Annotated in this window: 81 protein-coding genes and 1 riboswitch (1 of these 82 only partly in view); of the genes, 42 read left to right on the top strand and 39 right to left on the bottom strand. The window is 62.7% G+C overall.

What is annotated here, in order from left to right; translation table 11 throughout:
* The 3 genes in view from VIZ63_RS14975 to VIZ63_RS14985 are tightly spaced (at most 10 nt apart) and all read left to right on the top strand, a layout consistent with a single transcriptional unit that may run on beyond the window.
* A protein-coding gene (locus tag VIZ63_RS14975) for an ABC transporter permease subunit (protein WP_331610474.1) crosses the window boundary here: on the top strand, positions 1 to 471 show its 3' portion. The gene continues 267 nt to the left of window position 1, outside the view; the window shows 471 of its 738 coding nt (coding positions 268-738); its start codon lies beyond the left edge, outside the window; it ends in the stop codon at positions 469 to 471.
* Between the two features lie 2 nt (positions 472 to 473).
* On the top strand, positions 474 to 2,387 hold the full coding sequence (locus VIZ63_RS14980) for a GldG family protein (RefSeq protein ID WP_331610475.1): 1,914 nt from the start codon (positions 474 to 476) through the stop codon (positions 2,385 to 2,387).
* 10 nt (positions 2,388 to 2,397) lie between these two features.
* Positions 2,398 to 3,462: a DUF4340 domain-containing protein gene (locus tag VIZ63_RS14985; protein WP_331610476.1), complete on the top strand. Its 1,065-nt coding sequence runs from the start codon at positions 2,398 to 2,400 to the stop codon at positions 3,460 to 3,462.
* A 6-nt stretch (positions 3,463 to 3,468) separates the two neighbouring features.
* Here VIZ63_RS14985 and VIZ63_RS14990 read toward each other — a convergent pair whose 3' ends face one another.
* From VIZ63_RS14990 to lptF, 3 genes are read right to left on the bottom strand one after another with little or no spacing between them, the layout of a single operon-like run.
* Positions 3,469 to 4,014: an RDD family protein gene (locus VIZ63_RS14990; RefSeq protein WP_331610477.1), complete on the bottom strand. Its 546-nt coding sequence runs from the start codon at positions 4,012 to 4,014 to the stop codon at positions 3,469 to 3,471.
* Positions 4,004 to 5,071, bottom strand: a complete 1,068-nt coding sequence (lptG, locus tag VIZ63_RS14995) for an LPS export ABC transporter permease LptG (RefSeq protein WP_331610478.1) — start codon at positions 5,069 to 5,071, stop codon at positions 4,004 to 4,006. The genes VIZ63_RS14990 and lptG overlap by 11 nt, the downstream gene beginning before the upstream one ends.
* A 2-nt stretch (positions 5,072 to 5,073) precedes the next feature.
* Complete coding sequence (gene lptF / locus VIZ63_RS15000; protein ID WP_331610479.1) at positions 5,074 to 6,180, bottom strand: LPS export ABC transporter permease LptF; 1,107 nt, start codon at positions 6,178 to 6,180, stop codon at positions 5,074 to 5,076.
* Between the two features lie 245 nt (positions 6,181 to 6,425).
* Here lptF and VIZ63_RS15005 point away from each other — a divergent pair, with 245 nt between their 5' ends.
* Positions 6,426 to 7,907, top strand: coding sequence for a leucyl aminopeptidase (locus tag VIZ63_RS15005; protein WP_331610480.1), 1,482 nt, complete (start codon positions 6,426 to 6,428; stop codon positions 7,905 to 7,907).
* 3 nt (positions 7,908 to 7,910) lie between these two features.
* Positions 7,911 to 8,342 carry a DNA polymerase III subunit chi gene (locus VIZ63_RS15010; RefSeq protein WP_331610481.1) on the top strand — a complete coding sequence of 144 codons (432 nt, stop codon included), beginning with the start codon at positions 7,911 to 7,913 and terminating at the stop codon, positions 8,340 to 8,342.
* Positions 8,343 to 8,491: 149 nt separating this feature from the next.
* Here the strand turns inward: VIZ63_RS15010 and VIZ63_RS15015 are convergent, their stop codons facing one another.
* Both VIZ63_RS15015 and VIZ63_RS15020 read right to left on the bottom strand, forming a co-directional pair.
* Entirely contained in the window at positions 8,492 to 8,950 is a 459-nt protein-coding gene (locus VIZ63_RS15015) for a thioesterase family protein (RefSeq protein WP_331610482.1), read from the bottom strand.
* Between the two features lie 11 nt (positions 8,951 to 8,961).
* Positions 8,962 to 9,726, bottom strand: coding sequence for a sulfite exporter TauE/SafE family protein (locus tag VIZ63_RS15020; protein WP_331610483.1), 765 nt, complete (start codon positions 9,724 to 9,726; stop codon positions 8,962 to 8,964).
* A 137-nt stretch (positions 9,727 to 9,863) separates the two neighbouring features.
* Here VIZ63_RS15020 and VIZ63_RS15025 point away from each other — a divergent pair, with 137 nt between their 5' ends.
* The 5 genes from VIZ63_RS15025 (at position 9,864) to VIZ63_RS15045 (ending at position 17,988) form a co-directional block, all read left to right on the top strand.
* Positions 9,864 to 12,644, top strand: coding sequence for a valine--tRNA ligase (locus VIZ63_RS15025; RefSeq protein WP_331610484.1), 2,781 nt, complete (start codon positions 9,864 to 9,866; stop codon positions 12,642 to 12,644).
* 218 nt (positions 12,645 to 12,862) lie between these two features.
* Positions 12,863 to 13,819, top strand: coding sequence for an AAA family ATPase (locus VIZ63_RS15030; protein WP_331610485.1), 957 nt, complete (start codon positions 12,863 to 12,865; stop codon positions 13,817 to 13,819).
* A 44-nt stretch (positions 13,820 to 13,863) separates the two neighbouring features.
* Positions 13,864 to 14,841, top strand: coding sequence for a DUF58 domain-containing protein (locus VIZ63_RS15035; RefSeq protein WP_331610486.1), 978 nt, complete (start codon positions 13,864 to 13,866; stop codon positions 14,839 to 14,841).
* Positions 14,838 to 16,793: a DUF3488 and transglutaminase-like domain-containing protein gene (locus tag VIZ63_RS15040; protein WP_331610487.1), complete on the top strand. Its 1,956-nt coding sequence runs from the start codon at positions 14,838 to 14,840 to the stop codon at positions 16,791 to 16,793. Before VIZ63_RS15035 ends, VIZ63_RS15040 begins: the two co-directional genes overlap by 4 nt.
* 364 nt (positions 16,794 to 17,157) lie before the next feature.
* Complete coding sequence (locus VIZ63_RS15045) at positions 17,158 to 17,988, top strand: M90 family metallopeptidase (protein WP_331610488.1); 831 nt, start codon at positions 17,158 to 17,160, stop codon at positions 17,986 to 17,988.
* A gap of 129 nt (positions 17,989 to 18,117) precedes the next feature.
* Here VIZ63_RS15045 and VIZ63_RS15050 read toward each other — a convergent pair whose 3' ends face one another.
* The 5 genes from VIZ63_RS15050 to pssA all read right to left on the bottom strand — a co-directional run bounded on the left by VIZ63_RS15050 (position 18,118) and on the right by pssA (position 23,461).
* Positions 18,118 to 19,401, bottom strand: a complete 1,284-nt coding sequence (locus VIZ63_RS15050) for an MFS transporter (protein ID WP_331610557.1) — start codon at positions 19,399 to 19,401, stop codon at positions 18,118 to 18,120.
* Positions 19,402 to 19,574: 173 nt separating this feature from the next.
* Positions 19,575 to 21,170, bottom strand: coding sequence for a peptide chain release factor 3 (locus VIZ63_RS15055; protein WP_331610489.1), 1,596 nt, complete (start codon positions 21,168 to 21,170; stop codon positions 19,575 to 19,577).
* A gap of 126 nt (positions 21,171 to 21,296) precedes the next feature.
* Positions 21,297 to 21,803, bottom strand: a complete 507-nt coding sequence (gene rimI / locus VIZ63_RS15060) for a ribosomal protein S18-alanine N-acetyltransferase (protein WP_331610490.1) — start codon at positions 21,801 to 21,803, stop codon at positions 21,297 to 21,299.
* A complete protein-coding gene (locus VIZ63_RS15065; protein WP_331610491.1) occupies positions 21,800 to 22,642 on the bottom strand; it encodes a uracil-DNA glycosylase in 843 nt (280 codons plus the stop codon). Before VIZ63_RS15065 ends, rimI begins: the two co-directional genes overlap by 4 nt.
* A 3-nt stretch (positions 22,643 to 22,645) precedes the next feature.
* Positions 22,646 to 23,461, bottom strand: a complete 816-nt coding sequence (pssA, locus tag VIZ63_RS15070; RefSeq protein ID WP_331610492.1) for a CDP-diacylglycerol--serine O-phosphatidyltransferase — start codon at positions 23,459 to 23,461, stop codon at positions 22,646 to 22,648.
* A 249-nt stretch (positions 23,462 to 23,710) separates the two neighbouring features.
* On the opposite strand from pssA, the gene VIZ63_RS15075 reads away from it, so the two are divergent.
* Entirely contained in the window at positions 23,711 to 24,277 is a 567-nt protein-coding gene (locus VIZ63_RS15075; protein WP_331610494.1) for a transglycosylase SLT domain-containing protein, read from the top strand.
* Positions 24,278 to 24,319: 42 nt separating this feature from the next.
* Here VIZ63_RS15075 and VIZ63_RS15080 read toward each other — a convergent pair whose 3' ends face one another.
* Together VIZ63_RS15080 and VIZ63_RS15085 are read right to left on the bottom strand one after the other, a co-directional pair.
* Positions 24,320 to 24,607: an acylphosphatase gene (locus VIZ63_RS15080; RefSeq protein ID WP_331610495.1), complete on the bottom strand. Its 288-nt coding sequence runs from the start codon at positions 24,605 to 24,607 to the stop codon at positions 24,320 to 24,322.
* A gap of 28 nt (positions 24,608 to 24,635) precedes the next feature.
* On the bottom strand, positions 24,636 to 24,857 hold the full coding sequence (locus VIZ63_RS15085) for a DUF4398 domain-containing protein (RefSeq protein ID WP_331610497.1): 222 nt from the start codon (positions 24,855 to 24,857) through the stop codon (positions 24,636 to 24,638).
* A gap of 212 nt (positions 24,858 to 25,069) precedes the next feature.
* On the opposite strand from VIZ63_RS15085, the gene wrbA reads away from it, so the two are divergent.
* On the top strand, positions 25,070 to 25,720 hold the full coding sequence (wrbA, locus tag VIZ63_RS15090; RefSeq protein ID WP_349261197.1) for an NAD(P)H:quinone oxidoreductase: 651 nt from the start codon (positions 25,070 to 25,072) through the stop codon (positions 25,718 to 25,720).
* Positions 25,717 to 26,082 (top strand): DUF2069 domain-containing protein, encoded by a 366-nt coding sequence (locus VIZ63_RS15095; protein ID WP_331610499.1) that lies wholly within the window; start codon positions 25,717 to 25,719, stop codon positions 26,080 to 26,082. The genes wrbA and VIZ63_RS15095 overlap by 4 nt, the downstream gene beginning before the upstream one ends.
* A gap of 9 nt (positions 26,083 to 26,091) precedes the next feature.
* Here VIZ63_RS15095 and hda read toward each other — a convergent pair whose 3' ends face one another.
* From hda to VIZ63_RS15110, 3 genes are read right to left on the bottom strand one after another with little or no spacing between them, the layout of a single operon-like run.
* Positions 26,092 to 26,787 carry a DnaA regulatory inactivator Hda gene (gene hda, locus VIZ63_RS15100; protein ID WP_331610500.1) on the bottom strand — a complete coding sequence of 232 codons (696 nt, stop codon included), beginning with the start codon at positions 26,785 to 26,787 and terminating at the stop codon, positions 26,092 to 26,094.
* Entirely contained in the window at positions 26,784 to 27,359 is a 576-nt protein-coding gene (locus tag VIZ63_RS15105) for a CDP-alcohol phosphatidyltransferase family protein (RefSeq protein ID WP_331610501.1), read from the bottom strand. Before VIZ63_RS15105 ends, hda begins: the two co-directional genes overlap by 4 nt.
* A 31-nt stretch (positions 27,360 to 27,390) precedes the next feature.
* Positions 27,391 to 28,368, bottom strand: a complete 978-nt coding sequence (locus VIZ63_RS15110; RefSeq protein WP_331610502.1) for a DUF2066 domain-containing protein — start codon at positions 28,366 to 28,368, stop codon at positions 27,391 to 27,393.
* A 175-nt stretch (positions 28,369 to 28,543) separates the two neighbouring features.
* Here VIZ63_RS15110 and purM point away from each other — a divergent pair, with 175 nt between their 5' ends.
* The 3 genes from purM to VIZ63_RS15125 are packed head-to-tail and all read left to right on the top strand — an operon-like array spanning position 28,544 to position 31,024.
* Positions 28,544 to 29,575 (top strand): phosphoribosylformylglycinamidine cyclo-ligase, encoded by a 1,032-nt coding sequence (gene purM, locus VIZ63_RS15115; RefSeq protein ID WP_331610503.1) that lies wholly within the window; start codon positions 28,544 to 28,546, stop codon positions 29,573 to 29,575.
* Positions 29,572 to 30,225, top strand: a complete 654-nt coding sequence (gene purN / locus VIZ63_RS15120) for a phosphoribosylglycinamide formyltransferase (RefSeq protein WP_349261198.1) — start codon at positions 29,572 to 29,574, stop codon at positions 30,223 to 30,225. Before purM ends, purN begins: the two co-directional genes overlap by 4 nt.
* Before the next feature lie 55 nt (positions 30,226 to 30,280).
* A complete protein-coding gene (locus tag VIZ63_RS15125; protein WP_331610505.1) occupies positions 30,281 to 31,024 on the top strand; it encodes a DUF3108 domain-containing protein in 744 nt (247 codons plus the stop codon).
* A 95-nt stretch (positions 31,025 to 31,119) separates the two neighbouring features.
* Here VIZ63_RS15125 and dcd read toward each other — a convergent pair whose 3' ends face one another.
* Both dcd and apbC read right to left on the bottom strand, forming a co-directional pair.
* Positions 31,120 to 31,683, bottom strand: a complete 564-nt coding sequence (dcd, locus tag VIZ63_RS15130) for a dCTP deaminase (protein ID WP_331610506.1) — start codon at positions 31,681 to 31,683, stop codon at positions 31,120 to 31,122.
* Between the two features lie 75 nt (positions 31,684 to 31,758).
* Positions 31,759 to 32,853 carry an iron-sulfur cluster carrier protein ApbC gene (gene apbC, locus VIZ63_RS15135; protein ID WP_331610507.1) on the bottom strand — a complete coding sequence of 365 codons (1,095 nt, stop codon included), beginning with the start codon at positions 32,851 to 32,853 and terminating at the stop codon, positions 31,759 to 31,761.
* Between the two features lie 371 nt (positions 32,854 to 33,224).
* Here apbC and VIZ63_RS15140 point away from each other — a divergent pair, with 371 nt between their 5' ends.
* From VIZ63_RS15140 to VIZ63_RS15195, 12 genes are all read left to right on the top strand, one after another.
* Positions 33,225 to 35,648 (top strand): HEAT repeat domain-containing protein, encoded by a 2,424-nt coding sequence (locus VIZ63_RS15140; protein WP_331610508.1) that lies wholly within the window; start codon positions 33,225 to 33,227, stop codon positions 35,646 to 35,648.
* A gap of 186 nt (positions 35,649 to 35,834) precedes the next feature.
* The gene (locus VIZ63_RS15145; protein WP_331610510.1) at positions 35,835 to 36,929 is read left to right on the top strand and encodes a PilT/PilU family type 4a pilus ATPase; all 1,095 of its coding nucleotides are present in this window, start codon (positions 35,835 to 35,837) and stop codon (positions 36,927 to 36,929) included.
* Positions 36,930 to 36,935: 6 nt separating this feature from the next.
* The gene (locus VIZ63_RS15150) at positions 36,936 to 38,054 is read left to right on the top strand and encodes a type IV pilus twitching motility protein PilT (RefSeq protein ID WP_331610511.1); all 1,119 of its coding nucleotides are present in this window, start codon (positions 36,936 to 36,938) and stop codon (positions 38,052 to 38,054) included.
* 124 nt (positions 38,055 to 38,178) lie between these two features.
* Entirely contained in the window at positions 38,179 to 40,290 is a 2,112-nt protein-coding gene (metG, locus tag VIZ63_RS15155) for a methionine--tRNA ligase (protein ID WP_331610512.1), read from the top strand.
* Between the two features lie 122 nt (positions 40,291 to 40,412).
* Positions 40,413 to 40,982 carry an Rnf-Nqr domain containing protein gene (locus VIZ63_RS15160; RefSeq protein ID WP_331610513.1) on the top strand — a complete coding sequence of 190 codons (570 nt, stop codon included), beginning with the start codon at positions 40,413 to 40,415 and terminating at the stop codon, positions 40,980 to 40,982.
* Between the two features lie 4 nt (positions 40,983 to 40,986).
* Positions 40,987 to 41,526 carry an RnfABCDGE type electron transport complex subunit B gene (locus tag VIZ63_RS15165; RefSeq protein ID WP_349261199.1) on the top strand — a complete coding sequence of 180 codons (540 nt, stop codon included), beginning with the start codon at positions 40,987 to 40,989 and terminating at the stop codon, positions 41,524 to 41,526.
* A 4-nt stretch (positions 41,527 to 41,530) separates the two neighbouring features.
* Entirely contained in the window at positions 41,531 to 42,970 is a 1,440-nt protein-coding gene (gene rsxC / locus VIZ63_RS15170) for an electron transport complex subunit RsxC (RefSeq protein ID WP_331610515.1), read from the top strand.
* Positions 42,967 to 44,010 carry an electron transport complex subunit RsxD gene (gene rsxD, locus VIZ63_RS15175; RefSeq protein WP_331610516.1) on the top strand — a complete coding sequence of 348 codons (1,044 nt, stop codon included), beginning with the start codon at positions 42,967 to 42,969 and terminating at the stop codon, positions 44,008 to 44,010. Before rsxC ends, rsxD begins: the two co-directional genes overlap by 4 nt.
* A complete protein-coding gene (rsxG, locus tag VIZ63_RS15180; protein ID WP_331610517.1) occupies positions 43,994 to 44,644 on the top strand; it encodes an electron transport complex subunit RsxG in 651 nt (216 codons plus the stop codon). The genes rsxD and rsxG overlap by 17 nt, the downstream gene beginning before the upstream one ends.
* On the top strand, positions 44,641 to 45,267 hold the full coding sequence (locus VIZ63_RS15185; RefSeq protein ID WP_331610518.1) for an Rnf-Nqr domain containing protein: 627 nt from the start codon (positions 44,641 to 44,643) through the stop codon (positions 45,265 to 45,267). The genes rsxG and VIZ63_RS15185 overlap by 4 nt, the downstream gene beginning before the upstream one ends.
* Positions 45,236 to 45,952 (top strand): endonuclease III, encoded by a 717-nt coding sequence (gene nth / locus VIZ63_RS15190; protein ID WP_331610519.1) that lies wholly within the window; start codon positions 45,236 to 45,238, stop codon positions 45,950 to 45,952. Before VIZ63_RS15185 ends, nth begins: the two co-directional genes overlap by 32 nt.
* A 90-nt stretch (positions 45,953 to 46,042) precedes the next feature.
* Complete coding sequence (locus VIZ63_RS15195) at positions 46,043 to 46,477, top strand: DUF1841 family protein (RefSeq protein WP_331610520.1); 435 nt, start codon at positions 46,043 to 46,045, stop codon at positions 46,475 to 46,477.
* Between the two features lie 197 nt (positions 46,478 to 46,674).
* On the opposite strand, the gene VIZ63_RS15200 is transcribed toward VIZ63_RS15195, so the two are convergent.
* Positions 46,675 to 47,292: a GNAT family protein gene (locus VIZ63_RS15200; protein WP_331610521.1), complete on the bottom strand. Its 618-nt coding sequence runs from the start codon at positions 47,290 to 47,292 to the stop codon at positions 46,675 to 46,677.
* A gap of 183 nt (positions 47,293 to 47,475) precedes the next feature.
* On the opposite strand from VIZ63_RS15200, the gene VIZ63_RS15205 reads away from it, so the two are divergent.
* Both VIZ63_RS15205 and VIZ63_RS15210 read left to right on the top strand, forming a co-directional pair.
* Entirely contained in the window at positions 47,476 to 49,053 is a 1,578-nt protein-coding gene (locus VIZ63_RS15205; protein ID WP_331610522.1) for a fumarate hydratase, read from the top strand.
* A 123-nt stretch (positions 49,054 to 49,176) separates the two neighbouring features.
* Entirely contained in the window at positions 49,177 to 49,605 is a 429-nt protein-coding gene (locus VIZ63_RS15210; protein WP_331610523.1) for an MAPEG family protein, read from the top strand.
* 7 nt (positions 49,606 to 49,612) lie between these two features.
* Here the strand turns inward: VIZ63_RS15210 and VIZ63_RS15215 are convergent, their stop codons facing one another.
* From VIZ63_RS15215 to VIZ63_RS15260, 10 genes are all read right to left on the bottom strand, one after another.
* A complete protein-coding gene (locus VIZ63_RS15215) occupies positions 49,613 to 49,927 on the bottom strand; it encodes a helix-turn-helix transcriptional regulator (RefSeq protein WP_331610524.1) in 315 nt (104 codons plus the stop codon).
* 2 nt (positions 49,928 to 49,929) lie between these two features.
* Positions 49,930 to 50,193 (bottom strand): type II toxin-antitoxin system RelE/ParE family toxin, encoded by a 264-nt coding sequence (locus VIZ63_RS15220; protein ID WP_331610525.1) that lies wholly within the window; start codon positions 50,191 to 50,193, stop codon positions 49,930 to 49,932.
* A gap of 95 nt (positions 50,194 to 50,288) precedes the next feature.
* Entirely contained in the window at positions 50,289 to 52,811 is a 2,523-nt protein-coding gene (locus VIZ63_RS15225) for a glycogen/starch/alpha-glucan phosphorylase (RefSeq protein WP_331610526.1), read from the bottom strand.
* 196 nt (positions 52,812 to 53,007) lie between these two features.
* Complete coding sequence (locus VIZ63_RS15230) at positions 53,008 to 54,639, bottom strand: long-chain-fatty-acid--CoA ligase (RefSeq protein WP_331610527.1); 1,632 nt, start codon at positions 54,637 to 54,639, stop codon at positions 53,008 to 53,010.
* A 114-nt stretch (positions 54,640 to 54,753) separates the two neighbouring features.
* Positions 54,754 to 55,623, bottom strand: coding sequence for a hypothetical protein (locus VIZ63_RS15235; protein ID WP_331610528.1), 870 nt, complete (start codon positions 55,621 to 55,623; stop codon positions 54,754 to 54,756).
* A gap of 284 nt (positions 55,624 to 55,907) precedes the next feature.
* Positions 55,908 to 57,014: a D-alanine--D-alanine ligase family protein gene (locus VIZ63_RS15240; protein ID WP_331610529.1), complete on the bottom strand. Its 1,107-nt coding sequence runs from the start codon at positions 57,012 to 57,014 to the stop codon at positions 55,908 to 55,910.
* Between the two features lie 118 nt (positions 57,015 to 57,132).
* Positions 57,133 to 58,914 (bottom strand): allophanate hydrolase, encoded by a 1,782-nt coding sequence (atzF, locus tag VIZ63_RS15245; RefSeq protein WP_331610530.1) that lies wholly within the window; start codon positions 58,912 to 58,914, stop codon positions 57,133 to 57,135.
* 5 nt (positions 58,915 to 58,919) lie between these two features.
* Positions 58,920 to 62,513 (bottom strand): urea carboxylase, encoded by a 3,594-nt coding sequence (gene uca, locus VIZ63_RS15250; RefSeq protein ID WP_331610531.1) that lies wholly within the window; start codon positions 62,511 to 62,513, stop codon positions 58,920 to 58,922.
* Between the two features lie 93 nt (positions 62,514 to 62,606).
* Positions 62,607 to 63,263, bottom strand: coding sequence for an urea amidolyase associated protein UAAP2 (locus VIZ63_RS15255; RefSeq protein ID WP_331610532.1), 657 nt, complete (start codon positions 63,261 to 63,263; stop codon positions 62,607 to 62,609).
* Positions 63,264 to 63,278: 15 nt separating this feature from the next.
* On the bottom strand, positions 63,279 to 64,004 hold the full coding sequence (locus VIZ63_RS15260; RefSeq protein ID WP_331610533.1) for an urea amidolyase associated protein UAAP1: 726 nt from the start codon (positions 64,002 to 64,004) through the stop codon (positions 63,279 to 63,281).
* Positions 64,005 to 64,333: 329 nt separating this feature from the next.
* Positions 64,334 to 64,456: riboswitch (guanidine-I (ykkC/yxkD leader) on the top strand.
* 148 nt (positions 64,457 to 64,604) lie between these two features.
* On the opposite strand from VIZ63_RS15260, the gene VIZ63_RS15265 reads away from it, so the two are divergent.
* The 9 genes from VIZ63_RS15265 to phhA all read left to right on the top strand — a co-directional run bounded on the left by VIZ63_RS15265 (position 64,605) and on the right by phhA (position 74,070).
* Positions 64,605 to 65,678 carry a putative urea ABC transporter substrate-binding protein gene (locus VIZ63_RS15265; RefSeq protein ID WP_331610534.1) on the top strand — a complete coding sequence of 358 codons (1,074 nt, stop codon included), beginning with the start codon at positions 64,605 to 64,607 and terminating at the stop codon, positions 65,676 to 65,678.
* A 125-nt stretch (positions 65,679 to 65,803) separates the two neighbouring features.
* The gene (locus VIZ63_RS15270; protein ID WP_331610535.1) at positions 65,804 to 66,619 is read left to right on the top strand and encodes an ABC transporter permease; all 816 of its coding nucleotides are present in this window, start codon (positions 65,804 to 65,806) and stop codon (positions 66,617 to 66,619) included.
* A 2-nt stretch (positions 66,620 to 66,621) separates the two neighbouring features.
* Positions 66,622 to 67,365 (top strand): ABC transporter ATP-binding protein, encoded by a 744-nt coding sequence (locus VIZ63_RS15275; protein WP_331610536.1) that lies wholly within the window; start codon positions 66,622 to 66,624, stop codon positions 67,363 to 67,365.
* A gap of 542 nt (positions 67,366 to 67,907) precedes the next feature.
* A complete protein-coding gene (locus VIZ63_RS15280) occupies positions 67,908 to 68,282 on the top strand; it encodes a response regulator (RefSeq protein WP_331610537.1) in 375 nt (124 codons plus the stop codon).
* A 21-nt stretch (positions 68,283 to 68,303) separates the two neighbouring features.
* Positions 68,304 to 68,885, top strand: coding sequence for a hypothetical protein (locus VIZ63_RS15285; RefSeq protein WP_331610538.1), 582 nt, complete (start codon positions 68,304 to 68,306; stop codon positions 68,883 to 68,885).
* 415 nt (positions 68,886 to 69,300) lie between these two features.
* On the top strand, positions 69,301 to 69,519 hold the full coding sequence (locus tag VIZ63_RS15290; protein WP_331610539.1) for a hypothetical protein: 219 nt from the start codon (positions 69,301 to 69,303) through the stop codon (positions 69,517 to 69,519).
* Positions 69,520 to 69,682: 163 nt separating this feature from the next.
* Entirely contained in the window at positions 69,683 to 70,381 is a 699-nt protein-coding gene (locus VIZ63_RS15295; RefSeq protein ID WP_331610540.1) for a histidine phosphatase family protein, read from the top strand.
* A gap of 90 nt (positions 70,382 to 70,471) precedes the next feature.
* Complete coding sequence (locus VIZ63_RS15300; RefSeq protein WP_331610541.1) at positions 70,472 to 73,033, top strand: chemotaxis protein CheW; 2,562 nt, start codon at positions 70,472 to 70,474, stop codon at positions 73,031 to 73,033.
* A gap of 170 nt (positions 73,034 to 73,203) precedes the next feature.
* Positions 73,204 to 74,070 (top strand): phenylalanine 4-monooxygenase, encoded by an 867-nt coding sequence (gene phhA, locus VIZ63_RS15305; RefSeq protein ID WP_331610542.1) that lies wholly within the window; start codon positions 73,204 to 73,206, stop codon positions 74,068 to 74,070.
* A 98-nt stretch (positions 74,071 to 74,168) separates the two neighbouring features.
* Here phhA and VIZ63_RS15310 read toward each other — a convergent pair whose 3' ends face one another.
* Together VIZ63_RS15310 and VIZ63_RS15315 are read right to left on the bottom strand one after the other, a co-directional pair.
* Positions 74,169 to 76,364, bottom strand: coding sequence for a xanthine dehydrogenase family protein molybdopterin-binding subunit (locus VIZ63_RS15310; protein ID WP_331610543.1), 2,196 nt, complete (start codon positions 76,362 to 76,364; stop codon positions 74,169 to 74,171).
* 12 nt (positions 76,365 to 76,376) lie between these two features.
* Positions 76,377 to 76,835 carry a (2Fe-2S)-binding protein gene (locus VIZ63_RS15315; RefSeq protein ID WP_331610544.1) on the bottom strand — a complete coding sequence of 153 codons (459 nt, stop codon included), beginning with the start codon at positions 76,833 to 76,835 and terminating at the stop codon, positions 76,377 to 76,379.
* 193 nt (positions 76,836 to 77,028) lie between these two features.
* Here VIZ63_RS15315 and VIZ63_RS15320 point away from each other — a divergent pair, with 193 nt between their 5' ends.
* Positions 77,029 to 78,123: an alcohol dehydrogenase catalytic domain-containing protein gene (locus tag VIZ63_RS15320; RefSeq protein WP_331610545.1), complete on the top strand. Its 1,095-nt coding sequence runs from the start codon at positions 77,029 to 77,031 to the stop codon at positions 78,121 to 78,123.
* A 446-nt stretch (positions 78,124 to 78,569) separates the two neighbouring features.
* Here VIZ63_RS15320 and VIZ63_RS15325 read toward each other — a convergent pair whose 3' ends face one another.
* The gene (locus VIZ63_RS15325; RefSeq protein WP_331610546.1) at positions 78,570 to 79,448 is read right to left on the bottom strand and encodes a VanZ family protein; all 879 of its coding nucleotides are present in this window, start codon (positions 79,446 to 79,448) and stop codon (positions 78,570 to 78,572) included.
* 101 nt (positions 79,449 to 79,549) lie between these two features.
* On the opposite strand from VIZ63_RS15325, the gene VIZ63_RS15330 reads away from it, so the two are divergent.
* Positions 79,550 to 80,461, top strand: coding sequence for a hypothetical protein (locus VIZ63_RS15330; protein ID WP_331610547.1), 912 nt, complete (start codon positions 79,550 to 79,552; stop codon positions 80,459 to 80,461).
* 127 nt (positions 80,462 to 80,588) lie between these two features.
* Positions 80,589 to 81,080, top strand: coding sequence for a thioredoxin family protein (locus VIZ63_RS15335; RefSeq protein ID WP_331610548.1), 492 nt, complete (start codon positions 80,589 to 80,591; stop codon positions 81,078 to 81,080).
* A 10-nt stretch (positions 81,081 to 81,090) separates the two neighbouring features.
* Here the strand turns inward: VIZ63_RS15335 and VIZ63_RS15340 are convergent, their stop codons facing one another.
* The 8 genes from VIZ63_RS15340 to VIZ63_RS15375 form a co-directional block, all read right to left on the bottom strand.
* Positions 81,091 to 81,228: a hypothetical protein gene (locus VIZ63_RS15340; protein ID WP_331610549.1), complete on the bottom strand. Its 138-nt coding sequence runs from the start codon at positions 81,226 to 81,228 to the stop codon at positions 81,091 to 81,093.
* Positions 81,221 to 81,628, bottom strand: coding sequence for a hypothetical protein (locus tag VIZ63_RS15345; protein WP_331610550.1), 408 nt, complete (start codon positions 81,626 to 81,628; stop codon positions 81,221 to 81,223). Before VIZ63_RS15345 ends, VIZ63_RS15340 begins: the two co-directional genes overlap by 8 nt.
* A gap of 264 nt (positions 81,629 to 81,892) precedes the next feature.
* Positions 81,893 to 82,441, bottom strand: a complete 549-nt coding sequence (locus VIZ63_RS15350; protein WP_331610551.1) for a DUF2058 domain-containing protein — start codon at positions 82,439 to 82,441, stop codon at positions 81,893 to 81,895.
* A gap of 67 nt (positions 82,442 to 82,508) precedes the next feature.
* A complete protein-coding gene (locus tag VIZ63_RS15355) occupies positions 82,509 to 84,263 on the bottom strand; it encodes an alpha/beta hydrolase family protein (protein ID WP_331610552.1) in 1,755 nt (584 codons plus the stop codon).
* A gap of 361 nt (positions 84,264 to 84,624) precedes the next feature.
* On the bottom strand, positions 84,625 to 84,975 hold the full coding sequence (gene arsC / locus VIZ63_RS15360; RefSeq protein WP_331610553.1) for an arsenate reductase (glutaredoxin): 351 nt from the start codon (positions 84,973 to 84,975) through the stop codon (positions 84,625 to 84,627).
* Positions 84,976 to 84,979: 4 nt separating this feature from the next.
* A complete protein-coding gene (locus tag VIZ63_RS15365) occupies positions 84,980 to 85,501 on the bottom strand; it encodes a PH domain-containing protein (RefSeq protein WP_331610554.1) in 522 nt (173 codons plus the stop codon).
* A complete protein-coding gene (locus VIZ63_RS15370) occupies positions 85,498 to 86,922 on the bottom strand; it encodes an FAD-binding oxidoreductase (protein ID WP_331610555.1) in 1,425 nt (474 codons plus the stop codon). The genes VIZ63_RS15365 and VIZ63_RS15370 overlap by 4 nt, the downstream gene beginning before the upstream one ends.
* Before the next feature lie 4 nt (positions 86,923 to 86,926).
* Positions 86,927 to 87,907: an NAD(P)H-quinone oxidoreductase gene (locus VIZ63_RS15375; RefSeq protein WP_349261202.1), complete on the bottom strand. Its 981-nt coding sequence runs from the start codon at positions 87,905 to 87,907 to the stop codon at positions 86,927 to 86,929.
* Between the last annotated feature and the right edge of the window lie 167 nt (positions 87,908 to 88,074).

Below are 88,074 nucleotides of genomic sequence, written 5' to 3' on the forward strand. Positions count from 1 at the left end.
GTCACCGTGTGGCAGGCCGTGGTCGGCAAATTCCTCGCCGCGTGGGCGTTTGCCGGTCTCGCGCTCGCACTCACCTTCCCCATGTGGATCACCGTGAATTATCTCGGCGACCCTGACAACGGCACGATCGTGGCGGCGTACATCGGCAGCTTCCTCATGGCAGGCGGCTTCCTCGCTGTTGGCGGCTGCATCTCCGCGGCAACCCGCAATCAGGTCATAGCCTTCATCCTCACCGCCGTGATCTGCCTGTTCTTCTTCCTGCTGACGGGCTTCGGACCGGTCATCAATGTGTTCAGCGGCTGGCTGCCGCAGCCGGTCGTCGATGCACTGGCGTCGCTTTCGTTCCTCACCCACTTCAGCTCCATCGCCAAGGGCGTGATCGACCTGCGCGATCTGCTCTACTTCGCGACGCTCATCGTCGCGTGGCTGGTGGCGAATGCCATCGTGCTGGAAATGAAGAAGGCCGACTGATCATGAGCAAGAACACCCTCCCTTCATCGACCACCCGGCGTAATGCTTTCGGACTCGGCGCACTCGTCGCGCTGGCACTGCTGTTCATCGGCGTGACGATCCTGCTCACGTTCCTGCTGCGCGGCGCGCGGCTCGATCTGACCGAGAGCAAGCTGTACTCGATCGCTCCGGGCACGCAGCACATCCTCGAGACATTGCAGGAGCCCATCAACCTCTACTTCTTCTTCTCGCAGGAGGCGAGCCGCGAATCGCCACAGATCCGTGCGTATGGCCAGCGTGTGCAGGAACTGCTCGAGGAAATGGCGCAGCGCTCCGATGGCAAGCTGCGACTGAACGTCATCGATCCCCAACCCTTTTCCGAAGACGAAGACCGGGCGACGGAATTCGGCCTGCAGGCCGTGCCGCTCGGCGGGCAGGGGCAGTCGCTGTACTTCGGTATGGCCGGCACCAATTCGACCGACGGCCGGGAAATCATTGCGTTCTTCCAGCCCGACAAGGAAGAGTTCCTGGAATATGACGTGGCCAGCCTGATCCATCGACTGGCGAACACCAAGCGCGCCAAGCTCGGCCTCATTGCCGGACTGCCTGTCGATGCCGCCTTCGATCCGGCGTCGGGCCAGATGCGTCCGGGCTGGACCAGCATCACCCAGATCCACCAGCTGTTCGACGTGCAGACGCTCGCGACCGATGTCGCGGAAATCGCGCCGGACATCGACACGCTGATGATCGTGCATCCGCGTGAGCTGTCGCCCGCGACGCTGTACGCCATCGATCAGTTCGTCCTGCGTGGCGGCAAGTTGCTGGCGTTCATGGACCCGCAGTCGGAGAACGATCCGCAGGCGGCGCAGATGGCGCAAATGGGCGGCATGATGGGCAGCCGCTCCTCGAGCCTCGGGCCGCTGCTCGAGGCGTGGGGCGTCGACTTCGATACGGGACAGATCGTCGGCGACCGCGAACTGGGCCTGACTGTCGCCCTGCAGGCGAATCAGGCGCCCTCGCAGCACATTGCCATCATCGGCTTCAATCGCGACAGCATGAATGGCAAGGACGTCGTGACCTCGGCGCTCGATTCGATCAATGCCATGACTGCGGGAGCGCTGAGCAAGAAGGAAGGCGCAGCGATCGAGTTCGAGCCGTTGATTCAGTCGAGCACGAACGCCGCATTGCTGCCGGCTGCAAAACTCACCTTTCTGCCGGACAGCGAGTCGCTCCTGGATGGGTTCAAAGCGAGCGGCGAGCGCTACGCGATTGCTGCTCGCATTCACGGCAAGCTGAAATCCGCGTTCCCGAGCGGCGCACCGCAAGGCGCCACCGCGGGACAGGCACTGAAGGAAAGCGCGAATGACGCGAACATCATCCTGGTGGGCGACACGGACATCCTCGCCGACCCGCTGTGGGTCCGCACCCAGAATGTGTTCGGTCAGCGCGTCGCGATGGCCTGGGCGAACAACGGCGACTTCCTCGCCAATGCGGTCGACAACCTCGCCGGCAGCTCCGATCTCATCAGCATTCGCGGTCGCCAGAGCTTCTTCCGCCCGTTCACCAGGGTCGACGACCTGCGTCGCCGCGCCGATGACCGTCTGCGTGCGACCGAGCAGGATCTGGATCAGAAATTGCGCGACACCGAGCTGAAGCTCACGCAGCTCCAATCGAGTCGCGCGAACCAGGAAGAACTCGTGCTTTCCCCGGAGCAGGAAGCCGAACTCACCCGCTTCACGCAAGAGCGCGCGCGTATCCGCAAGGAACTGCGCGACGTGCGACGGTCGCTCGATGTCGAGATCGAAGGTCTCGGCACGAAGCTCAAGCTGCTGAACATTGCGCTGATCCCGGCGTTGATCGCGATCGCGGCCATCGCCATCGCCGTCACCCGCCGACGCAAGCTGCGCGCCGGCCGCGCCGCGGCTCACACCGGTTGAGGAGGCCCGGATGACTTCACGCACTCTTTCCTTCCTTGGTCTGGCAGCCGTCTTCGTCCTCGCCCTGGCGCTGTGGCTCGCTTACCCGCGCTCGACCGATCAGAAACCAACGCTGCTCTATCCCGGTCTCAAGGAAGAGCTGTCGCAGGTCAGCATGATCCGCATCTTCAAGGCGGGCGACGTGCCGGCTATCGAGCTGACCCGTAGTGAATCGCAGTGGCAGCTTGCACAGCGTTCGAACTATCCCGCGGACAGCGCCAAGGTGCGCCGTCTTCTGCAGGCATTGGCGGACGCCAGGCCGACCGAAGAGAAGACATCCAATCCAGACAACTATGCTGCATTGGGCGTGGAAGACATCGCGGATACCAGCGCAACCGGCGTGCGGATCGAACTCTCGGGCCCCAGGCAGGCGGTGAATCTGATCGTCGGCAAGAATGCCGGCATGAAGGGCTCGTACGTGCGTCGCGCGGGTGAGGCAACGAGCTGGCTGACGAGCGAGAGCATCGACGCGTCCGCGTTGGCGCATGACTGGCTGCGCAACTCTGTGATCGATATCAGCGCCGATCGCATCCAGTCGGCAACGATCTCGATTGGAAACGACCGACCCTACACAGTCGCCAAGGCCGCGCGCGCCGACGCAGATTTCAAGGCCGAAGACCTGCCGCGGGGTAAGGAAGCGGATACTTTCGCGGCGAACAACGTCGCGACCGCACTTGCCGGACTGACACTCGCCGATGTACGACCGGCGCAGGATTTCGCCGCCGACAAACCGATCGCGAGTGCGACGTTCAGGACGTTCGACGGACTGGTCGTGGATCTCGACGGCTGGTCGAAGGACGGCAAACACTACGTCACGGCCAGAACCACTCAGGACGACGCACTGGCGCAGCGCTTCCATGTGGATGCAAAGGAAATCGCGACTACCGGTGATGAAGGAAGCACTGCCGCCGCGGCCAAGCCCGCATCCGACACCGCCGGCGCGATCAACGCCCGGCTGCAAGGCTGGGCCTATGAGATCGCCGACTACAAGTACGAGGCGATCTTCAAGCCGGCGACTGCGGTCATCAAGAAGTGAGGACGCTCAACGCTTCGGCAGCACCACCATGCGCGTACCGGTCCACCGATCGTGCAGCGCGCGGCCGTCACGATCGATCCAGACCCAGGCATACGCCACGATGAGCGGCAGCAGCGAACAGATCATGGCAATCGTGCGTGGCGGACGATCCGGCCAGTGCCCCCAGATGAACCAGTAACCAGCGAAGAAAGGCGTCCATAACAGGACCAGCAATGCAAAACGCCGGATGGCCATCCTGGGCGAGATGAGCATCCCATCAGTACGCTGCAATCGCAGGCGCCAGGGCAACATTCCGACCGTCTGGCCACGCCGCGACCAGAAGAAGACGAAGAACGCGCCCATGACGGCCAACTGGACGAACCAGTACAGATAAGCCAGCGCACCGACTTCACGCGGGATCAGCACCCGCCCGTTCAGGAACGGCATGAATGGAAAAGTCGCAATGATCGCCAGGGCAAGCACAGGCAGACAGTCGTAGCAGACGGCGGCGAGTCGACGCAGCAGGCTGGCAGGTACGAGCGTCGTTTTATCTGGAGAAACGTCAGCGGACACGAGACACCGCAATAGCCGTGATCACGGCCAGCAAGAACGTGGGAGTCCAGCCCACCACGATGGGAGGCAGGTCGAAAATGGCGCCGCTGCTGTCCATGAGCTTCGCCAGCAGCAGGAACACGACGCCGACCATGATGCCGACCACCGTGCGCGCGCCGGTTCCCGTCGAACGCATGGGACCGAACGCAAAGGGTACGGCGAGGACGACGATGATGGCGACCGCGATCGTCCGCGCGATCCGCGCCCACATCGCAGTCTCGGCCGAACGCGCATCCAGTCCATTGCGCTTCAGGTGCGAGACGTAACTGAACAGCGCCTGCACCGGCATCGCATCCGGCTTGATGGCTGCGAGACCGAGGAACTCCGCCGATACGTTGGTCTTGAGGCTCGCCGATGCATGTTGCTCAGGCACGATTCGATCCGCTTCGATCTTCGACTGACGATAGTCCGTCAGCTCCCAGCTGTTCTGCGCATCGATGCTCGCACTGCCCGCCCTGCCGACGCTGCGCAGGCGATGCTGCGCGTCGAACTGGAAAACATACACACCGCCAAAATTGTTGGCTGCGCTTTGCCGCTGCACGGACAGGATCGTGTTGCCGTCCTTCGCCCAGGCGGCTCGATTGCCCGCCATGCTGTAGTCCTGGAATTTCTGGAAGGTCTTCATCTCGCGGGCGTACTGCTCCATCGGCGGCGCGACATATTCCCCAAGGACCCACGTCAGGGCCATCAGCAGCACGCCGGCTCCGAATACCCAAGCACCGATGCGTGCGACCGAGACTCCGGCGGCGCGAATGACGACGAGTTCCATCGAGCGAGCCAGGTTACCCAACGACAGTAACGAGCCGATCAGCGCAGCGATGGGCAGCATGTCGAACGCGGTCTGCGGAAGATTCAGGCCAACGAACAGCAGAGCACTGGTGGCGCCGTAGTTACCCGTACCGATGTCGTCCTGCTCGGTGATGAGCATGTACAACCCGTTCAGCACGAGCAACACCAGCAACACCAGCAGCGTGTAGCCAATGACGGCCCGCATCACATATCGCGACAACACCGACATGATCAACCCGCCACCGCGACGGGGCGGGCTCGCCCGATCGGATAAGCCCGCAACAGCAGACCCGCCGCCACTACCAGCGCGATTGCATGGACCCACCACAGTCCGAGGAACTGCGGCATGACTCCGCTCTCGAGCCAGGTCCGGGCGGCCACCAGCGATTGCTGGTAGATGAAATAGACGAGGATGGCGATGCCCATCTTGCCGAAGCGGCCCTGGCGCGGACGCAGGCGCGCCAGCGGTACCGCCAGCGCCATCAGCACGAGCGCACTCACTGGCGTTGCGATTCTCCATTGCAGTTCGGCAACGTCGTCGAGGTCGGAAGACGCGAGCAGGTCGGCGGTGCTTTTCATATCCGCCTTGGCGGTGCGGCTGCCCGGATCACCGAGCCGGATCGGAATACCGCCTTCGCTGAACTTGATGATGCGGAACCCCCCTTCGCCGGGCACACCCTCGTAGCGTTCACCGTCATAGAGCACGAAGGTCTGCTCGGCCTGCCCCGCTCCGCGCTGCTCGGCACGAGTCGCGGTCCAGATCTCCCACTTGCTTGGTGCCTGCGTCGCGGCCTCCACGGCCTGGTCGGTCTTCGCCGGTCGTTCGATGAACACGTTCACGTTGTACAGAATTCCATTGCTGTCGACGCGCTCGGCATAGAACACGATATTGCCGCCATCGAAGGTGCGGAACCGGCCCGGTTCGAGCAGCCCGAACTGAGCATCCCGCAACGCTTCTGCTCTGATCGCCTGAGCACGCGCGCTGGCCGCGGGAATCGCCGAGAACGAGAGCCATGCAAGCAGTGCCATGATGAAAACGCCGAGGATCGTGATCGGCCGGAACAGCCCCGCCGGCCCGACGCCGCACGCCTGTATCGCCGCCATTTCGCTTTCGTGATACAGCCGGCCCAGCGCCAGCATGATCGCCAGGAAAAAACCGATCGGCATGATGATCGACAGGTTGCCCGTCGTGGTGAGTCCGATCAGGGCAAAGACGACGTCGCGGGGAAAATCGTTGGCTGCCGCCTGCGACAGCACCCGCGCCAGCTGATTTGCCAGCAGAATCGCGAGCAGCACGACGGTCACGGCCAGCCAGCTGACGGCGACCTCACGAAACACATAGCGATCGAGCGTACGCAGCGCGAATTACCTCAGCGCGAAACCGTCAGGCGCCGGTACTCAATGGACCGGCCGGCCGGAAGGTTTCAACGGGATCGAATCGGGTAGACTACGAATTGGCCGAAACGATCCCGAAGCGATCGGTTGACGGCCTGCGAATGCCGCGATCCTTCGGCTTTCGCTCTGCCGGCGCATACGGTAAGCGACACGGCATCCTGCGTAAACTACGAAGTAGAGGACGGCTCATGGAATTTTTCGCGACCAGCAGTGCGCCTGCACGTCAACGCACCGAGTGTGCGATCGTCGGCGTGTACGACAAAGGCGTCCTGTCCGAGACAGCGTCAGAGCTCGACAGCCGCAGCGGCGGACGTCTCGCAAAGCTGGTCAAGAAGGGCGATCTGCGCGGCAAACCAGGCGATGTCATCATCCTCGCCGATCTCGACGGTGGTCCGTGCGAGCGAATCGTCGCCATCGGTCTGGGCGTCAAGGGCGCGTTCAACCGCAAGCAGTACCGGCGCGCACTCAATGCAGCGCTGACGGCTATCGCCAAGACCAATGCCCGCGAAGCCATCAACTACCTGGCGCTCGAAGTCGTCAAGGACGCGGACAGCTACACGCTCGCGCGCATCGCTGCCGAGGTTGCCGGCAACTCGGCCTATCGCATCCCGGATCACAAGACTGCCAACAAGCGTCCCAAATCGCGACTGACGAAGCTCGGCGTCAGCACCACACGCAGTGATCGCAGCAGTGTGGAGCGCGGCCTCGAGCATGGTCGCGGCATCGTCGCCGGCATGTCGCTCATGCGCGACCTCGCCAATCAGCCAGGCAACGTCTGCACGCCCTCCTATCTCGCCAATGCCGCGAAGACACTGGCGCGCGAGTACCGCGCGATCAAGACGCGCATCCTCAACGAAGCCGACTGTCGCAAGCTGAAGATGGGGTCGTTCCTGTCGGTGACTGCTGGCACGGATGAGCCGGCACGCCTGATCGTGCTCGAGTACTACGGCGCGGAGCGCAGCAAGGCGCCCGTCGTCCTGGTCGGCAAGGGCGTGACATTCGACACCGGCGGCATCTCTCTCAAGCCACCACCCGGCATGGACGAAATGAAGTTCGACATGAGCGGCGCGGCCTGCGTGCTCGGAACGTTCAGGGCGATCGCCGAACTGAATCTGCCGATCAATGTCGTGGGCGTCGTCCCGGCCTGCGAGAACATGCCGAGCGGCCGCGCGACCAAGCCCGGCGACATCGTGAAGAGCATGTCGGGTCAGACCATCGAAGTGCTGAATACGGATGCCGAAGGTCGCTTGATCCTGTGCGATGCGATTACCTACGCCCGCCGTTTCAAGCCCGACACACTCATCGATATCGCAACGCTCACCGGCGCGTGCGTCATGGCGCTCGGCAATCAGATGTCGGGTCTCTTCAGCAACGACGATGAACTGAGCAATGCGCTCGCCGAAGCCGGCAAGCGTGCCGACGATCGCGCCTGGCCGCTGCCGATCGGGGAAGAATACGCAGAAGGCCTCAAGAGCAATTTCGCCGACATGGCCAACATTGCCGGCCGCGAAGGCGGCGCCATCACGGCCGCCTGCTTCCTGGCGAAGTTCACTGACGGATTGAAGTGGGCCCATCTCGACGTCGCCGGCACCGCGTATCAGTCAGGTGCCAACAAATCGAGCACGGGCCGCCCCGTACCGTTGCTGGTCGACTACCTGATCAACCGCTAGTCCGTGCCCCGCGTCGACTTCTACGTGCTGTCACAGGAGGCGCCCGATGCGCGCCTCCGCGTCGCGTGCCGTCTCATCGAGAAGGCCTACGACCAGAACCTGCGAACGTACGTGCAAACGGTATCGCTGGCCGATGCACAACGTCTCGACGAACTGCTCTGGACCTTCAACGACCAGGCGTTCATTCCGCATGAAGTCAGCAATGGCAGCGGCGCATCGCACGAACGCGTCGTTGTGCTGCTCGGCGAAGCACCCGCTCCACCCAGCCATCGACAGCTGCTCATCAATCTCGCCAACCGCCTGCCGGCCGACTTCGAAAATTTCGAGCGCGTCGCCGAAATCGTCGACGTCGATCCGGAGAACAAACGGCTGTCGCGCGAGCGTTACAAGGTGTATCGCGAACGCGGCTGCGAACTCGACACTCACAATCTGTGAGAAAGCGGGTACGCAAATGAGCACATAGAAGAACGCACAAGACCACGAAATCTGGAAGGGTCAGAGGCAGGACTGCGAACCTCCGCCATAGCTTCTCGTTTTGCATTCCTTTGTGGGCTTCGTCTGCGCTCCTCTGTGTACCTGTTTTTTTAGGCCGTATCCGCGCCTACCCTGGCCCAGCCAGCATGATCCACCACCGCACCCGCCGCGCCGCGAAGGAACGCATCGCGCCACGGCTGCGGCAGTGACTGCTTCGTCAGGGTCTTCGAGTTCACGTGCACGTACACGGTTTCGGCGGTGGCGATCACGGGTTCGTGGCCGGCGATGCGAAATTCGGTGGCGAGCGTAAACGACGTATTGCCGATGGTCTTTGCAGAGACGGACGCTTCGATCACCTGGTCGTAGCGCGCTGGGGCCTTCCATTCGAGCGTCTGTTTGACGAGTTGGTAGTCAAGTTCGCCCGTCTGCAGTTCTTTTTCGAACCCCAGCGCACGCAGCCATTCGGCTGTCGCGAGATCAACGTAGTCGGCATAGCGCGCGTTGAAGACGACCTTCTGGGCGTCGCACTCCCCGTAGCGCACGCGCAGGTAATACCTGAAGCGATCCATCCGGACTGCCCTCAATTCCTGAACCAGTAGAAGATTGCCAGCGCCACGCCGACCACGACGACGATCCAGCGCAGGGTGTCGGGATTCAGGCGGCTGGCGACGCGACCGCCGAGTGCTCCGCCAACCATGGCACCCAGCGCCATCACGCCGGCCAGCAGCCAGATCAGCTGATCGGAGAACAGGAAGAACACGGCGGCGGCAATGTTCACGCTGAACGCGATGATCTGCTTGAGCGCATTCAGGCGCGTCAGCGAGTCTTCCACCGTCGCGCCAAGAATGGCGAGCACCAGGACACTCATCCCGGCTGTGAAAAATCCGCCGTAAACACCAGCTGCCGCGACCGCAATGACCGGAACGAACCGGCTGTGATGCGCATGTCGGCTCTCGGCCAGCCGACGGACGACCCAGGCCCGCACCCGGTTCTGAAAGGCCAGCAACACCGCTGCAAAGAACAGCATGTAGGGCACCAGCGCTACAAACGTGCGTTCGCGGGTGTGCAGCAGTATCACGGCGCCCACCAATCCGCCGATCACGGCCGCAGGAATGCAAAGCAGCAGCCGCTCGCGCTGACCCCGCAGATTGCCCAATTGCGCGAGGGTCGCGCCCAGATAGCCGGGAGACAGGGCTACAGCGTTCGTGACATTGGCGGCAATCGGTGGAATGCCGAGCGCCAGCAGGACCGGAAAGCTGATGAGCGTGCCGCCGCCCGCCAGGGCATTCACGGCTCCGGCGGCCGCGGCGGCGAGTGCAGCGATTGATAGTTCGAGGGGTGACATGCAGGAAGGGTGAGCATACCGACTGACTGACTGCTTCGCTGATCCTGACCTGCCGGCCAGCGGACCGTCGGCCGGTTGGCCAGCTGGCCCGCTATAATTGCCGCCCCTTCGACTCCTGACCCTCCCGACAGCCGCCCATGGAAAAGTCCTACAACCCCCGCGACATCGAGCAACGCATCTATCAGCGGTGGGAGGAAAACGGCTGGTTTGCCCCGCAAGGCACGGGCACACCCTACTGCATCATGATCCCGCCGCCGAACGTGACGGGCACGCTGCACATGGGCCACGCGTTCCAGCACACGCTGATGGATACCCTGACGCGCATGCACCGGATGGATGGGAACAGCACCCTGTGGCAGCCAGGCACGGATCACGCCGGTATCGCGACCCAGATGGTCGTGGAGCGCCAGCTCAACGCCGCCGGACAGAATCGCCATGACATCGGACGCGAGGCCTTCGTCGAAAAAGTCTGGGAATGGAAAGGCCAGTCGGGCGACATCATTTCGCGCCAGGAACGGCGCCTCGGCAATTCCGTCGACTGGTCGCGCGATCGCTTCACGATGGACGAAGGCCTGTCGAAGGCGGTGAGCGAAGTCTTCGTGCGGCTCTACGAAGACGGCCTGATCTATCGCGGCAAGCGGCTCGTCAACTGGGACCCGGTGCTGCACACCGCGCTCTCCGACCTCGAAGTCATGCAGGAACCCGAGCAGGGCCACCTCTGGCATCTGCGTTATCCACTTGCCGACGGCACCGGCCAGCTGGTCGTGGCGACGACGCGCCCGGAGACCATGCTCGGCGACACCGCGGTCGCCGTGCATCCGGACGACGAGCGCTACAAGCACCTGATCGGCAAGAAGATCCATCTGCCGCTGACCGACCGTCTGATTCCGATCATCGCCGATGAGTACGTCGACCCCGCCTTCGGCTCGGGCTGCGTCAAGATCACGCCGGGACACGACTTCAACGACAACGAGATCGGCAAGCGCCACGACCTGCCGCTCATCAATGTGTTCGACGCCAATGCGGCACTGAATGATTCCGTGCCGGAAGCGTATCGCGGGCTCGACCGGTTCGAAGCGCGCAAGCGCATCGTTGCGGATCTGGAAGCACAGGGCCTCGTCGAAAAAATCGAACCGCATACGCTGCAGGTGCCGCGCGGCGATCGCAGCGGCGCGGTGCTGGAGCCCTGGCTCACGGACCAGTGGTACGTGCGCATTGCACCGCTGGCGGAGCCGGCAACCCGCGCCGTCGAAGACGGACGCATTCGCTTCGTCCCCGAGCACTGGGCCAAGACCTACTACCAGTGGATGAACAACATCCAGGACTGGTGCATCAGCCGTCAGCTCTGGTGGGGTCACCAGATTCCGGCCTGGTACGACGATCAGGGCAATGTCTACGTCGCACGCACTGAATCCGATGCTCTGCAGCAGGCACAGGGCGCACTGAACCGCAGCGATGTCGTGCTGAAGCGCGACGACGATGTGCTCGACACCTGGTTCTCCTCGGCGCTGTGGCCGTTCTCGACGCTCGGCTGGCCGGAAGAGACGCCGGAGCTGAAGAAGTTCTATCCGACGTCCGTGCTGGTCACGGGCTTCGACATCATCTTTTTCTGGGTCGCCCGCATGATCATGATGGGCATGAAGTTCACGGGCGAAGTGCCGTTCCGCGAGATCTACATCACGGGCCTGATCCGCGACGAGAACGGCGACAAGATGTCGAAGTCGAAGGGCAACATCATCGACCCGCTGGACCTCATCGACGGCATCGATCTGGGATCGCTGGTGACGAAGCGAACCTCCGGCATGATGCAGCCGCACCTCAGGACGAAAATCGAGAAGGCGACGCGCAAGCAGTTCCCTGAAGGCATCCCGTCCTACGGCACCGACGCGCTGCGCTTTACCTTCGCGGCGCTGGCGACCATGGGCCGCGATATCCGTTTCGATCTCGGCCGCGTCGACGGCTACAAGAATTTCTGCAACAAACTCTGGAACGCTGCGCGCTATGTGTTGATGAACACCGAAGGCCAGGACAATGGCCTGACCGGTGATGTCGAGTACTCGATCCCGGATCGCTGGATCCGCTCGCGACTTGGTTCCACCGTCGAAGACGTGCGGCGACTGCTGGCCGAGTATCGTTTCGATCTCGCCGCGCAGAAGCTGTATGAATTCGCGTGGTACGAGTACTGCGACTGGTATCTGGAGCTGTCGAAGCCAGCTCTACAGTCGGAGTCGGCGACTGCCGCACAGAAGCGCGGCGCCCGCCGCACGCTGCTCGATGTGCTCGAAGCGTATTTGCGGCTGCTGCATCCGTTGATGCCCTTCGTCACGGAAGAAATCTGGCAGGCCGTCGCCCCGCTTGCCGGTCGCAAGGGCGAGACCATCATGCTGCAGCCCTATCCGCGTGAAGCGGAATTCCCGATCGATCAGGCGGCGGAAGATGCCATTGCACCGATCAAGGCAGTGATCCTCGGCGTCCGTCAGATCCGTGGCCAGCTCGATGTCGCGCGTTCGCGGCAGATTCCGGTGTTCATCAAGGCGGCCTCGAGCGAGGACTGGCGATTGATCGAAGCAAACGCGGACCTGGTCCGCTCGCTCGCCAATCTCTCGGATCTCACCCCGATCACCGACGAGTCGACCTTGCCGCCCACGGCCATGCAGCTGGTCGAAGGCCAGATCGTGCACTCGCCGCTCGCCAGCCTGATCGATGATCCCGACGCGGAGCTGACACGCTTGGCGAAACGCAAAGCGAAAGCTCAGAAAGAGCTCGGAGTCTCTGAGGTAAAGCTAGGCAATCCGAAGTTTCTGGATAGCGCACCAGCAGCGGTCGTCGAACAGGAACGCGCACGAATTGCCGAACGCCAACATGAGATCGCGCAGATCGAAGAGCAGGAACGCCGGGTCCGGGAGCTGAAGGACTAGCGGCAGCAGGAAGAAGAACCTCCACGGGGAACACGGGGTAACACGGGGTCGGAAAATCCAAGGGCAGCCGATCGATACTCTCAACCCCGTGGTTCCCCGTGTTCCTCGTGGAGATCTTTTTTCTTCCGTCTCTGCAGTCTCCATGAGGCCCCTGCACTTGCGTTTTGAACCTGACCCGTGACACTAGCCGCTGACCCAAGGCCATCGGCGTAGTGTTCATGGATTCAACTGTTCCGACGCTCATCACGCAGGCGAACCCCGTCGAACTCGTCGGGGCAACCATTGCACAGCTCGGCCGCGTCATCCTGGGAAAGGAACACCAGCTGCGGCTGAGCATCGCGTGCCTGCTCGCCCGCGGCCATCTGCTGATCGAAGACATCCCGGGTGTGGGCAAGACGACGCTGGCGCATGCGCTCGCCGAAACACTCGGCCTGCACTACCAGCGCATCCAGTTCACCAGTGACCTGTTGCCTGCCGACATCATTGGCGTGTCGATTTTCGATCGCGAGACCAGCGACTTCCGTTTTCACAAGGGACCGATCTTTGCGCAGCTCGTCCTTGCCGACGAAGTCAATCGCGCCTCACCGAAATCGCAGAGCGCATTGCTCGAGGCGATGGAGGAACACCAGGTGACGGTCGACGGCCAGACCTATCCGCTCGCGGCGCCCTTCTTCGTGATAGCCACGCAGAATCCGATCTACCAGATCGGCACATTCCCGCTGCCTGAATCGCAGCTCGATCGTTTCCTGCTGCGCATCCAGCTGGGATATCCCGATGCAGCGCAGGAACGCAGCCTGCTGATCGGCCAGGACCGGCGCGACATGCTGGCCACCCTGCCGCCAATGCTCACGCCGCAGCAGTTGTTGCTGCTGCAGACCATGGTGCCCAGAGTGCATACCTCGGATGCGCTGCTCGACTACGTGCAGGCCGCCGTGCGTTACACGCGCGAGGCTCCGCACTTTCAAGCAGGACTTTCGCCGCGCGCCGCCATTGCGTTACTGCGCGCTGCGCAGGCGTGGGCGTTGATCCACGGTCATGCCGGCGTGCTGCCTGAGGATGTGCAGGCCGTGCTTCCCGGCGTCGTCGGCCATCGACTCAAGCTGCGGGACAGCGCAGGCACAGTCTCCGCAAGCGAGATCGGCGACATGGTGCTCAAAGCGGTCGCGGTACCGTAAGAGGCGTCGGCTAGCCGTCAGCCGCCAGCCGGAACACCCCAGCAATGCGCTCACTTCCAGCCCGGCTTCGTCGCAAGACCCGCGCCTGGGCTCGCCGGCGCCATGGCATCGATCCCGATCCTGTCGATCTGTCCTCGCGTCGCATCTATATCCTGCCGACCGGCCTCGGCGTCGCGTTCGCCCTGATGCTGTTCGCCATGTTTCTCGGCGCGATGAACTACGGCAACAATCTCGCGCTGGGCCTGGCTTTCGTGCTGGGCTCGCTCGGGCTGACAGCCATGCACTACTGTCATCGGAATCTCGCGGCCGTGCGCATCGCCTCCGCCGCGAGCGAGCCGGTGTTCGTCGGCGAAGAGGCCCGCTTTCGCATAGCGCTCGAGAATCACGCGCCGCTCGCGCGTCATGAATTGACGCTCGGCAACGATCAAGGCACGTCGCGGCCCGTGCGCCTCGATCCAGGCGCGCGCGCCGTTCTCACAGTGAACGTCGCGGCACAACGGCGCGGCTACCTGCCGCTCGATCACTTCGATATAGCCACACGACATCCGTTCGGCCTCTTCCGCGCGTGGGCCTATCTGCACATGGATGTAAAGTGCGTCGTCTATCCACGCCCCGCACCTCGCGGTCTGCCGCCTCCGCCGGTCGAAACGGACACGGGCGGGGCACAGGACTCGGCACGCGGCGGCGATGAGGACTTCGCAGGACTGCGCAGTTTTCATCCCGGCGATTCGCTGCGGCACGTCGCCTGGAAAGCGTACGCGCGAGGTCAGGAGCTGCAGGTGAAGGTCTACGCCGGCACGGCCGTGACCTCGCATCTGTTCGATTGGGAGAGTTTGCCGGGACTCGACGTCGAGGCACGCCTGTCGCAACTCTGCCGCTGGATCGAGGATGCCTACGCCGCAGGACATGCCTTCGGCATCAAGCTGCCCGGCGTCGACCTGCCTGCGGATATTGGTCCTGCGCACCGCCAGCGATGCCTCATGTCGCTCGCACTGTTCGGCACTCAGGAATCACAGCCGTGATCACGGTGCTCGACCCAGCGCCGCGGTTCACACAGCAGCTTAGCTGGGTCGTCGCTGCATTCCTGCTGACGCTGCTGCCGCACGTGCCGGACCTGCGATTGTGGATCGTGCTGTTGGCGCTGATTGCCATTGCCGTCCGGCTCGCCATCGAACTGCGTCACTGGAAGCTGCCGCCGAAGATCGTGCGCATCGGCGTTGCCATTGCCGCCATGCTGGGCGTTCTGGCGAGCTACCGGACATTGAACGGCATCGAGGCTGGTACCGCGCTACTGGTGCTGATGGGCGCGATGAAACTGTTCGAGACCAGCAATCGTCGCGATCTGACCGTGGTGATTTTCGTTGCCTACTTCCTGCTGTTCGCGGGCTTCCTCTACAACCAGTCTCTGTTGCGACTGCCATGGATGCTGGCGACGGCATGGCTGCTCACGGTGACGCTGATGCGCACGCATCAGACGGCGCCGATGAACATGCGGGAAGCCCTGGGACTCACCGGCAAGATGCTGCTGCAATCCCTGCCGCTGGCCATCGCGCTGTTCCTGTTCTTCCCGCGATTGCCCGGACAGTTCTGGGCCGTTCCCGGTCGCGAGACGGCAGCCACCGGCATCGACGATGAAATGTCGCCGGGCGATGTCTCGGAACTCAGCCTGTCGAGCGCCATCGCGTTTCGCGTGCGGTTCGAAAACGAATTGCCGCCGCCGCGCCAGCGCTACTGGCGCGGCCCGGTGCTGCACGATTTCGACGGCCGCACCTGGCGGCGGCTGCAACAGTTCCTGCCAGACCAACCGGTGACGACCAGCGGTCCGACGTATCGTTACACGGTCACGCAGGAGCCCAGCAATCGTCCGTGGATCTTCGGCCTGGAAGCGGTGACCGACTGGCCGCGCGAACGCGCGCGGCTTCTGTACGACCGCCAGATGCTTGCCATGGGGCGGATCTCATCACTGAGTTCATTCGACCTCGAATCGCAGCCGGAGTACCGCTTCGAGGGACCGTTGCCGGTGTCGACGAGAAATGCCGCCCTGCGCCTGGGCGAGCGCAATCCCCGATCGAAACTGCTGGCCCAGGAACTCTATGCGCAAGCGGGTAGCCCGGAGGCGTTCGTCGACGCCGTGCTCGATAAATTCCGCGAAGAGGAATATTTCTACACGCTCGAACCGCCGCGACTGGACGCCGACTCGGTCGACGATTTCCTGTTCAATACCAAACGCGGCTTCTGCGAGCACTTCGCCTCTGCCTTCACGATGCTGGCGCGCGCTGGTGGAATTCCTGCGCGTGTCGTGCTCGGTTATCAGGGAGGCGAATTCAATCCGATGGGCGGTTACCTGATCGTGCGTCAATCCGATGCGCATGCCTGGTCGGAAATCTGGATCGACGGCAAGGGCTGGGTGCGCGTCGATCCCACGGCGGCTGTTGCACCGGAGCGAGTGGAACGAGGAATGGAGGCCGCACTGGGCGACGACGAACCGGTGCCGGGCCGACTCATGAAGCGCTTCGATACGCTGGCGCAGCTGCAGCTCGCCTGGGATGCCCTCAACACGTTCTGGAACAACCAGATCGTCGAGTTCGGCGCCGGTCAGCAACGCTCCATGCTCGAATGGCTTGGCATCGAGGACGCCGACTGGGAGGCTCTTGGCATGGCGATGGTCATCGCGATGGCGACGTTCTTTGCCGCGCTGACGGGCTGGCTCGCCTGGCGCTATCGACCGCGACAGCTCGATCCGTTGGTGCAGGTGTACACGCAGCTCTGCCATCGGCTGGAAAAAAAGCAACTGGCACGCGCCGTTCATGAAGGTCCTGACGACTATCTGAAGCGTGTAGCGCGGGCTCGCCCTGATCTGAACCGTCAGCTGGAGGAGATCCGTTCGCTCTATATCGACCTGCGCTACGGGCCATCGCCCCTGGCCAATCAGCTCAGCCGTCTGAAATTCCTGGTGGGCCGGTTGAAAGTGTAGGGAACGGCAGCATGGAGGCAGGGAACCTCCGATTTACCCCAGACGCGCTTGCGTTGCCCTTCCAATCGTCTGAAGCAAGGCGCAAAGCGCAGCCCATATGTCGATATGGGCAAGCTTTGTCCCCCAAGGGGATTTCCTGCGGGGCATAACGCAGCAGCAGACGATTCGAAGGGCAACCCATTGAAAGCTTGTTTACACATTGGATGGGACGAGTTCAGGGCCGCCCAGGGCGTTGTTGTGACCGACGGAAATCCCCGTGGGACCGCTCGCTGGAGTACGTCAAGTACACGGCGCTCGCGGACGCCTAGCCCTGGGCGGCCCTGAACTCGTCGCAAGCGCGTCTGGGGTAAATCAGAGGTTCCCTATGCCTGCCCTCATCCTGGCCATAACAATCGTCATCGGTGCAATTTTCTGGTGGCTCGGCCTGCCGGCCCTGCGCGCGCGGCGACGCGTCGCCATCAGCCTCGAGCCGTTGCCCCACGCCTGGCAACAGTGGCTGCGCGACGACGTCCCCGCGTATCCGCGCCTGCCGTCCACGCTGCAGCAACGCCTGCATGGGCTGATCCAGATCTTCGTGCGCCAGAAATCCTTCGTCGGCTGCAATGGGCTGGTTGTCACCGAACGGATGAAAGTCGTGATCGCTGCGAATGCCTGCTTGCTGGTGCTGAACCGGCCCGGCGTACCGCGGGAAAATCTCTACGATGATCTGCTTTCCATCCTGATCTATCCGACACCGTTCATCGTGCGCGAGAACCACCGCCATGCGAGCGGCCTCGTCAGCGAGGGTGCGCGCGTCCTGTCCGGCCAGGCCTGGGACTCGCGCCGGATCATCCTTTCGTGGGAAGACATCGAACATGCGCCGAGCCTCGGGCACAACGTCGTGCTGCACGAGTTCGCGCACTACCTCGACATGGAAGACGAGACCATGGACGGCGCGCCGGGCCTCGCCTCGCCCGCAGAATTCCGCGAATGGTCGACGATCTTCTGGGAGGAGTACGACCGCTTGCGCGCCAACCTGCAGGCCGGCCTCCCCAGCCTGATCGATCCGTACGCGGCGACGGCGCCCGCCGAGTTCTTCGCCGTCGTCACCGAGGTTTTTTTCGGCCGGCCACACGAACTCGACCAGCAACACCCGCTGCTCTATCAGCAGCTGCGCAAGTACTACCGCCTCGATCCAGCTCGGTGGGAAAGCTGAGAAGACGAAGATTCACACAGAGAGCACAGAGTACACAGAGGTCGGAAAGAACAAAGGTCCCGCTTTCCAAAAAGACTGCGACTTACCTGCTGTTCGTCATTCCCGCGAGGGCGGGAATCCCGGGCCTCCCTAACTCTGTGTTCTCTGTGTGCTCTGTGTGAAATCCTGCTTCTTCTGCTTTGCGGCCACCACCAGCAAGGCACCGCCGGCGATGAACAGGACGACGATCGAGAGGATTGCCGTGCGCGAATTGCCGGTGAGCAGTGCGGTGATGCCCATCAGGAACGGGCCTAGCACCGCGGCGAACTTGCTCATCATGTTGTAGAAGCCGAAGAACTCGCCGGTGCGATCCGGCGGGATGAGACTGCCGTAATACGAGCGGCTCAGGCTTTGAATGCCGCCCTGCACGCAGCCGGTCGCGGCGGCCATGATGAAGAACTCGGTCACTGTGTTGAGCATGGTTGCGTAGATCGTGACCACGGCATAGACGGCGATACAGATGAAAATCCCCAGGACCGGGCTGAGACGCTGGCCGATCCAGCCAAACAGCAACGCCGCCGGGAAACCGATGAACTGCACCATGAGAATGGCCTGGATCAGCCTCGACGACTCCAGCCCAATCGCCAGGCCATAGTCGACGGCCATCTTCTGGATCGTGTTCACGCCATCGATGTACATCCAGTACGCCAGCAGGAAGAACACGATCGCGCGGTACTTGCGGACTTCACGCACCGTCGCCGCCAGCTCGGCAAAGCTCTGGCGCAACGTCGACCGCGCCGGATTGCGCTGTGGCGCCGGCCGCTCGCGCACGAACAGGAAAATCGGAATCGCGAACAGCGCCCACCACACCGCGGCGGAGATGAACGACGCTTTCACTGCCTCGGTCGCATCGGCAAAGCCGAAGAACGCCGGATCCAGCGTCATCCATACGTTGATCGCGAGCAGCACGCCCCCGCCCATATAGCCGATGGCGTAGCCGAAGCCGGATATCGAATCGAGGCGGTCGCGCGGCGCGACGTCGATCAGCAGCGAGTCATAGAAAATGATGCCGCCCCAGAAACCCATGGAGCCGAGCGCAAACAACAGCGCCGCCCACTGCCACTGTCCCTGCGCCACGAGCCCGAGCCCCGCGGTCGAGAGGACACCGAGCACGGTGAAGCCCAGCAGAAACTTGAGACGCGAACCGCCACGGTCGCCCAGCGTGCCGAGCAATGGCGCCATGATCGCGAGCAGAAAACTTGCGATGCCATTCACCATCCCGAGCCAGAACGTGCTCTCGGTCGCGGAGACATCCGCGCTCCAGTACTGTTTGAAGAACACCGGAAAGAACACGACCATCACCGTGGCCGCGAACGCCGAGTTACCCCAGTCGTACAGCGCCCACGCCACTACGTCTTTCTTCAGCGGCTTCATCTTCAAGCAATGCTCCCACGACCAGGCAAGAAGGCGGGTAGTACACAAAAGAGCACAAGGTCGAACACAAAGGAACGCAAGAAATCATTACCTGAGGAATCAGATCTGACTTTCCATTTTGTGTTCCTGTGCGTTCTTTTGTGCTCCTTTGCGTACGTTCTATTTCGTGGCTTTCACGCCGCCGCCGCGAGATGTTCGCGGGTTTCACGGAATGTGATGCCCGGCCAGCGTTCCAGCGTCAGCTGCAGGTTGACGCGCGTCGGCGCGAGGTACACGAGCGCGCCGGAGTGATCGATGGCCAGATTCTCGTACGCCTTCGTTCTGAATTCCTCGAGCTTCTTTGGGTCGTTGCAGTACACCCAGCGGGCGGTGAACACGTTCACGTTGTCGAACGTCGCCTGCACGCTGTATTCGTCCTGCAGACGGAATGCGACCACGTCGAACTGCAGCTGGCCGATGGCGCCCAGAATGAGATCGTTGTTGCGCAGGGGACGGAACACCTGGGTCGCGCCTTCCTCACACAGCTGATCGAGACCCTTCTGCAGCGCCTTCATGCGCAGCGGATCGCGCAATACGACGCGGCGGAACATTTCCGGCGCGAAATTCGGGATGCCGGTGAAGGTCACCGCCTCGCCTTCGGTGAACGTGTCGCCGATGTTGATGGTGCCGTGGTTGTGCAGACCGATGATATCGCCCGCGAAGGCTTCGTCGGTGTGCTGGCGATCGGCCGCGAGGAAGGTGAGCGCGTCGTTGATGCGCATCTCCTTGCGCAGGCGCACGTGGAACATGCGCATGCCCTTGGAGAATCTGCCCGAACAGATACGCATGAACGCGATGCGGTCGCGATGACCCGGGTCCATGTTCGCCTGGATCTTGAAAACGAATCCCGTGAGCTTCTCTTCCTGCGCATCGACGGTGCGTGATGTGGTCGCGCGCGACAGGGGACCCGGCGCGTACTTCACGAAGGTTGCCAGCAACTCCGTGACACCGAAGTTGTTGATCGCCGATCCGAACATCACCGGCGTCTGTCGCGCTGCGAGATATTCATCGCGGTCGAACTCCGGCGCGGCACCGCGCACGAGGTCGATCTCATCGTGGAAAGCCCGTGCACGATCGCCGAGAAATTCCGCAGCTTCCGCGCTGTCCAGACCGTCGATCGTTGCCGTCGTACCAGCCCTGCCCTTCTCGCCAGCCTGGTAGATGTAGATCCGGTCTTCCATCAGGTGATAGATACCGCGCAGTTCGCGACCCATGCCGATCGGCCACGTCACCGGGGCGCAGGAGATCTTCAGGATCTTTTCGATTTCATCGAGCAGTTCCATCGGCTCGCGACCTTCACGGTCGAGCTTGTTGATGAACGTCATGATCGGCGTGTCGCGCAGCCGGCAGACATCCATCAACTTGATGGTGCGATTCTCGACGCCCTTGGCGCAGTCGATCACCATCAGCGCCGAATCCACGGCGGTCAGGGTGCGATAGGTGTCTTCGGAGAAGTCCTCGTGGCCGGGCGTGTCGAGCAGATTCACCATGCGTCCGTCGTAGGGGAACTGCATCACCGACGAGGTGACCGAAATTCCGCGCTGCTGCTCGAGCGCCATCCAGTCGGACGTCGCATGACGTGTCGCCTTGCGGCCCTTGACCGTGCCCGCCAGCTGGATCGCACCGCCGAACAACAGCAGCTTTTCCGTCAGTGTGGTCTTGCCGGCGTCCGGGTGGGAAATGATCGCAAAGGTGCGGCGACGGGCGATTTCGTCTTGAAGCTCGGGCATGGGCTATCGGGGGGCTGGAGGCGCGGGCGCGCATTGTAGCTTGTGGGTCCGGCTTTAGCCGGACAGCCGGAGCCACATCCTGCCTCCAGTCCAGGGTTCGCCTGCAGGCCGAACCGAGCAATGGCGCTATTGGCGCGCCTCGATCACGCTCTTCGGTTCCAGCGGCAGCTTGTAGATCAGGGCATCTTCCCGCCCACCAACGGCCTGGTAATAACCCTTACGCACGCCGATGCGTTCGAATCCCATCGATTCGTACAAGCCCACGGCCACCGTGTTGGACGGCCGCACTTCGAGAAAAACGTCCTGCATGTACTCGTCGCGGGCGCGATCCAGGAGATAGTTCATGAGCTGGCGGCCGACACCGTAGCCGCGCAGATCGTCGCGCACACAGACGTTGAGAACATGGGCCTCGCCCGCGCCGAACGACATGATGCCGTAGCCAGCGATCTCGCCCTGCAATTCCACGACCCGGCACAGGTAGCCGACCCGGACGCAGTCGCGGAATACGCCTTCGCTCCAGGGAAACTGGTAGGACGCCCGTTCGACCGCAGAGACCAGCGTGACGTCCGGGATCGTCATCGGACGAAAACGTACGTCGTGCAATCCCGCCGACAGATCGGGTTCAGCGCTCACGTGGCCTGCCTCGCTTCATTCGACAGCCTCTCGAACGTCTGCAGCGCCAACACCAGGTCGGCCCATGACTTGCGCTTTTCGACCGGGCTGCGCAGGAGGTACGCGGGATGGTAGGTCACGATCATCGGCCGGCCTGAAGGCAAGGTGTGTAACTTGCCCCGCAGTTTACCGATTGGCATGTCGGTTTCGAGCAGGGTTTGTGCGGCTATGCGGCCGACGCACAACAGCAACGTCGGATTCACCAGTTCGATCTGCCGGAACAGGTAGGGCAGGCAGGCGCTGGTTTCGTCCACCCTGGGATCGCGATTGCCCGGGGGTCGTGACTTCAGCACGTTGGCGATGAACACCTGCTCGCGGGCCAGGCCCATCGCCCGCAACATCGAATTCAGCAGCTGGCCGGCGCGGCCCACGAAGGGCTCGCCCTGACTGTCCTCATCAGCGCCCGGTGCTTCGCCGATGATCATCCAGCGGGCTTTACGATCACCGACACCGAACACACCCTGGGTGCGAGTCGCATGCAACGGGCACTTCGTGCAGGTGCGCACCGCATCGACCAGTTGATCCCAGCCCATCGCTGCAACTGCGTCGTCACGCGGGGGAACGCGAGTCGAGGGCTTCGATTCTGTTCTGAGTGCAGAAACCTTGGGCGCTGCAACCGGGGGAGCCACCACCCTGGACACGGCAGCAGGCGCGACCTGATGCACAGCCACCGCGGGCGGCGCCACCGCCGCTACCGATGCGCGCACGGGTTCACTCGCAGCCTGGGTCACCGCGAGGTCGCGCCGCTCCCAGACGTCGATGTCGAGCGCCCGCAGATAGTTGAGTCGTCGCGAGTCCATCGTTTACGGATGGTCCGTGACGCGCTTCTTTTTGACGAGCTTGCGCACGATCCAGAGCAGCGGGCCGGATAGCGCGTACGTACCGAAGATCAGCAGCAACAACTGCGGCGCCAGCGACAGTTGCGGCGCCAACGACGCCAGCACATAGATCAGGGGAATGACCAGCGCATAGATCCAGGGAATCCGGCCGCGCAGGTTCAGCTCCTTGCCGCTCCAGTAGGAAAATTTACTCACCATCAACGCGCCCGCGATGATCGACACCATGAAGGCCAGCACCAGCCGCGCGAGGCTGTCGAATTCGATCTCGCTCACGAGCCAGATGAAGCCGGCGACCGTACCTGCGGCCGACGGACTGGGCAGTCCCTCGAAATAACGCTTGTCCGCCACTGCCGCGCGGGAATTGAAGCGCGCCAGACGCAGACCGGCGGTAACGGCATAGAAGAACGCAGCAAGCCAGCCGAAACGCGTCCAGAACTGTCCGTAGTCGGCGATGCGCTCGATGCCCCACTGGTAGACGACGATCGCCGGAGCCACGCCGAAGGCAACCATGTCGCACAGACTGTCGTATTCCTTGCCGAACTCGCTCTGCGTGTTGGTCCAGCGGGCGACGCGACCATCGAGACCGTCGAACACCATCGCAATGAAGACCGCGGTGCCCGCGCGCGAGAAATTACCGTCGATGGCAGCGACGATCGCATAGAAGCCGCCGAAGAGCGTCCCGGTGGTCAGCAGGTTGGGCAGCCAGTACACGCCACGACCCGGTCGCGCCGACTCATCCGCGGCCTGCGGCAATGTTTCCGATTCCCGTTCTGCATTCATTCTGTGTGGACCCCTGCGCTGGGCTGCTTCCGGGGAATTGCCCGGCGTGACCTTCGGTTCCTTGCCTGATCAGGCGATCCCCGACGAAGCGGCGGCATGGATCGGCAGGTCAGCGGTGGTTGTCGACATGATAGGGTGCGTCCCGCAACGCGCACAACAACGATACCCCGCGACGTGTGACACAGATCGTGGCAGGCAATGGCGCCTGGACTACGATCCGATTTTCACGAACCCGAAGAAAATTCCGTCATGACCTTGCTGCGTCCCCTCCTGCTGATCGTTCTGTGCACCCTGGGCAGTGCGGCGCTGGCGGATCGTCAGGAAGATCCGGAACTCGGCAAACTGCTGCAACAGGCCATCGCTGCGGATCGGTGCTTCGAGGACAAATACGATCAGCAGGTCTGGCACGCGGCGATGGAGCCGAAGCTGCAGCGGATCGTCGCCGATCAAGCCGAGCGCGCGGAGATCCTTTATCACGTTCACTGCGAAGCCAAGCGCCTGAATCTGCCGCCGGGCCTGGTGATGGCGGTGATCGACGTGGAAAGCCGCTTCGACCGCTGGGCCGTTTCCTATGCAGGCGCCCTCGGCCTGATGCAGATCATGCCGTTCTGGCCACGCCAGCTCGGCATGACCAACGAACAGCTGGTGCGCATCCCGCAGAACATCCGCATGGGCTGCACGATCCTGCGGTTCTACCTGGACCGCGAGAAAGGCGATTACGCGCGTGCGCTGGCGCGCTACAACGGCAGCGTCGGACGCCGCACGTATTCAGACGTGGTGCTGCTGCGACTCGCGAACCGCTGGAAGTACGACTGAGCACAATGAACAATTGATAATTATCAATTGTTCATTGCGCCCCTATCGCGTCGCGAAGCCCACCGGCACGTCGTCGATAGTGTCGAGGTCGACCTCCCTCACTTCGACGCTCGCCACCTGCGCGGACGCCGGGCCGATGCTCAACCAGTCGATGAGCGAGGTGACGGCTGCCAATTCACCGACCGCGAGCACTTCCACTCGCCCATCCGCAAGATTGCACGCGTAACCGCTGAGCCCGAGATCGGCGGCCTTCTGCCGCGTCGATGCACGATAGAACACGCCCTGCACGCGACCCGAAACGAAACAACGTCGTGCGACGATAGCGGCCATACGGTTGAGACTGAACGAAGTCCGGACGTCAGCCGGATTCTTTGCGATTGACTGGCTGAGCGGCGCTCAACGCCTCGGTGGCGCGTCCCTTGGCCGCCACGGCACTGCGTCGGGCATTTTTATAGTCACCCTTCTGCAAACTGGTCTCCGCCTGTTCGAGAAGGGATTGCGCCTCGTTGAGCGTCTGCGGGGCTACTTCACTGGCACCCGCATCGCGCGCAGCCTGGATGGCCTGGCGAGCATTGCTCATCTCCTGCGCCGGCGCACCCGCGCACCCTGCTACACCGACACAGATCAGTGTCAGTAACAAGCAACGCAAGGATACAGGCAATGAGAGATAGGCCATGATTGGGCTGGAATTTCCACCCGACCGTAACAACGCGAGCCTACACCGTCAAGGCAACCGCGAATACAATCGCGGCACCTGGCGCGGCCTTTGGCGTTGCGCTCAACCCACATCGAATGCGACGCACGGCCACACTCAGTGCAACTCGCAGATCATTGCCGGAGTTTCCTAGCGTGACCGAAGTCCTGGTGGTGTTTTATTCGCGCAAAGGCAGCACGGCCGAGTTGGCCAGACAGATATGCCGCGGCATCGAGTCGGTAAGCGGCGCGCGCGCGAGATTGCGCACGGTGCCGCCCGTCGTGACGTCGATCGATGAACCGCAACCGGCGATTCCGTCCGAAGGCCCGCCCTACGCGACGCATGACGACCTGCGGGAATGCGATGGCCTGGTGCTCGGCAGCCCCACGCGTTTCGGCAACATGGCGGCGCCCCTCAAGCACTTTCTCGATGGCACCAGTTCGCTGTGGGTCAGCGGCACGCTGGCCAACAAGCCTGCGGCGGTCTTCACATCGACGCAGACCATGCACGGCGGCCAGGAGAGCACATTGCTCAGCATGATGCTGCCGCTGATCCATCACGGCATGGTCATCGTCGGACTTCCTTACACTGAAGCCGCGCTCACCCATACGACGAGCGGTGGCTCGCCCTACGGCGCGAGCCATGTCGCGCTCGGCGAGACGCAGCCGCGACTGTCTGACGATGAGAAGGTTCTGGCGCAACGGCTCGGCCGCCGGGTCGCCGAACTCGCCGTGAAGTTGCGCTCGTGAGTACGTCCATCACCGGATCGCGATCGACGGCGGAAATGCTGCGGTGGTCTACGCTGGCGCTGAATGGCCTGCTCATCGCCCTGGTGCTGTGCTGGACGCTGAGCTCTGGGCTGTCGGGCAATCGCGCCCTGCTCGCGCTGTTTCTGACGCTGCCGTTGTGGGCGCCCATCCGCGGCTTCATCCGCAGCGATCGGCGTACGTATGCATGGGCAACATTGTGTGTGATCCCCTACTTCGTGCTGGGCCTGACCGAATCGGTGGCAAATCCGCACGGGCGCCTATGGTCGGGCGCCTGCCTCGCGCTCGCGCTGTTGCTGTTCGTCGCGCTGATCACCTTCCTGCGCGCCACCCGCCCGCGCTGAGCCGCGGCCTCAACGCGAGTCGACGATCGCCCGTACGAATGGCACGGTCAGGCGCCGTTGCGCGGCCAGCGACGCCTCGTCCAGCTCATCCAGGAAGGCACACAGCGACGCCATATCCCGAGGCAAGCGTCGCAGCAGGTACTGGGCCGTCTCCGACGGCAGATCGAAACCGCGCAGCTGCGCGCGCAGCTGCAGCGCCGCGATCCGTTCGAGTTCATCGAAGAGCTGCAGGCTCAACACCAATCCTCCGCCCAGCCGTGAGCGCAGGTCAGCGAGCCTGATGCCTGTCGCGGCCGGCGGAACGTGCGCCGCGACCACCAGCCGGCCCTGTCGTTCGTCGAGCTGCTGATGCAAGCGGAACACTGCTCGTTCCCACTCGGCGTGCCCGGCGATCGATTCGATGTCATCGATGCAGACGCAGGACAGCTCACCGCATCCGGACAGCACTTCCGGACCCATCGCCATCAGATCGGGCAGTGGCAGGTACGCGACCGGGTGTCCCTGCTGCGATGCCGCTGCGCACAGCGCCTGCAACAGATGGGTTTTTCCGGAACCGGCCGGGCCATGCAGAAACACACATGTGGGCGGTTGTCCGATCGTCGCAGCCCGCAGTGCATCCACCGTCGCCTGATTGCGGCCGGCAAAGTAGCTGGCGAAGACCGAGCTGTCGCGCAGCTTGAGACTCAGGGCGAGTTGCGCGCTCATGCGGGTAATCCGCGACGACGGCGGCTCTCGGTGATGGCCTTGCGCGAATACATCACGACATAGTCGATGCCGCTGACGACCGTGGTCACGAAGACCAGTGCGCCGAGGGCGATGACAGCCGCCTGCGGCACATGTCCGACCGCATGGGCAGCGACGATCAGCAGCAGAAAGACGATCTGGCAGAGCGTATTGAGTTTGCTGATCCAGGTCGGATGGCCCTGCAGGTCGCCGAACAGCCAGTGATAGGTGATCGCGCCGGCGGTGATGATCAGATCGCGTCCGATCGCGGCAATCGCCAGCCATAACGGCACCAGCCCCATGACCGCCAGGGTCAGAAAGACACCCACCAGCAGGATCTTGTCGGCCAGCGGATCGATGATCTTGCCCAGTTCGGAGGTCCAGCCGCAGCGCTTGGCGAGAAAGCCATCGAGCCCGTCAGTGGCGGCGGCAACGGCGAACAACCACAGCGTGGCCTTGAACTCGTGATGCGCCAACAGCCAGGCGACCGGGATGACCAGCAGCATCCGCAGGAAACACAGCGCATTCGGTATGAAACGCAGGCTGGACAACATTCCGTGGCGGTCACTCGCTGCTGGACGGAGGTCAGGGCTGGTAACGAAACCGCAATCCCTCCGCGGACTGCGGCAAAGCATCCGACGTCGCCGTCGGCACGAGCCTGCCATCGAGCGCCAATGCCCGACGCAGAGTAGTCGCATCGCCGCGCACGGCGAGCCGGAACTTCAATGTATCGCCCAGCACCTGCTCGACCGACACGCCACGCACGAGCGTCAGTCCTTCGAGATAGTTGAGCGTCGACGCATACGCGCCGAGTGTCGTGATGCCGGACACCTCGACCGCGAGATTGTCGAGCGACGTCCCGGAGGCCGAGTACACGCGGGCGAACGTACTGGCAGCAAGATTGACGCCTTCTTCCAGCGAGCCAGTCGAGTTGACCGCACCGTCGTCCGAGGCCAGCGTCCAGCGCACAGACATGCCGCCCGCGCCATCGCTGCGCGCAACTCCCAGCAAGGCAGCATTGGCGCTGTAACGAGCCGCGGTCTGCATCAGCGCGGTGGGCTCGCCGCCGGTCGCGGCGGCATCGGCATTGATCTGCGTGCGATCCTGCGTGGTCATGTCCGGCCATACGATCGGCAGACCACGCTGGCGCGCCGCACGTGCGATGACCTCACGCTCGGCGGAAACCGCGGACGAATCGATCCAGTACGAGGACCCGCTGGTGGTAGTGACATTCACGAGTACGAGGGTCGCGGGCCGCTCGCGCCCCCAGACGGGCAGTCCTGCGTCCGTCAGCAGGCGATCGACGGACACACCGTCGAAGACGACCTGCAGGACATTGTCGGCAGTAAATCCAAAGCGCTGCGCATACTGGCGCGGATTGCTGAGCGCCCCGCCGAGACGCGCCGGCGCGTCGGGCCGGCCGCTGACCCGGATAACGACGCTGCGCAGGGCTTCGATGAACGCGGCATCGCGATTCGAGGTCACCGGCACCGATGCCTCATACAGATCGGGGACAGTGACCGCCAATGACTGCACGGATGCAAACAGTGTGAGCAGGGACAAGAGAAGGCTCGTCGGGCGCATCGAAAACTGTCGGCAGTCCGCCTGGAAGGATGTGGCCGTGTAAAATACCACACGCCCGATTTCACCCCGGTACCCGTCCCTGGCGACCCGGTAATGCGCGCAGCCCGAATGGCTGGGTTGTTCCGCGCGGGTCGGCCACCATCGTGAGGTTTCAATGTCTTCCGAATCGATTACCTATAAAGACGCCGGCGTCGACATCGAGGCCGGGGACGAACTGGTCGAGCGCATCAAGCCAGCCGTCAAACGCTCCATGCGCCCGGGAGTTCTGGCGGGACTGGGCGGCTTCGGCGCCTTGTTCGAAGTCCCCATCGACCGCTATCGCAAACCGGTCCTGGTCTCCGGCACCGATGGCGTCGGCACCAAGCTGCGCCTGGCGATCGAAACCGGCCGCCACGACACCATCGGCATCGATCTGGTCGCCATGTGCGCCAATGATGTGGTGGTCCAGGGCGCCGAGCCGCTGTTCTTCCTCGATTACTACGCCACCGGCAAGCTCAGCATCGATGTGGCCGAGTCGGTCATCAAGGGCATAGTCGAAGGCTGCGTGCAGGCAGGCGCCGCGCTGATCGGCGGCGAAACGGCAGAAATGCCCGGTATGTACGCCGATGGCGACTACGACCTGGCGGGCTTCTGCGTCGGCATCGTCGAAAAAGACGGCATCATCGACGGCAGCCACACCCGTCCCGGCGACGTGCTGGTCGGACTGCCCTCGTCCGGCCCGCATTCCAATGGCTACTCGCTGATCCGCAAACTGCTCAAGGTGGGCAAGGCCACACCGACGACCAGGCTCGGCAGCGGTCTGCTGTACGACGCACTGCTCGCGCCCACGCGCATCTACGTCAAGCCATTGCTGGCGCTGGCGAAAGCCGTACCGATCCATGGATTCGCGCACATCACCGGCGGCGGACTGACCGAAAACATTCCGCGCGTGATCCCCGCAGGTCTCGAAGTATTGCTGAGCGCCCAGGCCTGGCAGCGTCCGGAAGCGTTCGACTGGCTGCAGAAGACGGGGAATATCGCCCCGGCCGAAATGTATCGGACCTTCAACTGCGGCATCGGCATGACCGTCACGCTGGCTGCCGAGCACGTGGACAAGGCGCTCAAACTGCTGCGGGAGCAAGGCGAACAGCCGGTCGTCATCGGCGAAATTCGCCGTGGCGACGCAGGCGTGGTCATTCACGGATGACGGAGCCGGCGCGCCTTGCGACGGTGATTCTGATTTCCGGGCGCGGCAGCAACATGCAGGCGATCGCGCAACGATCCGCCAGTGGTGAGCTGCCCATCGACATTCGCGCTGTCGTCAGTGACAAGCCTGAAGCCGCCGGACTCGCTCTCGCCAGCGAGTCCGGGCTGGTCACGGCGTCGTTGTCCCCCAAGGGGTTTGCCGATCGGCCCGCCTACGACGCGGCGTTGGCCGCGCTCGTGAATTCCTACGAGCCGCAGCTGATCGTGCTCGCCGGCTTCATGCGAATCCTGACGCCGGCATTCATCGGCGCGTTTGCCGGACGCATTCTCAACGTCCATCCCTCGCTGCTGCCCAGATACCGTGGACTGCACACACATCGACGCGCCCTCGAAGCCGGCGATACCGTGCATGGCGTCAGCGTTCATTTCGTCACCGAGGAACTCGACGGCGGTCCGGTCATTATTCAGGCATGCGTGCCGGTGCTGGCTTCCGACACCGAAGCGACTCTTTCAGCACGAGTTCAGCGCGAGGAGCACAGGATCCTGCCACAGGCGATCGATTGGTTTGCCCGAGGTCGACTGGAACTCAGGGCTGACGCCGCCTGGCTGGATGGACAGCCGCTGTCGGCGCCGATCGTTGTGGAATCCTGACCGCTCGCAACCGCTGGTCGTTGCTGGGGGCGGGAAAACCCTCAAGGAGAATGATTTGCGGCATATCGCTTCCGCCGTCCTTCGGCATCGGGCAGCGGGTTTCGTCCTGGCATTACTCGCCATGATGTCGTCGGCTCACGCGACCCCAGCGGTGCCGCAACCGTTCGTTGCCACTTACAGCGTCAGCTTCCGCGGCATAGGTGCGGGCACGCTGCGCATGGAATGGCGTCGCGACGGCCAGTCGAACCGGTATGTGTTCGAGACCCACGCCAACCCATCGACGCTGGCGAGACTGGTCGTCAGTGACACGGCTTTCGAACGCACGACGCTGGAACTCACTGACGACGGCCTGCGCCCACTCTCATGGGCCGCGGACGATGGCCGCTCCGGCGAGAAAGGCAACGGCAGTCTGCAGTTCGACTGGACCGCAAAGATCGCGAGCGGAACTTACGACGGCCAGCCCGTGAAACTCCCGCTCGAACCCGGGATGCAGGACCGGCTGTCGATCCAGATCGGAGCAATGGTAGCGCTGATCGGCGGACACGAGCCGGGCACGATCGCCATGATCAACGGCGACAGCATCCGCCACTACACCTATACGCGCGGCCAGTCCGAGACCGTGCAATCGAAGCTGGGAGCGCTGGAAACGATCGTGTACGAAAGCACGCGACCCAACTCGAACCGCGTATCGCGCGTCTGGCACGTGCCGTCACTGGAATACCTGCCAGCACGCGCCGAGCAGGTACGCAAAGGCAAGGTCGAGACGGTGATGACGCTGATCGCGCTCACACGCGAGTGACAAGAGTCACGAAGCCCAGAACAAAGCGATCTTCCCGATCCTCATCACTCTCGTAGCCTTCGTGACCCTCGTCACTGCGATTGCTTCGGCAATCGCTACGCCTTCGGCAACGTCACGCCCCGCTGCCCCTGATACTTCCCGCCGCGGTCCTTGTACGAGATCTCGCAGACTTCGTCCGATTCCAGGAACAGCATCTGCGCCACGCCTTCATTGGCGTAGATTTTTGCCGGCAGCGTCGTGGTGTTGGAGAACTCCAGCGTCACATGCCCTTCCCACTCGGGCTCGAGCGGCGTCACGTTGACGATGATGCCGCAGCGCGCGTAGGTCGACTTGCCCAGACAGATCGTCAGCACGTTGCGGGGAATGCGGAAGTACTCGACCGTGCGAGCCAGCGCGAATGAGTTCGGCGGAATGATGCAGACGTCGGAGACCTGATCCACGAAGCTGCCGGAATCGAAATTCTTGGGATCGACGATCGTCGAATTGATGTTCGTGAAGATCTTGAACTCGTTGGCGCAGCGTACGTCATAGCCGTAGCTCGACGTGCCGTACGAGATGATCTTGCCGCCATTGGCGACGCGAACCTGGCCGGGCTCGAAGGGTTCGATCATGCCTGCGGCGGCCGAACGGCGAATCCAGCGATCGGACTTGATGCTCATAAATAAGTAGTGAGTAACGACAGTGAGGAGGGTGACGAGGGCGCCGGATGCGGTGAACGCCGCGGCGGCGATTTATCAGGTGTCTTCGACCTGTATGGACGGAAAAGCGGGTGACGGCGCCAATGACCGGCGCGCAAGTTGCGCCGCGGTCCGGCGAGCCAGATCCAGATAGGCGCGTCCCAGCGACCCGTCCGGATCAGCGACCACCGTGGGCTTGCCACCATCCATCTGTTCCCGAATACGAATATCCAGGGGCAATTCTCCCAGCAGGTCGACACCGTACTGCTCGGCCATGCGACGCCCGCCGCCGGCGCCGAAGATGTGCTCTTCGTGACCGCAGTTCGAGCAGATGTGTGTGCTCATGTTCTCGATGATGCCGAGCACCGGAACCTCCACCTTCTGGAACATGCGCAGGCCCTTGCGGGCGTCGAGCAAGGCGATGTCCTGGGGAGTGGTGACGATGACCGCACCGCTCACCGGCACGCGCTGCGACAGCGTCAACTGGATATCGCCCGTACCCGGCGGCATGTCGACGATCAGATAGTCGAGTTCGCCCCAACGGGTGGTCTCCAACAACTGGATCAGCGCCTGAGTGACCATCGGGCCGCGCCAGACCATCGGTTGCTCTTCGTCGATCAGGAAGCCGATCGACATCACTTTGATGCCATACGCCTCGGGTGCCAGCATCGATTTCTGATCCGGGCTCACGGGGCGCTGGCCACCGAGCCCCATCATGCGGGGCTGGCTCGGGCCGTAGATGTCGGCATCGAGCAATCCAACGGCCGCGCCTTCGAGCGCCAGAGCCAGAGCCAGATTCGCTGCCGTCGTTGACTTGCCCACCCCGCCCTTGCCCGATGCCACCGCGACGATGTTCCGGATCGACTGTACCGGGCGCAGATTGCCCTGTACCGCCTGCGATTCCACGCGCCAGTCGACCTGGACATCGACGGATCGAACTCCATCCAGCGAGCGGATCTGCTCGCTCAGCGACTGCGCCAACTCCACGCCATAGCGCTTCGCCGGGAAGCCGAGCCGCAGCTGCACTTTGACATCGGGCTGTGAGGCATCCACGCCGACCACCGCCTTGGCCAGGCCCAGCTCCATACCGAGATAGGGCTCGCGAAAAGTGTCCACCAGATGGCGCACCGCCATGTCATGTTGTGTCGTCATGCATCGTTCCGTTGGGAATTCGCCGCACGCCTGGCATCGGCGTGTGTCTTCACACAGAGTTGCTGGTCGGATCGCGGCGGGCGCGCATTGTAGCGGATCAATGTGCTAACCCGGAGCCAGAGGCACCGGATGCAGGCCCATTTTCGGGAAATTCTGCGGCCCCGTGATCAGTTGCCGTGCAGCAGTCATGGCATAATGTAGGACAACGCGTTGATGTACCGGACAAAGGTTCATTTTCGCCCCCCTGCCAGAGGCGGCTGCGCCAACTAGAATGCGGCGGAAACATGACGGGGATCTGGCGCAGGGATTCGGGGCGAACCTGGAGTCACATTTCAAGGCCGGTCAGAAGCGAAGGATACCGAGACGACTCGATGAGTTTTTTTTCCGACTTGAAAGCCGAACGTCTGATCGCAGAGATCAGGAACATCGGCGATCCAATGCATCCGGATGCGCAGAAGGCATTCCAGAAGCTGGCGAAGATCGGCGCCGGCGCGATTCCGAAAATTCTCGACACCGTTGCCGCCGCGGACAAGAAGGAAACGGCTGCCTACGTCGAAATTCTCGCGCAGCTGGTCGACAACAAGACCTTTCCCCTGCTCGCCCAGGGCCTGGTCGATGGCAGCCCGCGCACGATCGCTGCAGTCGGCTGGGCGCTGACAGCCAGCACGAATTACAGCTCATCGCTCCTGATCGATCTGCTCAGTCGCGATGACATTGCGAAGCCGGCGGTCGTCGAAATCATCGCCGCGCAGAAAAACCGTTTCAGCGTCCGCGAACTGCTGCAGCACGCCTACAACCAGGAAGCGAACGAGAAGGCGGCGCTGTTCCGCATCATCGGCGAACTCGCGGATCCGGCCGCCATTCCGGAACTCATCAGCCGCATCGACGGCAAAGATTCGACCGCGCGAATGCACATCATCGGCATCCTGTCGCGCTTCAATCGCCCGGATGTGTCCGCTGCCCTGCAGACGCAGCTGCGCGATCCGAACAAGCTCATCCGCCAGGCGGCCTTGAACGCCCTGGCCCGCATGGACGGCCCGGTCAATATCGGCGCGGTCTGCCACATGCTGCGCGATCCGGATATCGAAGTTCAGAACCGCGCCATCGATGTCGTCGTCCGGGCCAAGGATCCGGACACGATGAAATACCTGATCGAAGTCCTGAAGGACGAGAACGAATACGCGCGGCGCGCCGGCGTCGAAGTCCTGAATCACCTGGGCACTTCGCGCGACATCAAACATCTGCTGCAGGTCATCAAGGACGATGACTGGTGGGTGCGCACCCGCGCCGCCGATGCCCTCGGCAAGATTGGCGGTCCGCGCGTGGTCGACGCCGTCATCGAACTCATCAAGGACGAAGACGAGGAGGTCCGTCGCGCCGCGATCGAGATCCTCAACCAGACCAAGGATGAACGCGCCGTCAACTTCCTGCTGGAAGCCACCAAGGACAAGGACTGGTGGGTCAGTGAACGCGCCATCGATGCACTCGGCGAGATCGGCAGCAAGCGCGCTGTGCCGGTGCTCCTGGAGGTCATGGGCTCGGACAACGCTCGCGCACTTCCGGCAGTGATTCGCGCACTCGGCAAGATCGGCGACGCACGCGTCGTCGATCAGATGGTGCAACTCCTCGATCGCCCGGAGAAGGAAATCAAGGTCGAAGCCATCAATGCGCTCGCGCGGCTCGCCGACGACAAACGCGCAGATACGGTTCGCAGCCGCATTCATTCGATCAGCACCACGGCAACGGACCAGACGCTCATCACGGCAGCGATCCATGCGGTCGATGAGCTGGACAACCGCTACACCAGCAGCGCGCTGGCGGCACAGGCCCATACCCGCATTACCAGACCAGCGGATAGAGCGGACACGCCCGCCGCTGCTCGCACGCTCCTTATCGAAAAAGGCGACGTCGACGCGGTCATCAAGAAGGCAGAGGAATCGGCGATCGGCACACAACCGCTCGATATCGCGGCATTGAAACCGGGCGAAGTGCTCGAAGGCCGCTACAAGTACATCGAGAAGATCGGCAAGGGCGCCTTCGGTACGGTGCTGCTGGTCGAAGATACCGTCGTCGAGGAACGCCTGATCCTCAAGTTCCTCAATGCGAACGTCTCGCAGGACGAGGAGATGATGAAGCGCTTCGTGCACGAGCTGCGCTACTCGCGCAAGATCACGCACCGCAACGTCATCCGCATCTACGACTTCCTGTTCATGCGTGGCAGCTACGCCATTTCGATGGAGTACTTCCCCTCGCATACGCTCGGTAGCGAGATCGTCAACGAAAAGCCGCTGCATCTGCCGCGCGCAATTCAGTACGCCATCGATATCGCCACCGGCATGACCGTGGCACACCAGGCCGGCATCGTGCACCGCGACCTGAAACCGGCGAACGTGCTGATCAACAACGAAGGCTTGCTGAAGATCGTGGACTTCGGCGTCGCCGCCGCCCACAAGGAAGGCGATACCCAGCTCACCAAGACCGGGTATGTCATCGGCTCGCCGAAATACATGGCGCCGGAACAGATTCTGGGCAAGAAGGTGGACGAACGCGCCGACATCTACAGCCTGGGGGTCATCCTGTACGAAATGGTGACCGGCCAGCCGCCCTACAGCCGCGGCGATCACATGTCGGTCATGTACCAGCACGTTCAGGGAAAAGCCCGCTCCCCGCTTGAGGTTAATCCCGCATTGCCCAAGCCTCTGGCAGACATCGTCGTGATGGCCATGTCCGTCGACAAGGCCAAACGCTTCCAGAGCATGGAAGAGATGCGGCTGGCGCTGGAGAAGGCGCTGTAGGGGAGAAGGCCGCTGGGCTCTGGGCTGCTGGCCGGAGGAGAACACTCTCGATCGAGTTCTTGATCGACTCTGGCCAGCAGCCCAGAGCCCAGTACCCAGCAGCCCAGCCCCCCCGTCTCTGGCGGCCAGGGACCGTTACGCTGTAGTCTGTTGTCAGACAAACCTACAGAGCCGTCACGCCCTCGCATGGCCCGCATTGATGCCTTCCTGAAGCTGGGTACCGATCAGGGGTGCTCGGACATCCACTTCGCCGTCGGATTGCCACCGATGTTGCGGATGTACGGCGATCTGCTGCCCATCAAATTCCGTGACCTGAGCCAGGCCGAACTGGAAGGCTACGTCGCGGAAATCATGAGCAAGGCGAACCTCGATTCGCTGCGCAAGGGCAACGATGTCGACTTCTCGTATGTCTCGGCCAATGGCGGCCGCTTCCGGGTCAATGTGTTTCGCAAGGACACCGGCATTGGCGCGACGTTTCGGGCGATTCCCTCTGAAGTCCCCTCGCTCGATCGGCTGGCGCTGCCGCCGATCATCAAGAGGCTGTGCGACAACCACCAGGGCATGATCCTGGTCACCGGATCGACCGGCACCGGCAAGTCGACCACGCTCGCGGCCATGATCGATCACATCAATCAGACCCGGCGCGCCAACATCATCAGCCTCGAAGATCCCATCGAGTTCGTGCACAAGAGCAAGCAGAGCCAGGTGCTGCAACGCGAACTCAACACGCACCTGCCCTCCTTCGCCGAGGGCGTGCGCGCGGCGATGCGCGAAGACCCGGACGTGATCCTGGTCGGCGAATTGCGCGACGCCGACACCATCCGTTGGGCCATGACCGCCGCCGAGACCGGCCACCTCGTGCTCGGCACGCTGCACACGACCGGAGCGGTGAAGACGATCGATCGTGTCGTCGACGCTCTGCCCGCCGATGAGCGCGAACAGACCAAGAATTTCCTGTCGCAGAGTCTGATTGCCGTCGTCACCCAGGTGCTGGTGAAGACACCGGATCAACGCGGCCGCAAGGCCATCTGCGAAATCATGATCGTCACCCGTGCGATCGGCAAACTGATCATGACGGACCAGACGCATCAGATTCCGTCGCAGCTCCAGACCGGCAAGGAGCTGGGCATGCAGATGCTCGATCAGGCCTTGCTGGCCAACGTGCAGGCCAAGGAAATCGATGCGGACGACGCTTACGTCTATGCGTCGGACAAGAAGCTGTTCTCGCGGTACGTCACCGACACCAGCGTGCTGCCGAAACTCGACCTGGCGCCGGGCTGAACCATCATGAGCACCGAATCCACCGGCACGACCGGCGCAACCGCCAGCGCCAACCAGTACGTCCCGCGCAAGATCGATGAATTCCTCAAGGAAGTGCTGAGCCGGAACGGCTCGGACCTGCATTTCATCGCCGGCGATCCGCCGCGTATCCGCCTGTATGGTGAGTTGCATCCGCTGCGGCCGGAGCCGCTGAAGCCGGAGTTCGTGCAGGAAGTGCTGCTGGAAATCATGCCCCGCGCCGCGCAGGTGCGGCTCGAGGAGAAGCACGGCGCCGACTTTGCGTACACCATTCCCGGCGTTTCGCGGTTCCGCGTGAACGTGATGCGTCATCTGTACGGGCTGGGCTGCGTGTGCCGGGCGATTCCATCGAAGGCGCTGACACTCGATCAGCTCAACATGCCCGACGCCGTCCGCAACCTGTGCAAGGTCAACAGCGGCCTGATCCTCGTGACCGGCAAGACCGGCTCCGGAAAATCGACGACGCTGGCAGCGATGATCGATGACATCAATACCCGCATGAAGGGTCACATCCTCACGATCGAGGACCCGATCGAATTCGTGCATCCACGCAAGAACTGCCTGATCAGCCAGCGCGAGATCGGCAATCACAGCCCGTCGTTCGCGAGCGCCCTGCATTCGGCACTGCGCGAAGATCCCGACGTGATCCTGGTCGGCGAGTTGCGCGACTACGAAACCATGAGCATCGCCGTGACGGCCGCCGAAATGGGCATCCTGGTGATGGGCACCCTGCACACCAACGGCGCTGCGCCAACCGTGGATCGCATGGTCAATGCCTTCCCGGCCGACAAGCAATCGCATGTGCGCGCCATGCTGTCGACGTCGTTGCGCGGCGTGGTTTCGCAACAGCTGATTCCGCGGGCGGGCAAGCCCGGACGGGTCGCTGCGCTGGAAATCCTCGTGAACACGCCTGCCGTCGCCAACCTGATCCGTCAGGGCAAGCTGGATCAGCTCGAGAACACCATGCAGAGCGGTGCCGCCCACGGCATGAAGATCATGGACTCTGCCATCCAGGAATTGCTCGACAAGGCCATCATCACGGGCAAAGAGGCCTACCGGAAGGCCATCACCAAGTCGAAGTTCGAGCACCTGAAAGACGTCGGGTAACGAAAGTCACGACGGTCACCAAAGTAACGCGGGCAGGACCGCTGTTTCCGCCTTCGTCACCTTCGTCACCCCCCCGCATGGCATAATCCGGGCCCGTTTTTCCCCGGATTCGCAGCTGTTTCCCATGAGTGCTCGTCCCCGCCATCTTTTCGTCACGACGGCGCTGCCGTACGCCAATGGACCCTTCCACATTGGCCACATCATGGAATACATCCAGGCCGATATCTGGGTGCGGTTCCAGCGCATGGTCGGCAACCAGGTCCACTGGATGGGTGCAGACGACGCGCATGGCGCGCCGATCATGCTGAAGGCGGAAGCCGAAGGCATCACCGCGGAACAACTCGTCACGCGCATCGCGGCTGATCGCGCGAAGTACCTCGAAGGCTTCCACATTGCCTTCGACAACTGGCATTCGACGCATTCGCCCGAGAACACGGCGCTGACGCAGCGCATTTATCGCGAGCTGCAGGCCGCGGGCCTCACGTACGTCAAGGCCGTCGAACAGTTCTTCGATCCCGTGAAGAACATGTTCCTCGCGGATCGCTACGTGAAAGGCGAGTGCCCGAACTGCCACGCCAAGGACCAGTACGGCGACACCTGTGAAGTCTGCAGCAAGGCCTACGAGCCGACCGACCTGATCAATCCCTACTCCACGCTGTCGGGCGCGACGCCGGTGCGACGCACGTCCGATCATTACTTCGTGAAGCTCTCCGATGCGCGCTGCAAGCAGTTCATGCGCGAATGGCTCAACGCCGAACAGAACGGCAAGCCGCGTCTGCAGCCGGCTGTGAGAAACAAAGCCAGCGAGTGGCTGGAAGGCGAAGGCGATCAGTCGCTCACCGACAAGGACATCTCCCGCGACGCACCCTACTTCGGCATTCCGATTCCGGAAACGACCGGCAAGTACTTCTACGTCTGGTTCGACGCGCCGATCGGCTACCTGGCGTCCCTCAAGAACTACTTCGACAGCGGCAAGGCCCGGGCGAATGGCGAGTCGCGTTCGTTCGACGACTTCCTCGCGGCGCCGGACGTCGAGCAGATCCACTTCATCGGCAAGGACATCATCTACTTCCACACGCTGCTGTGGCCGGCGATGCTGAAGTTTGCCGGCGAGAAAGTGCCCGACAATGTGTTCGTGCACGGTTTCATCACCGTGTCCGGCGCGAAGATGTCGAAGTCGCGCGGCACCGGCATCAGCCCGTTGCGTTATCTCGACGTCGGCATGAACCCGGAATGGCTGCGCTACTACATTGCGGCCAAACTGAACTCGAACGTCGAAGACATCGACTTCAATCCGGAAGACTTCGTCGCGCGCGTCAACGCCGATCTGGTCGGCAAGTACGTGAACATCGCCAGTCGCATGGCGCCGTTCATCGCGAAGTTCTTCAACAACAGCATGCCGCCGCTGCCGGAACAGTCCCGCGGGCTCGCCGCCGTGTTCGAACACCAGACGACCATCCGCACCGCGTTCGACGAACGTGAGTTCGGCAAGGCCATTCGGCTGGCGATGGAAGTGGCCGATGCCATCAACGCCGAGATCGATGCGTACAAGCCCTGGATCCTGGCGAAGGACGCCACGTCCAACGCCGACAGCCTGAACAAACTCGGCGAGATCTGCGCCTCGTCGATCGCGACCTTCAAGGCGCTGACGCTGTTTCTCAAGCCCATCCTGCCGGCACTGGCCGAACAGGCCGAGGCCTATCTGAACAGCGGTCCGCTCGACTGGAATCTGTTCGAGCACGGTTCTGCCGCGAGCCTGCTGCCGGCCGGACATCACTTCAGTGTGTTCAAGCCTCTCATCACGCGCGTCGACCGGAAACAGCTCGACGCGCTCTTCGACAGCATGAAGGAAGCGGAGAAGCCCGCGGCAGCGCCTGTGAAAGCTGAACCGGCCGCGGCGCCGACCGTTGGCGAAATCACCGTGGACGATTTCGCGAAGCTCGACATCCGCATAGGAAAGATCGTCACGGCCGAAACCGTCGAGGGCGCCGATAAGCTCCTGAAGCTCACGGTCGACATCGGCGATGCGCAGCGCACCGTGTTCGCGGGCATCCGCTCCGCCTACCAGCCCGAGCAACTCGTGGGCCGTCTCACGCTGGTCCTCGCCAATCTGAAACCGCGCAAGATGAAGTTCGGCACGTCCGAAGGCATGGTGCTGGCCGCGGGCCCAGGCGGCAAAGACATCTTCCTGCTGTCGCCGGACGCCGGCGCAGAGCCTGGCATGAAGGTGAAGTAGGAAGCAGGCTCTGGGCTCTGGGCTCTGGGCTCTGGGCAGAGCGTCACATGCACACCTGCGCAGTTGATCGATATGTCGACCACAGTGACTCTGCCCTAGCACCTAGCACCTAGCACCCTCCCATGTCCTCCCTCCTCCTCATCCTGCTCGCCGCCGTACTCGTCAGTCAGTACGCGCCGGCGATGCTTGGAACGAGGTTGTTCGAAGCGACTGACGACTACTCGAACAGTGTGGGCCTGGCGCTGGCGTCGTTCATCCTGATCGCGGCGGTCGCGATCATTGCGTATGGGATCGACCACGCAGTCCTGCGGCCATTCGCTATCGACTATCTGCGAACCTTCGTGGTCATCATCGTGATCATGACGCTCGCACCAGTGGTTGCTGCCTCGATGTCGAAGCTGGGATCCTGGACTCCGGTGCATTGGCCTCTCGTTCTCGTACTGATCGGCAACCCCGCTGTCCTGGGAACGGCACTGCAGTCGGCGGTCGCGCCTGACTTCTCCACTGCGTTGTGGCTGGGTATCGGAATCGGTGCTGCCTTCGCCGCCTTGCTGCTCGCCTTCGCGACCCTGCAAGCCCGCGTCGCCACGGCGCGAGTGCCACGCGCTTTCCGCGAGATGCCAGTAGCTTTCGTCACGGTCGGACTCATGGCGCTCGCGCTCATGGGCCTGACCGGACTCGTTCGCGACTGATTCCATGGTCGTGGCCCTGCTGATCACAGCCGCCCTGGCCGCCGCCTCTCTCGGCGCCATCCTGCTCTGGCTGCAACCGCGGCAAACCGGCGAAGCCGCGCTGGTGGAGCGTCTCAACGATCTGCTGCCGCAGACGCAATGCCGCCGATGTACGTTCGATGGCTGCCGACCTTACGCTACGGCAATTGCACGCGGCGAAGCGGGCACCAATCAATGTCCGCCAGGCGGCGAAGCAACGGCGGTGGCGCTGGCCCATTTGCTGAGACGCGAGCCGCGCAGCGTGGACCCGCAATTCGGCGTCATGCCTGCGTATCCCGCCGTCGCCGTCATCGACGAGGCGACATGCATCGGTTGCACCAAGTGCATTCAGGCCTGTCCGGTCGACGCCATCGTCGGCGGCTCCAAGTTCATGCACACCGTGATTGCCGCCGACTGCACCGGTTGCGAACTGTGCATTCCGCCGTGTCCCGTCGACTGCATCGACATGCAGCCCGCACCCGCGGGCATGCAGCGTCTGCCGCCACCTGTCGCGACGGCTGGATGACACCATGACCCCACGCGTTCGTGGTGGCCTGAGGCTCGACGCGAACAAGGCGCGTTCGACGCGGTCGCCATTGCGATCGGCGAGCGTACCTGCTGAGTTGATCCTGCCGCTCGATCAGCATGCGGGTGCACCGGCACGACCGATCGTGCAACCGGGGGAGGCAGTACTCCTCGGCCAGCCCATTGCCGAACCTCATGGCGATATCAGTGCCTGGTTGCATTCGCCGGTGTCCGGCCGGGTCGCCGCTATCGAACCGCGCGAAGTGCCCTACCGCGTCGATCCGGCGCAGAGCATCGTCATCGCGAACGATGGCCGTGACGCGCGATTCGCCCAGCCGGCTGTCGACTATCGAGCCATGAGCGAGGGCGAGTTGCGTGCGCACATTGCGCGCGGCGGCATCGTCGGCCTGGGCGGCGCCACATTTCCAACCGAGCCGAAGCTCAGCCGGTCGAACGTCGCGAGCGATCGGCATCTGCTGCTGAACGGCGCCGAGTGTGAACCGTGGATCAGTTGCGACGACATGCTGATGCGCGAACGCGCAGGCGACGTCATTCTTGGTGCGCGCATCCTCAGACAGGCCATCGGCGCGACGAAATGCACCATCGCCATCGAGGATGACATTCCGCTGGCCGCCGCCGCGTTACGAGCCGCGCTCGACTATCAGGACGACATTGCGATCAGCGTACAGCACGACATCTATCCGGCGGGCGGCGAGCGGCAGCTGATCCTGGCGGTCATGGGTCGCGAAGTGCCGAGCGGCGGCTTGCCGGCGGATATCGGCATCGTCGTCCAGAACGTCGGTACGGCTGCTGCCGTCGCACGCTGGTTTCGCGATGGCGAACCGCTGATCAGCCGCATCGTCACCATCACCGGCTCGGGCGTGCGCGAAGCGACGAACCTCGAAGCCCGACTCGGCACGCCGATCGCTGCCCTCATCGCCGATTGCGGCGGGTATGCGCAGGAAGCACAGCAACTGATCATGGGTGGTTCGATGATGGGCCTGGGCCTCACGAGCGACAGCCTGCCGCTGGTGAAGGCGACGAACTGCGTGATCGTCGCGGCGAACGCCGATCTGCAGCCCCGCGGCGTGGAGATGCCATGCATCCGTTGCGGCGATTGCGCCGAGGTCTGCCCTGCCTCGCTGCTGCCACAACAGTTGCACTGGCATGCGCGGGACCAGAACCTCGGCGCGCTGCTGCAACTGGGATTGATGGACTGCATCGAGTGCGGCTGCTGCGACTACGTCTGCCCCAGCCAGATCCCGCTGACACAGCAGTTCAGAATCGCCAAGATCCCCGTGAGCTCGGAACTGCAGGCACGCAGCGATGCCTCCGCAGCCCGCGCGCGCTACGAGGCCCGAAACGAACGCCTGCTGCGCATCGAGCAGGAACAGCGTGAGCGGCTCGAAGCGAAGCGTCGCCAGCTGACGGGGCGCAAACAATGAATAAGAGCTTCCCCGCCGCAACGGCGCCACACACCGTCGGATCCAACCGGGTCGGCAGGATCATGGGCCTGGTGATCTGTGCGCTGCTGCCCGCGATCATTCTGCATGTGATCGTTTTCGGCCCCGGCATCGTGCTGCAGATCGTGCTGGGAGTGACGACGGCCCTCGTGACGGAAGCGCTGGCCTTACGCCTGCGCCAGCAGCCGATTCGACAGTTCCTCTGCGATGGCAGCGCGGTGATCACCGCGGTGCTGATCGCGATGTGCCTGCCGCCGCTCGCGCCCTGGTGGTTGATTGTCAGCGGCACGGCGTTCGCGATCCTCATTGCCAAACATCTGTATGGCGGCCTCGGCGCCAATCCCTTCAACCCCGCCATGGTCGGCTATGCGGTGCTGCTCGTCTCGTTCCCCGCGCACCTGACCCGCTGGCTGGCGCCGGATATCGCGGGATTGCAGCCGGTGGATCTTTCCTTCGGCGACGTGTTCCACACGATCTTCACCGGTCAGCTTCCCGATGCGCTGCGCTGGGACGCCATCACTTCACCCACCCCCTTGAACGCAGTGAGAACCGGGCTCGCCATGGGCAACACGTTGCAGGAGTCGGTTGCGAGTCCGATCTTTGGCGCGTTCGGCGGCAAGGGCTGGGACTGGATCAACGTCGGGCTTCTGGCCGGCGGCATGTCGCTGCTGGCGCTGCGGATCATCCGCTGGCACACGCCCGTCGCCATGCTCGCAGGACTCATGGTCCCGGCGGCGTTCATGTACGCGATGGATCCCGGCACCTACCCAGGTCCGCTGTTTCATCTGACTGCAGGCGCCACCCTGCTCGGCGCATTCTTCATCGCCACCGATCCTGTCTCTTCTGCGACCAGCAATCGCGGCAAACTGATCTACGGCGCCGGAATAGGTCTCGTGACGTACGTGATTCGCGCCTGGGGCGGCTATCCGGATGGCGTCGCATTCGCCGTGCTGCTCATGAATCTGTCGGTGCCCCTCATCGATCGCTTCACCGTGCCGAGGATCTATGGACACGAACGCTGAACCGGTCCGACGGCCACAACGCCTCACGGCGGTGCTCATCGTCGTCGCACTGGCCCTGGTGCTTGCCGCGCTGATTGCCATGATCGAAAGCGCCACCCGTGAACGCACACGACGCAATGAGCAGGCCTGGATCCAGCAACGGCTCGATGTGCTCGTGCCGCCCGATCGCCATGACAACGATCTGCTGACCGACCGCATCGACGTCGTGTCGCCCGACATTCTCGGTGTGGCGCAGCCCGTGACGATCTATCGCGCGCGGCAGTCTTCCGAACCGGTGGCTGCTGTGTTTCGCACCGTGGCGCCGGATGGCTATCACGGTCCGATCGAGCTGCTGGTCGCGATTGCCTATGACGGATCGTTGCTGGGTGTGCAGGTCGTGCGTCACAAGGAGACCGCTGGCCTGGGCGACCAGTTCGAGAACCGCCGGACCGACTGGCTACCGGCATTCCGGGGCAAATCCTTGAGCGATCCACCGCAGCAGCGCTGGAGCGTGCGCCAGGACGGCGGCGACTTCGATGGCTTCACTGGCGCGACGATTACACCGCGGGCGATCGTTCGCGCCACTCGCCGCGCGCTTGAATACTATGGAGCGCAGCGCGATCGCATCTTCGCCTCCACACCGCCCCAGCAATGAAGAACGATCCTTCCACCGCGCAGGTCTGGCTGGCCATTGCGCTCTGCCCCGCCATCGCCGCGAGCGACACTCTGACCGGTGCGCTCGGCCTCGGCGTCGCCGCGCTCCTGGCCTGCGTCATAGGCGCGCTCGCTGGCCAGTTGCTGCATCGTTTGCCACCAGAACCGCGCCAGGTCGGATTGATTCTGATGCTCGCTGCGCTCGTGACCAGCCTGACGTTATGGATGGGCGCCGCGGCGCATGAACTGCGCGGCACGCTTGGAATACTCCTGCCACTGCTCGCCGTGAACGCTGCGATTGTCTGGCGTGGCGATCAGACGAGTACCGCCACGCCTGGCGCGGCGCTCCGAATGGGTTTGGTGTCGGGCGCGCGGATCTTAGCCATCTTGGTCGTGCTGGGCTGCACCCGCGAATTCGTCGGCCGCGGCTCGCTCCTGTACGGCGCGGGCAACTCGCTGGGTGACTGGGCCGGTAAACTCGAGCTGCAACTCTTCCCGGCGGACATGGGATTTCTTCTGGCCATGCTGCCGCCCGGCGCCTTCATCGCGTGCGGTCTGCTGCTGGCCGCACGCAACTGGATTACGCATCGGCATGAACTCAGCGAAAATCGCCGAAATTTTTGAACGCCTCAAGCAGGCACGCCCGCACCCGACCACAGAACTCGAATACCGAACACCGTTCGAGCTGCTGATCGCGGTCATTCTGTCCGCGCAGGCCACGGACAAAAGCGTCAACAACGCAACCCGCGTGCTCTACCAGCATGCCAACACGCCGCAGGCGATTCTCGCGTTGGGCGTCGCGGGCCTGTCGCATTACATCCGCACCATCGGGCTGTTCAATACCAAAGCGAAGAACGTGATCGAAACGTGTCGCCTGCTGATCGAACGTCACGGCGGTGAAGTCCCCGAATCGCGTGAAGCGCTCGAGGCATTGCCGGGGGTCGGCCGCAAGACCGCCAACGTGATTCTGAACACCGCCTTCGGCCATCCGACCATCGCTGTCGACACGCATATTTTTCGCGTCTCGAACCGCACGGGAATCGCCAAGGGCAAGGACGTGCGCGCCGTGGAAAATAAACTGATCAAGGTGGTTCCGGATCAGTACAAGCAGGACGCGCATCACTGGCTGATCCTGCACGGACGCTACGTCTGCCTGGCACGCAAGCCGGACTGCCCGGAATGCCCGATCGCGGACCTGTGCGAGTTCAAGGACAAGACGAAGGCGGAGGAGCCCAAAGGTCAGAGGACGGGGCGGCGCATCGCAGAGCATATTGCCGACAGCGGGAAACGCAGACGAAAGAGGCTCTAGGCTGTAGGCTCTAGGCTGTAGGTCGGAGAAGAACTGCCGTCGCTGTTTTTCTGGCCAGGGCCTACAGCCTACAGCCTAGAGCCTTCCTTCATGCCCTTCTTCGACACCCAGTCCCGCGATCAACTCCGTGCCTCCTATATCGAGGCCTGGCGCAAGCGCCGCGAACGATTACCGATGCAGCCGCTGGAGATGCAGATCGCTGACGTCATCGAACTGCATCCTGAATATCAGCAGGCGCTGCAGGATCCGGACAGCGTGCTCGATCGCGACTATTCGCCCGAGGGTGGCCAGTCCAATCCATTCCTGCACATGGGCCTGCACCTGGCCATCCGCGATCAGCTCGCGACCGACCGGCCGCCGGGCATCCGGTCGGCCTTCGACAATCTCGTGCGACGGATGGGCGATGCGCATGCGGCCGAACACGAACTGATCGAATGCCTCGCTGAAACGCTGTGGGAATCGCAGCGCAGCGGCCTGCCGCCGGACGAGCACGCGTATCTCGCGCGGGTGACCCGGCAGCGCTAATCGGAGTTCGACTGAAGTCGAACCCACAAGAATCCAGACCCACCGCTCAGCGGAGCAAGAATCGAAGATTTCCACGGGGAAACACGGGGTGGAAGAGTCGCATTTCTTACAGAGTTTTCCTTCCCCGTGTGACCCCGTGCTCCCCGTGGAGATTCTTTATCTGTGATTCGGAATCCCATCACACACGCCATTGGGCTTCAGCCGGACCTCTTCTCCGCGGAAGCGACATGTCGCGCCAGACGCAGCTCGAGATGTCGTTTCACGTCCGGCCATTCGCTGCGAAGAATGCTGTACATCACGGAATCGCGGACTGAACCATCCTTGCGCGCCTGATGGTGGCGCAGCACACCATCCTTCTTCGCGCCGAGCGCCTCGATGGCCCGCTGCGACTTGAAATTGAAGTTATCCGTGCGCAGACCCACGACCGCGCAGCCAACGGTATCGAACGCATGCGCCAGCAGCAGGAGCTTGCACGTCGTGTTCAGCGCGGTGCGATGGCGTCTCTGTGGATAGAACGTGTAGCCGATCTCGACCCGGTCGATCGGTGCGACGATGTCGTGATAGCGCGTGCTGCCTACGATCTCGCCGGTATTCGCATCGCGCACCGCCCACGGCAACATCGTGCCGGATTGCAGTCCCGCCATCGCATGTTCGAACCAGCGGCGCGCCTGGCCCGGCCCTGGAACCGCTGTGAACCATAGATTCCACAGTTCGCCGTCCGCGGCGGCGCGCTCGATTCCCGGCAGGTGCTCCTCGGCCAGCGGTTCCAGGCGAATGCCGGAGCGTTCGAGGACAACAGGCTTGAGCTCGATCATCGAGACGTTTCCTCATGAGAGCAGCCCCCATCCTAAAGGGCTATTGGCCGGTTTTTGTACTATCACCTGCAACGGGGTGTATCGGCACAGTTCACAGGAACTGTGACGCCGGCCGGGCGATTCTTCCCCCCCTCTGCCACCGATGATAGATTGCCGCCCCCTGTAATTTTCCGTGCCCAGCCCATGTCCGCCAAGCCAGCACAGACAAGCCAGTCCATCCGTTCCGGCAACACCGGCGGCGTGATTCGCCAGGATGATGTGATCCAGAGCGTCGCCGACGCCCTGCAATACATTTCGTACTACCACTCGCCGGATTTCATCCGCGCAATGGCAGCAGCTTACGAGCAGGAAGAAAGTCCCGCAGCGAAGGATGCCATCAAACAGATTCTGGTGAATTCGCGCATGTGCGCGGAAGGTCATCGCCCGATCTGTCAGGACACGGGCATCGTCACGATCTTCGTGAAGGTCGGCATGAACGTCCAGTGGGACGCAACCATGAGTCTCACGGACATGATCAACGAAGGCGTGCGCCGCGCGTACAACCATCCGGACAACATGCTGCGCGCATCGATCGTCAACGACCCGTACTTCGAACGCAAAAATACCAGGGACAACACGCCGGCCGTGATTCACATGGAAGTCGTGCCGGGCAATGAAGTCGAGATCGCGCTCGCGGCCAAGGGCGGCGGCTCGGAGAACAAATCGAAGCTCGTGATGTTGAATCCCTCCGACTCGCTCGTCGACTGGCTCGTGAAAGCGGTGCCGACGATGGGAGCCGGTTGGTGCCCGCCAGGCATGCTCGGCATCGGCATCGGCGGGACCGCGGAGAAGGCGATGGTTCTCGCGAAGGAATCCTTGTTCGAGACGATCGACATCCACGAGATTCGCGCACGCGGCCCACAGAACAAGCTCGAAGCGCTGCGCCTGGAAATCATGGACAAAGTAAATGCGCTCGGCATCGGTGCGCAAGGACTCGGAGGTCTCACGACCGTGCTCGACGTCAAGATCAAGACGTATCCGACGCACGCAGCTTCGCTTCCCGTCGCCGTCATTCCCAATTGCGCCGCGACGCGCCATGCGCACTTCATCCTCGACGGTTCCGGTCCCGTGAAACTCGATCCACCCGATCTGAATCTCTGGCCGAAACTCACGTTCCAGGCATCGCCGGACGCGACGCGCGTCAATCTCGACACGTTGACGCCGGAAGAGGTCGCCGCCTGGACACCGGGTCAGCGCTTGCTTCTGAACGGCAAGATGCTCACTGGCCGCGACGCAGCTCACAAACGACTGCAGACGCTGATCGACAGCGGCCAGCCGCTGCCTCCGGGTCTCGACTTCACGAATCGCGTGATCTACTACGTCGGACCGGTCGATCCAGTGAAGGACGAAGCGGTCGGTCCGGCGGGCCCGACGACGGCGACGCGCATGGACAAGTTCACCGAACTGATGCTCGGCAAGACCGGCCTGATCGCCATGATCGGCAAATCCGAGCGCGGTCCGGAAGCCATCAAGGTCATCAAGAAATACCAGCGCGCCTACCTCATGGCCGTCGGCGGCGCCGCTTACCTCGTCTCGAAGGCGATCAAATCGAGCCGCGTCGTTGCATTCGCTGACCTGGGGATGGAAGCGATCTACGAATTCGACGTGCAGGACATGCCCGTCACCGTCGCCGTGGACGCGAATGGAACATCGGTGCATGAAACCGGTCCCGCCGAGTGGCAGAAGCGCATCGGCAAGATCCCCGTGAAAATCGAAGCCTGAGAATCAAGAAGAGACATTCACCACGGGGTTTCACAGGGGCTGAACAAGAAATTCTGTTCTCGCTTCTGACCCCGTGATCCCCGTGTACCCCGTGGAGATCTTCCTCCCCTCCCGGAAAGAAAAATGACGCTCGATCACGCCATCCTGCTGCCGCCTACCGCCCTCGCCTTCCTGACGGGCTTCGCGTGGTTGCGACTCGGATCGGATCGGCTCGGTGAACTGCGAGCGCGGCGGATTCATCCGCAGCAGATCGCGACGTCGAAGCAGGCGGTGGAGAAACTCGAGAACACGCAATCGGCGGATCACTTCCGCAATCTGTTCGAGATGCCGGTGCTGTTCTATGCGCTGTGCGGCTTCCTTGCGATCACGAAACTGACCACGCTACTGCTGCTCGCGTGCGCGTGGGGCTACGTGTTGCTGAGAGCCTTCCATACCTGGATTCATCTCACGAGCAACAAAGTCATCCGCAGATTTCAGGTGTTCGTGGCGAGCGCGATTGTGCTGTATGTGATGTGGGGAGTTTTTGCGGTTCGGCTGGTGATGAGCACCTAGCTCCCATTCACTTTCGCAGTACCTTGCCGATCTCCGCCGAACTGACGCCGAGCGCGAGCAAAGAGCGAACGAGAAGATCGAGCGATACGGTCGGGTCGGCAGATTCCATCTTGGCCACCCGCGACTGACTCGACCCCATGCGGATAGCGAGATCCGACTGCGACAGTCCGCTGTCCAGACGTCGCTCACGCAGATGCCGGCTGAGCGCGACGCGGATCTCGATGAAGGCAGCTTCCTCGTCAGACAGCCCGAGAAACTCTTTCGGTCCACCGACGCGCCAACCCGCACGTTGCAGTTTTTCAAGCTTCGTTTGCTTCGCCATTTCTATTCCAGAGCACGACGATAAGCGGCGAGACGCCTGCGGCAGGTCGCCACCACGGTGCTCGGTGTCGCGCGCGTCTTCCTGGGAAATACATCCAGCACGACGATCGCTTCGCGGGTGATCGCGTAGATGATGCGCCATGAGAAATCGCTATCGATCAGTCGCAACTCATGGCAGCAGGGGCCGATCGATGGCATCACTCTCGAATGCGGCATCCAGATGCTCGCCCAGTTGCAGGCGCCGCAGCAGCACACCAGACCTGACATTGAGGAAACCCTCAGTCAGGATATCCGGGCGACCTCCGCGTGCGGGACGTCAATCGCTTCGAATCGCCGAGTTTCAGACATGCAGCAAGGGCGATTCACTGCATGAACCCGACCTTCACATCCTCCTGCGACAACAATCGTACCGGGACGGCCGGCGCCTTCCAGATATCGGCGGCGTATTCGCGGATCGTCCGGTCGGAGGAAAACTTGCCGGACCGCGCCGTATTCAGGATGGACATCCGCGCCCAGCGCTGCGAATCCTGGTAGGCCGCGGACACACTTTGCTGCGCGTCGGCATACGAATCGAAGTCCGCGAACAGCAGGTAGGGATCGTGGTAGATCAGGTTGTCGAGCAGCGGCCGGAACAGCTCCGTGTCGCCGCGCGAGAAGAAGCCGCTGCGGATCAGGTCGATGACTTCCTTCAATTCCCCCTGCAGGTAGCGTGAAGGGTCATAGCCTGATCGCTTCAGCGCACCGACTTCAGCGGCGGTCAGACCGAACAGAAAGAAATTCTCCGGCCCGACTTCCTCGCGGATCTCGATGTTGGCGCCGTCCATCGTGCCGATGGTCAGCGCACCGTTCATCGAGAATTTCATGTTGCCGGTGCCGGACGCCTCCTTGCCTGCCGTCGATATCTGTTCGGAAAGGTCGGCGGCCGGATAGACCCGCTGGCCGTTCTTGACGTTGAAGTTGGGCAGGAACACGACCTTCAGCCGATCGCGCACGGCCGGGTCGCGATTCACGACATCACCGACCGATGTGATCAGTTTGATCATCAGCTTGGCGATGTGGTATCCGGGTGCGGCCTTGCCGCCGAAGAGGAACGTCCGCGGCGTGATATCGGCATGCGGATTCGAACGCAGCCGGTGATACAGCGCGACGACATGCAGGATGTTGAGGTGCTGGCGCTTGTACTCGTGAATGCGCTTGACCTGCACGTCGAACAGCGAATCCGGATCGATGAGGATGCCGGTCTTTTTCAGCGCCACGGCGGCGAAATCGCTCTTGCAGCACCGTTTGACCTCGAGCCAGCGCTGACGGAAGACGCTGTCTTCCGCGAGCGGCTCGAGATTCTTCAATTGACTCAGGTCCGTGATCCAGGCATCGCCAATGCTGGACGAAATCAGATCGGTCAGTCTCGGGTTGCTCAACGCCATCCAGCGCCGCGGCGTGACACCGTTGGTCTTGTTGCCGAAGTGCGTTGGCCAGAGTTCGTAGAAGTCTTTCAACACATCCTGCTTCAGCAGTTGGGAGTGCAGCTCCGCCACTCCGTTGACCGCGTGACTGCCCACGCAGGCCAGATGCGCCATGCGCACGTAGCGCTCACCGCGCTCGTCGATCAGCGACATGCGCGCGATGCGTTCTTCGTCACCGTAGAAGCGGATGCGTACTTCGTCGAGGAAGCGGGCATTGATCTCGAAAATGATGTCGAGATGCCGCGGCAACAGCCTGGCGAACAGTTCCAGCGGCCAGCACTCGAGCGCTTCCGGGAGCAGCGTGTGATTCGTGTACGCGAACGTCTTGCGCGTGATCTCCCAGGCCTGCTCCCACGGCACCACGTATTCATCGATGAGCAGACGCATGAGTTCGGCCACCGCGATGGCCGGATGGGTGTCGTTGAGCTGGGCTGCGAACTTCTCGTGGAAGCGTTCGACCGGGATTTTCTGGACGTGAAGAATGCGGAACATGTCCTGCAATGAGCAGGACACGAAAAAGTACTGCTGCGACAACCGCAGCTCCTTGCCCTGCAGCTGCTCGTCGTTCGGGTACAGCACCTTGCTGAGATTCTCCGACGAGACTTTCTGCATCACGGCACCGTAGTAATCGCCGCGATTGAACACGGCGAAATCGAACGACTCCGGCGCCTCGGCCTTCCACAATCGCAAGGTGTTGGCCGTGTTCGTGTGGTAGCCGAGGATGGGCGTGTCGTAGGGAATGCCCGCCACCAGCCTGTCGGGCACCCAGCGCACGCGCAACCGATGCAGCTCATCGTGATACTGCTCGGTGTGTCCGCCCAGCTTGACGTGCACTACCCATTCCGGCCGTGCGATCTCCCAGGGATTGCCGAAGCGCAACCACTTGTCGGTGCGCTCGGTCTGCCAGCCGTCGACCATCTCCTGGTGGAAAATGCCGAACTCATAGCGGATGCCGTAGCCGAGCGACGGAATCTCCAGCGTGGCCAGCGACTCGATGAAGCACGCGGCGAGCCGACCAAGGCCGCCATTGCCGAGCCCCGGCTCGTCTTCCTCGAGCAGCAACTCGTTGAAGTCCAGGCCCAGCTCGGTGATCGCCTGACGGACCTCCTCGTGGATCCCGAGATTCACCAGGTTGTTGCCGAGATGCGGTCCCATCAGGAATTCGGCCGAAAAGTAAGCCACCGTCCGCGATCCCTGCCTGGTGTAGGCCGCCGCGGTACTGATCCAGCGCTGCAGCATCCGATCCCTGACTGCGTACGCGAGCGCCTGGTAGTAGTCGTTCTTGGTGGCGAGGGCGGGAAACTTGCCCTGGATGTAGAACAGGTTGTCGAGAAAGGCGTGTTTGAATGCGTCTTTCGTCAGCGCAGTGCGATCATCTTCCCGTGAAACCGGGTCTTCGACTGCGACGAGCGGAGTAGCCATCTTTGGCACCGTATGGGGTTGCGATCAGTGTCACCCCACGGTGCAAGTTTCGTGCATGCATTGCGCCGCCGGAATGTTCGCCCATGCCGCTCATCACGCACCATGTTTGGACATGCGTGCAGACATCAGCGCCGTTTGAGGGCGCACGCTACGACCCGCAGATGAAATGCTCGTGACAGACCGCGAGGAAGTGCGGTCAATCGGTCGGCAGACGGTAGCCTTCGAACCGCTTGCGCAGCTGCAGCTTGCTCAGTTTGCCGGTCGCCGTCAGCGGCAGTTTCTCGACGAAGGCGACGTCATCCGGAATCCACCACCTGGCGATCTTCCCTGAGAAGAAATCCAACAGCTCCTCACGCGTCACCGACTCGCCTGGCTTGAGCACGACGACGAGCAGCGGCCGTTCCTGCCACTTCGAATGCGCGATGGCGATCACCGCTGCCTGCGCCACCGCCGGATGCGCCACGGCCAGGTTCTCGAGCCCGATGGAGCTGATCCATTCGCCGCCCGACTTGATCACGTCCTTGGTGCGATCGGTGATCTGCATGTAGCCGAACGGGCAGATCGTCGCCACGTCCCCGGTACTGAACCAGCCCTCCTGGTCGAAAACGTCGTCGTTGTCGCGACGGTAGTAGCTCGAAGCCACCCAAGGGCCACGCACCTTCAAAGCGCCGAACGACTTGCCGTCGTGCGCCAGTTCATTGCCATCGTCATCGACGATCTTGAGCTCGACGCCATAGATGCAACGGCCCTGTTTGGCGCGCAAAGAATCGCGCTGTGCATCGGGCAGTCGCTGCGCTTCGGGCGAATAAGTGAAGATGGTGCCGATGGGGCTGGTTTCCGTCATACCCCAGGCCTGCTTGATGTCGGCGCCATAGCGGTCGCGCAGCGCATCGGAGAGCGAGACGGGCACGGCCGAGCCGCCGCACAGGACACTCTTGAGCGAGTCGACCCGCTTGCCGGTCTGGTCGAGATAGGCGACGAGTCCCTGCCAGACCGTCGGCACGCCGGCAGCAAAGTTCACCCTCTCCTCGTCGATCAACGACTGCAATGTCGGCGGATCGCCCATCTTCGGGCCCGGAAACACCATCTTCACGCCCAGCATCAGCGCGGTGTACGGCAACCCCCATGCATTGACGTGAAACATCGGCACGACGGGCATCAGCACATCGTTGCCCGACAAGCCGCTGGCATCGGGCAATGCCATCGCATAGCAATGCAGGATCGTCGAGCGGTGACTGTAGAGCACGCCCTTGGGGTCGCCGGTGGTTCCCGAGGTGTAGCACAGCGAACTGGCGGTACGTTCGTCGAACTCGGGCCACTCGAAGCTATCCGCTTGCGCTGCGATCAGCGATTCGTAGCTACGCGCATTCGCTAGCGTCGTGGCCGGCATGTGTGCGTCATCCGTCAGGATGACGTAGCCCTCGACACTGGTCAGGGTCGGCTGCAATTTCTCCACCAGCGGCACGAATGCCGGATCGAGGAACAACCAGCGATCCTCGGCATGGTTGACGATGAACGTCAGCTGCTCCTCGAACAACCGCGGATTGATCGTGTGACACACGAAGCCGGAGCACGACACCGCGTAGTAGATTTCGAAGTGCCGGAAGTCATTCCAGGCCAGCGTAGCGATCCGATCACCCGGCCGGGCGCCCATCCTGGCGAGCGCATTCGCAAGCTTCCGGATCCGGATGAACGCCTCGCGATAGGTATATCGATGACGGGGATGATCGACCGTGATCGAAACGATTTCGCGGCGTGGATGCTGCCGCTCGGCATGCCGCAGCAGCGAACTGATCAGCAGCGGCCGATCCATCATCTGACCGAACATGCGAGCCCCCGGTCATCTGGTTGTAATAGTGACCGGATTTAAGCACCTGCCACGCCGTTCAGAAAGAGGGAGAGCCGTGGTGAGCGGCGGAACTGCGCTATGAACGATGGATGTCTAGCGCAACGCCGTGCGGGGCGTGGCGAATGCGGCCGGCGAGACTGCCCGGAACGCCTCACCTGCGGCCACCGTTGCTTGCACAACCGGCGCCGCTTCATCATCAGTTCCTGGCGTCATCCCTGCATCGGATAGCGTGGTGTACTGCACCACGATGCGGGCAATATGGGGATGCTGGCTGCTCCATTGCAGGAAGTTCACGCAGACAGCCCTGGCCGATGGACCCTGTGCATATTCGAAAGTCTGGCCGGCAAAGCGCGCACCGCCCGCATCGGCCTCCAGCGCCACCGCGTACTGGTCCCAGGGATGCTGCACGGCATCGGGTTGTGCGAAGAGCTGAATCGAACTGACGCGTGCATGCGCCGGTACGGTGCCGCACAAGGCGATGCGCTGCGCACTGGATTCGTCACAGTCTGTACTCGTCGCGGCTGCCCGGCATGCGGGGACGTAGGCGATCGATTCCGCAATACCGTTTTCCGGTTCAAGGCGCGTTGGAATCACCGGTGCAGCAGCGCTCAGCGGGGGATGACCGACGGGATCTGCCGCTGCCGAATCGGCCAGCTGCGGCGACTGATTGCGCTCAAGCACACGAGCCGCCGTCAGGTCACGCAGCTCGCGCAACTCCTGTCGCATGGCGCGGATGTCCTCTCCGGAGCGGTGCTGCAGAAACTGCGAATACAGGAAACCACCCACGGCCGAAGCCACCATCAGCGCCAGCACCGCCACGATGGATCGCAACGTCGTGCCGCGCTTCGGCTTGATGTCGGTGCGCCCCTTGGCCCTGAACGCCGTGAGGAGCTGGAACAGCGCGGTACCCACGGTCGCGACGGCGCCGATCATCGCGGCAAGGATGGTCTCCGACAGGCCCATGCGTTTTCCTCGCGCGCTTGGCGACGTCTTGGAATATGTCGAATCGCACAACTCAACCCTGACGCGCGACTCTAGTGGGCACGGACGGATTCACTCTGATACGCAGTTCGCCCTTTTGAAAGCGGGCTTCAGTCCTTGACTGACAAGACGAGGATCTCCACGGGGGACACGGGGAGCACGGGGAAAGACAAACGCTGAAAGCATGCTCTCTTCCTGCGCCGTGATCCCCGTGGAGACTCTTCCCTCTCAGGCTCTTGTGCCTGCTGCCCGCTTACTGTGAGCCGTCAACGCACGGAGCACACAGACCGCTGGGACCGACGCTGAGCATGCCGCTCGATGGCGAGATCGATCAGGCGGGAAATGAGCTCACGTGGCGGCACGCCGCTCGCAGCCCAGAGCTTCGGATACATCGACATCGCAGTGAACCCCGGGAGGGTATTGATCTCGTTCACCAGCAGCTGCCCGTCGGATTGCAGAAAGAAATCGACCCGCGCCAGACCGCTGCACTCCAGCGCACGAAACGTGGCAAGCGACAGCTGCTGCACTTGCCGTACCGATGCCTCGTCGAGTGCTGCGGGCACCTGCAGCCTCGTTCCGTGATCGTCGAGGTACTTGGCGTCGTAGGAATAGAAGCCATCGGGGTGCGTCACGACGATCTCGCCCGGAACCGACGCGACCGGTGCGTCATTGCCCAGCACGGAACACTCGATCTCGCGACCGCTGATCGATTCCTCGACGATGACCTTGAGGTCATAGTCGAAGGCGCTCTGCAACGCCGCCGGCAACTGCGCACGCGAGAGAACACGCGTGACTCCCACCGACGAGCCGAGATTGGCCGGCTTCACGAACAGCGGATAGCCGAGCCGTTCGATGTCGGCGAGTGTGGCAAGTGGATCGCGACGATATTCGTGCCGCCGGACGACGACGAACCGCGCGACCGGAATCCCCGCATCGCGCAGCAGACGCTTCATCACGTCCTTGTCCATGCCCACCGCGCTCCCCAGTACGCCCGCGCCGACATACGGCACATCAGCCAATTCCAGCAGGCCCTGCACGGTACCGTCTTCGCCCTGCGGCCCATGCAGGACGGGGAAGATCACATCGACGTGTCTGTCAGCCTCGTTGGCGTCAAGGCGTCGCGATGGCAGCAACGACACTTCGGGGCCTTCCGCGGACAGCTGCACGAAGCGGGGATCGCCGCTGGCCCGCAACAGCCGTTGCGTGGACTGCTGAATCCAGCGGCCGTTGCGGGTGATCCCGATCGCGACTGGCTGAAAGCGCTGCGGGTCCAGCGCGGCAATCACGTTGCGCGCGGAGAGAATCGATACCTCATGCTCGGCGGACCGGCCACCGAACAACACACCCACTTTCATCCGGATCGCTGCGTTCATGCCTGCAGGCTAACCAGTGATCCGGCAGCACCGGAGGCGAACTGTGATCAATTGTGGCGGGCGACAGGTCCATCTAAGAAAGAAGATCTCCACGGGGAGATCCTTCTTCTCCCAGCTTTCAAACCAGCTTGAGGAAAGCCCGCCAGCTGCCCAGCGCAGTGATCTCCTGCGCGTCATCCACCGCCCATGACTCGCACAGGAATCCCGAGCACAGCGAACCGTCTTCCAGTTCGATCTTGCCGATGCCGAGCGGCGATGGAATGCCGGCGACGAAGGAACCGAAGTGCTGTTGCGGCACCGCCCAGACTTCCACATCGATCGCCCCTCCTCCCTGCGCGACGCGCACGAGACCGGGCCGTTGCGGCGGGCCGCCGGGAACCGCGAAGAACCGATAGGACGCAGCGGTGCGCGTGGTGCGCAACAGATGGGCCTTACGCTGCGTCAACTGCACGTTCAGCGGCAGGCCGCTCATATGCGCGCCACACAGGGCAACGGCGATATATCCCGCTGCAATGTCATCGCCCGGCGCGATGCTGTCGGGCACTGGCACCGCCGAGGTGCCCAGCGTTGGCGAGCTCGCCAGATGCAAAATCGCACCGAGTTGCAGCAAGGCCCGATCGGTGCCCGCCGGAGCGATCAGCGTCACGCCGAACGGTAATCCATCCGTCCTGAATCCAGCTGGCACTGCGATGGCCGCCAGATCGAGCAGGTTCACGAAGTTGGTGTAGATGCCGAGATTGGAGTTCAGGCGGATCGGGTCCGCGAGCATTTCGTCGATGCGGTAGATCGTGCCGGCACTCGGCACCATGAGTACATCGACGGCAGTCCACAACGCCGCGGCTTGCCGCTGCAGTTCTTTGAGCCGGTACTGCGCCCGGAAGGCAGCGACCGCCGTGGGCTGATTGCCGCTGCCCACAATCGTCTCGGTTACCGGATGCAACGAATGCGGGTGCGCCAACAGGAACGATTCGATGGCGGCATAGCGCTCCGCCACCCATGGGCCTTCGTAGAGCAGCCGCGCCGTTTCGAATAGCGGCGCGAAGTCGACTTCGATGACTGCTCCGCCCACGGCGGCCGCACGTTCGCAGGCGAGCGAGAACAAGCGCGCGTAGTCGAGGTCACCGAAGAATTCACGCTGGTCGGCGCGCGGCACACCGATACGCGGCGCCTGCGGCAAGGGTACTGATTGCAGCTCACGCGAGTACGCATCGGCGGCATCGACACCTTCGGCGACATCGAGCACCCGTCGCGCGTCCGCCGCGGTCATCGCGAAGATGGATACGCAATCGAGCGACCGGCAGGCCGGCAGGACACCTGTCGTGCTCAGCAAGCCGCATGACGGCTTCATCCCGACGATGTTGTTGAAGCCCGCAGGTACACGTCCGGAGCCCGCGGTGTCCGTTCCCAGAGCGAAGCTCACACAACCGGTTGCAACAGCGACCGCCGAACCGCTGCTCGAGCCGCCCGAGACGAATGCGTCATCGAAACTGTTGTGACACGCACCGTATGGCGAGCGCGTGCCGTTGAGTCCGGCGGCGAACTGATCGAGGTTGGTCTTGCCGATTGGAATCGCTCCTGCATCGAGCAGCTTCTGGACGACGGTCGCCGACCGTTCCGGCACATGCGCGAAGTCGGGACAACCCGCCGTCGTGGCAACGCCCGCCAGATCGATGTTGTCCTTGATGGCGAACGGCACGCCGTAGAGCGGTAAACCGGTCATCGATCCCAGCGCCGCCACGTAACTCATGACCTGTTCGCGCGTGAGCCGGGTGATCCACACGTGTCGGTCCGGTGCGGCTTCGATGCGCGCCAGCACGTCATCGATCACGTCGGTCGGGGTCGTTCGCCCTGCGCGATAGGCATCCAGCAGGCTTTCGATCGTCAACGGAGTTGTATTCATAGCCACTACCCTTTCACGACCACCAGCACATCGCCGGCAATCACCGGCCTGCCCGGCTCGCAGCGTATTTCCACGATCTCGCCACCCTCGTCCGCCAGGATCGGAATCTCCATCTTCATGGCTTCGACCACCAGCAACTCGTCGCCTTCCCGGATCTTCTGACCGACACGCGCGGCAATCGACCAGACATTTCCAGTCACCGGCGACGTTACCGCGGCCGTTCCTTCGGGAAGTTCCTGCGCAGCTTCACGGTCCGTTGCGGCGGCACCATCGGAGTCGAATGTGAGCCGGCCACTGGCGTGCCAGCGTTCCCGCTCCGCCTCGAACGCCGCCTGTTGCTTCGACTTGAACGCGTCTATCGATGGACGATTGGCGGCAAGGAACTGCCGGTAGTCACGCAGCTTGAGCGTCGTCGGCTCGACTTCGAGCTGGAACTGACCGCGAACGAATTCTTCGCGCAGACGCAGCAATTCATCGGCGCTGACCGGATAGAAGCGCAGCTGATCGAAGAAGCGCAGCAGCCATTGCTTGCCGTCGGTGAATTCCGCCGTCTGGCGATGCCGGTTCCACATCTGCACCGTGCGGCCCACGAACTGATAGCCGCCCGGACCTTCCATGCCATAGACGCAGAGGTACGCACCGCCGATGCCCACGGCGTTCTCGGGCGTCCAGGTGCGCGCCGGGTTGTACTTGGTCGTGACCAGCCGGTGGCGCGGATCGAGCGGCGTAGCGACGGGCGCTCCGAGATACACATCACCGAGCCCCATGACCAGGTAACTCGCATCGAAGACGATCCGCTGCACATCCTCGATCGAATCGAGTCCGTTGATACGACGGATGAACTCGATATTGCTCGGGCACCACGGCGCGTCCTTGCGCACTGATTGCATGTACTTGTCGATCGCAACCCGCGTCGCCGGATCGTCCCACGAGAGCGGCAGATGCACGATGCGACTCGGCACTTCGACAGCGTCGACGGCCGGCAGCTCCCGCTCCGCCTGTTGCAGAAGCTTCACCAGATCAAGCTGGGAGATCACGCGACTGTCATAGTGAATCTGCAACGAACGGATGCCGGGCGTCAGCTCCGCTACCCCCTTCACACGCTCACGTTGCAACCACTCCATGAGCGAATGCACACGGAAGCGCAGTTCGAGGTCGAGCACCAGTTCGCCATACTCGACCAGCAGGTATTTATCGCCGGCCTGGCGGTAACAGACGGACGGACTTTGCGCGTTGGACGAGGCAAGAATCGCGGACATTCGCCCGCGCCCCTCATCGTGGTCGTCTGCTCGAGGGGAATAACTGAGCGCACCGATCGACTCCTCCATGACTCGCTCCATCGTCACTGCTTCTGCCATCGGGATGCAGCGGAAACGCACCCTGTCACCCGGACGCAGCTGCCCGATCTTCCACAGCTCCGCGCGCACGATGGTCGCAGGGCAGACGAAGCCGCCGAGGCTTGGGCCGTCGGGACCGAGTATCACCGGCATGTCCCCGGTGAAGTCGATGGCGCCGATCGCATAGGCGTTGTCGTGAATGTTGGACGGATGCAATCCCGCCTCGCCGCCATCGCGGCGAGCCCACGTCGGCTTTGGCCCGACCAGGCGCACGCCGGTCCGGCTGGAGTTGTAGTGCACTTCCCAGTTCGCGGCGAAGAAGGCATCGATGTCGGCCGCAGTGAAAAAATCCGGTGCTGCATGCGGGCCGTACATGACAGCGATTTCCCAGTGCGAGGAATAGGCGGGAACCAGTTCCGGCGGTGCAGAGCATGACTCCTGTGTTTGCGGCGCTGGCGCGATTCGCAGCGTGTCGCCCGCTCGCAGCACCCGGCCTGCATGGCCGCCGAACTGACCCAGGGTGAATGTTGCACGGCTGCCCATGTAGTGCGGCACATCGAAGCCACCGCGGATGGCGAGGTACGTCCGCTGCCCTGCTCCCTCGATGGCGCGCAGCTTCAGCGTGCTGCCCGGTCGCACATCGATGGGGGCATACCATGCGACCGCGCTGCCATCCAGCTCCGCTTTCATGCGCGCACCCGTCAGCGCAATCTGCGTCTGCGTGTTGAATCGGAGCGTCGGACCGGCGACGGTCAGTTCCAGCCCCGCGGCAGATTCCTCGTTGCCCAGGATGCGATTGGCGAGACGGAACGCAAGATCGTCCATCGGTCCGGACGGCGGCACCCCGATATCCCAATGACCGATCCGACCCGGATAATCCTGGATCGTCGTATGGGTACCCGGCTGGATCACTTCGACCGTACGCGGTTCGTACTTGAATTCATTCAGGTAGCGGGTGAACTGGCGCCCCTGCCTGAAGACCTCGTCACGGATGATCGCCAGCAGGTAGGCCTGGTTACTCTCGATGCCGTATACGCGTGTGTCATCGAGCGCACGCTCGAGGTTCTGCAGCGCCGCCTCCCGCGTTTCGCCATCGGCAATGATCTTCGCCAGCATGGGATCGTAGTGCGCCGGTACATCGGTGCCCGTCTCGATCCACGAATCGACGCGCACCCCGCGCGGCAGTTCGACATGCGACAGCAGGCCGCTGGACGGCCGGAAGTTGTGCAGCGGATCTTCGGCGTAGAGCCGCACCTGGATCGAGTGTCCACGCGGTGCATGTCGATACGCGCGCAGATCCGGCGGTTCGCCGGCTGCCGTGCGGATCATCCACTCGACGAGATCGATCCCCGTGACCTGTTCCGTGACGCCATGCTCGACCTGCAGGCGCGTGTTCACTTCCAGAAAATAGAATTGCTCCGCCGCATCGTCGTACACGAATTCCACCGTGCCGGCGGACCTGTAGCCGATCGCCTCGCCGAGCCGGCGCGCCGATTGCAGCAGTTCCTCCCGCGTAGCCGCGGAAAGATGCGGCGCAGGTGTTTCCTCGATCACTTTCTGGTTGCGGCGCTGCACGGAGCAATCACGCTCTCCGAGGGCCACGACGTTGCCGCGCCCATCGCCGAAAATCTGCACTTCGATGTGTCGCGCGCGTTCGACGTACTTCTCCAGGAACACGCCGCCCTGACTGAAATTGGCCCGCGCCAGGCGTTCGACGGAAGGGAAGGCATCCTGCAGCTCCTGCTCGCTGCGACACAGCTGCATGCCGATGCCTCCGCCACCCGCCGTGCTCTTGAGCATGACCGGCAGTCCGATGCGACGGGCCTCGACGATCGCGTGTTCGATGTTTTCGAGCAATCCGCTGCCGGGCAGCAAGGGAACATCGTGCTTGAGCGCGAGCGCTCGTGCGGTGTGTTTGAGCCCGAAGTCGCGCATCTGCGCAGGCGTCGGACCGATGAACCCGATGCCGGCTGCGGCGCAGCGCTCCGCGAACTCGGCGTTCTCGCTGAGAAAGCCATAGCCGGGATGGATGGCCTGCGCACCCGTGGACTGCGCCGCTGCGATGATCAGATCCTGCGACAGATAACTTTGCGCAGCCGGCGGCGGCCCGAGTCTCACGGCTTCATCCGCCAGTGCAACATGCATCGAATGACGGTCAGCGTCCGAGTAGACCGCCACCGAGCGAATGTCGAGACGTTTGAGGGTACGCAGAATGCGGCAGGCAATCGCGCCGCGGTTGGCGATCAGCACCTTGTCGAACATGAAGCACCGTGAGGCCCAAGGTGCCGGGTCGTCCCGGCGTTGTTCTGTGGCTCACGGGTCGTCCCGCGAGTGAAGCCGTCAGCGATCAGACGATCACTGGCTGCTCCAGATCATCACTTCCACCGGCGTCGGGTTGTACGCGTTGCAGGGATTGTTGAGCTGCGGACAGTTGGAGATCAGCACGGTGACATCCATCTCCGCCCGCATTTCCACGTACCGACCGGGCGCCGAGATGCCGTCGGCAAACGTCAGCTTGCCGGCCGGCGTGACCGGAACGTTCATGAAGAAGTTGATGTTGCTCGACAGATCGCGCTTGCTGATGTCGCGATCGAACTTCTCGCCCCAACGAGCCAGCGCAATCAGGAAATTGTCGCGGCAACTGTGCATGTGCCGCTTGTCCAGCGCGTAACGAACCGTGTTGCTCTCCGCCGAGCAGGCGCCGCCCAGCGTGTCGTGCCGCCCGCAGGTATCGGCCACGATCGTCATGAGCACATTGCCCTCGTTGGACAGCAGTGCAGTACCCGCAGTGAGATAGATGTTGCCCTGTGCGCGGATCGTGTCCTGTGCGCTGTAGCGTTCTTCGAGCGTATCGGCGCGATAGAACAGGGTGTCGACAGCCTGGTTACCCTCGAGATCGAGGATACGGAAGGCCTGCCCCGTTTTCACGGTGCCCATCCACGGTTCGCCGGCAGCAACGATCTCGCGGTGAACGGCGTTGCGGGGGTCGAGACTGCTTTCGATCAATGGCACGCGATTGCTCCGCAACTACCTGAACCACACTTCGGTATTCCTGAAACCACGTTCGTTTTCCGGACACTTGATCCGGCACGGGTCGTTGCGCGGCGCCGGCCGCGAATGCCACGCAGTCAGGCGGATTTCGCGCGGCTGGTAGCGATCATCCGGATCGAGCGGGTGCTGACACGTGGCAATCACGACCAGCACATTCATCTCGAAACGCAGATCCACATAGGTTCCCGGCGACGAATTGCCGCGCTGGAACTCCAGACTGCCGTCCTCCTCGACTGTGACCTTGCTGAAGAAATTGACGCTCGCGCCCAGATCGCGCTTGCCCAGCCCGTACTTGCCGAGCTCGGTCAGCAGACTTTCATAGCCATTCCGGAACCGCTCGTTGCGATGTTCCTGGTAACGCGCCACGCCGTACTTCTCGCGGACCAGCTGCGGCGACGACACACCGCAGATCGTGTCGTGCCAGCCGCAGGTATCGTCGGTGATCGAACAGAGCACGCGACCCATGTCCGAGTAGCAGACAAACCCCTTGCTAAGGAAGGCCGTGTGCTGCGCCTTGAGCGTGTCGGGCATGTTGTAACGCTCGAGGCGATCGTCGTAGTTGACGAACAGCACGGACGCATTGGCGCCACCGGCGACGTCCGTCAGACGCAGCGTCGTTCCCCGACGCAGCAACCCCGACCAGTGAGCACCCGCAGCCACGAGCTCTTCCCACAACATCCAGTACGGAGCGCCTTCCGCCATCGTCGCAATCGACCTCGATGAACATTCGATGAGATGGCAGGAGCAAGGAATGGGCCAACTGGCGAACTCGCTTACTGGCCGCTGGCCAGAATCAGAACCAGTGCTGTGGGCTCGCCATTGCGCTCCGGTCGTATGTCGCCACAAACAGATCCGGAGTGAAATTTCGCGCTGGAATTGTGCGTGTCGTCGCCGGCATCGCACGAAGAAGGGGCATACCGAGCGAAAACATCGCAACACGCATCGCCGTTCCCTCTGGCCAGTCAGCCAGTTTGCCGGTCAGCCAGTTGACCCGATCGCCGTTGGCCCACGCCTTGCACACCTCCATCAGAACAATGTGCGTCTAGGGTTCCGATTGCGCGGCAAGCGCGATGCTGGTCCGAGAGAGGCAGTCCGGGTAGTGCGCTCGTCAGAACGCATTGACGGATACACGGCGGGATAAAAGCCCGGGAGGTCGGGAAACTCGTTGAGTTTCCCAGGAACGCGGCATTGCCTGCGGCCGGACCTGCCGACCCGAAAGCGGTGCTGCGATAGCTGGCTGAATGCACGTCCGGGTGCAACGAAGTCCAGTCCACGACTAGACCGCTAATGAGGAGTCGCCGAATGCAATCGCGTCTGAAGGTTCTTGCCCGCGCTGCCGTTCTGGCCTGCGCCCTGCTCTCCGCCACGTTCACTCACAACGCCACCGCTGCCGAAAAGAAATCGTTCAAGGTCGCGTGGAGCATCTATGTCGGCTGGATGCCGTGGGACTACGCGGCTGACAGCGGCATCCTGAAAAAGTGGGCCGACAAGTACGGCATCCAGATCGAGCTGACCCAGATCAACGACTACGTCGAGTCGATCAATCAGTACACCGCCGGCGGCTTCGACGGCTGCGTAATGACCAACATGGACATGCTGACGATCCCGTCGGCGGGTGGCGTGGATTCCACGGCGCTCATCGTCGGCGACTTCTCCAACGGCAACGACGGCGTCGTGCTGAAAGGCAAGGGCAAGAAGCTGGCCGACATCAAGGGATTGCCGGTCAATCTCGTCGAGCTTTCCGTGTCGCACTACCTGCTGGCACGCGGCCTCGAAACCGTCGGACTCAAGGAACGCGACATCAAGGTCGTCAACACCTCGGACGCCGACATCGTCGGCGCCTATGCCGCCGCGGACACCAGGGCCACCGTGACCTGGAAGCCGCAACTCAGTGAAATTCTCGCCGCGCCCGACGCCCAGCTCGTGTTCGATTCGAGCAAGATCCCGGGCGAGATCATCGACATGATGGTGGTCAACAGCGCGACGCTGAAAGACAACCCGAAGTTCGCGAAAGCACTGGTCGGCGCCTGGTACGAAACCCTGGCACTGATGGCGAAGAAGGATCCGAAAGCATTGGCACACATGGCCAAGGCGTCAGGCACCGACCTCGCCGGCTTCAACGGCCAGCTCGCGACTACAAAAATGTTCTGGACGCCCGCTGAATCGCTCGCGTTCGTCGCCAGCCCGCAGGTGCAGACCACGATGGATCTGGTGCGGAAATTCTCCTTCGAGCACGGCCTGCTCGGCGAAGGCGCAAAGACCGTCGATGTGGTCGGTATCGAATTCCCCGGCGGCAAGACGCTCGGCAATGCGAAGAACATCAAGATGAGGTTCGATGCGACGTACGTGAAGATGGCGAGCGAGGGTGCTCTTTGAGCACCTTCGGCCGACTGGTCGGCTGGCCAGATAAAGAGGGCACTGCCCTTCCCGCTCTGGCCAGTCGGCCAGTGAGCCGGTTGACCAGTTAGCCAGTTAGCCAGTTAGCCAGTTGACCTCTTCTCATGCCCCGTCTCGTCAATCTTCATCCCAACCGCGGCGGCGCAGTCGTACTGGCTGCGCTGCCGTTCCTGTTGCTGATCGTGGCCTACCTGCTGGGCTCGAATGCGCGGCTCGAAGTCAATCCGGACGACAAGTTGCTGCCGGCCATGTCGACGCTCATCGATACCGTGCACACGTATGCGTTCGAAGAGGACAAGCGCAGCGGCGAGGTGCTGTTGTGGCTCGACACCTGGGCCAGTCTGCAACGCATTCTGCTGGCGCTCGGGATCAGCGCCGTCATCGGCATCACGGTGGGGCTCGCGATCGGCGCCATTCCCTATGTCAGGGCGCTGGCGGCGCCGTTCGTCGCCGCCGTCTCCATGATTCCTCCGCTGGCGATCCTGCCCGTGCTGTTCATCGTGCTGGGACTGGGCGAAGTCGCGAAGGTCGCACTCATCGTCATCGGTGTCGCACCCATCATCACGCGCGACGTGGCGTTGCGCGCCTCTGAACTGCCGACCGAACAATTGATCAAGGCACAGACGCTGGGTGCGTCGAGCTGGCTGCTGTCTGCGCGCGTTATCCTGCCGCAGCTGTGGCCGCGGCTGATCGATGCCGTGCGACTGCAGCTGGGCTGCGCATGGCTGTTCCTGATCGCGGCGGAGGCGATCGCATCGACCGAGGGGCTCGGCTACCGGATCTTCCTGGTGCGGCGCTACCTCGCGATGGACGTCATCCTGCCGTACGTCATCTGGATCACGCTGCTCGCGTTCCTCATGGACTGGCTGCTGCGTCTTGCACGTCGACGTCTGTTCCCCTGGACGGAGGCGACGAAGTAGTCATGGCGGCGGTCACGGTGAGGCGTCTGTGGAAGGAATACGGCCAGCAGGTGGTGCTGGAGAATCTGAACCTGGAAATCGCCGACGGCGAATTCGTCACCATCGTCGGTGCGTCGGGCTGCGGCAAGACAACGTTCCTGCGCCTGCTGCTGGGCGTGGAGAAGCCGACGCGCGGCGAATTGCTGCTCGATGGCAAGCCCGTGCCGGCAGAACCCGGGCCAGAGCGCGGTATCGTGTTCCAGCGCTACTCGCTCTTCCCGCACCTGACCGTGATCGAGCATCTGCTCCTGGGCCTGGAGTTCGCGGGCTCACGCTTTCTCGGCCGCCTCTTCGGGGCGAAACGCCGCGTTGCCATCGACAAGGCCAACCAGTTGCTCGACTCCATCGGCCTGTACGCCGCGAGGGATAAATATCCATCGCAACTGTCCGGCGGCATGCAGCAGCGGCTGTCGATCGCACAGTCGGTCATCTGCGAGCCGCGGATCCTTCTGCTCGACGAACCCTTCGGCGCGCTCGATCCGGGCATCACGGCCGACATGCACGAAATCATCCTGCGGCTGTGGGCGCTCAACCGCATGACGATTTTCATGATCACGCACGACGTGAAGGAAAGCTTCCAGCTCGGCACGCGCCTGCTGGTCTTCGACAAGCGACGCCATGACCCGCAGGCACCAGAGGCGTACGGCGCCACGGTGACCTACAACCTGCCGCTCAAAGGCCGCGACCTGACCCGGAACGCTGCCTGAGCCCAATGCCGCTGATTCAATCTTGCAAGTCCGATTCCGAGCTTTGTGGGTCCGGCTTTCCCGTTGGATTCCCTTGGATAATCCTCGAGGCCCAGAGATGTCCGACTAAAGTCGGACCCACAGAAAACCATTCAGACTGTTCTTAAGGCAGTGCCATTGGGTTCGCCCCTCTTGAGGGTTCGACTTCAGTCGAACATCTGCATTTCAAACGCCGATCATGACCAATGGAAATCCCGCGGGACCGAGATCACGGAGTCGGAAGATGGCTACTCTTCCCCAACCTCCGTGTACTCCGTGCTCTCCGTGTGAAATTCCGTATTCCTGGCGTTTCACGGGATCTTCACCCGCGACCATTGCGCCTAAGCCCGCTTCAGGCGGCGTCTCACCAGGCGATCCCCGAGCGAACTGAGACCTGGTTCCGCTTCTGCACCGATCACGCTCAATGCATCGCCCTCGTTGCCGTTAAGTAAGCAAACGCCGCGTCCTCGGGCCTTGCGGGCAGGTGCGGCACCACACTCATTACAAGTTTCGGAGTCACAGCGATGTCCGGTGCACATCAGCAGACCATTCTGGCAGTCGACGATTCCGCTTCGATGCGACAGATGGTGCGCTTTACGCTCGAAGGAGCCGGCTACAAAGTCGTGCAGGCAGCGGACGGCATGGAAGCACTCGAACTCGCCAGGGGCGCCTCCGTCGACCTCGTGCTCACCGACGTCAACATGCCGCGCATGGATGGCATCGCGCTGGTACGCGAACTTCGCAACCTCGACTCCTACAAATTCGTGCCGATGCTGGTGCTGACCACCGAGTCGGGCCAGGAAACCAAGATGCGCGGCAAACAGGCCGGTGCCACCGGCTGGATCGTCAAACCGTTCAACCCGGAACAGTTGCTGGCCACCATCAGCCGCGTGCTCTGACCTTCCGGCGGACAACAGATCATGTCGGCCAGTACAGCAGACACGGCATTGATGCCGACGCTGAAGCTGAGTGAGGACTGGACACCGGAAGGCCAGCTCGGACTCATGCTCGGGTTGTGCGAAGCGCAGATGGACTCGGCAATCCAGGAATCCGATCAGTCCATCGACACGCTGGTGCGCGCCTTTACCGAGCTCGTCGAGACGGCTCGCGCCGTCGGATCGCTCACGAGCAATCTGCCGGCCGAAGTGAAAGCGCAGCTCGATCCTTCCACCCAGAATCAGCTCGCCGCGTTCTCGAACCAGATGGCGGCAGCGGTGGTCGCCTTCCAGTTCTACGACAAGCTTTCGCAGCGGCTCGGACATGTACGCTACAGCCTCTCGACCCTCGCGCAGTTCGCGTGCAGCCGCTCGCAGATGCAGCAGCCCGAACAATGGACCCGCCTGCACTCCACTCTGCGACGCCTGTATCGCACGCAGGAGGAGCGCGAGGTGTTCCAGGTCATGATGGAGGGCGATGGATCCGGCTTCGTCCACGCCTCACCAGCGCCGCTCAGCGCCGGCACCAATGAAAGAGCTGCCCCCGGGGAGATCGAGCTGTTCTGAGGAAGTGGCTGGGCTCTAGTGGCTGGGCTCTAGTGGCTGGGCTCTAGCATCCAGGCTCTAGCATCAGGAGCTAGCCGAAGCTCGATCAGGTTCTGGCTAGCGCCTGTTAGCCAGCAGCAGACGACTCGCGCGCCCAGTGTGCGCAAGCTTCTGCCCTGATGTGACAGAACGTAATAATCCGCGGATTTTCCCGATGATTTTCCGTTTCGAAGGTGCGTGTCGACGCACTTAAGGTGAGACCTGTGTCGCGCCTTTGCGAAACTCCTTTTTTGCACCGCAGGATTATGTGATCCGACGCACGGAGCCTGCCGTGGTTCGGACTATCGTTATCCCGGAACCAATCCATTTTCGAATCGCGTGTGCCGATCCATCGCAACACGCACCGCAGCCGGACGCTGCGGAAACAGGAGGACGTATGTTGATCGAATCGCGGACTATCGTGGGTGCCTCGGCTGCACTTGCCATCGTCGGCGCCGCACTGTGGGGTTCGTCGTTGATGATGACCCCTCCGTCACAGACCGGACAGGTTGAAGTGACGCAGGTACAGGAAAAATCGTGGAGCGTGGAGATCAAGGACATGAGCTTCCAGCCCGCGGCTCCCGACACGCAGAAAACTGCAGCCGTTACGCGCTGATCGCAGCATCGCCGAACCGACCGCAGAGTGGTTCCCACTGCAGGGAACGCTCTGCGGTTTTTTTTGCGCGAGTGATTCGCAGTCCGGGTGATACAGTGATTCACGCCAGGCACTGCTGTCCTGGCTGGATCACCCGATAACGGATCACCCATCACTGCGCTTCATGAGCACGCTCTACCTCGTTCGCCACGGCCAGGCTTCCTTCGGCACCGACAACTACGATCAGCTTTCTGCCCGCGGCCGCCAGCAGGCGCAACTCCTCGGTGAATACTTCGCCGACTCCGGCGAACGCATCGATCGCATCTACAGCGGCACGTTGCAGCGACAACGCGAAACCGCGGACCTCATCGTGACCGCGCTCGGCACAGCGCCGCCGCCCATCGCCGTCGACGGTGCGTTCGACGAATACGACAGCGACGTGATGCTGCGCGAATTCGCCGGCTCGCTCACTGCGACACAACTCGCGGAAGCCGGCTGGCCGGAGCTGCGCCACGATCGCCGCAAGTTCCAGTTCTTTCTGGAGCGGGCCGCACGTGCGTGGGTGGAAGCACGCATCGAATCCGAACAGATGCTTCCCTGGGAGGAGTTTCACGGTCGCATCACACAGGCGCTGCGACGGATCATGGATACCGAAGGTCGCTCGAAGACGCTGATCATCAGCACTTCCGGTGGCGTCATCGGCACCACCGTCGCACACGTACTCGGCTTGTCCCATCACATGGGCGTCGAACTCAACTGGGCTGTCCACAACGCTTCCATCACACGACTGATCTACAGTACGCAGAAGGTGTCGTTGTCGATGTTCAATGCCCTGCCCCACCTGGATCGTGACGGGCGACGGGAATTGATTACATACCGTTGACTCCCGTGACCGTCGTCACGTTTCCACCTCAAGGGCCTGACGCCCCCAGCCGTTACCGACAGGAATAACGTCACCGCCGGACCCGCCTCCATGTCCCATGCCCTCGCCCGCCATATGCCGTCCGTCGAGGACTATCGGGCGCGGCTGGCAACGCTGCAGGGCTCATGGGACACACTGTCACTGCTTTCGCATCTCAGTGGCGATGCGACCGACATGGGCGGCACGCGCGAGGCATTCGAGAAGCTGACGACCGAGCTGACGCAGAACCTCGCCGCCGAGACCCATCGCAAAGTACTGCTCGGCTTGCAGGCGAAGAGTCAGATTGCGATCGACATCATCGTTCGCAACCTGTTCGAGCGCACCGCCGACATCGGATTTCTCAGCACCGACGACGACGTGCGGCAATTCCTGCGCCTACAGCGCCAGACAAACGCGGAGGATTCCGCCCAGGCCCGGGTGCTGGCGCAGGCGCGCGACAACCTGCAACAGCGATTTCGCGAATACGTCGCGAAGTATTCCGTCTACCAGGATGTGATCCTGCTGAGCACGGACGGCACGGTGCTCGCGGCCCTCGGCGATCCGTCGGGCATCACGCAAAGCCGCGATCCACTGATCGCTGAAGCTCTGACGACTCGCGCTGCGTACGTGGAAACCTGTCGACGCTTCGATCTGCAACCGCAGTTCGAGCGCAGTCTGGTGTACTCGTTCCGCGTCGTCGACGGCGGCAGGAGTGTCGGGGTGCTGTGCCTGTGTTTCCGGATCGAAGACGAGATCGCGGGCATCTTCTCGCAGCTTCGTGCCATTGGAGACTGGAATGTCTTCGCCCTGCTCGATGCACAAGGCAAGGTGATTGCCAGCAGTGACCCGTGGCAAGTGCCCGCCGGCGCCCCCATGACGACCGCAATGGATGACAGCGGCCGCGTCATCCGCTTTGGTGGTCGCGAATACCTCGCCGCTACCTGTCGCACTCACGGATTCCAGGGCTACACCGGCCCCGGCTGGATGGGCCACGCGATGATCCCCATCGAGCATGCGTTCTCGCGCAGCGAAGCGGGACTGGCAGGTGCAGTGAGCACCGAACTGCTGGAGCAGTTGCGTGACAGCACCGCGATTTTCTCTGCGAGCCTGCGCGGCATTCCGGCCCAGGCGGAACAGATACAGCGCGAACTCAATCGCGCCGTCTGGAACGGCAACATCAGGCTGGACCAGCGATCCGACTCGACCGTCCATTTTGCGCGCGTGTTGCTATGGGAGATCGGCAATGCAGGACGCCGCACGCAGGCGACCTTCGAACTGTCGATCAACGACCTGCAACGAACCGTCGTGTCCGCCATCCTCGAGGATGCCCAGCTGCTCGCTTCGCTGGCCGCGGACATTCTCGACCGCAATCTCTACGAACGCGCCAACGATTGCCGCTGGTGGGCGCTCGATCCCACGCTGATCGGGCATCTCGCGACCGGCTCGCACGATCGGCAGACCGTCACCGATATCCTGCAGCACATCAACAGTCTCTACACCGTGTATCACGGCATCGTCCTGTTCGATGCGCATCGCGAAGTGATTGCCGTATCGAATCCGGCCCATCAGAAGCACATCGGCACGCAACTGTCGGAATCGTGGAGCAGCAATGCACTCGCGTTGTGCAGCTCTCAGGATTTCACGGTATCGCCCTTCCAACCCAGCTGCTTCTACGACGATCGCCCGACCCTCGTGTACGGTGCAGCACTACGCCGCGCGGGCCGCACGGTCGGCGGCATCGGCATCGTGTTCGATGCGCAGGCGCAATTCGATTCGATCCTCGATGACGCACTGCCGCTGGCCGACTCCGGCACGCCGGTCCCCGGCGCGATCAGCATCTTTGTCGACGCCGACCGACGTGTCGTGGCCGCGTCCTGCGGCTTCAAGGCAGGGGATACATTGCCGTTGTCGCGCGAACGACTGAGTCGCAACGGCGACTGCGCCTTCGTGGCGGACATCGATGGAACCCACTATGCGATTGGCATGAGGCACACCGACGGCTATCGCGAGTATCGGGCAACGTCCCTGTGGTGCGTGGTCATGATTCCGCTGGGAAGCGTGCATGCAACTCGTCATACCGGGCATGCGGTGAACCGCAAGACAGCTCCGCGAGCACTGCACGGAGTCGAACAGCATGGCAAGGAGCAGACGCTCGACATCGCGACGTTCCACAGCGGCGACCAGTGGCTGGGCCTGCTGCGCGAACAGATCATCGAAGCAGTGGATGGCTTGCAGCTGCACGCGGTGCCTGGCAGTCCGCCCTGGCATGCCGGCTTGCTGATGTATCGCGGCCAGCCGATTCCCGTGATCGATCTGGCGCGACTGATGGATCCGGGCGCCGTCACTCGTGGGCGCGATGTCGTCGTGGTCCGCTCCGGGCACGACCAGCGCCCGGTCGGACTGCTCGTCGATGATCTCGGCATCATCCCGGCAATTCCTGTCAGCCGTTTGCTGCCAATGAGCGAAGCGGCAACCCTCGGCGTCGGTGCCATCGTCGATCGCGCGGTACGCCCGGAGAACCCGGACGACCCGATGCTTCTCACCGTGAACCTCGTACAACTCATGCTGCTGACGCGCACGCTTCCGATTCCTGCCGCCAAGCGTGTACACAAGCAGGGCTCGGTAAAGACCTAAGGACCGGCGGTTCACACAGAGCGCACAGAGACCATGGAGAGGAGATGGTGAATTCCCGCTCGGACTCTGTGACCTCCCTGCTTTGGGTGTGAAACGTCTTGTCTGGATGCGTGTATACAGACGAATAAGCGCTTCCCTTGCTGCCGTGCAGCGGTGCTATGGTGCTACGCATGGTCGACCAACCTGCTGCGCCTACCCATAATCCCGTTGCGCTGCGCGGCGACTACTCGCAGGCGGGCGCGGACTACACGGTCGATCAGCAATGGGATCGTTACACGTCTGAAGATCACGCCATCTGGCAAACGCTGTACTCGCGCCAGATTCGCATGATCGAGCACTACGCAGCGCCGGAATTCATCGCCGGCGCACGCACGCTGAACGCCTCACCCGATCGCATTCCGCGCATCGATGAGACCAACCGGATTATCGAGCCGGTCTCGGGCTGGAAGATCGTCGCGGTGCCGGGCCTGATCCCGGAGGACCAGTTCTTCGCTCACCTGGCCCATCGTCAGTTCCCGGTGACTGTCTGGATTCGCAAGCGCTCGGAACTCGACTACCTGGCCGAGCCCGACATCTTTCACGACTTCTTCGGTCATGTGCCGCTGCTGACGAATCCCCTGTTCGCGCGCTTCATGCAGGCCTACGGCGAAGCCGGACCGAAAGCCGTCGCGGCGGGCGCATTGAAGATGCTCGCGCGACTTTACTGGTACATGGTGGAGTTCGGCTTGATCAATACGCCGCAGGGCCTGCGCGCGTATGGCTCCGGCATCCTGTCATCGAAGGGCGAAACGGCGTACAGCATCGAAAGTCCAAAACCGAACCGCATAGCCTTCGATCTCGAACGCGTGCTGCGCACGGACTATCTGATCGACGACTACCAGCAGACCTACTTCGTCATCGACAGCTTCGAGCAACTCTTCCACGCCGGCTACGACACCGACTTCGCGCCGTTCTACAAACAATTCGCGAACACGGCGGGCATCGCGCCCAGCATCGTTCTTCCTACGGATCGGCTAGTCCAGAAGAAGCGGGAGTAACCGCATAGAACGCAAAGATCGCAAAGACGAAACGAGCCGGATTTCTCTGTTCCGTCTATGTGTTCTATGCGTTCTTTGCGGTTACTCCATCTCCTGATTTAAGCCAACGTGATCCCGTGAGCCGACAACGGCAACGACCGCACGGGCTTGCCATTCGCCAGCGCGAGCGCATTGGCGAGTGCAGGGGCGATCGGTGGCGTGCCGGGTTCGCCGACGCCGGTGGGCTTCGCCGTGGAGGGCACGATGTGCACGTCGATGGCCGGCATCTGGTTCATGCGCAGTACCGGGTAGTCGTCGAAGTTGCCTTGCTCGACGATGCCGTCCTTGAGTGTCACCGCTCCTGAGAGCGCTGCCGCCAGACCGTAGCCGATCCCGCTCTCCATCTGCATCGCGACGATGTTCGGATTGACGGCAAGACCGCAGTCGACCGCGCAGACCACCTTCGCGAGCTTGAGTCCGTTCGCAGTGCGCTTCAGCTGTGCCACCTGGGCGACCACCGAATTGAATGATTCATGCAGGGCCAGTCCCCACACCTCGTCCTTGGCGCGCACGTTCTTCCACCCTGATTTCTCCGCGACGAGATCGAGTGCCGCATGGTGACGCTTGTGCTCGGCGCTCAGCAGGTCCTTGCGCAGTGCGTAAGCGTCCTGCCTGGTGTGCCGCGCGATGTCATCAAGGAAGCACTCGGTGGAAAACGCCGTATGCGTGGATCCGACCGACCGCCACCACTGCACCGGAACGCCATTCTTTGTCGTGTGCAGCTCGACCGAAAAGTTGGGAATGCCGTAAGGCAGATTGGTTGCACCCTCGACCGACGAACTATCGATTGGCCCCGGGCCTGCGAAAAAAGTCCCGGCCATGATCGATTGACCGACGATCCGATGCTGCCACGCGATCAGCTTGCCGGACTTGTCCAGGCCTGCCTTCAACGCATGTACATAGAGCGGCCGGTAGTACCCGGCCCTGGTGTCGTTTTCGCGCGTCCAGACCATCTTCACCGGCACGGTGACGTTGGCAGCTTTCGCAATCGCGACGGCTTCTACGACGTAGTCCGCCTGCGGATTGGCACGTCGACCGAAACTGCCGCCCGCGTACAGCATATGCAGCGTGACACTCGACGGCGGAATGTTGAGCATTTTCGCGACCACCGTCTGGTCGATGCTCTGGAATTGTTCGCCGTTCCAGATCTCGCATTCCTGGTCGCCGATACGCACGACGCAATTGAGCGGTTCCATGGACGCGTGCGCGAGATAGGGAAACTCGTACGTCGCTTCCAGCACGTCAGCCGCCGAATTCATGGCCGTTGCGACGTCGCCGACCTGTTTTGCCGATGCGCCAGGCTGCTGCGCCAGTGTGCGGTATTCCTTGTACAGCTCGGTCGTGCTGCCCCGATACGCGGCGGATTCATCCCACTCGACCGTCACGAGATCGAGCGCCTTCCTGGCCGTCCAGAAACCCGTGGCGAGAACGGCCACGCCAGATCGCACATTCGTCTCGAACGCGACCACGGACTTCACACCCTTGATCGCTTTCGCCTGACTCGCATCGAAGCTCTTCACCTTGGCGCCGAAACGCGGCGGGTGCACGACTGCTGCAGTCAGCATGCCGGGCAAACGCATGTCCTGAGTGAACATGGCCGTACCCGTGGATTTTTCACGGCTGTCGACCCGGGCCGCGCTCTTGCCGATCAGCTTGTAAGTCGCAGGATCCTTCGGTTTCGCATCGCCTGGTACCGGCAGCTTCGCGGCGTCCGCCGCCAGTTCGGCGAACGTCAGGCTGCGCTTCGATGCCGCGTGCGTCACGATGCCCTGGCTGACCGTCACTTCGCCGACGGGAACCTTCCAGTTTCCGGCGGCAGCGCTCACGAGCATGGCTCGCGCGGTTGCACCGGCCGTGCGCAACTGGTCGAACGAATTGGCAATCGACGAACTCCCGCCCGTACCCATCACCGAGCCCAGCCGGAGATTGGCGTAGGTCTTGGTATCCGCTGGCGCGCCTTCGACGCGCACCTTGCTCCAGTCGGCGTCGAGTTCCTCGGCAACGATCGTCGCGAGGCCCGTGTATGCGCCCTGCCCCATTTCAATGTGTTTGGAGATCACGGTGACGATGCCGTCGGTACCGATGCGGATGAAGGCATTTGGCGCGAACGCCGCGCGAGCCGGCCCATTGGCCAACGCCTTGCCGTGAGGCAGCCAGAACGCGATGGTCAGTGCCGCACTGCCCTTCAGAACATCACGACGACTGGCGCGCGGGAGTGTCTCTTTCTCCAGTGCTTTTTTCTCTGGGGTGCTCATGATGACCTCCGGCTACGCCAGCGACTCAGCCGCGCGTTTGATCGCGGAACGGATCCGCACGTACGTCGCACAACGACAGATGTTGCCGGACATCGCTGCATCGATGTCTGCATCCGATGGCTTCTTGTTGGTCGCCAGCAGCGCGGTCGCGCTCATGACCTGGCCCGACTGGCAATAGCCGCATTGCGGAACGTTTTCGGCGATCCAGGCGTCCTGCACGGCCTTGCCGATCGACGAATCGCCCACGGCCTCGATGGTGGTGATCTTCATCGACGCCGCAGCCGACACCGGCAACACGCAGCTGCGCGTCGCAGTACCGTCCACGTGCACTGTGCAAGCGCCACACAGCGCCTTGCCGCAACCATACTTGCTGCCCGTCATCCCGAGGTGATCGCGCAGCACCCAGAGCAGCGGCGTGTCGGGATCTGCGTCGGTTTCGATCTTTCGGCCGTTGATATCGAGTGTGAACATGGGAGCACCATTGACGGCTGGCGGCGGAGCAAAGCTGGCGCGCCCATTCTAGCCTTGAAACTGCAGGGCAGCAGCATGCTGGACGCGTAACGAACGTCGACGATCGCGTCGGCAGAACGTCTCATCGTTCGTTGCCGACGTACGAGTACCTGCGTACAGTCGCCCTCGCGTAACAAGTCAGCAGGAACCGCTCGTGCCGCTCAATGTCCGCGCCGCCGTCGTTCACGCCCCCAACGAACCGTTCGTCATCGAGACGCTGCAGCTCGAAGGACCAGGCAAGGGCGAGGTCCTGATTCACGTGAAAACGACGGGCCTGTGCCACTCGGACCTGCATGTCTACGAAGGCAAAGCCCCGTGGCAGTTTCCGGTGCTGCTCGGGCACGAAGCCGCCGGTGTCGTCGTCGAATGCGGCCCAGACGTCACGCGCTTCAAGCCGGGCGACCACGTCATTCCCTTTCTGATTCCACACTGCGGGAAGTGCCAGTACTGCGCGCGGCCTGAGAAGACGAACCTGTGCGTGGAGGCATTCAACCGCCTGCGCCCACGCGAAAGCCATTTCTCGATGAACGGCAAGCCCGTTTCGCAACTGTGGGGACTGGGCACGTTTGCGGACTACACCGTGCTCCCCGAGGATACGATCGCCAAAGTGCGTGATGACGCACCCTTCGATCCGATCTGCTACATCGGCTGCGGCGCGACCACCGGCATTGGCGCGGCAATGTTCTCGGCCCGCATCGAGCCGGGCAGCTCCGTCATCGTCTTCGGGCTCGGCGGCATCGGCCTGAACGTCGTGCAGGGCGCACGACTCGCGGGCGCAAAAATCATCATCGGCGTCGACATGAACCCGGCCAAGGAAGCCGTGGCGCGCCAGTTCGGCGTGACGGAGTTCGTCAACCCCAAAGAGATCGAGAAACTCACCAGCCATCTCATGAAACTGACGGGCGGCGGCGCCGACTACACCTTCGAGTGCATCGGCATCCCGCAAGTCATGCGCCAGGCGTTCGAATGCACGAACCCCGCCTGGGGCAAGGCCTATGTCATCGGCGTTGCGCCACACGGCAGCGAAGTGAGCGCCATACCGACGCAATTGATGATGGGCCGGCAGTGGACTGGCTGCTACATGGGCGGCGCACGACTGGACCGGCTGCCGGAAATCGTGGACTGGTATGTCGACGGCAAGATCAACCTCGACGCCCTGGTCACGCATCGACTGCCGCTGGAACGTATCGGCGAAGGCTTCCGGATGATGCAGAGCGGCGAGTCGATCCGGACGATCGTGGTTCTCTGACGAGAGTCTGACTGCAGCCCCCAATCGCCGCGCACGCCTGTCGGCCGTGCGACTGACGAGGACAGGGCGAGGGGCCTGGCGGGACCTTCCGCTGGCTCATCTCAGCGTCGAAGAGGTCGCCGCAACATCGGATCCGTACCGGTGTCGCGGACCGATTCGCTGTCGCGCACCGCGCCGGCGTCCTGCCATCCTGACTTGGGAGTGCCCACCTGCGTTGCCTTTCCCAGCACTGAGCGGGCACGCCGGCGTCCTGCCATCCTGACTTGGGAGTGCCCACCTGCGTTGCCTTTCCCAGCACTGAGCGGGCCCGCCAAGCCCCTCGCCCTATCCTTTCAGTCGCAAAGAGCGCGCTACGGCAGTGGCTTCTTCTGAAGAACGCCGATCGAAGCCGCGAACGCATCCTTACCGCCCGGCACTCCATGAACTCCGTGTGAAACCGCCGATCCTTAGTCGTCCAGTCGCACCGACACCAGGTAGAACTCAGCACCTGCCGAATCGCTCTTGCCGAAGATCAGAAAATCCGCCATCCGGCGGGTATCCATCGTTCGTCCCCGCGGCGCAGTTTCGATATCGACCAACGACACACGCAACGTCGTACGCGTTTGCGGGGGCACGTCGAACGTGTGATTGAACCGATCCGAATGCTCATTGTTGTGATGCACGTCGTGCGTACGCAGCATCAGTGACAGCATGGCATCGGTCGGATTGACGATCTCTAATGCCAGCGTCCGGAAGTGTCGCCAGTCCGGCGCAGGTTCGAAGAAATCGACGCCAGGCCAGTCGCCAGGAAGCAAACGCACGTGCAATGCCGTCTCGCCGGGATGATCTGCATATCGTGCCGGCAAACTCACGAGGTCAATGTCAGACCACTGCGGCTGCACGAAGTACAGATCGATCGCTTCGGCAAAGGAGGCAAGCGTGGGGAACGCCGCAGTACGATGCTGATAGGCGCGCAGCATCTGGATCGTGGGCAGCGCGTGAACCGTCAGCACTGCAAGCGCAACGACGCCCCACATCGCTCGCAGCGTCGCTCGCAACCGCAGGTCAACCGCCGCTGCAACGCCGAGGAATGCGGCGGCGCCGAATATGTCGCTGCGCAAGTCGTACCACGACGGGTCCCGCGCCACCAGGAACTGGGCCAGTTCGGTGGCAGCACCCAGCACCACGGTCAGGATGAACGCGATCGAGTACTGCTGCCCGACCGTGGACGTCGGGCGCGATGCGCGCAGCCAGGCGAGAATGGCGACGGCGATACATCCGAACGCAGGCGCGTGACCGAAGTCCTGCAGCACCATCAGCCATTGCCCGCGGCGTGGAATGGGCATTAGCACGATCGTCGCAAGCAGCACGCCGATCAGTATCCCTGTGGATCGCCCACCGATTTTCATGCCTTGCACGTTTGCATCGTGTTCCGCATTCTCGAGCAATGACCACACGGATCGACAGTCAACCCGCCGCCGCCAGTCTACCGCGCCCTGCGGCAACGATTCTGCTGCTGCGTGAGCAACGCTCCCAGATCGAAGTGCTCATGGTCAGGCGGCATGCGAATCTCTCCTTCATGGGTGGCATGTGGGTATTTCCCGGCGGCTCACTGCATGCTGCGGATACGTCCGACGCCGCACTCGCGCTGATCGATGTCGACCAGGTCGCGCAACGCATGCCGATGGTCGATCTGCATGGCCAGCCGCTCACGACGGTGCAGACCGCCGGGCTGGCGTTCGCCGCTTGTCGCGAGACCTTCGAAGAGACCGGTGTGTTGCTGGCCACCCATGCGGACGGCAGCCCACCGGACGCAGCGCTGATCGAACGCGTGCAATCGCAGCGCGACGCCAGCAATGCAGATGCCGCGGTGTTCGTGCAGTTGCTGCAGCAGAACGACCTGCGGCCCGACTTCGCCAGCCTGGCCTACTGGTCGCACTGGATCACGCCCTCGAGCGCACCCAAGCGCTTCGATACCCGCTTCTTCATCGTCCGCGCGCCGCAAGCAACTCTCGCGAGTGCCGACACCGGAGAAACGGTCGAGTCCCTCTGGATGCAACCGGGTGAACTCCTGGCGGCTGCAGAGCGACGCCAGATGCCCATCTCCCATCCGACGCAATGCAACCTGCACGATTTGCGCGAGGCGCTCGGTCGCTATCGCTCTCTCGACGACCTGCTCGCAGGCGAAGCGTCGCGGCAGGTCACGCCCATCCTGCCGAAGATGTTCCGCGAGCAGGATCACATGACGATCGTGATGCCCTGGGACGCCTCCTATGACGCCTGTCCAGGTGATGGATTGCCCAACCCGCAGAGCAACGCATTGCATGCACTGCCGTCGCGCGTCATCGCCAATCACTGATTACGCAGCACATCGACACGCGACGGCAATCAGACTGCAATCGGTGTAAAAAAACGCGACGGATGTCAGCGGATGGATTCGGCGCTACGCTCGGTCTCGACGGTGACGACACCCGAACGAGATGACCATGCGAAGACTGTTGCTGACCCTGACCCTGACGCTATTGACCGCGCATGCTTATGCCGGCACGCGGCTCGGCTACGATCCCCAGGCCGATGCCTTCGAGCAGTATCACGCCGCCATCGAGCAGGCGAAGGCTGAACATAAGCGGGTCCTGATCATCGCTGGCGGTGACTGGTGCAGCTGGTGCTACGCCCTGGACCGTTTCGTCACACGTAACGACGATGTCAACGCTGCGCTTCACGACGCCTTCGTCGTCGTGAAGGTCTATGTCGGCGATGAAAACTTCAACGAGTTCTTTTTCTCGCAACTGCCGGAAGCCCGCGGCGCACCCCACTTCTGGATCGTCGCGCCCGATCGCAGCGTCCTCGCATCGCTGGCGACCGGCAAGTTCGAGAAAGGCAAAGGCAGCTACGACAAACGCGAGTTCCTGCAGTTCATCGACCAGTGGAAACAGCGCGGGCGCGACCACCACGAAGCGGTCGCGCTGACGCGTTGAATCGGCGGCCTCACAACGAATCGAGGAATGTGAGGATCAGCGTCTGCTCTGACGGTGACAGCGCGTTGTAACGCTCAGTCACCGTTGCCGCCTGCCCCGCATGCCGCTGGATTGCCTCCTGCTTCGTGAACGACAGCCCGTCATGCATCAGGCGATTGCGGGTGCGCAGGGCCCACAGCGCTCTGGGCGTTGTAAGTCGGTCCGAGCCCGTCGGCGACTGTTTCAACTTCTTCGAAGATGAACCGGTTGTCGTTGAACGAGCGCAGCGGCACCACCGTCTCTTCCGTGATCGTGTCAAACGCCGGGCCCTGCACGTTGAATCCATTGGTGCGATTGTGGAAGCCGGTTGGCGCCTCGGTGGCCACGCCTCGAGCGCTCGCGTCATCGCGTTCGCTGGACATGGGACCACGACGCTGGAACCGATCGCTCTGGTGTTCCGCTTGCGCCGTATTGAATGCAGGGACGATGGCCGTGGCCAGGGCCAGACTGATGAGCAGTCCTACCCTCCCTTTCGGTGACCCACGAGAACTCACTACCAGGGAATTCATACGAATATCCTCCGGCCGCTCGCGGCAACGGCCCTGTCGACCGCTGACGACGTCAGTGATTGATGATTGACTCCCCGAACGCGCTTGAATGCCCGCTGCGTCTACTGTCCGCACGATCGAATGTCGCGTTCGCGCGCACTATGCGCCTGGAGAGACGACTTGCAATGTGGCGCGGGAACCAGACTGCGCGGTGTGGGTTCCGCGAAGTTCTTACGCGTCGGGCAGCGGCTTACGTTTTTCTACGTCGGGAAGGTGCGCGACCCGCTACCAGCGCAGGTCATCAGGCACCACGAAATCCTTATAGGGATCGTCGGCCTCCGGCGTTGCGGTGGTTTCCGTCTGATGGAGCGACACCACAGCCTTCGCATTGCGCTCGCGAATCTTCTCGGCAATGTCTGGCAGCACGACGTCATAGCGTCCTTCGAAACGGACGATGACGAGCTGGCCGGCGATCAGCTGTTCACGGCGCTGCGGATCCACGGCCATGCGCCGGACCTTGCCGCGATCGACGAAATTGAAATAGTCATCCGTCTCGAGCTTCGGCAGGCGATGCTCCTGGATCAACTGCCGGGTCTGATCGGCACGCGCCTTCTGATCGGCCGCTTCCTGGCGTTTGCGATTCAGCTCGTGATCGCGCGCAGCTTTGGCGGCCTGCGCCTGTTCGGCCGCGCGTTTCGCCTGGTCGGTAGGCAGCGGCTTACCACCCTTGGCGTGCTGGTGGCGCTGCTGCTTCTGCTTGTGCTCCGACTGCTCCGCCTGCTTCTTCGTGACCAGGCCGGCAGCCAGCAACTGTTCACGCAACGACATGCTCATGGTGATCTCGACCGCGCCAGGGAAGGGCTGCCATTGTACTTGGGCAGCCGTCCGCTGCCAGCCACGATTACTGGGCTGGAGCCTTGAGATAACGTGCGAGAAACACGTCCAACTCATTGAGCAGACGGATGCGGGTAGCACTCCGCGAAAGCCAATGATCCTCGCCCTCGAGCTGAACGAACGTGCATTTCCTGCCGGCGTCCCCGAGCGCCTTTGCCATCAGTTGTGACTGCATGATCGGCACGACCGTGTCGTTCACGCCATGGATGAGCAGCACCGGCGCCTGCACGCGCTCGGCAGCCCGGAACGGAGAGTTAGCGATGACTGCCGGGTCATGCGCGGAGCCAATGTGCTGGCCCCAGTAAGCGAGAGCATTGGATTCTTCGCCTCCACGTTTCTCGGCATTGCCCAGCATGCCGGGGAGATCGGAAATGCCATTGACGCTGACGGCGCAGGCATACAAGTCCGGTGTAAAGGCGGCCCCTGCCAGGGCTGCGTAGCCACCGTAGCTTGCCCCGACGATACAGATACGCCGGGGATCGACCAGGCCCTGGTCGATCAGCGCCTTGACGCCGTCGGTTACGTCGTTCTGCATGATGCCGCCCCACTGGCGATAGCCGGCGAGTCGAAACGCCTCGCCAAATCCCGTCGAGCCACGAAACTGGGGCTGCAGGACCGCGTAACCACGCGATGCCATGAACTGCGCCCACCAGTCGAACACGAGGTCATCCCGGGATTCGGGTCCGCCGTGCGGCATCACCACCAGCGGCAAATTCAACTGTTGCGCGCTGGCCGGTAATGTCAGGTAACCAGGAATGTTGACGCCGTCGCGCGACCTGTACGAGATCACGCGAACCTCGCCCATCGGGACATTCGCCAGTACCGGGTAGTCCTCGCCGACGATGTCGGCTTTGCCTTTGACAAAGTCGACGAGGTAGTAAATAGCCGGCGTCGAGGGAGTCGAGACGCGGGCAATGACGCGCGAACGGTCGTTCGCCTGCGCGATGACGGCCACCGTCTGTCCGCCGAACGATTTCGTCAGCGCCTTGTGACGCGCCTCGGCATCGCTGTCGAACCATCGCATCTCAGATCGCGATCCGCCGATCCACGCACCGATCGGTGTGCGTGTGTACTCATCCAGAATGACCGATTCCACATCATAGTCCGGGTCATCCAGCAGAATCCTGGGGCCGGAGCCGTCCACGGGGATCGTCCACGCCGCCGTGCGCTTCCTGCCGATGGCGCCGACGGCGACGAGCGCGCTCTTGTCTTTGGTCGACCCGTAAACCGCCAACCTTTCGCCATCTTCCTGGCGATGAATTTCATCCCAGGCCTGACCATTCTTGCGCAGGATGCGGAACAGCTTCCGTTCCGGCTCCCATTCCACCCGTGCGATTGCCTGCCCGTCGTCGACGATCCAGTCGGTCGTATACGGTCCACCTGTCTCCAGCCGACGGCCTTTGCCTGTCCGTGTATCGACTTCGAAAAGACTGAGGACCCAGCCGTCGTCCTTACGCCCGCCGCGCAGCCGCGAACCGATTTCCTTTGTGTACCTGGTAGGCGCGAAATCCAGGCTCGCCATCAGGACGGTCTTGGGTTCGGGTGTACGCACAGCGAGCAGGTCAGCACCGGTCACCAGCGATCGCGTTCCGTCCATCAGCAACATACGCATGTCGCCACCGTCGGCGTCCGCCGCGATGATGCGCGCCGCCTCGTACTGATGCTGCGAGCGCGGCCCGGCGCTGTAAGCAGAGCTCACTTCCATGAGCAACGTTTCATCATCGGCCCAGACAAGATTGCGCAACCGCGAATCGCCTGGCACGGTCAGCTTCCGACGTTCCGCCCCCCTCTCGATATCGAAAATGATCACTAACTGGGAAGCGCCACTGTTATCGCCCCAGGCCAGCAGCCTGCCGGCAGGACTGATGACAACATCATCGACACTGGGGATGCGTCCGAAAGCTTCTGCAGGTGGCGGTGAATTCGTCGCTGTGGCCAGGTCAATGCACAGGCAGCAAGCTGCTGCAAAAAGCACTACGCGCATGAATCCGTCTCCGTTGGATATCGATGTTCTGCCGCAGCGCAATCATAGCGGAGGGCAAAGCACGATTTGCGAGACGGGGAATCCCACGGTCAGTCCACAGCAAAGTCCCCGACAGACCGTGGTTATGTCTGACCGACGATCAGCGCAGCAATGCCTCCACATTCTGCGGGGGACGGCCGATGACGGCACGCTTGCCACTCACGACGATGGGACGCTCGATCAGGATGGGGTTTTCAACCATCGCCGCGATCCATTGGGACGCCGTCAGCGACTTGCCGGCGTAACGGGCCCGGTAGATCTCTTCACCTTTGCGCACCAGCGCCTCGGGCTCGATGCCCAGCTTGGCTACGATTTCCTCGAGTTGCGCGGCGCTCGGCGGGTCCTTCAGATACTCGACGATCGTCGGCTCGACACCATGCTCACGCAGCAGTTCCAGCGTCGCGCGGCTCTTGGTACAGCGCGGGTTGTGATAGATCGTGTACTGGGTCATCGCCTCACCTGTGAGAAGGGAATCCGGCGGTCTGCAACACCGTTCGGGCCCGCATGATGAACTGCTGCGGATCATGCGGCGTAATGACCACCGTGCGCTTCGGGTAGCGCAGCACGACGGCACGTCCGGGATCGGTGGCCAGGGCGCGATAGCGACCGAGTTTGCGGTTCCAGAACTCACCGCTGAATGAGAACAACCCACCATTGGCGAACAGGCGCAGCGATCCACGCATCGCGTCCGCATCACCGGTGACCGACTGCAGATCATGCAGCGGCAGAACCGTTGCCCATCCGGATCGACGGACGATGATCGTGTCATCGTTCAGCGTGTAGCCGCGCACCATGAATGGCAGTGCCGTCAGCAGGATCGCGAGCGGCATACAGATCAGCAGCAGCGACGCAAGCAGCGGGGCACGCCCCAAGGTAACGACACCGCTCACGGCCACTGCGAGTAGCACGACCGCCGACAATCCGGAGGCGATTCGCAGCGGACGACCCCACGGGGCGCGAAACTCGATCGACGTCATGTCTTGTGATCTTCCATGAAGATCTTTCCTGGATTGAGGATACCGCGCGGGTCCCAGGCGGTCTTGATGGAGCGCATCAGGTCGACGACCTCCGCGCCATATTCCTGTACCAGTTTCGCGCGCTTGCCGAGTCCGATCCCGTGCTCGCCGGTACAGGTTCCGCCGACCTGCAGCGCGCGATCGATCATCGCATCGTAAATCCGGTCGGCGCGCTCTCTCTCGGCCGGGACCGCCGGATCGAGGACGAACAGGACATGGAAATTGCCATCGCCTACGTGCCCGACAATTGGAGCGAACAGTCCGGCAGCATCGATGTCCGCTCGCGCCGCCGCAACGGCCTGCGCAAGTTGCGAGATCGGCACGCAGACATCCGCGATCAGGCAATCGCAGCCAGGACGATAAGCGCGGGCCGCGAAATAGGCCGCGTGACGCGCCTTCCACAACCTCGCACGCGCATCCTGTTCAGCTGCCCATTGAAAGGCAGCGCCGCCATGGGAACCGGCAATGTCTTCGGCCCGCGCAGTCTGACCGCTCACGGCATCAGCCGTGCCATGGAACTCCAGGAACAACGTCGGTTGTTCTGCCAGCGTCAGCTGCGAATACCGGTTGCAGGCGCGGACCTGGGGTTCATCGAGAAATTCCATGCGTGCGACTGCTATGCCCGATTGAATGATTTCCACCACGGTATCGACCGCCCCCTGCAGATCGGGGAAAACGCAGGTGGCCGCGGTCATCGCTTCCGGAACGCCGTACAGCCGCAGCGTGATCTCCGTAATGATGCCGAGCGTGCCTTCGGCGCCGACGAGCAAGCGCACGAGGTCGTAGCCCGTGGATGACTTCGCTGCCCTCGTTCCGAGACGCACGATGCGTCCGTCGGCCAGCACGACCTGCAGGGCCAGCACGTTGCGCGTCATCGCGCCATAACGAATGGTCGTCGTGCCGGACGCACGGGTGGACACCATGCCGCCGATGCTCGCATTGGCGCCCGGATCGACCGGAAAGAACAGGCCTGTGTCGCGCAGATACGCATTGAGCTGTTCACGCGTCACACCGGGCTGCACTACACAGTCCGCATCCTCGGCGCGCACGTCGAGGACAGCGTTCATCCGTGACAGGTCGAGACACACGCCGCCGTACGGCGCACTGACATGCCCTTCCAGCGAGGTGCCGGCGCCAAACGCGATGACAGGAACGTCGTGGTTCGCACAGATCGCAACGATGCGACTGACTTCTTCGGTGGACTGCGGCCATACGACGGCATCTGGCGGATACGTGCGGCCCGACGCCTCGCCATGCCCGTGCTGCTCGCGCACGGCATCGCCCGTACTCAGCCGGGAGCCGAGGCATGCAGCCAGTTGTTCGACGGCCTGTTGCTTGCGTTGCACGGCCTCGGGACTCAGGAATCTGGCTGGTGCATTCATCGCATCACGCTACTTGCAGGATGATCTTGCCCTTGTGTGCGCTGCTTTCCATGTGGGCATGCGCCGCACCCGCCTGATCCATGGGAAATACCTGGTCCACGACCGGCTTGATGGTGCCGTTCGCGATGAGCGGCCATACATGCTGCAGCAGCTTCTGTTTCATCTCACGCTTGAACGCCTGATCGCGAGTGCGCAGCGTGGAGCCGGTGATCTTCAGGCGTCGCTGCATGATGCGCAGGACATCGATCTCGCCCTTCAGACCGCCTTGTGTGGCGATCATCACCAGCCGTCCTTCGACGGCGAGAGCCTGCAGGTTACGCGCCACGTAGCTGCCACCGACCATGTCGAGGATGACGTCGACGCCCTTGCCGCCTGTCAGTGTGGCGATCTCACTCACGAAATCCTGTGACTTGTAGTTGATGGCGCGCTGCGCACCCAGCTGCTCGCAGAACGCCACCTTGTCGGCAGTGCCCACCGTTGTGAACACGGTGCTGCCGAGCGCCTTTGCCAGCTGGATCGCGGAGATGCCGATACCGCTCGAGCCGCCGTGAACGAGCAGCGATTCGCCGCGTTGCAATGCGCCGAACTCGTACAGATTGCTCCAGACGGTGAAAAACGTTTCGGGTAGCGAGGCCGCTTCGATGAGACTGAGACTGCCGGGCACGGGCAGCACCTGGGCAACATTGACGGCGCAGAATTCGGAGTAGCCCCCGCCCTGCAACAACGCACACACTGCGTCGCCGGCTTTGAATTCGCTGACATTGCGCCCGACAGCGACGACGTGTCCTGCGGCTTCGAGACCGGGATTCGCGGGCGCACCGGGTGGCGATGGATAGTTACCGCGGCGCTGCAAGACATCGGCGCGATTCACGCCCGCTGCGACGACCTTGATGAGGACATCATCGTCACCGGGCTCAGGCACCGGCCATTCCGCAATCTGCAGGGCCTCCGGTCCGCCGGGCTGCGAAACGTCGACCACGCGCATGCGGGCAGGAGTGGAGTTCATGGTGACGAGGAAGTGACGAAGGGCGCAGCATTCTGCCTCGCCCACCGCCGCACGTCACCCGATCAGTTGGACTTCACGCCCTCGTTGCGGAGCGCTTCGAGCCCGGCGAGATCGACACCCGTGATTGCCGACTTCAATTCGTCGAT

This window comes from Povalibacter sp. (assembly GCF_036520495.1).
Classification (GTDB): domain Bacteria; phylum Pseudomonadota; class Gammaproteobacteria; order Steroidobacterales; family Steroidobacteraceae; genus Steroidobacter.

Bases quoted from the DNA above. Each gene is read 5' to 3' on its own strand.
- VIZ63_RS14980 (WP_331610475.1), top strand. From the start codon at position 474: ATGAGCAAGAACACCCTCCCTTCATCGACCACCCGGCGTAATGCTTTC.
- VIZ63_RS14985 (WP_331610476.1), top strand. From the start codon at position 2,398: ATGACTTCACGCACTCTTTCCTTCCTTGGTCTGGCAGCCGTCTTCGTC.
- lptG (WP_331610478.1), bottom strand. From the start codon at position 5,071: ATGTCGGTGTTGTCGCGATATGTGATGCGGGCCGTCATTGGCTACACG.
- VIZ63_RS15005 (WP_331610480.1), top strand. From the start codon at position 6,426: ATGGAATTTTTCGCGACCAGCAGTGCGCCTGCACGTCAACGCACCGAG.
- VIZ63_RS15015 (WP_331610482.1), bottom strand. From the start codon at position 8,950: ATGGATCGCTTCAGGTATTACCTGCGCGTGCGCTACGGGGAGTGCGAC.
- VIZ63_RS15020 (WP_331610483.1), bottom strand. From the start codon at position 9,726: ATGTCACCCCTCGAACTATCAATCGCTGCACTCGCCGCCGCGGCCGCC.
- VIZ63_RS15025 (WP_331610484.1), top strand. From the start codon at position 9,864: ATGGAAAAGTCCTACAACCCCCGCGACATCGAGCAACGCATCTATCAG.
- VIZ63_RS15030 (WP_331610485.1), top strand. From the start codon at position 12,863: ATGGATTCAACTGTTCCGACGCTCATCACGCAGGCGAACCCCGTCGAA.
- VIZ63_RS15035 (WP_331610486.1), top strand. From the start codon at position 13,864: ATGCGCTCACTTCCAGCCCGGCTTCGTCGCAAGACCCGCGCCTGGGCT.
- VIZ63_RS15045 (WP_331610488.1), top strand. From the start codon at position 17,158: ATGCCTGCCCTCATCCTGGCCATAACAATCGTCATCGGTGCAATTTTC.
- VIZ63_RS15050 (WP_331610557.1), bottom strand. From the start codon at position 19,401: ATGAAGCCGCTGAAGAAAGACGTAGTGGCGTGGGCGCTGTACGACTGG.
- VIZ63_RS15055 (WP_331610489.1), bottom strand. From the start codon at position 21,170: ATGCCCGAGCTTCAAGACGAAATCGCCCGTCGCCGCACCTTTGCGATC.
- VIZ63_RS15065 (WP_331610491.1), bottom strand. From the start codon at position 22,642: ATGGACTCGCGACGACTCAACTATCTGCGGGCGCTCGACATCGACGTC.
- pssA (WP_331610492.1), bottom strand. From the start codon at position 23,461: ATGAATGCAGAACGGGAATCGGAAACATTGCCGCAGGCCGCGGATGAG.
- VIZ63_RS15075 (WP_331610494.1), top strand. From the start codon at position 23,711: ATGACCTTGCTGCGTCCCCTCCTGCTGATCGTTCTGTGCACCCTGGGC.
- VIZ63_RS15080 (WP_331610495.1), bottom strand. From the start codon at position 24,607: ATGGCCGCTATCGTCGCACGACGTTGTTTCGTTTCGGGTCGCGTGCAG.
- VIZ63_RS15085 (WP_331610497.1), bottom strand. From the start codon at position 24,857: ATGAGCAATGCTCGCCAGGCCATCCAGGCTGCGCGCGATGCGGGTGCC.
- wrbA (WP_349261197.1), top strand. From the start codon at position 25,070: ATGCGACGCACGGCCACACTCAGTGCAACTCGCAGATCATTGCCGGAG.
- hda (WP_331610500.1), bottom strand. From the start codon at position 26,787: ATGAGCGCGCAACTCGCCCTGAGTCTCAAGCTGCGCGACAGCTCGGTC.
- VIZ63_RS15105 (WP_331610501.1), bottom strand. From the start codon at position 27,359: ATGTTGTCCAGCCTGCGTTTCATACCGAATGCGCTGTGTTTCCTGCGG.
- purM (WP_331610503.1), top strand. From the start codon at position 28,544: ATGTCTTCCGAATCGATTACCTATAAAGACGCCGGCGTCGACATCGAG.
- purN (WP_349261198.1), top strand. From the start codon at position 29,572: ATGACGGAGCCGGCGCGCCTTGCGACGGTGATTCTGATTTCCGGGCGC.
- dcd (WP_331610506.1), bottom strand. From the start codon at position 31,683: ATGAGCATCAAGTCCGATCGCTGGATTCGCCGTTCGGCCGCCGCAGGC.
- apbC (WP_331610507.1), bottom strand. From the start codon at position 32,853: ATGACGACACAACATGACATGGCGGTGCGCCATCTGGTGGACACTTTT.
- VIZ63_RS15140 (WP_331610508.1), top strand. From the start codon at position 33,225: ATGAGTTTTTTTTCCGACTTGAAAGCCGAACGTCTGATCGCAGAGATC.
- VIZ63_RS15145 (WP_331610510.1), top strand. From the start codon at position 35,835: ATGGCCCGCATTGATGCCTTCCTGAAGCTGGGTACCGATCAGGGGTGC.
- VIZ63_RS15150 (WP_331610511.1), top strand. From the start codon at position 36,936: ATGAGCACCGAATCCACCGGCACGACCGGCGCAACCGCCAGCGCCAAC.
- metG (WP_331610512.1), top strand. From the start codon at position 38,179: ATGAGTGCTCGTCCCCGCCATCTTTTCGTCACGACGGCGCTGCCGTAC.
- VIZ63_RS15160 (WP_331610513.1), top strand. From the start codon at position 40,413: ATGTCCTCCCTCCTCCTCATCCTGCTCGCCGCCGTACTCGTCAGTCAG.
- VIZ63_RS15165 (WP_349261199.1), top strand. From the start codon at position 40,987: ATGGTCGTGGCCCTGCTGATCACAGCCGCCCTGGCCGCCGCCTCTCTC.
- rsxC (WP_331610515.1), top strand. From the start codon at position 41,531: ATGACCCCACGCGTTCGTGGTGGCCTGAGGCTCGACGCGAACAAGGCG.
- rsxD (WP_331610516.1), top strand. From the start codon at position 42,967: ATGAATAAGAGCTTCCCCGCCGCAACGGCGCCACACACCGTCGGATCC.
- rsxG (WP_331610517.1), top strand. From the start codon at position 43,994: ATGGACACGAACGCTGAACCGGTCCGACGGCCACAACGCCTCACGGCG.
- VIZ63_RS15185 (WP_331610518.1), top strand. From the start codon at position 44,641: ATGAAGAACGATCCTTCCACCGCGCAGGTCTGGCTGGCCATTGCGCTC.
- nth (WP_331610519.1), top strand. From the start codon at position 45,236: ATGAACTCAGCGAAAATCGCCGAAATTTTTGAACGCCTCAAGCAGGCA.
- VIZ63_RS15195 (WP_331610520.1), top strand. From the start codon at position 46,043: ATGCCCTTCTTCGACACCCAGTCCCGCGATCAACTCCGTGCCTCCTAT.
- VIZ63_RS15200 (WP_331610521.1), bottom strand. From the start codon at position 47,292: ATGATCGAGCTCAAGCCTGTTGTCCTCGAACGCTCCGGCATTCGCCTG.
- VIZ63_RS15205 (WP_331610522.1), top strand. From the start codon at position 47,476: ATGTCCGCCAAGCCAGCACAGACAAGCCAGTCCATCCGTTCCGGCAAC.
- VIZ63_RS15210 (WP_331610523.1), top strand. From the start codon at position 49,177: ATGACGCTCGATCACGCCATCCTGCTGCCGCCTACCGCCCTCGCCTTC.
- VIZ63_RS15215 (WP_331610524.1), bottom strand. From the start codon at position 49,927: ATGGCGAAGCAAACGAAGCTTGAAAAACTGCAACGTGCGGGTTGGCGC.
- VIZ63_RS15220 (WP_331610525.1), bottom strand. From the start codon at position 50,193: ATGTCAGGTCTGGTGTGCTGCTGCGGCGCCTGCAACTGGGCGAGCATC.
- VIZ63_RS15225 (WP_331610526.1), bottom strand. From the start codon at position 52,811: ATGGCTACTCCGCTCGTCGCAGTCGAAGACCCGGTTTCACGGGAAGAT.
- VIZ63_RS15230 (WP_331610527.1), bottom strand. From the start codon at position 54,639: ATGTTCGGTCAGATGATGGATCGGCCGCTGCTGATCAGTTCGCTGCTG.
- VIZ63_RS15235 (WP_331610528.1), bottom strand. From the start codon at position 55,623: ATGGGCCTGTCGGAGACCATCCTTGCCGCGATGATCGGCGCCGTCGCG.
- VIZ63_RS15240 (WP_331610529.1), bottom strand. From the start codon at position 57,014: ATGAACGCAGCGATCCGGATGAAAGTGGGTGTGTTGTTCGGTGGCCGG.
- atzF (WP_331610530.1), bottom strand. From the start codon at position 58,914: ATGAATACAACTCCGTTGACGATCGAAAGCCTGCTGGATGCCTATCGC.
- uca (WP_331610531.1), bottom strand. From the start codon at position 62,513: ATGTTCGACAAGGTGCTGATCGCCAACCGCGGCGCGATTGCCTGCCGC.
- VIZ63_RS15260 (WP_331610533.1), bottom strand. From the start codon at position 64,004: ATGGCGGAAGGCGCTCCGTACTGGATGTTGTGGGAAGAGCTCGTGGCT.
- VIZ63_RS15265 (WP_331610534.1), top strand. From the start codon at position 64,605: ATGCAATCGCGTCTGAAGGTTCTTGCCCGCGCTGCCGTTCTGGCCTGC.
- VIZ63_RS15270 (WP_331610535.1), top strand. From the start codon at position 65,804: ATGCCCCGTCTCGTCAATCTTCATCCCAACCGCGGCGGCGCAGTCGTA.
- VIZ63_RS15275 (WP_331610536.1), top strand. From the start codon at position 66,622: ATGGCGGCGGTCACGGTGAGGCGTCTGTGGAAGGAATACGGCCAGCAG.
- VIZ63_RS15280 (WP_331610537.1), top strand. From the start codon at position 67,908: ATGTCCGGTGCACATCAGCAGACCATTCTGGCAGTCGACGATTCCGCT.
- VIZ63_RS15285 (WP_331610538.1), top strand. From the start codon at position 68,304: ATGTCGGCCAGTACAGCAGACACGGCATTGATGCCGACGCTGAAGCTG.
- VIZ63_RS15290 (WP_331610539.1), top strand. From the start codon at position 69,301: ATGTTGATCGAATCGCGGACTATCGTGGGTGCCTCGGCTGCACTTGCC.
- VIZ63_RS15295 (WP_331610540.1), top strand. From the start codon at position 69,683: ATGAGCACGCTCTACCTCGTTCGCCACGGCCAGGCTTCCTTCGGCACC.
- VIZ63_RS15300 (WP_331610541.1), top strand. From the start codon at position 70,472: ATGTCCCATGCCCTCGCCCGCCATATGCCGTCCGTCGAGGACTATCGG.
- phhA (WP_331610542.1), top strand. From the start codon at position 73,204: ATGGTCGACCAACCTGCTGCGCCTACCCATAATCCCGTTGCGCTGCGC.
- VIZ63_RS15310 (WP_331610543.1), bottom strand. From the start codon at position 76,364: ATGAGCACCCCAGAGAAAAAAGCACTGGAGAAAGAGACACTCCCGCGC.
- VIZ63_RS15315 (WP_331610544.1), bottom strand. From the start codon at position 76,835: ATGTTCACACTCGATATCAACGGCCGAAAGATCGAAACCGACGCAGAT.
- VIZ63_RS15325 (WP_331610546.1), bottom strand. From the start codon at position 79,448: ATGCCCATTCCACGCCGCGGGCAATGGCTGATGGTGCTGCAGGACTTC.
- VIZ63_RS15330 (WP_331610547.1), top strand. From the start codon at position 79,550: ATGACCACACGGATCGACAGTCAACCCGCCGCCGCCAGTCTACCGCGC.
- VIZ63_RS15335 (WP_331610548.1), top strand. From the start codon at position 80,589: ATGCGAAGACTGTTGCTGACCCTGACCCTGACGCTATTGACCGCGCAT.
- VIZ63_RS15340 (WP_331610549.1), bottom strand. From the start codon at position 81,228: ATGCATGACGGGCTGTCGTTCACGAAGCAGGAGGCAATCCAGCGGCAT.
- VIZ63_RS15345 (WP_331610550.1), bottom strand. From the start codon at position 81,628: ATGAATTCCCTGGTAGTGAGTTCTCGTGGGTCACCGAAAGGGAGGGTA.
- VIZ63_RS15350 (WP_331610551.1), bottom strand. From the start codon at position 82,441: ATGAGCATGTCGTTGCGTGAACAGTTGCTGGCTGCCGGCCTGGTCACG.
- arsC (WP_331610553.1), bottom strand. From the start codon at position 84,975: ATGACCCAGTACACGATCTATCACAACCCGCGCTGTACCAAGAGCCGC.
- VIZ63_RS15365 (WP_331610554.1), bottom strand. From the start codon at position 85,501: ATGACGTCGATCGAGTTTCGCGCCCCGTGGGGTCGTCCGCTGCGAATC.
- VIZ63_RS15370 (WP_331610555.1), bottom strand. From the start codon at position 86,922: ATGAATGCACCAGCCAGATTCCTGAGTCCCGAGGCCGTGCAACGCAAG.
- VIZ63_RS15375 (WP_349261202.1), bottom strand. From the start codon at position 87,907: ATGCGCGTGGTCGACGTTTCGCAGCCCGGCGGACCGGAGGCCCTGCAG.